The organism is Clostridium sp. NkU-1 (assembly GCA_001312405.1).
The window spans coordinates 338,261-453,603 of record BBDR01000002.1 but is presented as its reverse complement, the minus strand read 5'-3'; the positions used below and the strand labels follow the sequence as shown (position 1 = coordinate 453,603).

Here is a 115,343-nt window from a genome sequence, read left to right as displayed (position 1 = left end):
GGATCGTTTGCATGCTTATTAAAGGCCTCAAATAAATCCAGTTCCGAGTTTTCTTCAATCTCCACGCCCAGGTTATACAGCTGTTTGATCGGGGCATTGCAGGCCAGGAAGTTTAAGGGGCGGGGGCCGAAGCTTATGATTTTTAACTGGGAAAGTCCTACCAGGGTTCTGGCAATGGGAAGGAATTCCTCGATCATGTCGGCACATTCCTCAGCTGTTCCCACCGGATATTCCGGTATGTATGCTTTAATATTTCTAAGCTTTAAATTATAGCTTGCATTTAACATTCCGCAATACGCATCCCCGCGTCCCTGGGTTAAGTTATCTCCGCTTTCCTCTGCTGCTGCAATAAACATGACCGGGCCGTCAAAATGCTTTGCAAGAAGGGTTTCTGAGATCTCAGGTCCGAAGTTTCCTAAATAGACTACCAGTGCATCGCAGCCAGCTTTCTTCACATCCTCCAAAGCCTGAACCATATGGATTTCACTTTCCACGATACAGACAGGACATTCGTAAATATTTCCGGCATCATACTTTGCGCTATATGCCTCCACCAGTGCTTTTCTTCTGTTCACTGATAAGGATTCCGGGAAACAGTCCCTGCTTACCGCTACAATTCCTACCTTTAATTCTGGGATATTATTCATTCTATGACTCCTCCTGTTAATGTTCAGGCATTTTTCATGGCATAATATGCCTGTTGATTTTATTGTTAAGCATTTGTCAAATAGACAGATTTTCTCCTGATATGCCAATATAAGCCTGTTCCGGAAGTCCGCCCTCTTTATGTCCAATAAGCCATTTATTCCTGGAAAATAATAGTCTGTCTTCCTCATTCGCTGCTTCCCCTGCAGGCTCCAGCTCCGTATTGGTATCCTTCGGCAGGATGACCACACATTGGAAGCCGCCTTCCTCCACATGGCAGGGTGCGTAATGAAGAGTCGTGGCATAAACCTCAATTACGGTCCCTGCCGGAATGAGGAATGCTTCCATCTTACTCGAATCGTATGTATAATCCGGGGCAATGTCCTGCTGCCTTCCTAAAATCAGGACCAGATCCGTCACAGCAATATTGATCTCTGAATTTCTGTGGTATTCCACTGCGTTCAGCTTCTTATTGTGGCCGTTGCAGTAGCCTACCTGGATGGGCAGCTGGCCGTACAGCTTCTTTTCCATTTCCCTGGAAACTGCCAGCTCCTCTAATTCCGCTGCGGAAGGGACATAAACCACATCCTCCGGAAGGGGCGTCTCCTTCATTTTTTTCCAACAGTTCCCCTGCATCATATCCTGTAACCACTTTCCCATACATACGAAAGGCAGGATCTGTCACTGGTTTTATTGATAATCCCATGGTTTTACCTCTCCTTTTTCATTCTCCGAACACAGCCAGATAGTCCTTTTTGAACTTTTCAATTCCCTGGTCTGTAAGCGGGTGCTGTGTCATCTGAACCAGCACCTTATACGGTACCGTTGCAATATCTGCCCCTGCTCTTGCACAGTCGATCACATGAATGGGATTGCGCACGCTGGCTGCAATAATCTCCGTTTCGATCCTGTGTATCTGAAATATCTCCATAATGTCTTCAATGAGATTGATCCCAGGCATGGAGATGTCGTCCAGACGTCCTAAAAATGGGGAAACATAGGCAGCTCCCGCTCTTGCTGCCAAAAGCGCCTGGGCAGAGGAAAACACCAGGGTAACGTTAGTTGGGATGTTCTCTTCAGTCAGCACCTTCACTGCCTTTAAGCCTTCCACCGTCATAGGGATCTTCACCACCATATTCGGATGGATCGCAGCGATCTCCCGCCCTTCCCTTATCATGCCTTCTGCATCAGTGGTGGTGGCCTTCACCTCTCCGCTGATGGGTCCGTCAACAATAGAGGCGATTTCCCCGATCACCTGCTTAAAATCACGCCCTTCCTTTGCAATCAGGGAAGGATTTGTAGTAACGCCGCAGATAATTCCCATCTCATTGGCCATTCTTATTTCTTCTACATTTGCCGTATCAATAAAAAAACGCATATCTTCACCCTCCTGTTTTTCCTTTGTGGTTATTTACAAAGCTGCAAGCTTCTTATAGCTGCCCTTTAAATCCTCATACAGTTCCTTATATAACTGATGGTATTTCTTATAGAGGCCGGCCTGTTTTTCCTCTGGTCCTGTAGACTTATCCTCTGAGATCAGGGCGTCACAGGCAGCTTCCACGCTCTTAAAGATTCCGCACCCCACTCCGGCTAAAATGGCAGCTCCCAGGGCCGGTCCTTCTGTCTGGGCCACGGTCTTTACATGGCAGTCATACATATCCGCCAGCATCTGGCGCCATACCTGGCTCTTTCCGCCGCCGCCGCATGCCATCATCTCTCCTACCCTGATTCCCATTTCATTAAGAATATCATTGCAGTCGCTGAGAGAATAAGAAACCCCTTCCATTACGGCCCTCAGCATGTGCTTTCTCGTATGTATGGCGGAAAGTCCAAAAAAATACGCCCCGGCAGTCCGGGTCCAGATGAGGAGTCCTTTCCCCCATCAGATACGGAAGATAAATAAGCTTATCGCTTCCTGCCTCCACCTGGTTCACATCCCGGTTGATGAGATCGTAAACATCGATTCCCTGTCTGTTTGCTTCTTCCACATAATCCTGACAGAAATTATCCTTAAACCATTTTAAGGACAGCCCGGCCCCCTGGGTCACTCCCATGACATGCCATGCTCCCGGAACCGCACAGCAGCAGGTGTGGACTCTTCCTTTCGGGTCAATGGTAACCTGGCTGCTGTGAGCAAACACAACCCCAGAGGTTCCTATGGTTGTAAAGGCCGTTCCATCCTTCACGACCCCTGTTCCGACTGCAGCAGCCGCATTGTCTCCAGCGCCTCCCACGACCTTTGTTTCCTGGTCAAGTCCGGTTCTTTCAGCGATCTCAGGAAGCAGGGTTCCCGTCACCTCAGAGGATTCAAACACTTCCCCTAAAAGCTTTGGATCAATATCCAGCTTATTTAAAACCTCCTGAGACCAGCACCTGCCGGGCACATCCAGAAGCTGCATTCCGCTGGCATCGGAGACCTCAGTGGCAAAAACTCCGGTTAATACGTAACGGATATAATCCTTAGGAAGGAGGATGTGCCTGCACCTTCCGTAATTCTCCGGCTCATTCTTCCTTACCCATAAAATCTTGGCCGCCGTCCAGCCGGTAAGAGGCGGATTGGCAGTGATTTCGATCCAGCACTCTTTTGGCATAAGCGTAAGCATGTCTTCCACTTCGGCTGCGGTCCTCTGGTCACACCAGATAATAGAGGGACGTATCACCTCCTTCTTTTCATCAAGCATCACAAGTCCGTGCATCTGACCTGAGATACCGATTCCTTTCACATCCTCTTTTAAAACCCCTGACTTCGTCATGACCTGGGAAAGGGTATCAAGAACTGCCTCTCTCCAGTCTTCCGGCTTCTGCTCCGCCCAGCCGTTCTTAGGCTGATAAAGGGGATATTCCCTGGAAGCGGAAGCAATCACACCGCCTTTTTCATCAAACAGGACGGTCTTTGTTGCCGATGTCCCCACATCAATTCCAATCAGATAATTCATCCTGATACCTCCTCGAAAGATCTCTTATTCTGATTATAATATACATGCCTGAAAAAAGCGTGCGCTTATTTGTCCAAGTAATAGCACTTTCTTGCACTTTTGCAATGAGCACTGCGGACTTACGGCACATTACACACCAAGAACCAGCTACACAGTAGCCTACCACAGCACATTTGATCACATGGACATTTAAAGAAAGACAAGGTATAATAGACACAAGCGTCTATTATCCTGTTGCATTCGCCAAATGCCGCTTTGCAGCGCTTGGCTCATTGCTTTCATGGTATAATGAAGAAAAAAAGAGGCTGTCTGCCCGACAGCCCCGTTACTAAGGAGGTTTTCATGGATTTAAAAGAAAAAAATGAGAAGCGGAAAGCTTTATGACTGTGATGATGATGCCCTGATCGCGGAGCAGACCAGTTGTCTGGAGATCCTATATGACTTCAATCAGACCCGCCCGTCCGAAGGCGAAAAACGGCAGGAAATCTTAAAGAAACTTTTTGCTGAGATCGGAAAAAACTGCTACATAGAACCCCCGCTCCACGCCAACTGGGGAAGGCATGTTCATATGGGCAATGGCGTTTATGTAAACTTTAATTTAACCCTGGTGGATGACGCCGATATCTACATAGGAAATCACGTCATGTTCGGACCTAACGTGGTGGTGGACACAGCCGCTCATCCCATACGCCCCGATATCCGTAAAAGGCAGATTCAGTTTAACGTGCCCGTTACCATTGAGGATAATGTGTGGGTCGGAGCCGGGACCATCATCCTTCCAGGGGTCCGGATCGGCGAAAACAGTGTAATCGGAGCCGGAAGCGTTGTGACCAGGGATATCCCGGCCAATGTAGTGGCCTACGGAAGCCCATGCAGAGTCATTAGGGAAATCGGTGAGCGGGATATGAAATACTATTTCAGGGACTGGGAAATTGATCCTGAAATATAAGCTCATACCTATGCCTTCCTGCTTTCAAAGTAAACGAACTTATCAATGGCATCTAAAATATCGCTGAAATCTTCCCGGGGAGCCAGATCAATGTATTGTTTCAGCAGCTCCCCTTCCTGCTTTTTATATGGCCCGTAAAAAAATATCATACAGGTTATGTCCCCGCATATACATCTTAAATTCTTCCATATGGGCCTTTAAATCTTCCGGGGATTCCATATCCTTCCCCACTATCTCCACAAACTGCTTTCCGCTCTTTAACCGGTAAAGGTATTCCTTCCATTTGTCAAACAGAGCCCGGTAGAATGCATCTTCATTTTCCACCACTCCAAGCTTTGCCATGATTTTGGGATTGAGGAAATAATTTTCAAAGGAATAGTACTTTAGTATAAGTACATTTCTTCTGGTGACCTTTGGAAGCTTGTCGACCTCCTCCAGACTGCGGTCATCATAATACCGGCAAAGCTGGCCTGCCAGCTCCTCAGGGTTCTTTCCGTCCCCATCCCGGATCATCAGGAACTGATCCCTTAAATACACCTGGTTCATGTACTTTAAATTGGCATACGTCTTTATATTGGTACAGCTATTGGTTGTGATGATGGAAATTCTTGATAAATTTCCCTCCTTATCATAGATTTCCGAATAGTATTTTTCTAACAGCAGCTTAGCCGTCTCATAAATCTGCAGCTCCTCCGGCTTCTTCTGGTTGATCAGTCCGATGCATTTAAAGCACTGGTTGCATTCCCTGGCGCTGTCAAACATGCATACGTGGGTCCTTAGCTTTGACAGCTGGTCATCCTCCTGGAAAAGCAGCAAATCATTCTGAAACTGGTTTAAATCCCGTTCCGAGTCAATGTAGTAAAGCCTGGGAAAGATATCCCTGATATACCGGTTATTCTTCCGGTATCCATCCTTAAACCTGACAACACCGTTCCAGTTGATCTGATAAGTGAAGGTCAGACTTCCATCCCGGTAAGAAGGAAGCTTTGTTTCAAAATCATGGAGCCATGCATCAAACCGCTTATACTGGCTCACCACCCCTCCCCTGTGAAAGGAAGCCAGATCCTCCGGTGTAATTGCCAGGGTCATGGTGATCTCTATATTCTGCTTCTTTTCGTTAAAATCCTCTTCCGTAACCTCATAGGCACCTGCAGCTGCCCGTATGGCATCTAAGACACCTGTTTTTCCCGTATTGTTCTTCCCCACCAGTATCAGGGCATTTTCCACATTCTGAATTTCCATATCCTGTATGGATTTAAAATTTTTAATATGTACGGATGTTATCTGCATAGGCCTCTCCTTTATAAACTTCAGTATAAAAGGCGGACAGGAAAATTTCAAGTTCTGCCAGAAAAAAATCACACTGTCCTTTCTCTTTTATCATAGTATAGAATATATTCTTCTCACAGGAGTGGTTCCTATGTTTGATCCTTATCTGGTGCTCACACCTCTGCACTATATTTATCTCATTGGCGTCATTGTAATCCTGACTGTCATGATTCTCCGGAAGGATACGCCCCTGGTCTGTGTCCTTTTTCTCTTCCTCCTTGGCCTTGTAGGCTTAAGTCCTTGGCCGGAGGCATCATGACCGTATTCAATGCCGTCTTGTATGCTTCCAGGGAGTTTATGGAAATCATCGCCACCATTGCCCTTATTACAGCCCTGTCCAAATGCTTAAAAGACTTGGGAAGTGACTATCTCATGATGATTCCCATGTCAAAGGTCATGAAATCCCCTTCCCTTACCTGGTGGATTCTGGGGGGCACCATGCTGTTATTTTCCCTCTTTCTCTGGCCTTCCCCATCCGTGGCTTTGGTAGGGGCGATCATGCTGCCCTTTGCAGTCAGGGCCGGTCTGGATCCTCTGGCAGCTGCCATGGCCATGAACTTATTCGGCCATGGCATTGCTTTAAGTTACGATTTTGTTATCCAGGGCGCTCCGGCCATTTCCGCAGGCGCAGCTTCCATCTCAGCCTCTGACATCCTGACCAAGGGGCGGCCTTTGTTTTTGATAATGGGTATTGTTACAGTTGTTTCTGCATATTTGTTAAACAGGAACGGAATCGCAGCCTGCTGTCAGGAAGTCCATATCCAGAATACGGAAGAACACCATGATACCGGGATTGCCGCGGTTGTAATGGCGATCCTGACCCCTCTTCTTTTCCTGGCCGACATCCTTCTTATGCTGGCTTTTGACTTAAAGGGAGGAGACGCCACCAGTATGGTTTCAGGAACAGCCGTCCTGATCATGTGCTTTGGAGCAGTTTTAGGCTTTGGCAAGCATTCTCTGGAAAAGGTGACATCTTACGTTACTGAAGGCTTTCTCTTTGCCATACGGATTTTTGCTCCCGTCATCATCATCGGGGCCTTTTTCTTTTTAGGAGGAGAAGGGATCTCTTCCATCATGGGAGATCAGTTCCAAAGTGGGATTATGAATGACTGGGCCATCTGGCTGGCTCAAAACGTTCCCCTCAATAAATATATGGCCGCCTTTTTCCAGCTGCTGATCGGAGGATTAACGGGCCTGGACGGCTCAGGTTTTTCCGGGCTTCCCCTTACCGGCTCCCTGGCCCGCACCTTTGGTACGGCAGTAGGGGCTTCGGTTCCTATTCTGGCTGCCCTTGGACAGATTGCCGCAATTTTCGTCGGCGGCGGTACCATTGTCCCCTGGGGGCTCATACCCGTTGCAGCCATCTGCAACGTAAATCCCCTGGAGCTTGCCAGAAAAAAATCTTCCTCCGGTCATGATCGGTTTTCTTGCTACTTTTATTGCTGCCTGTTTCCTTTTATAGATGATCCAGCTTTAAGGAGGGATTTCCATGTGCGGAATTGCTGGTTTTTACAATCCTGATCACGATTACCAGAAAGATAAAGCCTATTATGAGAGCATCCTGGAACAGATGTCAGAAACCCAGAGACACCGGGGGCCTGACGATTCAGGAATATGGCTCTTTAAGCAGGGAGGCATGTCTCACGCCCGTTTATCCATTATCGACTTGACCACCGGCCGCCAGCCCATAACAAAAACTGAGGCAGGCAAAACCTTTGGGATTGTGTACAATGGAGAAATTTACAATACAAAGGAGCTTCGGCGGGACCTAAAGGAGCGGGGCCATTCCTTTTCCACCACCTCTGACACGGAAGTGATTTTAACCGGATATATGGAATACGGGCCTGATTTTGTAAAACAGTTAAACGGCATTTTTGCCATTGCCATCATGGACCCATTCCGGGAACGGTTATGCCTCTGCCGGGACCGTTCCGGCATAAAGCCTCTTTATTACACCGTAAGGGATGGCGAAATCATCTTTGCTTCGGAACTGAAAGGAATTTTTGCATATCCCGGCATCCGTCCTGTTTTAGACCGGAAAGGCTTAAACGAGGTTTTCTCCCTGGGACCGGCCCACACCTACGGCTGCGGAGTCTTTAAGGGAATCAATGAAATACTCCCGGGCCACATGCTTCTCTGCTCCAGGGACGGCTTCCGTTTGAAATGCTACTGGAAGCTGGAAAGCAGGCCCCACGAGGACAGCTATGAGGAAACCATTGAAAAGACTTCATTCCTGGTTCAGGATTCCATCCGCCGACAGATGGTTTCCGACGTTCCCATCTGCACCTTTTTGTCAGGAGGGTTGGATTCCAGCCTGGTCTCAGCGGTCTGTGCTGCAGAGTTAAAAAAACAGGGCAAACAGCTCACTACCTTTTCCTTTGATTTTGTCAACAATGATAAATTCTTTAAAGCCAGCACCTTCCAGCCCTCACAGGACCGGCCCTTTGTGGACCAGATGGTAAAATTTTTAGACTCCGACCACCATTATCTGGAATGCGACAACGTGACCCAGGCGGACCGGCTTTATGACTCTGTTCTTGCTCATGACCTGCCGGCCATGGGGGATATTGACTCCTCCCTGCTCCATTTCTGCTCCATGGTCAAAAAGTTTAATAAGGTTGCTCTGACCGGGGAGTGTGCAGATGAAATATTTGGAGGATACCCCTGGTTTCATAAGGAAGAATGCTTTAAAGCCCAGACCTTCCCCTGGACCATGGATTTAGGGCCCCGCAAGGCCGTCCTAAAGGATGAATTCCTGGATTATCTTAAAATGGATGAGTATGTTATGGAGGCCTATGAAAAATCTGTGGCAGAAACGCCTGTTCTTTTCTCTGATAATCCCACAGAAGCCAGAAGGAGAGAGATTTCCTATCTGAATCTCCGCTGGTTTATGCAGACCTTATTAAACCGGATGGACCGCGGCAGCATGTATTCCGGCCTTGAAGCCAGGGTTCCCTTTGCAGACCACCGGATCATCGAATACGTGTGGAATGTCCCCTGGGATATGAAAACAAGGGATGGAATCGTTAAAAATCTCCTTCGCCAGGCTGGAAGGGGACTTCTGCCTGATGAGATCCTGTTCCGCAGGAAATCTCCCTATCCCAAAACCTATGATACCAATTATGAGGCCCTTTTGATCAAACGGGTAGAAGAAATGATAGCCGGCGGTCCCGCTCCTGTCATGGAGTTTATTGATGGGAAGAAGCTGGAAAGACTCCTGACCAGTCCTTCGGATTACGGAAAGCCCTGGTACGGTCAGCTCATGGCTGGTCCCCAGATGCTTGCTATATCCTTCAGATCAACTACTGGCTGGAAAAATACCATATCTCAGTGGAATAAAACAAAGAGGTGCAAACGTCCTTCAAAAGACCTTTGCACCTCTTTATTGACCTTTTATTCAATCTCTTCCAGGATTCTTCCCATATCCGACGTATCGCCAATGAGTATTGCGCCTGTCAGCTTGCCTTCCTCATAATAATACGCCTTGTAAAGCTTCTTCTCCCTATCCTCTTCCCGCCGCACTTCATAGGTTTTTCCAGGATCCTTTCCCGAGTCTCCCACTGCGAACAGAGAAGTATCCATGCCATTAAATGTGAGGGCCGCTGTCACAGTTTTATAGGAAACCCTCTCTCCGGCGGCATTGGCTCCTGCTGCCTTTCCCATCTCCACGGCCTGCGGCCAGATGGCATAATTGATCCCTTCATATTCCGCACAGTCACCGCACGCATAAATGCCGGGCACAGTGGTTTCCATGTGCTCATTAACGATTACCGCCCGGCCAGTTTCGGCCCCGGCATCTTCTGCCAGAGATACATTGGCCCGGACTCCTGCGGATATGACCACCAGATCTGCCGGCAGGACCGTACCATCCTCTAAGCGGACACCGGTCACCTTGTCCTTGCCTTCTATTTCCTGAGTGGCTGCCTGGAATTTCACATCAATGCCCTTTTCCAGAATAATGGACTTTAAAAACTCACCGGCCTCCTGATCGAGCTGGCGCTTCATAAGCCGGTCGCCGTGCTCCAATACCGTCACAAAAAGGCCTGCCCTCTTCAGTTCCCAGGCCGCCTCCAGTCCCAGCACTCCGCCGCCAATAACCACGGCCCGTTTGGATTCCGAAAGGAGGGAATTAAGCTTCTCAATGTCGGAAAGCCGGCGTATGGCGACTACCTCATTTTTTTCATTTCCAGGTATTGGAGGAACGAAGCACTCCGATCCCAATGCATAGATGCATTTGTCATATTTAAGCCGGATCCCATCGTCAAAGGTGACTTCCTTTTCCCTGGTATCGATCTTCTCCGCCTGTTTTCCCGTAAGGTTTAAGATACGTTTCTCTTCGTACCATGCCGGATCATGAAGAAGGAGTTCATCCCTTTCATCCTTTCCCATGACGGATTTTGTCAGCATGGGCCTTGAATAAGGCAGGCAGTCCTCTTTTGTCACCATAACAATGGAACAGGTGGAATTTCTTTCCCGAATCGCCTCTGCCGCACTGACACCGGCCGCACCATTACCAAGTATTAAGTATAACTCCTCTGTGTTTTTATGGAAATTCCTTTCTTCCTCCTCATAAGGGATAAAATTTTCCGAACCCACGCCGCATACCGGACACACTTCATTTCCTTCCTCAAATACAGCGCCGCACACCAGGCATTTGACCATTTTCTTCTTGCCTTCTCCCATGTAAAATACCCCCTTCTCAAGTCTCTTAAGTAAGAACAAGCTTTCTTTATGATACTATCATAACATAGTTTTTTACGATTTCAAGCTTCTTTCCGTTAATAATTCGTAAGCATAGAAAGAAAACCGTAAAGCCGAAAACCCATGTTTTTGTGGTAAACTATCCACGAAAGCAATGAGCAGTGCGAAACAGAGCAGGTGAATCCACAGGATTTACTCGCTGCACTGCGGACTGAAAAGAGGAATCATAATGAAAAAATACAGCATTGGAGAAGTTTCCGACCGTTTAGGCTTAAGCGTGATACCCTGCGCTTTTATGAAAAAAAGGGAATCATACAACCGGAAAAACAAAAAAACGGCTACCGAACCTATACATATGAAGATATCAAAAAACTCTCAAGCATCATGTTTTACAGAAGGCTTAACTTCAGCATCGAGGATATCGGCCGTATCCTGTATAAAAGCTCCTTTCCTTCCTACTGTTCCATGATCCAGGAAAAAATCGCCGAGGAAAAACAGCAGGTGGAAAAGCACTGTCAATCCCTCATCCATCTGACCCATTTACATAAACACTACCAAAACGTAGAAAAATGCTTAAACCGTTATGACTTAAGACCCATGCCCCCCCATTATCAGATGCCGGACAACCGTTTCATCAATCAGGCAGGCATCTCTGATTTATGTTATATCTGCCAGGAATACCAGATAAAAGAGAATCATGCGGACCAGATAAACGAATTCTTCATGATCGCAGAACACACTGCCTCCATCATGAAAATGAAACAGGAATTAAACGGCTATCCCATACTAAAGCAGGAACGCTGTGTCTACACCGTAGTCGCCTCAGACAGCACTGTATTAGAAACACAAGCCGTTTTAGACGCAGCAGACTGGGCAAGGCAAAATGGATATTCTCCTATGGGAATTGCCTACAGCGGCCATTTACTAAGCTACGCCTTCAAGGCTGCCACAAAGGAAAACCAGGAAAAGAAAGCAGATACACCCATCAATTACATAGAAGTGTATCTGCCACTCCAGTCATAGAAAAAGCCTTATTGCCTGTCATTCACGCTCTGTCATTCATGCCCTGCCTTTATCTGTTTTTCCGTCTATCTGCTTTGGCGCAGGCTGAAATGCCGTACTGTAAATATATGGAACCAGAACCGTAGAAACATTTCTGTGCTTTCTCATCCTCTGCATAATGAAATAAGTGGTCTGGTTATGAAGAATATTGGCGAACCAGCTTTCTTCAATAAAACGGCACATAACGACCGTGATCATTTCTCCCGGAAGCAAGTTGGATTCTTTTTTTGCTGATGTAATCATCCACCGGCTCAATAAGCTCCCGGTAAGGCGACATGATGACTTCAAGAGGTACATCAATGCCTGTTTCCTTCCATTTTTCCTGAAGCAGCTGACCTTGCTTCTCATCCGTGGCTATATGCAGAGCGACCACATTGGAAGTGATTAAATTTGCATAATTCAGCGCTTTCAGCACAGACCGGTTAATTCCTCCAGTCAGCACAATGCAAAGATTGGTGTCATGACTGGTGCTTTTGTGATAATGGGACATAAAGTCGTTGACTGCCAACTGCCTGCCGACAAACTGATAATGAGTTTCAATACGGTGCATGATAAAAACAATAACCGGTATGAGAATAGCCAGGGCCCAGGCGCCTTGTGAAAATTTAGTCACAAATACAATGATCGTTCCCGTACCCGTCATAATCGCACCAAGGCCGTTTATACACATTTTATACCAATAGCCTTTTTCTTTCGCCCTGATCCATCTGACCAGCATTCCGCCCTGGGACAGGGTAAATGACAGAAAAACTCCGATGGCATAAAAAGGGATCAGATAATGGGTTTCTGCTTTAAATATAATCAGCAGAAATGCCACTGCAAAAAAAGATGAACATAATTCCATTGGAAAAGCTGAGCCTCGTCCCGCGGTGCATGAACTGGCGGGGCACAAATCCATCATCCGCCAATATCGCCAGCAGCGTAGGCAGGCCGTTATATGCAGTATTTGCAGCTAATAACAAAATAAGGGAGGTTGCAAACTGTAAAATATAAAACATTGGCCCTGGTCCGAACACTGCCATGCCAAGCTGGGAAATCACCGTCTTTCCCTCTAAGGGTATGATATTTAAAGAAGTGACCAGCAGCACCGAACCTCCCAGTATGGAAATAATGATCCCTACCAGAATAAAGAGCACACGCTTGGCGTTACGCTGTGACGGCTCGCGAAAGCTTGGAACCGCATTGCTCACTGCCTCCACTCCCGTAAGGGCCGAACATCCGGAAGAAAAAGCCCTAAGGAGAAGGAACAGGGAAATAGTCCCGGCTCCGCCTGCAACAGGCTGAAGATTTTCAGAATAATGGACCGGCGGTAAATTCCCTGTTATAAGCTTTACAAAACCAGTTACAATGAGCACCAGCATGATAATGATGAATGCATAAGTCGGAGCTCCGAAAAGCTTGGAAGACTCCCTCATTCCCCTTAAATTAAGGAGTGTAATTACGCATAAAAAAAGCAGGGCAAACAACAAGCGGTAATCTGCAAATTCCGGAAAAGCGGAAATAAGGGCTGCCGTTGCTGCAGAAAGGCTGACCGCTACTGTCATCACGTAATCAATGATCAGGGCAGAGGCAGCTACCATAGATGCGCCTCTGCCAATGTTTTCAGCCGATACGATATATGCGCCTCCTCCATTAGGGTAATTTGCAATAATCTGGGAATAAGAAAATGCCAAAACCAAAAACAGCAGTATGATCGGCAAAGTAATATACCCAAGGTAATGAACTGCCGACAATCCCAGGACGGGAGCCAGAACCAGCAGCATTTCTTCAATTGCGTACGCCACCGAAGAAACCGCATCACTTGCCATAATGGGCACTCCCCAAAGAATCCCCATCTTCTCTCCTTCCAGATCATTGTTTTTCAATGTATTTCCCAATAATATATTTTTATTTTTTCTTTGAATACATATCCTTATTTCCTCTCTGATGCATTATCTTTCCATAATTTTATTATTGCCCAAAATTCCAATAATAAATAAAAATATACCTGATGAATCATAGGCTTAAATTTATGGATTGTCAAGTGCAGATGCCTCCTTCCAGCCGTTAAAAAGTGTTACAATTTTAAGTTACTTAAAACAAAAAACGTTTCTTCCGCAGATACTTATCCGCAGAAGAAACGCTTTATATTTTATAATTATAATACTCCGGTTTTCACAAATTGTTTCTGGAAGCAATGAGCAGACTCTGCTCACTGGAAATATTTCACGCCGGATTCAAAAATCTTCATATCCTGCTCTCCGTAAATGTTCATGGCCACTGATTCACCGCGGCGCTCAGAATGGGCCATCTTGCCCAGGATCCGCCCGTCAGCTTGTAATTCCCTCAATCGCCATGTAAGAGCCGTTGGGATTCCAGCATTCATCCATTGTAGGGCAGCCCTTATCATCCACATACTGGGTAGCCACCTGACCGTTGTCAAACAGCCTCTTTATCCATTCCTCTCCTGCGACAAACCGTCCCTCACCGTGGGAAGCCGGATTGCAGTAAATGCCGCCCAGTTCTGCGCCTGAAAGCCATGGCGATTTATTGGTCACCACCTTAGTATAGACCATCTTGGAAATATGGCGGCCAATGGTATTCATCGCCAGAGTGGGAGAATCCTCCCGCTGCTCTGTGATCATCCCTTCGGGCACAAGCCCCAGCTTAATCAGGGCCTGGAAACCATTGCAGATTCCAAGCATCAGGCCATCCCTTTCATGTAACAGCTTCCCGATTTCCTCCTTGATCACCTGGTTCCGGAACAGATTGGCAAAGAACTTGGCAGAACCATCGGGTTCGTCGCCGGCGGAAAATCCTCCGGGAAACATGACGATCTGGGCTTTGGATATTTCCCTGCGGTATACTTCCACAGATTCCCTGATATCCTGGGCCGTTAAATTCCGAAAGACCCTTGTCACCACATTGGCCCCTGCCCTTTCAAAGGCCCTTTCACTGTCATACTCACAGTTTGTACCAGGAAATACCGGTATGAATACATTGGGTTTTGCCACCTTGTTCCTACAGATGTAAATATCCTTTGTATCATAAAGCTGCTCCGAAACAAGAGCCTTTTCTGTTCCTGATTCCACAGGGAACACATCCTCCAGAGGCTTTGACCACACCTTAAGCGCCTCATCTATGGCAATGGCTGTACTGCCGTATTCAAACATACTCCTATCCGTGACTTCACCGATGACAGTATAGGATACTGCCAGTTCCCCAAGCTTTCCTTCCGGAACTTCACATACCACATCCCCCAGCCGGCCTTAAAGAAATCTCCTGGATCTACATTGTGCCCGATCCTTATGCCCATCCGGTTTCCAAAAGCCATTTTGCTGACTGCCTCGCAGATTCCATGGCCTTCCACCGCATAGGCAGATATGATACGGCCTGCGCAGATATCCTCAAACAGCGCTTCATACCCCTTCATAATCTGGCTGTATACCGGAAGATCATAGGAATCCTTCTCAATCCGGAATACCACGATTTTACTTCCCGCCTTTTTTTAATTCCGGCGTAATGATATGCCGGCCTTCTGCAACATCCACAGCAAAGGAAACAAGGGTAGGCGGCACATCAATGTCACGGAAGGTGCCTGACATACTGTCCTTTCCTCCGATGGAAGGAAGGCCAAATCCGATCTGGGCGCTGTAAGCCCCAAGAAGGGCAGAAAAAGGCTGGCTCCAGCGTGCCGGATCCTCTGTCATCCTGCGGAAATACTCCTGGAAGGTAAAACGGATCCTTCTGTAATCACCGCCTGATGCCACAATTTTGGCAACAGAGGACAATACTGCATAAACTGCGCCGTGATACGGACTCCAGCTTGACAGATAAGGATCAAAGCCGCAGCTCATCATGGTTACGGTATCGGTCCTTCCATGAAGCACCGGAAGCTTTGCCACCATGGTCTGAGTCTCTGTCATCTGGTACCTGCCTCCATAGGGCATGAACACGCTTCCCGCCCCTATGGAACTGTCAAACATTTCCACAAGCCCTTTCTGAGAGCATACGTTTAAGTCAGATAACAGCTTCAGCCAGGCTTCCCTGATATCAGGGATCTCCCGTCTCATAAAGACATTTTTTTTCTCTGTCAGGAACCTCTACAACAACCGAAGCCTCCTGATGGGCTCCGTTGGTATCCAGGAACGCCCGGCTGATGTCCACAATGGTCTTTCCTCTCCAGCTCATCACAAGCCTTGGTTCTTCTGTTACCACTGCCACTGCCACTGCTTCTAAGTTTTCTTCTGCCGCATAGGTCAGGAACCGGTCTGCATCCCCGGGATCAACCACAACCGCCATGCGTTCCTGGGACTCGGAAATGGCAATTTCCGTGCCGTCCAGCCCTGCATACTTCTTCGGCACCTTATCCAGGTCGATCCGCAGGCCGTCTGCCAGCTCTCCTATGGCAACTGACACACCTCCTGCACCAAAGTCATTGCATTTCTTGATGAGTCTGCTCACTTCTTCTCTTCGGAACAGACGCTGTATCTTTCGTTCCGTGGGCGCATTTCCCTTCTGGACCTCTGCTCCGCACGTCTCAATGGAAGCTTCCGTATGGACCTTGGAGGAGCCGGTAGCTCCGCCGCAGCCATCCCGTCCGGTACGGCCCCCAAGGAGAATGACCATGTCCCCTGGATCCGAAGTCTCCCGGATGACATTCTTTCTTGGAGCAGCACCTATGACAGCTCCTATTTCCATTCTCTTTGCCACGTAATCCGGATGGTAAATCTCCTTTACATATCCGGTTGCCAGACCGATCTGGTTTCCGTAGGAGCTGTAGCCGTCTGCAGCACCTGTCACGATCTTTCTCTGGGGAAGCTTTCCCTTTAATGTTTCGCTTAACGGCCTTCTTGGGTCAGCCGCTCCGGTTACCCGCATGGCTGATATACGTAGGTACGGCCGGAAAGCGGGTCACGGATCGCGCCGCCAAGGCAGGTGGCCGCGCCGCCAAAGGGTTCGATTTCCGTAGGATGATTGTGAGTTTCATTTTTGAAATTCACCAGCCATTCCTCTTTGACACCGTCAATCAGGACGGGAACCACAATGCTGCAGGCGTTGATCTCATCGGATACCTCCAAATCCTCCACTTTTCCCTCCATGTGAAGCTTTTTCATCGCCAGGAGAGCAAGATCCATAAGGCATACAAACTTGCCGCTCTTTCCCTTTAAGACCACCTCCCTGTCTGCCAGGTACTGCCTGTAGGTATCCTCAATGGGCTTGCGGTAATCTCCCTCTAAAAATGTCACATCCTTTAATTCCGTCTGGAATGTGGTATGGCGGCAGTGATCAGACCAATAGGTATCAAGAACCCTTACCTCTGTCATGGACGGGTCTCTCTGCTCTTTATCTTTAAAGTAACTCCTGATATGGAGAAAATCCTTAAAGGTCATTGCCAGATTTAAGGACTCATACAATTCTTTTAATTTGTACTCTGCAAGGCCTGTAAAACCATCAAAAACAATCACATCTTCCGGAGTCTCAAACATTGCAGCAAGAGTCTCCGGCTTTCTTTCATCTGCTTCCCTGGAATCCACCGGGTTTATGCAGTAGGATTTGATGTCGGCAATCTGAGTTTCTGTAAGAGCGCCGGAGATCACATAAGTGGTTGCGGATCTGATCACAGGCTCTTCATCCTCTTTTAACAGCTTCACGCACTGCTCCGCGGAATCAGCCCGCTGGTCAAACTGGCCCGGCAGGTATTCTACGGTAAAAACCACATCCCCTTCCTTTTTCGGGAAAGCCTCTTCATAAACCTCATCCACGGGAGGTTCTGAGAAAACAGCAGTAAGAGCCAGCCCATAGACTTCATCAGACAGTGCCTCCATATCATAGCGGATCAGCACTCTCACACCGGTTACTGTATTGATACCAAGATAGCCTGCGATTTCCTCTCTTAATTCATTCGCCTTTACGGCATAGGCCGTTTTCTTCTCAACATACACTCTTCTTACACTCATGATTTCCTCCTTCTCGCCCATGCTTTTGGGGCATACTGGGATACCCGCATATTTATTTATCCGAACAGGAACTTCCCTGTTATTCTCGTGTATTAATCATACCACAGGATATATAGATTAGAAAAATTAATATATCTTATATTATTAATCAGTATAGTTAATATCATTAATGTAGGCGGCAGAAGGAAATCACCAGCCTGCCTTATGTATCATCTGGTCCCTGTCGTTTACGACATATTTCGACAAAATTCGTTATTTTTTTATTAAAATACTTGAAAGTTTAAAAAAATTTGCACTATAGTAATAAAAGATTTTTTTATAAAGGAGTGCTACATTTTATGGATCTTCATCAGCAATTAAAGGACTTATCCCAAAAATATTCATTTGAAAACGCCAGCTTAAAGAAAGAGGAACAAAGTCCCTATCTGGAAGTATGCCTGCAGCTTCAAGAGGAACAAATTGAAAAGTTCATTGAAAAGGCCGGGCAGATTAACTCTATTGTGGAATCCTGCGCCAATATGGTCAGTATTTTCGACGATTCCGCTTCAAAGGAAGTACTTATGCAGACTTCCCTGCGCTGCGCCGGGAGGGATAGGCTGTATATCCGTACCACCCTTCCATGGTGAAAATCCTTATAGAAACACTATTTGATTAAGTGTCGGTTCAAGAGAAGCAAGGAAGCCGTTTGGCTTCCTTGCTTCTTTTTCTTTATTCTTCCATATGGGATGAATCATTCATTTCCAAAAGCATGAAATCTTCCGTCAGCGGACTGTAATTGACCGTAGTAATGCTTGCATTTTCCACAATAATGCTTTCTACCTCCGGATGATTGCGCATCATATAGGAAACCAGATAAGCGATGGTTGCGCCGTGGGATACGATGGCAATATCCTCTCTGCCGCCGGTGATCCTTAATATTTCCCTGACCACCTGGACGCAGCGGCTTATGACCTGGTCCCTGGTTTCCCCGCCTGGAGGGGCTGCCTCGTCAGGCTTAAGGCCCACAGCCTGTATTCCTTTGGATAGGCTTCCATGATTTCCTCCCATGTCATGCCTTCCCATTTGCCGAATTCCACCTCTATAAGCTGGGGCATAAAGCAGATTTCCACCTTTTGCCTGCTGCTGATCCTTTCGGCTGTTTCCATGGCACGGGTCAAGGTGCTGGAAAAAATCCTGGAAACCGGACGGGAATCCATGCCTTTTGCCAGCAGTTCTGCCTGTCTGCGGCCCGTTTCATTAAGGGGAATGTCATGGCTTCCCTGGATCCTCCCCTGGATATTCCAGTCCGTCTGTCCATGGCGTATCAGATATATCTTCATTTCATCTCTCCCAGTCTCTTATTCTTCGTAATCGTAATCTTCAGCCTCTTCATCCTCAGTGATTTCAATGCCCTCCACTCCTGCCAGGGCTTCTAAGTCCATGGTTTTGGCATTCATGCTCATGGCGTCCATTGCAATCTTCATGATCCCCTTTATTTCTTCCACGGTCATTTTCATCTTGTCTGCCAGTTCTTCTACCGTAGCCTCCCGCCCCAGTTCCTTTGCAAGAAGCTGGGATATCTGCTGGAGCACATTCACCCGGGCAGCCAGTTCTTCTCCTGTCTGCTTTGCAAACTGCTGATCCTCCACCGCTGCATCAAGGGCTATCCTGATCCTCTGGCCTGCATAGCTGTCAAACTCCGGTCTGTCTTCCGCCTGGATATACTCTTCCACAGCCATCATGAGAGCCATATTGGCTTCCTGGACCAGATCCGTCATAAGCACGCCCCTGCCGTCATATTCCCTGGCATGCTCCAGGGCAGCCCGTAAATTTCCTTCCACAAGCCTTTTTTTTGCTTCCTTCTTACCCTCTGCAGCTTCCTTTAAAAGCCTTTCCTGTTCTTCCCTGGTACAGGGAGGGATATGTTCCATCTCTTCCAGATACATCTGGTAAAAATCATCATGCATACTCTTATTTTGCTCCTTCTCTTTTTCATATCCTGGCTCTTGTGCCCGTACTATACCGCACCCCAGGAAATTTGTCAAACGCCTTTACAAACCAATCAGATCCGTGATAGAATATCCATATGTTTATAAGGAGGACTAATAATGGATATTAATTATGAACTTTATAAAGTCTTTTACCACGTTGCCGCCACCTTAAGCTTCTCGGAGGCATCCAAACAGCTTTTCATCTCCCAGTCGGCAGTCAGCCAGTCCATCAAGGTGCTGGAGAAGAAGCTGAACCAGACCCTTTTTGTCCGGAGCACGAAAAAGGTCCAGCTTACCCCGGAAGGGGACATCCTCCTAAAGCACATAGAACCGGCTATTAATCTGATCCAAAAGGGAGAAAACCAGCTGCTGGAGGCCAATACCTTAAACGGCGGCCAATTGCGGATCGGTGCCAGCGACACCATCTGCCGCTATTACCTGGTTCCATATTTAAATAAATTTCATAAAACCTACCCTAATGTACACATTAAGGTCACCAACCAGACTTCCATTGAATGCGCTCATCTTCTGGAAATCGGGCAGGTGGATTTTATCATTACAAATTACCCCAACTCAGGCTTTCAAGCTCCCAGAACATCCGGGTCATCAATGAATTTGCCGATGTATTCGTGGCCAACCAGGAATATTTTCCTTTGAAAGGACAGACCGTAAGCCTTGGGACTCTCCAGACCTATCCCATACTGATGCTGGAAAGAAAAAGTACCACCAGCGAATTCCTTCATCACATGTTCCAAAAGGAACAGCTTGATCTGGTTCCTGAAATTGAACTGAGCAGCAACGACCTTTTAATCGACCTGGCCCGCATTGGCTTGGGGATCGCATTTGTCCCTGATTACTGCATTCCTGAAAATGACAGGGACTTATTTCAGGTAAAGCTTTCAGAAAAGCTTCCTACCCGCCAGATGGTCGTGGCTTATAATGAAAACATACCCGTTTCCCAGGCTTCCAAACAATTCATGGACATGCTTTGACCAGTATAAAGGATTTTTCGCTGCCGCCTCTTTTGGACGGCAGCTTTTATTTTCGCCCGGTCCAAAAGTTGCGGGCCACTTCATCCACATTTTTCAGCTGCACTTCATAATACCCGTCCCATTCCCTTGGAAACAGGGCCTGGCAGTCAGGTTTTAAAAAACGCTCATCAAGCAATGCGATGACTCCTTCATCCCGGACCGTGCGGATCACCCTTCCTGCTGCCTGCATGACCTTGTTCATCCCCGGATACTGGTAGGCATAATCAAACCCATTCTGCTCCCTGGAATCGAAATACCCCTTTAAGATCTCCTGCTCCGTACAAACCATGGGAAGGCCTGTGCCAACGATAATGGCTCCGATCAGGCGGCCCTCCTTTAAATCAATGCCTTCTGAAAATACGCCTCCCATAACGCAAAGGGCCACAAAGGAATCCTTCCGCTCCTCTGAAAATTCCATAAGGAACTCCTCCCTCTCCTGTTCGCTCATATGGGCTGCCTGGGACATGCAAGTAAACTCCTGTTTTACTTCTCCCATTCCCTCAAGTATCGCCTCTACTGCCTTTAAATACTGGTAAGACGGCAGAAACACCATGTAGTTCCCTTTATGGGCTGACACGATCTTACGCATATAATCCACTATCTTCTGGTATTCCCGGCGGTTTCTTCTGGTATAGCGGCTGCTGACATCAGAAGCGACCATGAGAAGACGCTTCTCCTGATCAAAAGGAGACTGGGCATACACCGCATATTCCTCCTGGTCACCGCTTAGCAGCTCCTTATAATACCGGACCGGAAGCAGTGTGGCAGAAAAGAACACAGTGCTGTTCCCCTTGTCCAGGCACTCTTTTAAGTTTTTTGCAGGATTTACACAAAAGAGCCTGAGCATAAAGCGCCCATCGGACAAAAGCTCTGTATAAATCCGGTAATTCTCATCCAGGCGGTCATAAATATTCAGAAGATCCCGCAGTTTAAAATAGAAATCCAGAATCAGGTCCCGGTCCGGGAATTCCTCACCGGCTTCCATAAACTTTTCCATTTCCCCGAAAAGGGTCATAATACTGGTCATAAAAAAACGGATGTCATCCAGTATCTGAAAATCCTCGCATTCCCGTTTCATTTCCAGAAGTTCTTTGTTGCACCGCTCCAGCATCCTGACAAGTTTTGGGCTCATGGGTTTCAAAATCTTTTTAATAAGAAGAAAGTCCTCCTTATAGACAGTGGCGCTGTACATTTCCCTGGCTCTTGGAACAAGGTTATGGGCCTCATCTGTCAAAAACAGGTATTCTCCGGTAATGCCTTCGGAAAAATACCGTTTCAGGCGGATATTTGGATCAAATACATAATTATAATCACAGATGATGGAATCCACCCAGTTGCTGATATCCAGACAGAATTCAAATGGACACACCTGGTATTCCTCTGCATAGCGGAGCACCGTTTCCCTGGTGATCCCGGTCTCCTTGTGTATAATATCGTAAACCGCATCTCCCACCCGGTCAAAATGCCCCTTGGCATAAGGACAGGCATCTGGATTGCATTCTGGTTTTTCAAGGAAGCACAGCTTTTCCTTTGCCGTTATGGTCACTGAATTCAGATACAGCCCATGGTCCCGCAAGATGTCAAAGGCTTCTTCCGCCACGCCTCTGGTTATGGTCTTTGCAGTCAGATAAAACAATTTGTCTCCAAGTCCTTCCCCAATGGCTTTAATAGCCGGATAAACGGTGGAAAGGGTCTTTCCGATTCCCGTAGGAGCCTGGATGAAAAGGTTCCTCTTTCTGGCAATGCTCCGGTAAACAGCCACCACAAGCTCCCGCTGCCCCTTCCGGTAGGGATAGGGAAAGGAAAGCTCTTTTATGGACTCATCTCTTCTTATTCCATGGTTGTATAAATATCTTGCCCATTTAATGTACTCATGAATCAGGCCCTGAAACCAGCTTTCCAGCTCTTCAAAGGATTTTTCCACCTGAAAACGCCGTATTTCCTCTGTTTCAATGTTGCAGTAGGTCATCTGCATGACAGCCCCATTCAGCTGATGGTCAAAACAGTAAAAATACCCATAGCACATAGCCTGGGCTAAATGTACTTCAATGGGCTCTGACAAATAGGATAAATCCATATACATGCCTTTGATTTCATCAATGGTCACCCCTTCCGGCTTCTCAATGATGCCATCGGCCCGCCCCTCCACCAGAATCTGAAACTGATCCACTTCCACCTCATGCTTTAACACCACTTCCGCCCGGTAATCCGCTCCCATGCGGCGCTGGATCTTCCTGTGTATCCGGCTCCCTTCCTGCATGGCAGTTTTCTCAGCCCCTCCGGTCCGCCGGTTATCCAGGTCACCGGAGCGCAGTACCAGCTCAACCAGATTCCTGACAGATATTTTCAGGATTTTTTTCTCTGCCTCCTCCACTCCGGCGTTCCCCCCTTCCTTTTCTTTCCCGTTCTTTCCTTTTCCTTTTTCCTGCCCTGTTTTTGGGGCATAAAGGCATCCGAATTTACCTGTGAATTAAAAAAAGGGAACTGCAGGCCGTGCGGCATACAATTCCCTCTTTCCTTTGCGTCTGTTTATGCTGCTGAACATTTACCTGGAGCTTTCGCCTTCAGGAATGCCTCAAACTCTGCATCTTCCCCGTTAAACTCAACGGTCAAAACCTGTGTCAAATCTAAACTCAATACTCCTAATATAGACTTTGCGTCAATGGTTACTCTATTGTAATATACGTCTATGTCGAAATCACATTTAACAGCAGCAGCAACAAACTTCTTCGCCTCATCAACAGTTGGCAACATAATCTTTAACTGTTTCATAATCACAACTCCTTTTTATAATGAAGAAAAAGTTATAAATTATATATATCATGTTTGACATGATTTGTCAAATTATGTTTCATAAACGATTAAATAGCCATTTTTTTGTGCACATCCTGTAATTATTTCCGAGGGAACGCTTTGTAGATAAGCATATTTTTGTTGAGACAAGTTTTATTTTGGGAATCATTATCAATGATACTTTTCATTCTAATTCATTTTAACAGTTTTAACATTTGATTTTCATATAAAATGCCAAACCAAGCCCATAAAATATGACTTCTGCCCATGGACTTCCTTTGCCATACTATTTTACCACAAACAGGGATTCAATAACAGCAGAATAAATTTTTTTATTTTTTTTCTAAAAACTGTTGCAATTTAAAAACTTCTATGCTATACTCTCTAAGTGCTCAGGCAAAGATGTAACGCCGACTTATAGGGGAATAGTTCAATGGTAGAGCAACGGTCTCCAAAACCGTAAATGGGGGTTCGAGCCCCTCTTCCCCTGCTTTTAATATACCCTAAATTCCTTTGTATATAAAGGAGTTTGGGGTTTTTCCTTTTTTATCCGTTGAATACACTTGACTACACCTATATTTTAGAATGATTTTTGAATCATATTTAATGTTTCGTCCTTTGGAAGTGGATTAAAAATATATCCCAATGTTGTCTGAGCATCTGTATGACCTAGTAAAGTCCTTATTTCATCAGTGGGAACGCCATCTGCATCTAGTTTACTAGCAAACGTCTTTCTTATTTTATGCGTTGATTTTTGATGAATACCGGCTTGCTTACAGGCATGCGATAACGCCACACTTATTTGATTTGTATTCAAATGACTACCATTCTTTGTAAATAAGAATCTATCATTAGAGGAATAGTCACCGTTTTTTGATATTAGATTTTTTTAATATATGAATTGCTCTTGGTATCAGTGGGACATATCTGCTTGTATATGTTTTTGTATGATTCTCTATTTTCCATTCATAGGATATACAATTCTCCAACTCTTAAACCACAATAGAGATTAAAGATGATTGCGATGTATGCTTCATTATTTGTAGTTTCATACAGTTCTTGACATTTAAAGATTAGCTTGTCTATATCATCACCAATAAGCACTTGTGTTTCTGGAGGTCTTTTAGATATCTGCCTAAATTTCACCGAAATTTTTATTGATAACCATGGATCGCTTAATATAATTCCACTTCTATAAGCATAATCCCAAATGCCACTAATTACTGTTTTAATATTCTGCCACTCTTTCCGAGTCATATTATTGTCTTTTATCATGCTATTAGCCCACGAATCCAACTGAATGGCATTTATATTTTTCATCGGCATACGTACTATATTGCAGTTTTTACAATATCTTCTCCAATGGTTTATATGCCTATAAATGGTGTTTTCAGAATTTGTAATGCTTCTCTTAAACGGAATCCATTCTTTAAAGATATCTGCCATTGTTAATCCGTTTGGATCTTCAGTAATTCCGTAATACTCGGCTAATTTCTTATAAAGTTTTTTCTTTTGTTGCAGCTTTAACTACCTTTCGTCCTGTTTTTTTAGTTTTGTCCACTACATAAGTTTGCCACCTTTGGTCATTAGCTCCTTGTAACGGAGTGATTTTGTAATTATGGACTTCTTCTATTCTATTAATCATTTCCATCTTAACTTGTTTTGACACTTCAGCCAAGTTAATCATACCATTACTAAGAGCATATTTCAATAATTCTTCTTGAGTCAAATAATACTTCACCTCTTAATTTATGTAAATCGCTGTCTTATTTAGAGACAGCGATAATATAGTTAGTAGCAATATTGATGCCACTTAGTCTTCAAATACACGCTATGCCCCTGTTTACCCTTCGATTGATAGATAACATATCCCGGAAGGATGCCCCCGTTTTCAAGCAACCATTTCGCATTTGCCCAATTACTTTTCGTTGGTTCCCGATAATAATTGCCATCGGCCACACTGGAATACTGTTTTTTTCTCAAACACAACTCCTCTAATTGTGTTTGGGTACTTCGAATGGGCAACACGATTCAAAACTACTGATCCCACATATTTTTGCTCAGCATCATCACAGAATTGTGCTTCACCAGCTATCACATGAGCCATGTCTGATTATCCTCATCTAGTGCCAGGATAATTTGTTGACCATTATTCAAAAAGCAAAGTATAGGCTCATAGTGATCAGGCTTCCTCTTAGTAAATAAATTCCAACTACTCAGCCATACCCTCCATTTCATCATGAAACTTGATTTTTATAGCATTTCCTTGACTCTCTCGTAGATTGATTCAGCCTTTTCCATCATAAGCTGCACTGCAAACTCTTCTGCTTTATCCCAATCTTCAGTCTGCAAATCTTTTTGGGAAAACCAAGTTCTGGACAAGTAAAATATAATCTATCTCCACAACCAACATACTTATGTATGCTCATTTTAAATGGTTTATTCAATTCCATTATTGTGGACGCCGAAACATCTTCATTGTAATGTTGGTTTCCTCTCCAACTTAATCTCATAATCATATTATATCCCTTGCCATATACTGCAATGGTGTATTTTCGCTTGCATTATATAACTGATAAAACTATATTGCTTCTCGCTTACATCACGTTCTTTTTTCGATTTCTTTTGACTGCAATTATATAGATCAAGCCTACTGGCTAAAAATTTGTGTTATCGCTTATTCACTTCTATACCGCTTTTTGTCTGCCTCTTATTGCCAGTGAAATCCATCTTTACAATAGTCTTACAGCGGTTTTTGGTCTATCTCTTCCCTATATCATTCCTACAGTGCCTAACTCCTTAAAATGGCTTTATATGCGTTTTCTTGCTTCTTTTTATTTTGTGGCAACATTCATATTCCATGATACCAGTCACCATACCGCTTAAGGTCGCAGTATGGAAAGAAACAGTATACTATAAGGTAGACCGTTTGAAATATCCATATTTTCAATTTTCGTTATATGCACTTATGACGACTTGCGTAGCCCTCAAACTACTTCTAAACATGGATATTTGTTTTTCATTGTGCAAGCTAGTTAATAAGTTACAATGGTTAATTCTCCTTTTTGTTTTGGGAATTTTTTTAAATTGTCAGATTTGACAACTATTAAAGAAATGTGTTATACTCAAACTGTCCAGGAGTGAATATTGATAAATTTCAGTATTCCCGGAAAAGTCTGGTAGTTGACGCTACTGGACTTTTTATTACTACACTCTTTGTTAGAGCGATAGGAAAGTCAGGTTATGAACCTTTTAAACAGCTCATGATCCGTTGTTTCCTTTCCTTTAACTTATAATAAGTATATCATGTTTTGCTGCTTTTTATCAATCGTTTTCGATATTTTTATTATCGTTTACGATATTGTCTTTTGGATTTCCGTTTTCAATATATTCAATAATATCTGATATTTCGCAATTAAGAACAAAGCATATTGCGTCTATGTTTGCCATAGAAACATATTGATTTTTTTTGACATTTTGGAAATTGTGTTAGAGCTACACCCTATCAGACTTCGTAAATCCTGTTTGTGCAATCCTTTATCTACCAATAATTTCCATAGTGGATTGTATGAAATCATTTTCCAAAGACCTCCTTATTTACCTTACTTCCTTATTATATGTGCCATTATACCAGAATCAAGGCAAATTAAAAAGAGTGTAACCCCTTAATAATTCAATAGGCTTTACACTCTTTGTTTTTTTAACCTTTTATGCGATTAAGTGATTAATGGATTCCAGTTCGTAAAGTGTGAAAGGATCAATATCTAAACATTCACTTGGATTCCTGTCTCCCGATAAGTCCCACGCCAGAGTATCATTCAATACGGTACATGTATCTTTGAATACCTGGATATCTTGCAATGGTTTGAAAATCTCACCTTGTAAAAGACTTGATGTGTCATATTCAACGATTTTTCCATTATCAAAAAATACTTGCACATGGTAATTGTCTAGTGGTATTACTTGTACAACTACCGGAAAATAATCTTGCATATTCACACCTCCTATATTAAGGGATTGATTCTATTCAGTGGTTTCATGTCCTTCGTAAGTTCCCAGTCTTGCATTAATTCGTCTTGATGGATTGTACACCACGCAAGTATTAATCTTAGCTGCTTATTTGGTAACGAGCCTTTTATAACTTGTATATTGATAATGTCAACTAATGCTTTATTACCGTTGTATTCAGCATGAAAGTGTGGTGGCATATGGTCATTGTAGTACATTGTTATGCGTATACCATAAAATAATGATATTTCAGGCACCTTTTATCACCGTCCTTTTATACATTATAACATGAATAGGAGGCGATATGCAAGATTGTGTAAAGTCTATTCAATTATCAAGGAGCCAGGGGCAAGTATCATCACTTGTTGATAACCTAGTCAGGAATTGCCCCGACATAACGCTTTGACGTTTAGGCTTGTTGCTTCGTATTTCTTAACTGTCTTTATTATATCACATATTGCTATGTTTGTAGATAGTTTTATTTATTTTTATATTATTTTTATTTACTTTTGTTGTTAATACCTTTATGTTTAGTTTGCATTTCTGTTACTAAAAGTGTATAATGGTATACTTTGCCATCAGTTCTTTTGTTAATTCTATGGCCTTTTGCACCGTAGCATCTTCAAAGTACCAGTCCCGACTTGTATCGGCCAAACTGACATTGTTTCTTACACAAAGTTCAATCCCCAAGCTATTTGCATTCCGACATTCTGGGTGTATGTATGCCTTCGCTCCGCAATGCCATGCTATATTCTTGTCCTCAACGGACTGCCAAACTTCCCCGTCAAATCCAACATAATAGTGAGCGCTGGCCCCGATGTACTGGGAAACGTAATATTTGCAGTTTGCTTCTGCTCCCCCAAGAGCTCCTACATAGTGAATTATAATATATTTATTTCTGGTGTCATTGCCAGATGTAAAATTATATGAAGTTAATAATTTATGTTTTTCCGTTTGAATTTCTCTTTTCTTAGAGAGAAGTTATTAATATATAATATTCCAGCCGATCATGTTATTCGACACTATGACGTAACCGGAAAAATCTGTCCTAATCCCTTCATATATAATCAGACACAACATACCTGGGAGGCATTCAACGCGGCATTGATAGGGATAGAGGTCAAAAAGTCATCAGGCTGGGTGCAGGTTACAGATGGTTGGATGTATTATAACGGAGATACCGGTCTTGCAGTCCGTAATGATTGGGTGCAAGTTGATAGCAAATGGTATTGGTTTAATGGTGCTGGAATCATGGTGATAAATACATGGTATTAGTATAACTAAGCATGGTATTATCTAGGCCCTGATGGAGCTATGTGTACCTCTCAGTTAGTAGCAAAATCCGGAAAGATTTATGCTGTCGATTCTGACGGTAAAATGGTTACGGGTGAAATATTACTCTCAACTTTGAGTGACGGAGCATTGGTGTATAAGGGGTTAATAAAGTAAGAAATGCGTGTTTTATCTTAATTTAAAATAGAGTCGCCATTTATAGCGGCTCTTTTTCGATTATTGTCTTAGATTATTGCCCTGTTCTTTTTAATTACTCATATGAACTTTTCTTTCTCCGCCATAAATATGGTTAAGGATAACCGTAGAACAACTACTCTGAAAAAGAAAAGTTCATATGAGAAAATAATAAAAGTTCTGAATTTGAAAGTCTAATAATGGAGTTACTTGTAAAACTAATCAATAAAAACTATTGGTTTAATTAGATCACTTGGCTTCTGATCCATTAAATAAAAAGCGTCTTCAATTTTTGAAAATCCGTTATATCGATGTGTAATAAGTTTTGTTGTGTCAACTCTACCATGTTGAACCATATTAAGCATTTTTCTAATACGAAGGGCGCCGCCTGGACAGAATCCTCCACGGATTGTTTTATTTGACATGCCAAGTCCCCATGATAATGTGGGCATAGAGAGCACGTCCTGACCGTCAAAGAAATTAACATTGGAAATATATCCTCCCGGAACCGTCATTTCCACTGCCTGTCGTAGGATATCGCCATCTCCCCCGGCAATGATGACAGAATCAGCACCGCCCTTGGTTAATTCAAGTACCTGTTTTACGATATCACCATCTTTATAACTTACAATATCTGTTGCTCCATATTCTTTTGCAATTTTAACACAATTCGGGCGTGTTCCGATTGCAATCAGTTGACCAGCACCATGCAGTTTAGCTCCTGCAACTGACATAAGTCCAACAGGCCCTATGCCGATGACAACAACCTTATCACCGAATCTGACATTAGCGTTTTCCACACCATGTAAACCAGTAGACATCATGTCAACGGTCATTAGAGCAGCTTCTGGTGATACATTTTCTGGTAAAAGGACTAGATTGGCATCTGCCTGATTAACATGAAAGTATTCCGCAAAAGTACCATCTTTAGAACCTAAGAACTTAAAACTTTTCATGAGTCCTTCGTCATGCGTATTATATTCCCCTTGTACGTTCTCGGCAAGCCAATTCGGAGTGGTACATGGTACGACAACAATATCTCCTATTCTAAAATTCTTGACCAAATTACCGACTTCAACAATCTCTCCCACTGCCTCATGTCCAAGAATTAAATCTTTACGGTCTCCGAAGCCACCGTGGAGAAGATGGTTGTCAGAAGAGCATGGAGCGAGTACTATTGGGCGGATAATTGCGTCTAGAGCCCCACAATCCGGACGTTCTTTTTCAATCCAACCTGCTTTATCAATAGAGAGCATTCCAAAACCTTTCATTATGTATACCTCCTTTTAGTTATATTAAAAGTATATAACATCGACAAGATTATATCAATATTTTTTTTACTGATATGACAATTTAGTGATATAGAAAATGCTGATTATTTTTCTGTTGAATCTGCGCTTTCATTTAGAAATTAAGTGTTGAAACTATTAACATGCACCACTGCCCTGGCGGTTGGTGCTTATTTTATTGTAAAAAAAGGTGGTGTGTGTAAATGGCACAAGAAAAATCTAATAGACGTGTTACTGCTACTGCACCGTCTAAAAATACGGCAATTCCAAAAATCAAGCGAAATGAAGACGAAGAACCAAATTTCTATAAGTGTCCTACTTGTGGAACAAAATACTTGAAGTTAGATAACTTCCCAGCTTCCCAAAGCGAACTTTACGCCGGTTGGAATTATCATCTACCAATTTGTAAAAAAATGTCTCGACCAAATGTTTAATCATTATACAGAGGTATACGGAAACGATGAAGATGCCGCCATTAGAAGAATATGTGTAAAATATGATATCTACTATTCTGTAAGTCTGCTTAATGCAAGTAGGAAAATCACAAAAAACAGATCGAGGATACATACCTACATTTTAAAGTCTAATCTTACACAATATTCAGGTAAAACATTCTATACTAAAGAATGAATTTTTCAAAGAGTTTGCTGGTGTTGTGCATGACTATCATGGGGAAGAATATATCATAATGGCGATATAAACAATTCCATGAGACGAAAGTTTTAAAATAAAAAGAGGATTAATTGCTTGAAAGTGTAATGCTCACTACTCTTCTATTCTAGAAGAAGCCGAAAAACAAGGCAAACAAGTCAAACGGTTTACACACCGGAGTGAGATTTCTAGGGATAAAAAATAATTCCCAGCAGATGTACAATCACCAACGAAGCAGCTAGCCCTATCTATGTATCACTATGTATAATCCGATGGTAACAATTGCGCAAGCAATGTCGGGATAAGGTCATTGAAGATAGGGAGTGTTCAGAGAGCACCACTCCTCACAGTACATGAAAGCCATATTTCATTGTGCTGTTAATGCATGTTCCAAAGTGTACACGATATCAACGCTTCATGAGGCGCTGGATATTATAAGTATGAATTAAACAGATATTAACAAACGTGGCCGTTTTCGCTGTATTTGATAGACCCAGAAAAGGTAAACCGTCTGAAGGATATCGCCTAAAGAATACACCAGCATTTTTTAACCACAAATAATCTTTTACCATATATAGAAAGAGAATTTGCACAAGACTATTTTTCTGTTGAATATACCAGAAACGGTAGGGAACTCATTGGTTATAGACCAGAAATACTTTCTAGTATTTGTGATATTTACTTGTCTGCAAGAGATGATGATGTGTTATTGGAAAGTCAAAAACAGCTTGCAGATGTAGCGGATATTTTAATGAGATCTCTTGCCAAGGTCGGTATTATTGTATTAATTGATGAAGCAACAGGTTATCAATTTGAACGTGATGCAAAAGCATTGCAAGAATTATTCGCTCAATACATAGCAGAAGAATTTTTACCATGGGTAAAAACCTTCCCAGATGAATTTTATAAGCAGATGTTCAGACTAAGGGGTTGGGATTATAAAGGTAGATTAAAAACTCCATATGCTGGACAGATTACAAATTTTCTCGTTTACAATCGATTACCAGAAGGAATTTTGGATGAGTTGAAAAAACTCAATCCAATTTTAAATAAAAACGGATACAGAAAATACCGCTTACACCAAGGACTTTCTCAGGAAACAGGTTATCAGCATATAGTCCAGCAAATCTCTACTTCTACTACTATGATGAAAGGGTTTGATACATGGGATGAGTTTGAACCAATTTTTAGAAAGGCATTCAGTGTTCCTGATGAAGAGAAAATTTAATGGGACCATATTTTGAATTAGCTAGTCAGATAAAATTAAGAGCCAAGCCATTAGACTGGCTCTTTTTGTACGATAGAGATTGTGTAGGGGCGTTGCTATGACCGTCATTTTATACAGAGGTACCCGGTTTCCGGCGGACTAACAGAAACAACGCCTACAGACAGGCATCCCCTGTATTGGTATAAGCGGGTATCCACCCTGCAAGCAGGCCAGATACCTTGTCTATAAAAAAATGAGAAATACTTCCTACAATAAGAGCAGCTATCACTGTTCCCTCCCTGATTCCCAGCACGCTGCCTGTCACAAGTGCAGACACAATCACAGCACTGATAACAATACTCAGGTCAAATCCGGTCTTAACCCTGCCGAACCTCCAGCCTGTAAGCCCTGCTATCACCCTTACCAGACCTTCTCCAGGCAGGATAAGCACATTGGGAATCACTTCAAGGGATATTCCAAAGCCTAAGAATACGCAGCCCGAGAGCAGCATCAGAGCTTCACCCAGATAACTTCCCACCTGCCAGAAGGAGAGCAGATACATCCATGCGTCAATGCACAGGGAAAACAGAAGTGCGGCAGGAAGCTGCAAAAGCTGGATCTTCTTAAAGGTTTTTCCCAAAAGAACTGCCTCAAGCAGAAACATAGCAAAATTAACCATCATTGTAAATACGCCCAGGCTCTTAGGAAAGATAAAGGTCAACACAAAAGCAAGGCTTGTAATCGGTGATGTACCAAGCCCTGCTTTCGTTATAAGGCTGATTCCCAATGCACTGAATATAACTCCTGCAATAAACAGTCCATAACGTTTAAACATGTCTGAATTTTTCACAAGTAAACTCCTCTTATTTTTTTGTGTTATCTAAATATTTTTTTATATAATAATCTTATCACTAAGGATTCACTCCTACAATGGACATTGTAACTTAAATTCCATATGAAAATTCGGCATTGTGTACAATTAATTTTAGCATGCCTAAAATTTTTTTAGTTTTTTATATCCTGTTTTATCACATTATTACAGGATGGAAGCCAAATCTGCCACCCCTAGAGGCATTCAAGAAAAGTGGTTTCTTACTGAAGACGGGTTATACGAAGTGTGTATGCAATCTCATAAACCAATTGCTTAAGAATCGAAGAAAGAGATCAAGAAATATCACAGCCAGAACATTTATTCGACTGGCATAAAAAAGAACCTCTAATAATCAGAGAGATTCTTTTATCATTTTACCGCTCATATTTGCAATTGTTACAATGGAAAGTCTTCTTTCTTTTATTCCCCAGTAGTCCAAACATTCCAGCATTAATTACTTTTGAGGCTGCTGATATACGTGTAATGTTGGTTGAGTTACATGTGGGAAATTTGGGAATTTTATTTTCAACTTGTTTTTGCGCTGCCCACATAACCTCTTGCTCAGGAGTAGCTATTCCTATTGCTCTTTTGCGTTATTTCCGAATATTTTAGAATAATTCTATCAAATATTACTTTTGGTAAATTGTTGGCATTATAACTAATGATATAATAACGATCTTGTTTCCATTTGTCTGTGGCATTTTTCCAGCTTGGAATTTTATTACCCCTTTCAATTAAAGTATCTAAGTGAGAACAGACTTCTCCTCTTGACATAATATTAGCCTCAACAACCATTGATAGGATTAAATGTCTTTGTTTGACTTTTAATAGTTAGTCTTTATTTATCTTTGTGCATCTTCCTGTACAACTTAGTGTGATACTATCTCCTTTCCAGTTGAACCTTCTGTTCAGCCTTAATTCCCCGTCTAGAAACAACACCTTAATGCATTATCTTCATATAATAATTATGAAAAACAAAGTTTTCATAATATTAAAGCACAGGAGTAAATCAATATGGGGAATTATAACCAAAATTGGTATAAAGAATGTTGTGAATGTCAATATAAACAAAGGTCACACAATCACGAAATTCAAGGCAGCGTACAGATAGCAGAACGCGAAGAAGATCCACATAATCATCGTTTTGCCACGGTTTCCGGTGAAGCAATTCCTGCTGGTAATAACCACTTTCATGAAGTAAAATTTAAAACGGATTTTTATGAAGATCATTTTCATGAATTTCGTGGCAAAACATCGCTTGCAATTCCTGTTGGGGACAGACATGTTCATTTTCTCGAATCCGTAACAGAAACTAGCGATGGTCACTTTCATGACTTTAGAGCAGCCACCTTGATTGATGATCCTATTGGTGAAGAAGCTTAATTTTATGTCCACCACATTTCATGTGCTTAAATTTCGTTTGGGATGTGGTGGTTTATACAGTATTGACCACCTGCCACGATCCACCTCTTTGATATATCTGCATCAATTAATCTCATTATTCGTTTCCCAAAACCCAACAAATAAATATATAAGTATTTCTTATTTTTCAGTCAATAAGCCATCAGCTCTGGCATATGATAACGGTAGAATAATAAAGGAGATTTTCTATGATTACTGAACAGCAATATGTAATCCTCTCACTTGAGCTAAATATGTTTTTTTGGACGCATTATGAAAGAGCATTCCTTATTCCTGGAAGCTGGCTTTACTCCGGCCAATCCTGACTTTTCCATTGTTGCTGATCAATACAAGCAGCAGTTCGAGGCTATTTTACATAATGCCGTAGTATTGGGGAATGGTATTATCAGCCCTCTTGTTGCGTCCTCCGGTGAAATCGTCACAGATTACACTCTTGGCAGCGAACAAAAAACACAATACTTTACCGGCATAGCCATCAATCAGGAGATCACAAAGTTGGAAGAAGCTCTTTATGGCACAGTCAATCCCTTGATTACCCCTGCATTGATACAGCAGGTAAGCCAACTGAATGCCTTCGCCATACCAATACTGGAAGGTCTTATCGAATTCAAGACAAGAATATTAAATAACGTATTGTCCTGTCTCATGTTCACGGTAAACTACCCACTTCTCATTGAACATATCCTGCGTGAAGCCAAAATGTATCATAGCCATTTAGTCGCGTTGGAAAAACAGCAGAATCCAGAAGAAACCTTAAAAGAAACCGAGCTGTTTTGGGATCAAATTATGATGGAACATGCATTGTTTATCCGAGGTTTGCTTGATCCAACCGAATGCGATCTCATAAAAACAGCAAATGATTTTGCTGGGGAATATAATAATTTAATGCAAGCGGCAAGGGCAGCTACTGATATGACAATTGACAGCGTAACAGATACAACATTACAAAAAAACTGAAAAATACCGCGATTTCAAAGAAGCTGGTACAAAAGGAATCAATGAATGTAAAATACGAAGTATTATTTTACCTTTGCTAGCAGATCATGTGCTGCGCGAATCAAACCATTATATACGGTTGCTTCGACAATTGCCTTAACACTCTTCTTAAATGGTTTCTACTCTATAGGTCTAAAATTATGGGGGCATCAGCGTCCATTCCTGGTTGTTTTGGGGCAGTGCTATGCACTGTCTCTAAAACTTTTTAATTGCGATACTTGAAGTTCCTCATTCATCTCCTTCGGAGTATTCGTCCCTGACCGGCCTTGAACAAATCCATAAGTATCTTGCATTTATATTATCAATATCGAATGGAACTTCTTTCAACTCAAATTCTTTATTCTCATTATTGTATACATCCTGAGACAAAATGTAATTCATCGAGTTCTTTATCTCGCGCTTCTGTCAAGGAGTTGCCTATTCTCCCCCAATGAAATACCTTTTTATATTTCTCCAAATCGCTTTCAGAAATTGAAATACATGAATCTCCACAGTCCTTACATCCGAAATGTTTAATGTGTCAATTTCCGGATAGTATGCAGGCTTTAATAATTGTGGATATTTTGGGGTTTTCTTACTTTCAGCAATATCAGATAACATTTCTCTCTTAGCGCCAGCAATCAAATATTGAACCTGCGTAAATAAATCTTTTATTGTATCATAAAAGTAATTTTCCAAAATATTAAAGCTTAATTCATTAGCCGCATCTATTAATTTACTTCTAATCGCTTCCAACTCGATCTCCGCTTTATTCTTTTACTCAATAAGCTTCAATACATCTTGAATCATAATTTCTCCCACCTCCATTTTTATATTCTCCTAATGAAATCGAAGTTTCAACTCTTATTATCACATGTAATGGTGTTGTGGTAATAGTCTGCTTACTATTATTACCATCTGCATGACCAGCATCACAAGTTGCATCTTAATTTTTGTATTAGCCATAATTCATTTTCTTTTCATATAGGTTGAAAACCACCTTTCATTGGCTTACAGATATTTCCTGTATTATTCTTTTTCATTCATCACATTATATTTTTGAGGTGTCTTCCACAAAGAATTCGGCTGTGTAATCACGTAAATACAAACGTCGATGCGTTAACAAACTGATTAACAGTAGTAGACAAAAAGCGGTGGTCTGAGTCAACTCAAAACAGTCAAAGCCGTAATTCTACGGGTACAGATCCACAGTGCCATTTCAAAATATATCAGAGATGGATTAAAAGACCCAGTAGATTCTGAGAGAAAGGAAAAATCCAATTACCATCTAAGATAATTGGATTATACGTGTTTTTATGAAAAACAATTTATCCCAATTACTCTTTAAAAGTACCAGCACTAGAGTTTACTTTATAGCACTCCCGGTATGGTTGCAGATAATGTTGCATGAAGATTATTCACATATTGGTACTGCTGCTCAATTACACCATATTGCCGGAATATTATTACAGCAACAACATCTAAATTAGACCTATGACACTATCAGCTTAAAGTTTTACAGCATGGTGCTTTAATTTGTAATTTACAAAGCAATCTAAAGAAATTATCATAATCTTGCTCATTCATTATTTTATTTCTCCTTTGAAAGACTTTCATCTCTTTATTTCATCATTTTGCTTACCCTCTCTCCCCCGGCACTCCGGAAAATATTAAATAGATCAGCCCATGATATAGTCGCCAATTTTGGAGGAAATTACCGTATACATTTCATTTATAATTGTGCTATAATATATATATCAGATGTGTGGTTTGCTTTACAGGGACGAAAGTCCAGTATTAGTGAACCGCTTTTTTTATTAGAAAGAGGTGCGATATTATGAACATAGGCGATGTCATCATATACGGAAGTCATGGTGTTTGTAAGGTTACCGGATTACAGGATATGTGCATGGATGAAAAAAATTCACCCATATTATGTACTTAAACCTGTTTACCATACTGCCTCGACAGTATACATCTCAGCTACAAGTAACAGAAGAAAAACTGAAGTCCGCCACATTCTCTCTGCCGATGAAATTTTTTTCTCTAGTTAAGAAAATGTCGGGTAAAGATTACATTTGGGTTAAGGATAATCGTAAGCGGAAAGAATTATACGGACAGATTCTTGCAGACGGCAACCGTTCCGAACTTATAAAAATGATAAAAACTTTGCGTTGTCACAAACAAGAGCTAAAGAGCATAAATAAAGACAAGAGGCTGCAGAACGCTGACGAATGCTTTCTCAAAGATGCTGAAAAAACGCTTTGCGAGGAGTTTGCTTATGTATTGAGCATCAAGCGTGAAGAGGTTATTCCGTTTATTTATGAGCAAAGATTTTAACGCAAAACAAACCTGAATTTATAGCAAAATATAAAAACAGAAATAATTACCTGTGTGGAGTACCTCCTAAGGTATCTGGTGGTTAGCAGAAATCTAACTAATCACTGGAATACCTTATAAATCTAATCTCCCAATATTCTCCAATAAACAGTGTTTTCTCACCATCTTACTGAATTTGGATTAAATCCCAGTTTCCTGATGTCTCACTAAGTTCAGCCTGGAACACCTTTTTCCGCTTTGCACTGTTCACTTTATGCCCTTTTGATGTTTTTTTTCAATGCGTTCCCTATTTCCCATATTTTTTTGCTTGACTTATTTAAACTGTTGTGTTATAGTAAAAAATGTATTTAAATAAGGTCTTGATTTCGCATGTATATGTAAGTCATTATTCTGTTGATGATTTACATATATATGCGATTTTTAGTTTTAGCAAAAATACAATATTAATATTTAAGGAGGTATCTTTCATGACTAAAGGTACAGTAAAATGGTTTAATCCACAAAAAGGTTTTGGTTTTATCTGCGACGAGCAGGGCAACGATATTTTCGTTCATTTCTCAGGTCTTGCTATGGACGGTTTTAAAACCTTAGATGAGGGACAGTCTGTAACATTTGATGTAACAGAAGGTAATCGCGGATTACAGGCCGTTAATGTTCAAACTGTATAAACCACGTAATAAAAAAGACTGCTTTGAACTGGTCCCTGTCAAGTAGACAGAGGTCAGTTCAAATAATAACCAGTTCTTTTATTGTATAGGTTTACAACTGAATGGACTGAGTCTGATTCAATATCGGACTCAGTCCATTTACTGTCCAACTTTTTGGTTTCAGTTCAATAATTTGGATGTGGATGTAAGAACTTTTTTTATCTATTATGTCCATGCTCACATCTATAATGTACAGGCATTGAATCATCAAAAGCACATACATATTTTTTGCAGTTATGATCACAAGTTTTACAAAATGAATAACCTCCAGTGTCTACCCATCTACATCCCAAACCAGTATGGGCAGCGCTAGCCGTAATAGTAGCTCCAAACAACATAGTACATAACATACTAAAAAAAATTATTTTTTTAATTTTGCCTTTCATACAAAATCCTCCTTTCCATAAAAAAAAATTTCCTCTCTCTCATTATATGACAACCATTCAAATTTATGATCCTATAACTTATTCCGCATTTCTTCATAATTCATAATCACTCTCTCCTATTCAAAACAATAATCATAACGAATCTCGACAGGTATCGATCCCGTAGCGACTTGCCAGCCGCACCATACCTCCATATAAAACTGAACTTTCATTGATACTTTATACTACTGGGATCCCTGTCATCATTTCTGGTCTTCAGCATTTCTATCCATTACCATCGTGACAGAATCACGCCATAATTATCCGTAATACAAAAAAAATTATGGAAAGACGTGAAAACTATAAGAATTTACAGATTTCTTAAGATTCTAAAATTTACACTTCCAAATATTTACAATTACTTTACTCATCCTTACGAATGCCTAACTTCGTTGACTTGGAGCTGCTCCGGGGTATATACTCTAGCCAAATTTAAAACAACCAATGAAATTATAAGGAGGACAAAATCTATGAAAAAAAAGTATTTAATGGTTATAGTATTATCTATGGTTTTAGCCATAGGAAGTGCTATGTCATCATTTGCTGCGGGATTTGTGAGTACTCCGCAGGGGGTAAAGTATCAATGGGGATCTGGTGATTACTGTACAAATAACTGGGTCAACTACAAAAGTCATTGGTTCTTTTTTTGGAGACGACCAGCTTATGCGTACCGGATGGATTCAAAGAGATAACACTTGGTATTACACAGCTGACACCGGTGAGCTTCAGGGGGGTATTATGAAAATCAATGGTAATGTCTACTACTTTGACACCAATACCCTGAAAATGGTAACGGGTTACTACACCTACAATGGTGACACACATAACTTTACTGAAAATGGAACTACTGACGGTGGCCCATACGTGTACACAGAATGGAACAGTAATGGCACCATCAGGCGGGGTACAAAATTAGGTGTCCGTTAAATCTGAATATTTAAAAAGGTTCAATTTTGAACGTCCCCTGCAGGCCTTATAGTAGAAGGCCTGCAGGGGCATGAATGAAAAAAGCATACACGTGCAAGCCAATTAAAAAATTATTACTGCCGGAAAAATTGAAACTATCATCCTATCTGTTTCCATCCCCACTTTAATATTTATTAATACCATGCGCCAAATTTTACTAAAAAAACACCCATCGATTATATTCCGACAGGTGTTGATGTAAATACCTCTTAATAGGCAATACCATAAAGTTCTCAATGCAATTAAACCGATTCTTCCTTCAGCCATTTTACCCACTGGGCATAATATTTTCCCAGTACATGGGAACCGTCTGTCGAGTATGCGTGATTCAGGCCGCCTCCTTCATCGTCAAATATTTCATTGACATCAATATAATAGCAGCTATTTTCTTCTGCTATCTTCTGTATTTCCTGATTCAAACTATTAATTTTACTGTTGCTGTAAACAGGACTTTTTTTTGATTTTTCGCTGGTAATGTGAAGATTTGCTTCCAGGACCATTGTTGCTTCTGGCTGCATTTCTTTGATTTTGCTTAAAACCTCTTTATATTGTTTTATAGTCTGGGGCATATCATAACCCAGTTCGTTGATGCCCAGCATCAGGTAGATCATCTGGTAATGATTCCTTGAAAGAACCTCATCCAGAGTCAGTTTCTCACCTCCTGATGAGATACGGGCAGTTAATACATTGAAAACGCTCATGCCGGAGTTGGCAAATACTGAGGCATTCCCCAAGTCTCCATACTCAGAAAGTCCCATGGTTCTGGAATCTCCAACAAACAGTACGCCTTCGAAATTTGCCGGTGGCTTTGGCCTTTCTCCCGGCTGCAGGAACGGGGCAGACGTCACAAAATCTGTTGTTTGTCCTGCATTTACGTCCAGAGGAACCTTTTCTTCATTTGAATCTTCTTCTGCATTCTTATGGTTTGTTCCGCCCGAACTATCCGTTGCGTCTGTACCACTTGTTTCGCTTGCACCGTCTATTGCACTTTCATCAACCGTTTCGTCTGAACTGCCAGCTTTGTGTGAACTGTCAGTTTCGTTTAAACTATCAGCCGCGTCTATTCTATCGGTTTCATCTAAACTGCCAGCTGCGTCTATACTATCGGTTTCATCTAAACTATCAGCTCCGTCTATACTGTCCTCATGCGGCCATTTGCTCCCTGCCAGGTTAAACCCCAGGGAAGTTAACGGATCTATGCTTCCAGCTGATACATGCAAAACGGCAGTTAATAGCAGACTGATGGTCAAAAGAAGGGTAAACCAGTATTTTCTCATCGCTTTTTCCTCACAATCTAAAAATTGAAATACATAAACGGATCATTTGCCCCCATTTTCATACAATAGACACACAGCCAGAATATGATCAGAAGAGCAATTGCTGTACATAAGCTTTTCCGTTTTCGGTCATACAGTCTTCGTGGAAGACCGGTCATGAAAAAGAAACCGGCGCTTAAGGACAGTCCGTAGACCCTTCCGTATTTCAGGAAATCTCCAGCAAAATATGTATATTTACCGGCAGGTGCCAGAAAGGGGAAGAGCCGCTGAACATATATTCCCAACTGTGAAAAATCCGTTATTGCAAATAACATCCATGTAAGAGGAATTGCAAACAGCATATACACATGCCCCAAAACTCTCCAGCGTTCCAGCAGTTTTCCCAGCCCCAGCTTCTCCAATGAAATCAGTGCAAACAGCGCAATTCCCCATAAGAGAAAATTGAGTCCTGTTCCGTGCCATAGTCCGGTCAGGAGCCATACTGCAAGCATATTCCGAAAGGTTTTTAAGGAACCCTCGCGGTTTCCGCCCAGCGGAATATATACATAATTCCGGAACCAGCCGCCCAGAGTCATGTGCCATCTGCGCCAAAAATCTGTCATGGTCAGAGCCATATAGGATGGTGGAAGTTATCAGGAAGGGAGAATCCCAACATCCTTCCCAGTCCCTTTGCCATCAGGGAATAGCCATAGAAATCAAAATACAGCCGCAGGCTGAAAGCTGCCAGACCCATCCATGCAAGAGGCGTTGAAATACTTTCATATCCTACTGCTCCAATCTGGCTCCACAGTCCGCCTATCTGGTTTGAAAGCAGCACCTTCAATCCCAGTCCGATTGTAAATTCCCGAAGTCCTGCTTCCACTTGTTCCAGGGTGTGGACCCGCTTTTTAATTGACTCCCTGAGAGAAGCATAGGTTACGATCGGTCCGGAAATAAGCTGGGGAAACATGGTCATATACAGGGCAAAGTCCAGAAAAGATTTTTCTGGGTCCACATCCTTCCGATACACATCGACCAGATAAGAAATGGCCTGGAAGGTATAAAAGCTGATTCCCAGTGGAAGAGCCGGATGAGGAACAGGAAGGGCAGCTTTCTCCAGCCCTCCATTTTGAAGCAATAAACTGATCTGTTCAATCAAGAAACCAGAATATTTAAACAGGATCAGCCAAAACAGGTTGTAGACAATTCCCAGGCGAAGCCATTTCCCGCGTCTTAAGCGAGATTGGTATCGTTTCATTTTCCTGCCAATGCAGTAATTGACGCAGACAGACAACAGCAAAAGCACCATATAGGCCGGATGATCCACAACTCCATAAAAATAAAAAAAGCAGGCTTCCTGCAAACAGGCAGAAATTTTTTGCTCTGTCCGGACACACATAATAAAGAACCAGAAACACCGGCAGAAATTGAAATATAAATTCCAGGCTACTAAAAATCATTTGACATTTATTCCTAACATATGTATTTATTATATTAGACGAAACAGAAGACCGGAAAGTTGCAGATTTCTGTAAAATTTTGTGTTTTTTTGTCTGCCAAGCAATGTTTTAACGTATCAGATGGTTATAGTTGGCGCAGACGTTATCACTTTACCAGCAGGGAAATGGTGCGTATATAATGCTGTTGCAAACAGATTGATTTTTCTTGTTCCGATAATTTGTAAAATCATAATTTAGAAACAAAAAAACAGGCAGGTCCCAAAATATGAAATACCCGCCCTTTTTCTTTAATGCTAATTCTAAATTCTGTAATGCTTCATTCTTATCCGATGAAAGCATATCAGGTTTGCACCCATTTTACACTCTGATCCAAATAATACCATTTGCCGCTAACCTTTTCCAAATCTGTGTCCATAGCACGATCAGGCCCTGATTAAAACCAGAATACTCTTCTATTCTCTATTTTTACATCTATAATCAAGAGTATCCTTTACTCACCTCAATATAACTCAAAAACACATACTCAATAACAGCCAAAAAAATTAACAAACGAATTGTGATACAAATGTTCCCCAATCTTAACCGGGCTGCTAACCGCATACAAACTATAATCACTCATACCCGCCAGCAGATTACTTTGAAGATTTGTGATAGATACTATTTTTACCTTCTTCAAATGAAGCAGTTGCAGGGTATCCTTTATCTTCTGCACATTCCCGGATAAAGAAATCACAATCACCAAATCATCAGGTCCCAGGTTCTTTGACAGCATGCAAAGCTCATCACTGGCGCCTACACAATAGATATATTTATTCATCTGCATAAACAAACGCTGCATTTCCATTGCACAATGGCGCTGGGCCTGTCCCGTGCCATAAACAACAACATTTTGTGATTTATGAATTTCCTTTGCTATGATGGGCAGATTCGCAGATGATTCTGCCTGCTGGCACGTATTCAGAAAATCACTTCTTACGCTTGATTTGATATCCTTATCATTGCTTTTCACTTGTTCTTTATTTTCCCATTTCAAATAATTCTTAAATTCACTGTATCCGGAAAACCCCAGCTTTTGGGTCAATCTTAAAATAGTGCTCTTCGATGTATTGCATTCATTTGCCAGGTCTTCAATACTCATTTCAGAAATCTTATATACAATTGCCATGATAATAGAAAGGCTTTGAATGTCTGATTCATTTAATTTATCATAATTTTTATTAATCGCTTCAATCAGCATGATGCCACCTCATTTTAATATTTCTTTCATAGTATCATATCCCGGGCAAAAAATATACTATCGATATCCGGCTCTAATATTAAGAAAAATGACAGAAAAAAACTCTGTCATTTTCCAATAAAATATATAAACTATCCCCTCTTTTACAATTTCACCTTATTTCAGTTCCGGCCAATATTCCTTATTTACTTCATATAAGTCATCCAAAATCTGTTTTGCAACCGTAACGCTTGGAACCGTTTTGGACAGTGCAACCGCCTGCCATAATTTTTGATAAGAACCTTCTATCCAGGCATCTACGACCAGTTTCTCAACAGCTACCTGCTCTTCCATCAGACCCTTCTGGAAGGTGGGTATGGTACCAACTGACAAAGGCTGAGGTCCGGAAGAGGTCACCAGACATGGAACTTCAACCATTGCTGTATTATCAAAGTTTTCAATAATTCCATTGTTTTCAACAATCAAAAGCATTCTTGCATAAGTATTGAATTTTAATGCCGTTGCCAGATCCACAATATAGGAAGCATGTTCATCCAAAGATAATTCGCTGCCTTCAAAGGCCTTGTTCCCGGCAATCATGCGGCATGCTGTGAAAACTTCCTTTTCCCTTGTATCCATAACCTGGTTTGCTCTTGTATAATTGATATCTGAATGCTTTACAACCGTATCCGGTAAAAGATAATACTTTAAATACGTATTTGGCAGGGTATCCGGATCAATTGCATAAATGTCTTTTGCCATGCGATAGGTTTCATTCCAGCTGGAATCCCCATGCTGCTTCGCCTCATCTACATCTGAAGGTATAAAATATCCCATTTCTTTTACATGCTTTTTCAGTTCAGGCATCAGGTCTTTTCCGTCTTTGCTTCTTACACCATACCACCAGCCAAAATGATTTAGTCCATAATATTGGGTAATGATATCACTTCGTTTTTCATATCCTAATATCTTTAACATATTATTTTCGATGCTGATGGGCATATCACAAATATTAAGGATCTTTGCTTTAGGCCGTAATCTTCTGGTGGCTTCTGCTACAATGGCAGCCGGATTGGAATAGTTAAGCAGCCATGCATCCGGGGAATATTTTTCCATGTAATCAACCAATTCTAAAACACCCTGAATCGAGCGCATTCCATATGCAATTCCGCCTGGACCGCATGTTTCCTGGCCGACAACTCCATATTTCAGAGGAATCTTTTCATCCAGCTCCCGCATTTTGTATTTACCAACACGAATGTGTGCCATAACAAAGTCAACATCCGTAAAAGCTTCCTCAGGATCACAGGTTGCCAGAAATTCAATTTCCGGATGTTCCTTATGAATGATGATCTCACATGCATCTGCAATTACTTTCTGCCTCTGCGGGTCATTGTCATAAAACTTAATTTTCCTCAGGGGAAAGCGGTCTAAATGCTCCAATAACATAAGTATGATTCCCGGGGTATAGGTGCTTCCGCCGCCGGCAATAACAACTGAACTTTTTTTCTAATTCTGTATTTAACATTTTATCCACCTCATTTATTCATTTATAACAGCTTTTCAAATTCATTTTTTTACATTTTCTACATCAAAACCAATGATTACCTGGATTGCTTTCCCTTTGCGGACAACGCCTTTTGCATTATATTTCTTAAAATCCTCATCTGCTGCAACAAGGCTTTCCTCTTTCACACTGAGACGTAATCTTGTCATACAATTTGTAACGCTTTCGATATTTTCCTTGCCTCCTAAAGCCTGTAAAAAGCCAACCGCTTCGTCATGGAAAACACTGGAAGCAGATCCGGTCTGCTTTGCCGGCTCAACTTCATCGCTCATATCCTTCTCTCTGCCGGGAGTCATAATATTGAATTTCTTTATGGCCCAGTAAAATACCACAAAATAGATTACAGAGAAGATCAAACCGATCACAATATGAGTAATGACTTCTCCCGTATGATTCTTCATCATCGGCATCCAATTGTAGGTGATATAATCCATGAGCCCTCCGCCTTGATAACCTACGACGCCAAACATGTACAAAACAGTCGAAAGCAAAGCAGCAAGAACCGCACCTACCGCAAACAGCATGGGGGATATAAATAAAAATGTAAACTCAATTGGCTCAGTAATACCGCATAATACAGCAGGTATCGCTGCAGAAATCAGCATCGCTGCAACTTTCTTTCTATTTTCCGGACGGGCCGTTTTATACATGGCTAACGCTATGGCAGGCATTCCCCAGACGGCACAGTTTCCATATAATGCAAATCCACCGGTAGGAAACAATTCCTTTAAGGGAGCTGTGGAAGCAGCGTATTCGTTTACATGGGCCATCCAGTGTGTCCAGTTGCCGTCTGCAATGACTGCTGGACCTAAATCAAACGGCGTCCATAAAAAATGATGCAAGCCGGTAGGAAGGGTAATGCGCTCTAAAAAGGTAAACAGGAATACACCAAGATTACCGGATTTTGATAAGAACTCCTGCAATCCTAAAATAGCGGATTGGACACCGGGCCATATAAAGCATACTGCAAAGGACATTGGAATCATGAAAACAAAACCAATAATAACGATTAAAGCGGAACCTTGAAAAGAGCTTACTACGCTTGGAAGTTTCTTATCATACCAGCGGTTGTGAATCCATACGGCAATTGCAGCAATCATAATGGCTCCAATAACGCTCATATCCATTGTTTTAATTCCTGCGACCATTGTAAGTCCGCTTGTTCCGCCTATTTCCTGAGCGAAATCTACATGGAACATTGTATCGCCAAAGAATGTAAGCAGAGACTGAATAAAGTAGTTAAAGATAATATAAATTACAAAAGATTCCATCGCCGCACGGCCTGCTGCCTTTTTTGCCAGGCCAATGGGCAATGAAATTACAAATAACAATGGAAGCTGATTAAAAATTGCATATCCCCCATCATACATCATGGACCAGAATCTATACCAGGTCGTAGTGTCTGCTGCTAAAGCCCCCATAATATCTGCATTCATGAAAATGGTCGAGAATCCGATGATAATACCGGCAAATGGCATAAGCATTACGGGTGCCATCATCGCTCCTCCAAACCTCTGCAGTTTCTCCATCATAATAATATCCTCCTATAGGTAAGTGTGAATTTCGCGAAAATCTTCATCCGTAAATAACATAGCATACCGGCATATAAAAAAACAGCCCTGTAAGGGCTTTCGGCACAAGGTAAGAATATCTGTTATTTTTCCCATTTATGCGGGAAATTTCTCAATTACTTATAGAGTAACTGATATTACCAAATAAAATAAGGGTGAAGCCCCGAAAATGGCTTCACCCCATAACCCTTACAATCGCCTCTCTTACATTCCCAACTCCAATCAGGCGCATCCCGTCCACCTTCCCCATCTTTCCCAGGGAAATTTCCGGCATTACGCAGGTATTAAATCCCAGCTTCTTCGCCTCATTCACTCTCTGTTGAGCCATGGACACGGCACGCACCTCTCCTGCCAATCCCACTTCCCCGAAAATAATGGTTTTCGGATCCACGGCCTTGTCTTCATGCTGGACACAATCGCCATAATAATGGCCAAGTCCAAGGCAGGCTCATTCATACGCAAACCGCCCGTAATATTTACATAAGCATCAAAATGAGACAGGTCATAATGGCACCGTTTTTCCAAAACAGCCATCAAAAGGTTTACCCGGTTATAATCCGTACCTGCCGCAGTACGCCTGGGCATACCAAAGGCTGTTGGAGTGACAAGGGCCTGGACCTCCAAAAGCATGGGCCTGGTGCCTTCCATGGAACAGGCAACCACTGCACCGGAGGCATCCTCCGGCCTTCCGCTGAGCATGTATTCCGAAGGATTCTTCACCTCGGAAAGCCCGCTCTCAACCATTTCAAAAACGCCGATCTCATTGGTGGACCCAAAACGGTTCTTTACTCCCCGGATGATCCGGTAAGAAGCACTTCTGTCTCCTTCAAAATATAAAACCGTATCAACCATATGCTCTAAAACTCTGGGACCCGCCACCACGCCTTCTTTTGTTACATGACCGACAATGAATATGGCGATTCCCGCCCCCTTGGCAATCTGAAGCAGGATATTGGTGGATTCCCTTACCTGGCTCACACTTCCCGGGGCGGAAGAAATTTCTTCCCGGAACATGGTCTGTATGGAATCAATGATCACCACATCCGGCTTTTCTTCCTCAATGGCACGTTCAATCAGCTCCAGACCGGTTTCACAAAGGAATAATAAATCCCCTTTCACTTCCCCGATCCGGTTTGCCCGCAGCTTAATCTGTTTTAAGGATTCCTCTCCTGATATGTAAAGCACCTTTCTGCTGTCGGCCGCCAGGTTGCGGCATACCTGCAAAAGCAGCGTGGATTTGCCAATGCCCGGATCCCCGCCTACTAGCACAAGAGAGCCTTTGACAACGCCTCCGCCAAGGACTCGGTCCAGTTCCTCATATCCGGTTTTCATCCGGTCCTGCTCGTCTAATTGGATTTCAGACAACCGGGAGGGCCTGGCATTCATGAAATGATTCCCTGCAGTCCCATTTCCACTGATTCCCCGCTTAGCAGCAGGTTCCTTTTTTTCCGGCAGGCTCCTCCACAAACGTATTCCATTCCTTACAGGCCGGGCACTGCCCCAGCCATTTTGCCGATTCATATCCGCATTCCTTACAAAAGAATGCTGTTGTTTTCCCCTTTGCCATGGAATTCCCTCCTAACGAAAAAATCTGGGCCCGGCTCTTCATAAAAGAGCCGAACCCAGCTTTACATCCTGTTATCTTCGCTTGATCTTCACTGCTACAGGTGTTTCTTCATTCAGTTCTACGCTGATGGACAGCTTTCCGCTCATATTGGTTCTCATGCCTCCAACGGCAGCGTCAGCTACAAATACCTCATATTCCGTATCCTCTGCCAGCTGGATGGTCAGCTGTGCATCCTTGTCGCCTTCTACTAAAAACTCCACTCCATCATTGGATACGGTGAAATTCATGGCAGCGGTTCCCGGTACGGATTCATATACGAACATGCCGTTTCGTTCCAGCTTGGTTATTTCATAAAAGGTCTTTACTTTATATAAATCACCATCGTGCTCAAAATCCTGTAATTTTGACTTTGTCTTTAATTTGTAATTACCAAAACTGATCGTTCCGTCTTGTTCTGTACGGATTAATTCTTCAATTACCGGCATTGGTTTGCCCTCCTAGTATTTTGTTTACTTATCCTTTTTTTAAGGCGATGAACAAATGATTTCGCTTGTAGCTATTATACACGAATTGATATGAAATGGCTAGTTATTTTACCAGTTCCTTAACAGAAAATTTTAATCCGTCCTCACCTGCGGTCACAACAACGTTATCCCCTGTTTTTACCGTTCCATTTAAGATCTCTTCTGCCAGCTTATCCTCCAGACAGTTCTGAATGGTACGCCTTAAGGGTCTTGCACCGTATTTCTCATCATACCCCTTATTGATCAGGTAGTCCTTGGCATCCTCTTCGATGGTCAGGGTGATGCTCATCTGCTCTGATGTCCGCTTCATGATATCCTTTACCATGATCGTCACAATATCTTTCATGTGCGTCTTATTCAACGTATGGAATACAATGATCTCATCGATCCTGTTAATGAATTCAGGCTTGAACAGACGCTTTACTTCTTCCATTACCCGGTCCTTCATGATTTTATAATCAGCCTTTTCATCTGCAGCCGCACCAAAGCCCAGACGTTTTGGAGATATGATGTTCTCCGCTCCGGCATTGGAGGTCATGATGATGATGGTATTCTTAAAATCGATCTTCCGGCCCTGGGCATCTGTAATATGACCGTCATCCAGCACCTGGAGCAGGATATTGAATACATCAGGATGGGCCTTTTCAATCTCATCAAACAATATGACGGAATAGGGATTTCTGCGGACCTTTTCACTTAGCTGCCCGCCCTCGTCATAGCCTACGTATCCTGGCGGTGAACCGATCATCTTGGAAACGCTGTGCTTTTCCATATACTCAGACATGTCTACCCGGATCAAGGCATTTTCCGTGCCGAACATGGCTTCTGAGAGGGCCTTGGATAACTCGGTTTTTCCCACGCCCGTAGGTCCTAAAAACAGGAAGGAGCCAATGGGGCGCTTGGGATCCTTAAGTCCCACTCTTCCCCGCCGTATGGCCTTTGAAACAGCGGTAACCGCTTCCTCCTGGCCGATTACCCTCTCATGAAGGATATTTTCCAGATTGCGGAGGCGTTCGCTTTCTCCCTCTTCCAGCTTTCTTACAGGGATCTTGGTCCAGCTTGATACCACATCAGCGATCTCTCCCTCATCGACGATAAGGTTTTTTTGAGGTTTTTTTTCCTTCTGCCAGCGTTCCCGGATCTTTTCTATCTTTTCCCGCTTCTTTTCCTGCTTTTTCTTAATGGCTCCAGCTTTTTCATAGGCTTCGGCCTTAATGGCTGCTTCCTTCTGATCCTCCAGCAGTTCGATCTCAGCTTCCAGTTCCTTAATTTCTACCGGTTCCACAAATGTGGTCAGGCGTACCTTGGAAGAAGCCTCATCAATGACATCAATGGCCTTATCCGGAAGGAAACGGTCATTGATATACCTGGAAGACAGCTTTACCGCAGCCTTTATGGCATCTTCTGTAATGGTCACCTTGTGATGATCCTCATACCTTCCCTTAAGCCCTCTTAATATGCCGATAGCAGCTTCTTCGGAAGCTCCTCCACCGTAACCGGCTGGAAACGCCGTTCCAGGGCCGAGTCCTTTTCAATATATTTGCGGTATTCTTCAATGGTGGTGGCGCCGATCAGCTGCAGTTCTCCTCTTGCCAGGGAAGGCTTTAATATATTGGAGGCGTCAATGGCTCCCTCCGCTCCGCCGGCACCGATAATCGTATGGATCTCATCGATGAACAAAAGGACTTCCCCATCATCGATCACCTCGGCAATCACCTTTTTAATTCTCTCTTCAAATTCTCCCCTGTATTTGGAACCAGCCACCATGCCGGATAAATCCAGGGTCAGAAGCCTTTTATCTGCAATGGTTTCAGGTACATCACCTCCTGCTATCATCTGCGCCAGGCCTTCCACAACTGCTGTCTTACCCACTCCAGGCTCTCCGATGAGACATGGATTGTTCTTGGTCCTGCGGCTCAGTATCTGGATCAGCCGCTTGATCTCCGACTCTCTTCCAATGACCGGATCAAGCTTTCCCTGTACCGCAAGCTCCGTTAAATCCCTGCTGTAGCTGTCAAGAGTCGGTGTGCTCCCCTTTGCCTTTGGTGATTTCAATAACTCTTCTTTATTGGCAGGAGCATCCTCTCCCATAGCGGAAAGCACATCAATATACAGCTTTTGAATACTGATCCCAATGGTATTTAAAAGCCTGGAAGCCACACAGTCATTGTCACGGATTATGGAAATGAGCAAATGCTCTGTACCGATTAAGTTTGCTTTAAACCGCACGGCTTCCCGGTAGCTGTTCTCAAGGACCCTTCTGGCACCAGGAGTATACCCTCCGTCTTCTTTCAGACGGACCGCCTGATCGGGAGCGATAAGCTGGCTGATCAGGTTTAAAACCTTATCCTCTTTTACCCCGTTCTCTTCCAGGACCCTGGCAGCCACTCCGCTGCCCTCTTCCAAAAGCCCCAGTAATAAATGCTCCGTTCCCACATAGCTGTGGCCAAGACGCTCCGCTGCCTGCACAGCCAGATTAATGGCTGTCCTGGCCTTTGTCGTAAATCTGTCTATCATAAATGCAATCCTCCTGTCATTTTAATTTACGCGGGCAGCGAGCCGGGTGAACATGCAGGCATGTTCATTCGGCGGCTGCCCCGATTAGCTGTAAGAAACCCGCAAAGCGTATTTCTTACAGCTCCGGTAATTCTCGACCGATAAATTCCGCCCTGGCTCCATCCAGCTCTTCCTTGTTTAATGGACGATCTGAAAGCTTCTGTAAATTCGCCGGCTGGATTCCAAGCATCAGGCGGTAGACGGAAAAATCTTCCTCCGTATGGATCAGGCCGTCTGCCAGTCCTGCCATGATCTGTGATAGGAAAATCATGGCGTCCCTGGAAGTCAGCCTTCTGGAGTATTTTAATACTCCATAGGATTTGTATACCTCATCCTCTCTCTCGCCTCTGTGCCTCTGGAGAGAAAGCTTTCTTACCTGAAACTCCTGGTTGGTCAGCTGGATGGCTGCCTTTGAAACCGTATCCAGGATCTCCCGCTCCGTCTGGCCCAGGGTCTTCTGGTTTGATATCTCATAAAGGGAACCAAAGTTCTCATCCCTTTCCCCATGAACACCCCGGATGGAAGCCCCAAACCGGCCCATATCACTGATAAGGCCCTGGAACTTTCTTCCCTGGGACAGCATGGAAGGTGCACCACCACCGATGCCCTTAAGCCGGTCCCCATATTGGTGGGAAAGGAAGTGAGATAACCGTAACGGTCATCAAATGCATATGGAAACCGTTCATTGATATAATCATCAATTCTGTCCGCCCTTTCCCAAAGCTCTTCCAGATGAAGTCCCATCTGAAGAAGCTGGATCCGGATGTGGTCATCGCAGTTAAGTACAATGCCTGTATCTTCATTCTCGGAGATAAGAATGCCGGCAGGTTTCTTATTGGAAACGGCTGCCGAATTAAGGACCCTCCGCTCTTTAAGAGCCACCCGGTCCAGCTCTTCCAGCTCCCCAAGCATGGCAAACTCAAAATTCTTTCCTTCTGCCTTGCCTAAATCCTTTAAGCCAAACTCCAGCCTGTGGACCAGCTCGCTGCTTTCCTTTTCATCAAGGGCTGCAGGAAACCGGTAATCCTGCCAGTTCCTGACCAGGCGGATCCGGCTGCTTATTACTCCAGGCCGACCAGTGTCCTTCTGTTCAAACCATCTAAGCATCTGTCTCATTTCCTTTCTTCAGCTCTCTTATCTTGTCACGGCATACGGCTGCCATCTCGTAATCCTCAAAGCGCAGGGCTTCCTTTAATCTGGCATCCCACTGAAAGATTTCCTCACGGTTGCCCACGCTTTTCGGGTACAGCGGCATGGCCTCAGAATGGCCGTTCTGAGAGCCGGAAGCAGCTTCTTCAGAAGTGTCTCCTTCTTCCCCTGTTCCCAGTCTTAGGTTCATGTAGTCCTGCCTCTGGTAAAGCGGTGTTTTTCCCGTATGGATGAGATTTCCATGGAGCTGCTTTAAGCTCTCTTCCATCAGAGGGCCGAACACACTGTAACAATCTGCACAGCCGAACCTGCTGTCTCTGACAAATTCATCGTACCCAGTCCCACAGGTCGGCACATGATCTGATGGAGCTTATCCGGCTCCTGATCTGTATCTTCAATTCCCAAAAGGCCGGAAAGCAGCTTTCCTAAAGGAAACTCTCCGTCAAAAATAGCTGCGTACACGCCAAAATCCATCTCTTTTGCACACTGGCACAAAAATGATGCTCTTTCCTTGTGCCATTTACAACTTCTGTATATTGTATATTTGCTTCACGAATTTTACATCTTTCACATAACATAATGAACCTCCAATCCAGTGAATCACTCTTCCCTCTGGCCCCTTAAAAATGACTGGAATATTTCATCAACCAGCTGGTGAACCTCTTCACATGACACATTTTTACAGACTCCTCTGGCAAGCACAACTCCTAAATCTTTGCGCATTTCATCAAGGACCTGGATTTTATCCACGTCCAGGGACACTACAGCCCCTTTACGGCGGTCCAGCTTAACGAACCCTTCCTGTTTCAGCACAGAGTACGCCTTATTTACCGTATGCATATTAATACCTATGTTGTCGGCCATCTGGCGCACGGAAGGCAGGGGGTCTCCTTCTCTTATACTTTCAGTGGCGATTCCTATGATTATCTGGTTCCGAAGCTGGATATATATTGCTTCATCACTGTTAAAATCAATTTGTAAGAACATATTTTCACCATCTTTCGTTATATCTGTTATACACATAATAGCACAACCTATTGCCTTTTTCAACATAAAATATTAATTGGCATCATTCCCCTTTTTAAACGTCACATGCGATCCGTCCTGCTGGTCATTATATGGTCAGATTTCTTAAATTATAAATTGATTTTTTATATCGGTTCCCTATAATAAAAGCCAATAACGAAAGCACCTTCATTCAGGTGCTTTCATCATTATCATTCTAATTGTATATAATTCTTTAATCATCCAGATCCAGAAACTCAAAGTCGTCCTCGTCCTTTGCAGGCTCTCTATAGTCCTGTCTTTGGCCGCCTTTTCCCTTTGGTTTCCCGGAATGGTCTTCCACAGAAGATGTCAGGTCCCGTTCTAATTCTTCCAGGCTGGCTTCCTCAATGAAATCATCCTCGTCCCGGATTTCTGCTTCTTCCCCGTCACCGTAATCAGGCTCGTCCACATATTCTTCCTGGTATTCCGGATCCAGTCCGGTTCTTAAGTTTTGTCTGTCAAACTCTTCCCTGCTGTATCTTTTGATCTTGCTTGTAGGGATTTCTTCCTCCGGCTCATCCCACAGTCTGTCATCAGCCGGTTTAGGTTCCTTTCCTTTACCGGAGCTGTCCCTGCCTGGCAGGATCGGGCCTGATCCGTTTCCTTTTCTTACAAGGACGATCACAGCAACCAGCAGGCCAAGAGCCGCCACGCTCACTGCAATTAAAATGTAGAACTGCCTGTAATAATCCCTGGTCAGCCGGTCGTATGTGTTTGCCATTTCCACATACTTACTATTGGAAACCCCGGAGGCATAGTATTTTTGAATGGTCTTTTCAGAAAGATCATAACGGTAGAAACTCTTTTCTCCGTTCCAGTTCATTGCATAGAACAGGCAGTACTGAGGCTCAGCCTCTGAGTTTTCCACCCAGCCGGTCACTCGTGCGCCGTCGATATCGGCCTGCCGTTCATGGAAGCCTTCCGGCACAACCGTATCCTTGTCAAGAGGAATGATGACAATGGCCTTTGCAATGGTCTCTACCTGTACGAACTGGGCCCAGGAATCAGAGCCTTCATTGTAAATGTAGAAGCCGCCATTTCCTCCTGAATCCTTTAAATAAAGCAGAAGCAGGTCTTTTTCCAGTCCTTTTCCGGCCATGACTTCTGTTCCTTTATAGGAATAAGTCTGAGACTCAAAGCCTTCGGGAAGGGCTGCTTCATCAAAGGATGAAGCAATGCTGTATTCCGTTCCGTTTATGGTCACCGCTGCCTCGCCGAATTCGGCCTCAGACGTTTCTGTACTTCCTCCTGTGGCAGGGACTGTTTCTCCACCCTCTGCCTTTTTAACCTGAATGGTATAATTCTTAACGGTCTGCCCATCCTCTGCAGTTACCTTGACAACCACCTGGTTTTCTCCGGCCTTTAAGCCTTTTCTCCCTGAAGAGTTACATGGGCGCCGGCATTGGCTGCCACTGCATTGACTACCAGGTCCACTGTGTCAGCGTCAACCTCTGCCGTATAGCTGTCAACAGCAGCAGAAAACGCCGGAGTCAGGGTCCCTGGAGAAATTTTTAATGATTTCAGTGTTGCATCTTTTGAATATGTGGCAGGAGAGGTGACCTTAACCGATGAATTCCCCTGCTTGCTGAGCGAAACCGCCTGGGAATCCACATCATAGATTTCCTGGGAAGTTACGCTGATCTGGGTATTTCCCGCCTGCAGAGCCTTAAACTTCAAGGTAAAGCTAAATGCCTTCTGATTGGCGGAATCCATGGTTCCTAAGACCTTAATCGCCCCTGCGCCGCCATTTGCATTGGTTCCGCTGACAAACTCCAAAATATTCGGATCATAAGCCAGCATGATTTCCGCTGTACCCAGGGCGCTGTCACTGGTCACTTTCATGTTTACGGTTACTTCGTTCCCCACCATGACCGATGGGTCAGAAAACGCGATCTTGGCATCTGCGGCCCAGGATACCAGCCGTCCGGCAGGACAGGATATGGCAATCACACAGGCCAGCATAAAACCAGCCGTCAGTTTTTTTAGTTTCCTATTCATATTGTCTCCTATTTCTGTTGGACTTTAAAGTCCGAGGATTTTTTTCTGCAAAAGCAGAAGATCCTGTGAATTCACCTTGCCGTCTCCATTTAAATCAGCTGCCAGCTTCCCCTTCTCAGATATGGTTTCCAAATTCAGAAGGTAACGCTGAAGCTTCAGAACATCCAGGCTGTTTATTTTTCCGTCCCCATTAATATCTCCTTTTGCATTGGAGGAGGACTGGCCTGCGGCAGGAGCCTGGGTCTGCTGCGGACTGCTTGTGGCAGCTTCCGTCACCTTGATGTCGGCTCCAGGTCCCTGGGCTATGACTCCCGTAGAAGTCTGAACGGACATGTTCGCAGAGCCATTGGGAGCTATGGTCACATTGCTTCCGCCGGTGTTCCTGCATGATCCGTACCGGGAGGCTTGGATACTCCTGGGCCGATGCTGCCGCCAGGGCCGGAAGAGCCATTGCCTCCGGAGTCGGAAGAAGTATTGCCTCCGGAGCCTGTTCCTGTACCAACGCCTGATGAATAAGTCGGGCCGTTGTTCTGGCGCACTACATGAAGGATGTATTCCCTGACACTTCCATTTTGGGCAGTAACCGCCACCTTGATATCATTATTGCCGCTTGAAAGCGATATGGTCCCTGTCCCTTTGACAGAAGCCAAAGAACTGAGGGCAGTTGCATACACGTTAATGCTTGATACTGCGGGATCCACAATTAAGTTGTATTCAAGGGTATCACGGCTAAAGGTAGGAGTCATGGCAAATCCCTCCACACTTAAGCCAGACAGCTTATTGTTTGGATTGCCGTCGCCCGTAGGCTGGCTGCAGGCACTTTCAGGCATGTTGTTATAAACCGGTATCTTAAATTCAAGCTCTGTCTGTTTCATATCACTGTTATAGGCTTTTGAATAAACAGCACCCTCTGATGCAGCTCCCTGCACATTGGTCATATACTGGTGTTTATATAAATTAGACCCCTGTACATTAAACTTCTTCAGATAAAAGGTATCCTGCCCAACTTTTACATAGTTATTACCATAATAGAACGCTCCGCCTAAAATTGATTTTTCTGGAGAATTCCATGGCCTTTCATAATTGCCGGACTGGGACGCCCACCATAAGCCTCTTTGCACCGCGGTCATATTTCCGGATTGATATGCTTCTATATTAAAAAAAATTATAATATCCTTCATAACCGGATTCTGTGCCAGAGATGCTTTTTCCTGCTCCCGAAGATCCCTGCTCCTGGATGATCATGCTGCAAGGACGTAAGGGTTCACCCCTGACTGGGACGCCGCGTTCATGATCATGTTCACATAGGCACTGCTGCCTGTTACCGTTCCAGTGGTATTGGTATTTGATGAGGATGGCCCTGTAAGGCTGGCACCTGGCCCGTATTCCATGACAATGGGAAGGTTTTTAGGGGTTATGGAAGCCTGCGGCCCTTCCAGGCTGGCCTTTCCTGAATCAGTTCCCGATGCTGCCCCTGTACCGGGGTTAACAGCCGCTCCCGGTCCAATGACCGCCCCTGGCCCTATAACACTGCCGCCGCCGGAAGAATTGTCCGTATTTCCCGGGTTACTGCTTCCGCCGGACGATTCTCCGGATAAAAACGTACCCTTTACCATGGTCTTTAATCCTTCTGCCGTATGCTTATTGCTGTCATAGGTGTGGGTCATAAATTGGAATACATTGGTCTCATCAAGGAAGTTTCTGGGATCCATATAATATTTTACAATATCCCCTGATGCTGTGACCCAGCTGCTTCCGTCATATCCGATCCATGTACTGGTGTCCCAGTTATAAGCACCATCTACCGTAGATTTCCAGGATGACAGGCTGTTCGTGTGGACCAGGGTCTTTCCTACCTGGCTTTCTTCCTTAACGGCTGTGTTCCAGTCCAGGTTTGTATGCTGGGCGCGGAATACCCACTTGGGATACTGGGCATGCAGCGTACGAAGCTTTACCTTATAGCTTTCCGGAAACCCTTCCGCAGTAAGCCAGGACTCAAAATCCGCATCATTGGTATAGGAGGCAGGAAACTTAAGATAGCTTTTGGAAACATATCCGGTAACTGCCTGGCCGCCGGAACCGGATACCCGGATCTGATACCAGAGTGCTCCATCCGAAGCGTTTTTTTCATCGATCACTGTCACCGATGCTCCATTTGTTAATTTTGTAACGACTGAATAGGTCGTACCCGGACCGCTTCTCACATTCAATGTGGTGGCATTTACCGTTGCAGCCTTTTCCGTATAAGCATAAGCATTTATGTATGGCGAAACCGCTCCCATATAAGAGTCCATCACCAGGACGCTGGCCAGAATGACGGCCATCTTACGAGCTTTTTTTATACTTTTTCATCTGTTTCTCCCAATAAGTCCTCTTGAATTTTATAAATTTCCAATTATATGTAAATAATACATTTATTTATTATAATGACAAATGATACCATGTGTCAACTGAATCAGCTAAAGTTCAGACAAATGGAATTATTTGTAAGAAAATCTTTAGACTTAAGAAAAAAGGCCTCCCGGAATCGGGAGACCTTTTTGATGAATATTATACCGGATAAGCCTTATTTTCCTTATCTGCCAGAGCAGAATCCACGCCGGTCTGCTGTGCCTCCCGGTACTGGAAGAATTCCTTGGCAACTGTTGGAAACAATGCGTAGGAAAGCACATCTTCATCCTGCTGCTTCCACTGTGCGCATTCCTTCTCAAACTGAGGAAGCTGGGGTGGAATCAAATCGGCCGGGCGGCAGGTGATCGGCTTCTCATCGCCGATGATCTTCTTCTGGACTTCCGCATTAAATGGTTTCACCGTCTGTCCGAACTCGCCCATGAAAATCTTCTTTGTCTCTTTTGTTACCATCTTATACCGTTCACCGCTAATGACATTTAAAACAGCCTGGGTACCCACGATCTGGGAAGACGGAGTAACAAGAGGCGGTTCCCCAAAGTCTTTCCTTACCTTTGGAATTTCCTGCAGCACTTCCATATACTTGTCTTCCTGACCGGCTTCCTTTAACTGGCTCACCAGGTTGGAAAGCATGCCGCCAGGCACCTGATACTGAAGGGTCTTGATGTCCACGCCAAGTACCTTTGGATTTAAGCGGCCGCTCTTTAATGCTTCCTCTCTGACGGGCTGGAAGTATGTGCAGATTTCCGCCAACAGGTTCTGATCATAACCCGTATCATAGGCCGTGCCGCGGAAGGTCTCAACCATGACCTCAGTAGCCGGCTGGCTGGTTCCAAGGGCAAGAGGTGACATAGCAGTATCAATGATATCACAGCCTGCTTCAACCGCCTTTAAATAGGTCATGGAAGCAACGCCGGAAGTGTAGTGGGTGTGTAAATCAATTGGGAGCTTTGTGGATTCCTTTAACGCCCGTACCAGCTCATCAGCCTTGTACGGTGTTAAAAGGCCTGCCATGTCTTTGATACAGATGGAATCAGCACCCATATCCTCGATCCTCTTTGCAATGTCCTTCCAGTAATCCAGGGTATAAGCTTCTCCCAGGGTATAGCTTAAAGCAACCTGTGCATGGCCTTTTTCTTTATTGCATGCAGTCACCGCAGTCTGTAAGTTGCGCAGATCGTTAAAGCAATCAAAAATCCGGATAATATCAATGCCGTTAGCAAGGGATTTCTGGACAAAATACTCTACCACATCATCGGAATAATGATTATAGCCCAGGATGTTCTGTCCACGAAACAGCATCTGCAGCTTTGTATTCTTAAATCCATCCCTTAATTTTCTCAGCCTCATCCAGGGATCTTCCTTTAAGAAACGCAGGCATGCGTCAAAGGTTGCACCGCCCCAGCATTCTACTGCATGATAACCAACCTGGTCCATCTTCCCGATGATGGGAAGCATCTGCTCGGTTGTCATTCTTGTAGCAAACAAAGACTGATGAGCGTCACGAAGGACTGTCTCTACAATCTTAACCGGCTTTTTCTCTATTTCTGCCATTGTCTTACCTCCATGTTTGTCAATTCTTCTGATTACAGGAAAGGCTTAAAGCTTTTCCATGGGAAAGTTATCTTACTCCGAATATTGCCATAAATGTACCAGCCGCAACTGCAGTACCGATAACACCTGCACGTTTGGTCCCATGGCATGCATCAGCAGGAAGTTGGTAGGATCTGCCTCAGCGCCCACCTTCTGGGATACACGGGCTGACATAGGAACCGCAGATACGCCTGCGGAGCCGATAAGGGGATTCACTTTGCCGCCGGAAACCTTGCACATCAGCTTGCCAAACAGCACGCCGGCAGCTGTTCCTACTGCAAATGCCACCAGACCTAAAATAACGATCTTAATGGTGCTTAAGTTTAAGAATGCTTCCGCACTTGTAGTAGCACCTACGGAAGTACCTAACAGAATAACTACGATATACATCATGGCATTGCTGCAGTCTCCGTCAGCTGCTTCACCACGCCGGATTCTTTGAATAAGTTTCCAAGCATCAGCATGCCCACCAGGGGAGCTGTTGTAGGAAGAATGAGGCATACTACCGTTGTTACGATGATCGGGAATAAGATCCTCTCAAGTCTTGATACAGGACGAAGCTGCTCCATCCGGATCTTTCTCTCTTTTTCCGTGGTCAGAAGCTTCATGATCGGCGGCTGGATAATGGGCACCAGCGCCATATAGGAATAAGCCGCAACCGCAATGGGGCCCATGAGGGAAGTCATTCCCAGCTTTCCTGCAAGGAATATGGAAGTCGGTCCGTCAGCCCCTCCGATGATGGAGATGGCAGCAGCCGCCTTATCGTTAAAGCCCATGAAAATGGCAAGAAAATACGCAGTATAGATACCAAACTGGGCTGCCGCTCCAAGGAGAAAGCTCTTTGGATTGGCGATCAGGGGCCCAAAATCCGTCATGGCTCCCACGCCCATGAAAATCAGGGGCGGCAGGATGCCCCATTCATCCAGCTTAAAGAAATAATTCAGCAGTCCGCCTCCGGAGCCATCCGCTCCAGCCTCCTTCATAATATCCGGGTAGATATTAACCAACAGCATACCAAAGGAAATCGGAACCAAAAGCAGGGGTTCAAAACCTTTCCTTATAGCCAGGTATAAAAATATAAAGGCTACAAGGATCATGATCATATTTCCTGCGGTCAGGTTAAAAAATGCGGTCTGCTGAAGAAGATTTGTAAATGTATTACTAATATAATCCATGTTAATCCCTCCATATTGGATCCGCCCTGTTTGTGTTTACAGCGGATCCTTCCGTACTAGTTTAATGTAGCCAAGGTTGCTCCTGCTTCTACTGAATCACCGATCGCTACATTAACACTGGCAACGGTTCCATCGGAAGGTGCTACGATCTCGTTCTCCATCTTCATTGCCTCAAGAAGAATCAGCACATCCCCCCGTTTAACCGCCTGTCCCTGGCTTACCTTAACACCAAGGATCTTGCCAGGCATGGGAGCTGCTATCTTTAGACCGCCTTCTGAACCGGTGCTTGCTGCCTTCACCGAAGCTGCCGGCGCAGGGGCTGGTGCTGGTGCAGCGGGAGCAGGAGCAGGGGCTGATGGCTTATTAGCAGCTGCCGGTGCGCCTGTGGAAGGTCCTTCTTCTACGGTTACGTCATAAATATTTCCATTAACTGTAATTGTATAGTTCTTCATGATGATAATCCTCCTGATTGTTTAAGCTTTTTTCCATTTACCGGCCGGCGCCCGTCTGATCGAGCGGACAACAAGGCCACTTGGTGAACTTCCTTCAGATGCTGCAATAGCCGCAGTAATCACTGCTACCAGTTCTAAATTATCTACAAGTTCTTCTTCCTCTTCTGCAGCAGGAGCAGAAACCACAGGAAGGGGTGCGGGAGCAGGCTCCTGTGCCTGTGCCTTGCCATTTATCTTATCTTCAAGCTTACCGATATACCGGAAGCAGCCGATAAGCAGGCTGATAAAAATCAGCACAATAAATACAGTTCCCATTCCCATCAGGGTATTGAACACGGCCTTTTCCATCCGTTCGCCCAGGGAATATTCCGGTACAAACGCCACACCGGTGATCTTAGTGAGCTTTGAATCCGTTGTAATGGAAAATTCCATATTTCTCTTTTCAAATTCTGCTTCAATTGTAGCGCTGTACCCATGGTCAATGGCCTCTACCTTCACCGCATCACTGATTGATACCAGGGCTCCAAGCTCATTTTTTATATTCTCCCAGGAATCCACGCCCTCAGCCAGAGCCGCATACTCATCCTGAGACTGCATGTTTTTCTTGAACTCAGGAACCTGACTGTCCTCAAGGCCGGTATACAGTTCCAGGAAGGAACCGGGAAGCTGCTCCATCTGCATCTGGATCCTGGCATCAATTTCTTCGGCTGGGGTATCGGCTTTGCTGCACGCAGATAATGAAAAGAGGCAGGCTGCCATAATAAGTCCCAATGCTACTCGTTTCATATTCAGTTTCATATATCTGTCACCTCATTCTAAATCGTGCCATGTTTTTTTGCCGGACGATCCTCTCTCTTTGTGAACAGCATCTCAAATGCCGCAATGACCCGCGCTCTTGTTTCGGCGGCATCTATGATATCATCAATATATCCTCTCTTAGCCGCAGAAAGGGCGCTGGACTGAAGCTGCCTGTAATTTTCCGTCTGCCGGCTGATCAGTGCATTTCCATCCTCTGCCTTTTCAATCTCATCCGCATACATGATTTTTACCGCTTCCGCCGCTTCCATCATGCCGATGCAGGCCGACGGCCAGGCATAAACAATATCCGCTCCAATGGACTTGCTGTTCATGGTCAGATATGCTGTCCCAAGGGCATGTCCAAGAATAACCGTCACTTTGGGAACTGTGGCATTGGCAAAGGCATAGGTAAGCCCTGCAGCTGCCCTGGCAATCTTTTTCTCAGAGCATTTGGATGTTTCATACCCTTTTACATTTACAAGGGTAAGTACCGGAATACTGAATGCATCACAGAAATTAATGAATCTTGCAGCTTTTTCACAGCCATGCCCGCTTAGAAGAGCATCATATTCCCCTGTCTTAACGCCGCTTTCATTATAAGATTCCGTTCTGTTTGCAACACAGCCCACGGTCATGCCATTTAAACGGATAAAACCGGTTACCATGGAAGCCGCATATTCCTTCCTGGTCTCCATAAAGAACTGATTATCGGAAATCTGAGTCAATGCAATCGCCGTATCACCAACATAATTCTCCAGATCAGAGCATATACGGTTTAAATCGTCATTGCATTCCTCATAAGACATGTCATCCTCACTGTTTGCAGGAAGAATGGAAATGAGAGTCCTGATATTATTTAAAATGTCATCTTCTTCTCCCGTAAAATCCACCATGCCGGTTTCCCTGCTCTGGTAGTCCGCGGAAGCAGTATTGCATTTATCTGTATAATTTCCCTGAATGGCATTGGGGGAATTGACAAACAGTCTGCCGCCCTTTGTTTCCATAAAGGTGAAGTCTGCCATTGCTGCGGAAACAGCCATGCCGCCGCCGCAAGTTCCGAATATCGCTGTTATCTGAGGAATTACTCCGGATGCCAGGGTCTGGCTCATATAAATCTCACCAAATCCGTTTAAGGAGTCGGTTGCTTCCTGAAGCCTTAAGCCGGCACAGTCCACCAGACCGATGACCGGTGCGCCGGTCTTCATAGCCATGGTGTAGAGTTTCGTAATCTTCCTTGCGTGCATCTCACCTATTGAGCCGCCCAGACTGATGCGTCCTGGCTGTACACATAAACAAGGCATCCCTTAATGGTACCATAGCCAGTAACAACACCGTCAGCAGGAGTTTCCTTCGCTGTCATGTTGAAGTCTGTGTTCCTTGCGGTAACATAGCCGCCAACTTCAACAAAACTGTTCTCATCAAGCAAGGCATGAATCCGGCCGCTTGCCGAGTTTTTCGTTGAATTACTCATTTTGCAATCCTCCATTTTGTAATTTTCTACAGTCATTTGTTATATATTTAACAAAGTACTATGCAATAACACCAATTTCTGCCAATTATAATTGTATAACGAATTTAGGTAAATTTCAAGTACCGGATCGAGTCTTTTTCACATTATATCGGAAAAATCGACTTTAAATATAACACAATTTGCGCAATACAAGACAAAAAATTCTGGTAAAGGAAATCAAACAATCTTTAAACAGTATTTTACCCATTATTTAAGTTTTTCCTCTATCATTAGCCTATGTGATAAAAAGGAGGCAGATTACGATTAAGGAATTTTGGATCGTCTTCTGACCCACACATAGGAAAGAAAGATGCCGGAATCAGATTCCGGCGTCTTTCCCATTTGGATTTTATTTTATGCTTCCAGTCAAGCAGATATTCGCAATCTGCGGACTTACTTGATGAGGTTAAATAGTAAGTACACCAAGTAAAAGGCCAGCCACCAGGCAAACCAGGCTCACTCCCCATATCCACAGGAAGCAGGTCTTAATATGATCTTTAATTTCTACTCCAGCCAAACCGATTCCCAGGAATGTAGCCGGAACAACAGGGCTTATGAAAGTTGCACAGTTTCGGCAGACCACCATAGTGATGGCAATATGGGAAGGATCTACGCCAAATTTGTTTCCGATACCGATCAAAACCGGAAGCAGACCATAGAAATAGGAATCTGTACAGAACAACAAGGTCAGCGGTACAGACAGCACTCCGATGATCAACGGCAGGAAACGCCCCATGGACTGAGGTATGAATGAAGCCAGTGCATTGGCCATGTGTTCATGATCTCACTGTCTTCCAATACTCCAAGGAATACACCAGCCGCCAGAATGGTCGATGCCATCATAAGACCGGGACCGGCGTGGGACTTAATGATCTTATTTTGAAGCTTAGCACCCGGATAGTTGACTAAAAGTGCTGCGACACATCCAATCATGAAAATATAATAGGAAGGCACCGGCATAAAAACAAGAGCTACTATAACAACTAATGTCAGTATTATGTTGAAACCAAACAGCTTTGGTCTTGCCAGTTCTCCGATATCGGCGGCAGAAGCACTTTCTTCCAGGGCTTCGTTATCTTCTATGATCAGAGTGCTGTTGATTCCAGCCCCTCTCTTCTTTTCAACAACTCCCCAGAAAAATGCAGTAAACAGAGCAACTACGATGCCCACAGCCTGCATGGGCAGAAGCTTCATCCAAAGAACATTGCTTCTACCTCCAATACGGAAGCAGCACGCATGGTTGGGCCGCCCCATGGAAGCAGGTTCATAACGCCCATGGAAGTGACGCATATTAAAAGCAGCGTTGTCGGACGCATTTTCAGTTTCTTATAAACCGGAAGCATGGCTGGAATGGTAATTAAGAATGTAGAAGCACCGCCTCCATCCAGATGGCCGATTATGGCGATAATGCTGGTCATGAAAGCCACGCCTACTACATTGTTCCCCACTTTTTTCATAAGCGCATCTATGATGCGGTCAAACATTCCTGCATCGGTCATAATTCCGAAAAACAGCACGGAAAATATGAACAGCGCAGCAGTAGAATGTACTCCGGATACCCCCTTTGAAATAAATTTCCCCACTTCACTGACTGTGAAGGTTCCGGTCAAAACCAGGATCAGCGCACTTACGGTAGATACCCCGATAAACGCCAGCGCCGGAACAGTAACATTTCTCAGCAGTAAAACAATGATCATGATAATGGTTGCAAAACCTAATAATGCAAGCATTGTCTCATTCATGTTTTCTTCCTCCTCTATACTTTTTATTTATGGGAACAGTATAAAAGCCCAACCTTACACCCTTCCTCCTTCTCTCTTTCATTTCTTTAAGAGAAAAATTAAAAGTTGTTAAGATTAGGCTTTTTTTACAATCTTTCCTCACAGTTCTTTACTGCTTTTAATATAGCGGAGTCGGAAACCGGTTTGTCGATGTATTCATCAATTATTTTCCGTTTCTTGGCCTCTATGATTTCCCTCGTCACCCGGTCCGTCATAATGATCCGGATAATATCCGGATACTGTCCCTGAAGGGACATACAGAAATCCGTGCCGCTTTTCCCGTCAATATAATGCTCCGTCACAATGGCATATACTTCCTGCTCCTTCAAAACTCTCCTGGCCTCTTCAAAATCCATGCAGACCGTCAATGGCACACGAAGCCGGCTGAAATTCTTTTCCAGAAGCCGCAATACCTTTGGATTATCGTCAATGATCAGAAGCCTTAAGCGATCCACGCTTTCCTCCTCTGCCTCCTGCTGCCCTTCCTGCCCTTTCTGTTCATTCACAGGAAGGAAGATATGAAAGGCGCTGCCTTCTCCCAGCCTGCTTTCAGCAAAAACATGTCCTTTGTGGGAATGAACAATCTGCTCAACCAGAGAAAGGCCAAGACCCGTTCCTGCCCCATTTTTCTTTGTCGTAAAAAACGGATCAAAGATCTGCTTTAACACCTCTTTGCTCATGCCTTCCCCGTCATCTGCAATGTCAATCCGCAGGTAATACTTCCACTCTTCTGAAACAGAGGTGAGCTTGTATTGTTTTAATTCCTCGGATCTTACTCTGTTCCCTCTTATGGTTATAGTCCCTCCCTTGTGGCCGATTGCATGGATTGCATTCACACAGATGTTTAATATGACCTGATTCATCTGGGTTTCGTTTCCTAAAAAGTATACATCAGATAAGGCAATTTCTTTCTTCAGATGCACGTGGGCCGGACACACGGAGCTTACCATTTTTATGGCACGGCCCAGTACCTTTGTGGCATTTATATTTTTAAAGGCAGTCTCCATATTTTTCCGGCTTAAAGATGAAATCTGCTGAATGATCTCTTTTGCCTTTCTGGAAGCTTCATAAATCTCCGCCGCACTGTCATAGGATTCCGCCCCCTCCGGAAATTCAAGCATCAGCAATTCCGCATATCCCATGATCGGAGTCAGTAAGTTGTTAAACTCATGGGCAATGCCGCCGGTCATAGTTCCCATGATCTGAAGTCTCTGCTGGTGGGCGATGGTTTCTTCACTCTGATGCAGTTCTTCTAAAATTTTATTAAGCTCCCAAAGATAGGCTATCTCTTCCGTATCCTTCCTCTTTTGAACCCGCAGAATTTCAATATAAAACACCATTCCCAGGACCACGGATACAATTCCTAAAAAGACCATGCCCAGCTTGAAAAATCCGGCTGCAACCGGGATATAAATATCATTATAATCAATCACAGCACTGACTACCAAAAAACCGCTTCCTATGATAGCCGGGGAATAAGCGCTGACCTTTTTCACCTCAGGAACCCCAGGGTCCATCCACCAGTAGGAGTAATACTCGGAAACCCCTGATTCTCCTCTGTTCTGATTTTCTATCATCTGCTGTAAGCTGGTTAAATCCTTATTCGGAAACATCTCCTGCCGGCCTGAAATTACATTGATTCCCCACTGACTTTCCTGAGGGTGAATGAGGATGATCCCTTTTGAATCCTTGATTACCACATATCCATTGGTTCCCAGACGAATATTGGAAACAAGAAAATTGTAATAATTTTTTTCATTTAAGACAACGGAAAGAGACCTGCCGTCAGGAAGAACTTTCTTTAAAATCAAATACATTTCTCCATTTTCCAGCTTGCACTGCCGAAAGCTCATATCCTGGCTGATCTCTGTGATGGAATACGCCGACGTCACTCCATATCCATTCACACTTTTTAATAACCTTCCGTTTCATCCTCCAGGATCACATCAAAAACAAACCGGCTGTGATTCGTCACATAACTCTGGAGCATGCTCCAGTCCTCCCTGCCGGTCTTTTTGTTGTTCTCCTCTTCTACCGCGCAAAGGGTATTTAAATCCGCCTGATATCCTTCAATGAAAATCTTTAAATTTTCTCCCATACTCTGAGTTGTCAAAAGCATCTGTTTCTTTTGATTATCTATAATCGTTTCTTTATATTCATTCCAGATGCTGAATACAAGACAGCAGAAAATAAGCAGCACGGATACCATGGCACAAAACATGAATACCGTCCCAAATCTCTTATTTCCCTCTATTTTGCTCATGAATCTATCCTCTATTTGCCTGTTCCTCATTGACTTGTCTCCGGGTTAATATTATAATAATTTAAGAAAGTTTCGATTTATTTCTACAAAAATTTCACTTAGGGGGAAGCTATGTCTGATAAAGTATTAATTGTGGATGACGATCCGGCGATCTGTAAATTATTGGAGAAAGTCATGCACAGCAACGATTTGGAAACCAACGTTGCAGACAGCGGACTTTCCGCACTGAATCATCTTAAAAACCACACTTACGATATGATCCTCATGGATGTGATGCTGGGCGATATGGAAGGCTTTGAAGTCATCAAACGGCTGCGCAGCCAGGGCATCCAGACTCCGATTATGATCATAAGCGGAAGAAGCGAGGATTACGATTCCCTTTATGGCCTTTCTGTAGGTGCGGATGATTACATAACCAAGCCATTCCGTCCCCTGGTGCTGGGCGCAAGGTAAAGGCTTTGATCCGCCGCAACAAAAATCAGGTGTACAGTTCAGAGGTTCTGGAATGCGGATCGTTCACTTACAATACTTCCACCATGCGGTTTTACAAAAACGGAGAAGAGATCGTTCTCTCTTCCAAAGAGAGCAGCCTGATGCTGCTGTTTTTAAAGCATCCAGGCCAGGTATTTACAAAAGACATGATTTACGATCATGTATGGGGAAACAGCGTTGCCGTAGATGATAATGCCATCATGGTGTATATCAACCGCCTGCGTGGTAAAATCGAAGAAGACCGGCAAAAGCCGGCCCATATCTTAACAGTCAGAGGCCTTGGATACCGGTTTAACCCGTAGGCCTCCTGCCCTTTTTTTCTTTTCAAGGTATTCCAGTGTCGTTTCAGGCACCAGGCCCTTTATCCCTTCAAGGTCTCCGTTTTCATACCTTTTCCGGACCTCAGATGCACTGATTGCCTCTCCCTTAAAGCCCTTCCTTTCAATTTCCATTACAGAAATTCCATAACCAGGTAGGATCTTTTTCATTTCCTCATTGTAATGACCGGTTACAGCGCATACCGGTTCTGTTCCCACGAAGCGCTTTGTTATCTTAAGAGCCGGGGCAATGCGCCTGCCGAAAAGCTCTAAGTCCAAATGGCAGCAGGCCCTTTCCCTGCGGACCTTTTCCTTCATAAAATAGGCAGGAAAGGTGGCTGCGGATATGACAAAATCAGCTGCCTGGTGAACGATGGCACGTGGCAGATCCTTAATTCCTTCCCGTACCATAAAAAAGCGTTCCTCCGCCCCAAAACTGCTTCTGTTATCGGCAAGAACCAGTACATGGACATAGTCACAGCAGGTAAGGGCCTGTTCAACCAGATACCGGTGGCCATAAGTAAACGGATTGCAGTTGGCAACGATGGCACCCACGGCCACTCCTGGCTTCAATGCCTCCGCCGGAGACTCTGAGCTCAGGCGGTCCACAAACTCTTCAAACCCTTTCTTCCTGTTTTCCATAAAAAGGATATCATCAGTCATAAGAACCGTATAAAATCCAAGATCCTCAAACATTTCCCTGTTTTCCGGCTTTGTGTACATAAGAATATGGGATCTGCCATTCTCAAATTCATACTGGGTAAGGCATGAGATGACAGACCCGGATAAACCGGACCCCCGTGCGCTTTTATCAACCGCAATGCATTTTAAGACATTCTGCTCCGCTGAGCCGGTGGCAAGGATCTGGTAATTCTCGTCAAGCAGACATACGCTGTATTCGATCCCCTGGTCATAATCCAGATCGTTCCGTTTTAAAAAATCCTTTAACAGTTCCAGTTCTTTTCCTTTAAACGGCCTTCCTTCCAGCTTTACGAATTCCATAGAATCTCCCCCTCACCGGTTCTTTTATCAGTTCATTTATGAAGATTGCCACAGCCAGAAGATCTGCACAGCCTCCGGCACTTATATTTCTCTTTATAAAGTCCGCGTCCATTTGTTTCAGGGTCACCATACTTTTGTCTCCGTAGGCCCCGCCGGAAAGCAGAAAATCCCTTGCCATGCGCTGAACCTTAAAAAGGACGGACGAATCATGTCTTGCAATGATGTTCGAATCCTCTACCTGGCTCATGAGCATAAACAAGGTTTCCAGTTTGATCCGGTTCCATTCCCTGCCCTCCTTAAGGCCTTTTGCCATGGTGGGAAGGGCAATCTTTCGCACAGAAGCATAGCCGGTCATGGCTTCTCCTCTTGCACCGGCAATCCCGTGTTTATTTAAGGACTGCATATTCCCTAATTTCAATTCTTTTACCAGGGTCTCCCTTACCATGGCCTGCTCCATTTTAATCAGACAGTCTATTGTCATAGTTCCATAAACCATCATGCATGCCCCGGCGGCTGCACTTAAGATTCCCATGTGAAAGATCAGCCCTTTATGGTATTCACTCCTGCCGTAGCCTTGTACATGGCTGCCTCTGCGGCCATACCGATCCGGCGGATCCGCTCAAACAGCAGCCCTGGCATATGAGGAAACCTCATGCTTCCAAGGCCATGGAGGCAAAATACGGTTCTAAAGCCGCTGCACTCCTTTCAAAGGAAGTAACGTCCATGTCTTTATGGGCACCTGGGGAATACAGATCCACCAGGCCGGGCTTGGGAGTCGTATAAACCTCCTCAAGCATGGCCCGGTAAGCCATGTTCCCGATGGAAAAAGCCGTCTTTTCAAATGTCTCTTTGGGTTTCACACCAGAACTGACATCCATCGTTTATTCTCCTGTAAACTGAAACTCCTTGATTTTACGCACCACATCCATGATGGTACCATCCCGGCTCTCGATAATCCCTACGATCTTATCATCAAACTGCACCTTTTCCGGTTCCCCTACAATGGAGTATGCGATGTCACGCAATTCCTCAATGGTCTTAAACGGCAGATCCACGTCTTTCATGCACTGGATCAGATCCTGCCTTCTCGGATTGATTGCAATGCCATAATCCGTGATCACCACATCAATGGATTCGCCGGGAGTCGTAACCGTTGTGACATCCGAGCAGACAGCCGGAATCCTTCCCTGCAGGAGCGGAGAAATTACTATGGTGCATTTTGCTCCGGCTGCAGTGTCCGGATGACCTCCCTGAGCGCCGGTAATCATGCCGTCAGAGCCTACCACTACATTGCAGTTATAATTCACATCCACTTCCAGAGCTGCCAGGATCACAAAATCCAGTTTATTTACGACGGCTCCCTTATTAAATGGATCCGCATATTCTCCCGCACTGATTCGAAAATGCTTGGGATTGATAACGGATTCTACTGCATCCAGATCGAAATCCTGGGTATCTAACAGGGCGTCCACCTGATTGTTCTCCAATAAGTCGCACATAGGCTTTGTAAGCCCTCCTACCCCGAAGCGCATACGCACATTTCTCTCCTTCATGATTTTTGCAAGAGAAATGGTGGAAGCGATGGAAGCTCCGCCTACCCCGGTCTGGTAAGAAAATCCGTCCTTAAAATACGGCGTATTGACCACAAATTGGGTACAGTAATCTGCCATCATAAGCTTACGCATATCTGTGGTTGGCTTTGCGGCTCCGGTTGCAATCTTATCCGGATTTCCGATCTCATCAACAACTACCACATAATCTACTTTTGTCATGGAGATATGGGCGGGGAAGTTGGGGAATGGAACCAGGCAGTCAGTGATTGCCACCACCTTATCGGCATAGTCGGCATCTACCATGGAGTAAGAAAGAACGCCGCAATCCGATTTTCCGCCGATTCCCCGGCAGTTTCCATAGTCATCGCAGGTAGGAGCACCGATAAATGCGATATCGATCCTCACCTCTCCGGTTTCAATGGCACGGACTCTGCCGCCGTGGGAGCGCATAACAGCCAGGCCCCTTAATTTTCCTTCGGATATGGCCCTGCCGATCTTCCCCCTGACGCCGGAGGACTGTATCCCGGTAATCGTCCCATCCTCTATGTAATCCACCAGTTTATCGTGGGCTTTCCCTAAGGAGCTGGCACAGATGGTAATATCCTTGATTCCCATGTTGTGGATCTCCTCCATCACCATGTTTACCACATAATCGCCTTCCCGGAAATGATGATGAAAGCCCAGGGTCATTCCATCCTTTATTCCGCATTTCACCAGACAATCGTGAATGCTATCCGCCAGCTTACTTTTCTCCGAATTGATCACGCACTTCGTGACCGGACCGTCTTTTTTATATTCAAATCCATCAAAGTGATGAACACCCATAAAAGGTTCTTTTCCTGTCAGTTTTAAGATTTCTTCCGGAATCTCTCTCCCTACTGCATTAATCATCTTACAAATCTCCTTTATATACACCGGAGCTTGGCAAGCTCTATGGTTCTCTTGGCTCCGTCATAGAATGCAATGTCGATCATCTTTCCGTCTACGGTAAATACTCCGATTCCCTCTGCCTTTTTCTCCTCGATTTCCTTAACCACCTTTTCTGCAAACGTGATATCCTTCTGCGCAGGCGTAAATATCTCATGGACAACCGGGATCTGGCGCGGATTGATAATGGATTTTCCGTCAAATCCCATCAAATGAATGGTTTCCACATCCTTCCGAAAGCCTTCCATATCGTCAAGGTTTGTATAAACCGTATCAAAGCACTGGACCTTTGCTGCCCTGGCCGCAATGATTAAATTCTGTCTGGCTCCCATTAACTCAATACCGGTTCCAGTAATATGGGTCTGAAGGTCTTTGGTATAGTCCCCGCCGGAAAGTGCAATTCCAAACAGCCTTTCGGAAGCCTCACAGACATCCAGCGCCTTTACCACTCCTCTTGCGGATTCTATGGCAGCCATAATGAGGGTCCTTCCTTCCGGAATGCCGAAATCTTCTTCTGCAGTCCGGATCTCTGCTTCCACTGCTTTTATGTCCTCAGGCCGTTCTGTTTTCGGAATCCGAATCGCGTCACATCCGCCTGCGACCGCACAACGGATATCCTCCTTCCAATAAGGGGTATCCAGGCCGTTGATACGGACCACCCGCTCGCAGCCCCTGTAATCGATCTCCTTAAGTGCATGATATAGGGAAAATCTGGCTGCATCCTTCTGGTTTTCTGCCACCGCATCCTCCAAATCCAGCATGAGGGAATCCGGTTTATAAATATACGGATCCTTAATGAGGCCCGGTTTCTGGGCATTTAAAAACATCATGGTTCTTCTGAGCCGTTTCTTATTCGGATTCATCGTTTCTTTTTGCCTCCCCAGAGAATATTTTCAAACTGGTCCATGGAACGGGATACCGCTCCTTCACGCGCGCCTTAATGGTGCAGTCCAGTGCCCCCTTATCAACAACCGTGATTCTCACATTGTCAATACTGAGATTCCTAAGGGTCTCCATGATTACCTTCCGGATCCTGTTGCCATACTGGTTCATTACTGCGCTTTCCAGCACAAATCGATTTACCATCACCTGGCTCAACAGTTACCTGACAGTCGCTGGACTCCAATGTACCGGCCATGGCTGGTTTTTTTATCTCCATTTTGCTTAAAGCCTCCCTTTTATCTTTGATAATTTCATTTTATAGGGAGAACCTTAACCAGGGGAAAAAGGAACCTTAAAATTTATTAAGAAAGAGGCAGATTCTCATCTGCCCCTTTCTATTAACCAGGAATCTATGATACTCTCAATACGTTCATAAAGCTCCTTAACTGTATGGCTCCTGCTGCGGCCGCACAGCTTTGCATCCTTTTCACAAATCAGGCATTTCCGCACAGGGGATCCTAATTCTTCTCTGCTGATCCCGCTTCCTGCCTCATCGTATACGTCAACATCAAACAGCCTTCCAAGGGGATGGGTTTCTTCCATTTGAACCGTTATTTTTTTCACATAAAGGGGATCAGGGCTTTTCACTGCATAGAGCTTAAAATAACCGGCCTTCTCTTTTACTACGGTCTCCTCCATCACAGTCAGCCCATGTTCCGCAAACAGACGGTCCAGCTCTTCTCCTCCTGCGGAAAATGCCAGAAGAATGCCGGGAGATGTTTTCCTTGGACCGGGAATATTCATCCCGAGAGCCACGATAGTGGCTCCATCATGATTTTTTTGAAGTGTTTCCTGCATTCTTACTTTCTTTTCACGGAAAGAAAGCATCTCATCTAAAGTTACATTCTCTTCCATCTTATTCCCTTATTTCTGTTATCCCAAAGCTTCCATCGTTTTTTTTCTGAAAGGTGATCTTTGATTCTCCTTCTCCCATGGTCACGCCTTGATCCGTCATTTTCAGTGAAACCGTATCCACATTGGCCACAGCTACCATAAGATCATCTCCAAACACCATGTCTGGGTTCTGCTTAAATAAGTCTTCCCGGTTGTTAAGGGTGATCGTTTCCTCATCACCTGTTATGAAAACACAGGGATAAATAAGAAGGTCCGCAAATGCCTGTAAATCCCGGTCCCCTACCGCTTCCTGGATCTTCTCGGCAAATGCCTCCACCTTTTTTTTCCGTCCCAGCGCTTTCTTCACTCTCCACGGCCTCTATTCCCGGCCCTGACTGGTCCATATCCTCTTCCGGAACAATCTCATCAGTCCCATTTTCTTGTGTTCCGGCTCTCTCCATCCTGACGGCCGCAGTCTCTGTTTTTGCCGCTTCCGAAGGAGCGCCGCCCAAATCTTCAGCTTGCTTCCTGCCGCAGCCAGCTGCGAGCAATACAGCAAAAGCAACGGCCAAACAAAATAAACTGATTTTCTTTTTCAGCATTTCCTGATTCCTCCCTGCGTCCATTTTTTTTGTCTCCAAGGGTCAGGCAGGAGTGGTCACGCTCCCATTTGACCCGCAAGCACAAAGAGTGAAACGGGTTCTCTTTCACCCTTTAATCAGGGCACAGTATAGCACCTGTCAGGATAATAAGTCAATAGGGTTTCAAAAACTGTAAACCTTAGTCATCTTTCTGTAAGATTCTCGCCGGTTTTTTATCCATTTCCCCTTCCCCGCACTTCATTGACCTGGCTGATGATCATAAATGCGTTAGGATCAATTCCCGCGCCGATTAAAAATCCGGAAAAAAAACACCGGCCAGCAGCCGATCATCAGTCATTGCCGCCTGTGCTCAGTCCACACGGCAGAATAAACAGGAATAATCCCATGTGTATTATGCCATTACGCCATACACATGGGATTTGTTTCTATCTTAGTTTTAAATTTTTATGAAGCCTGCTGTATCCACTCTCCGTTTGCCCCTACTCGATAGCCGTCCGGAGTGACCACATCCTTAGCAAGCTTTCCTACTGTTTCCTTGTAGGCTGGCCCCGATGGATAGAAATAATACCATGTTCCATCGATCATATTCCAGCCTGTATACATTGCTCCGAAAGAAGCATCGTTTTGATTATGTAAGAAATAAGTATTTCCATCAGCATCAGTAAACCAGCCGCTTCTCATATATCCCTGCTGGTCAAAGAGATACCATGTTAAAGTGCCGTTTAAATCAGCCCGGTACCACTCATTTTTTTGGATAAGAGCCATCTGGTTTTACAATCCACCAGCCAGTCTCATCCCGTTTCCAGGTACCGCCTGTTTGAACAGAATGATTCCTGGAAGATGATGCGTCTCTGGCTGTAACACTGCTGCTGCCTGATGAGCTGCTCCGTGGCTGCCGCTGCCATTGCCGGTGCTGCCGCCTTCTTCCACAGTGCCGTTGTCTTTTTCATCAGCTTTAAATCTCACTTCGCCGGTTTCTTCATCATATTCAAACTGACGCAGGGCAACGTTCTCTATGCCGGCCAATCCGATTTCTTTCAAAATGGCTTTTGCTCTGCCCATCATTTCTGCATTAGACTGATTGCTGTTAAGCAGTTTTGCAAATTCAGCGCTGTTATACTCAGAAGCATTTCTGCCTTCCAGATTTATCACAGTACCTTTGCCATATTCTTGTCCTGTAACGATAGTTCCTGCACCCTTTTTGGAAGCAATCTCTTCCAAACCGCTGATCTGCGGCGCATTTGTATTGAAATAGGCATTCTCTACATAGCCAATACCAGCCACACGGCCTGCGATGCCGCCTATATCTACAGTCGTTGCAGCCGTCTCTAATACCATATTTGCAAAGCTGTTGATGACAATGCCTGCATTCATGCCTGCGATACCGCCAATGGTCATTCTGGCCCCGTTGCCTTTGGCATAGATATTTCCTTTGGCATAGTTGTTGATAAGAAGTGATTTGTTCGGTATCGCGCTGATTCCTCCCCCATAAGCCCAACGCTCTTTGCTTTCGCTTTTTATACTTACATCTGCATATGAGTTTGCGATGATGCCCCAGTTTATATTGCCAACCAGGCCTGCGGTGTCATTTTGCTTTGATGACCAGCTCTCGATCACGCCTTTTGCATAGCAATGATCTATATATCCGCCTGTGTTTGACGGATTTTCAAAATATCCGGAAAGCAAGCCCGTATATGATATGTTGCCGTCTCCCATATATTTGTTATAGACAGCCGCATTTTCAATACCAAGATTTACCACACAGGCTGACTGCAGTTTTGCAAACAAGCCTGCAGATACGCAGTATGTTTCCGGACTTTCCTTTGTTCCAATGGTCATGTCACTGATCACGTGCCCATTTCCGTCAAATGTGCCTGTGAATCCATATGCGCCTGAGCCGCCTGCCGGTATCCACTGGATCCCAGACAGAGAGATATCTGCATCAAGTCTTACATGTTTTCCTTTATAATGCTCGTCTTCATTTATTGATGCTGCAAATGCCGTCAGCTGTCCGGCAGTTTTGATCATGTAAGGATTTTCTTTTGTACCGTTTCCTGCTTCGAAAATTGACGGGTCTGCATTTCCGTATCCTGTTAAATCACGGATAGATGCTTTCTTGGCCGCTGCCGCTATAGCAGATTTAAGTAATTTCGCCAAATCGCTGTCGCCTGCCAATTGAGAATAATCTTGTGTGGAAATAACATATGCGATTACATCATCTGCTATGGCCTCTAAAGCCTGGCCCTCGTCATTTCCAGTCACTTTTATGCCAACAATCTTCCCAGCCTTTACAGTTATTTCTACATAAACATATTTTCCTGAATCAGTCTTTGCTCTGCCATAGTATGTGCCGTCTGCTCTTTCTAAAGTGTTTGGCTCAAATACAGGTGTCATATCTGAATAAGTGGTTTCTGCTTCTTCACCAGTAGGACGTACTGTGCCGTCTGTAAGTTCCCAGGTTCTTAATTTCATGAAAGAAGGAAGCCCCATCGCATTCTGGTCGCCAACGTTTACACTGGTGCCATTCTTTAAATCCATAGGGAATGCAGTGAAATTCTTATTCAGTAATGCAGCAAAATCCGCCTCCTGCATCTGTGCTGATTTCTTTGAATCAATACCTACATGGTATACGCCGTCATATGGCTCGCCCTCATCATTTATACCCGCGCTGACCATATAACCTACAGGGATAACCGGGTTGCTGATAACGCCATTGCTGTTTTGGCGCGCATCTGCATTATAGTAGGATAAAAATTGTCTTGCAATACCTGTTGACCATCCTGCAAATGAACCTACGTATGTAGAAAATGACTCTGATTTCATATCACCTGTAGAGTAGCAGTTTGCCACCTTTCCCCCATTTACACCAATGAAGGAACCGATAGATGGCATGCCTTCATTACCATCTTCACGGCTGGCTTTGCCTGTGACATCGCCTGCAGCATAGCAGTTTGCAATTACGCTCCTGTTGACCATGCCCACGAAGCCGCCGCCCTGAGACAGACCGCCTATGGCTTTGCAGTATACGTCTGCTTCTGACCAGGAGTTGATAATGCCGCCTCTGATCGTCTGGCCTGCCAGTCCGCCTGCCCAAACATTGGCTTTCTTGTGTTTTGTTTCTGCATATATGCTTCCCTCTGTATTGCAGCCGTCTATAAATGCTTTTTCTGTAAGACCTGCTAAAAGGCCCGCATAAGCGCTGGACGGATGGACTACTGCTATTTCTGCATCTGCGATACTTAAATTTTTTAACTACTGCATTTTTGCCTAATACACCGAAAAATCCATAGAAAGTGGTCATCTTTTCAGTATCATTCGTATCTGCCTTATCTTCTATATGGGGATTCTCAACGGAACCAATGTTCATGCCTGTAATCACATGGCCGCGTCCGTCAAAATTACCCATGAAGTCATAATGTCCCTGTCCGATAGGCATCCACGTCCCGCCGGATACGTCCACATCTTCATCTAAAGCGATATACATTCCTGCATATTTCACATCGTCTGTAAGTGAAACGGCAAACTTACGAAGCTGCGCTTCAGTTTTTAGAATATAAGGTGATTCTTCTGTTCCGTCTCCGCTATCAAATATCGATGCATCTATGGTGTCGTCTACGAAAATATTGTTAGTGATAACTAACACATGATCAAAACTCCAGGCATAGAAATCCCCTATCGTGCGTACTGCCGCTGACAAATCTCCCATATTTGCCTGCTTTGCCGCTGCAATGGTCTCAGATGCTTTTGCAATCTCAGACCGTGTAAGACCATTATTTAATGTATCTGCCATAGTCTCGCCAGATAGCTCCTCCTCGGCAAGAGCTTTCACATTATTGGTGACGTAGCCTGTTATTGTATCATTTACCATCATAAATGGTTTTTCAGTTTTACTGCTGTAATATCCATTTACTATTGCAGTAACCGCGCTGCCCATACCGCCGATACCGCCAACTAATTCTTTGGCATCTGCTGCACTTTCAGCTGTAATCATTGCGCCGGAAAGCACATTGTAATATGTACCTGCTGCAATACCTGCCATACCGCCTGCAACTGCAAATAACTGTCCGCCGGTTTCTGCCGATACGCTTCCAAATGTTGCCGCATTGGCAATGATGCATTTATTATTTGATGCACCAACGACACCGCCTGCATATGTCACACCTGACTGGGACACGGCTGATACATCAGCATTAACAGATACATTGGCAATTACAGATTCTCCTCCCAAAATTCCGGTGACAGCACCAGCGTAGCTTTTGGCAGAATGGCTTTCTATTTTGCCTGTAATAACTACATTGTCAATCAATACGTTTTTTTCTGTTTTTCCTGCAACTGCGCCTGCACATGCTTCAGCGCCAGAAGAAGTAATACTGATATCCACATCTTCCAATTTGATATTCCTGACTTTGGCACCTGTTTTCATGCAGCCAAAAAGACCTGCGTATGCAAAACTGTCACTTGCGATTGTAAGTCCGTTAATGGTATGGTTCCGTCCATTAAATGAACCTGCAAAACCATTCGCTCCAGTACCGATCGGTGTCCACTCATCTTCCAATTCAATGTCAGCAGAAAGTTCAATATATTTGCCGCTATAATCATTTCCTGCATCTACCTTGTCAGCAAATCTGGCTAACTGTGTACTGGTTGCACGATAAATGGATCTGACTTGCTGCCATTACCATCCTGGAATACCTGGTTTTCTTTGATGACAGCTTTGGAAAGAGCGTCATTAACTGCTTCTTTGATACCATTTGAACTCTTTGTAGCACCGGATACCCCATCTACATCCGTAGAATTAGCATCTATAATAATTGCAAACAATGCTTTTGCTTTCTCCCAATTAGCTAGTGTATCTCCTTGTGACACTTCTTCTATGTTTACAATGGTGTTATCTTTTATAGTGACGAGCAGTGTAATCGTGCTTTTAAACCCCTTGCCTGTCCCAGTGTACTCTCCATCTGCATAATCGCCTGCAAGTTCTATGGTTCTGTCAAAGTTAAAATCGGGAAGTACCTCATTTACGATTTTCCCTGCCTGTGACGGAGTGGACTTGTCAGCCTGTGATGGTGTGGATTTGCCGGACTTTGATGGTGCAGAATTGCCAGCGTGAGATGGTGCGGACTTGCCGGCCTGTGATGGTGTAGCCACGTTTGATGAAACTAACTGATCATTACTAAAATCTGGCAGATCAGCAGGCTCTGCATATGCCGGTATAGCTGAGGACATAAGCATAATCAGAGCTAACGCGGCGCTTGCCTTTCGTTTCATACTTTGTCTGATTCGTATAAAATTCAAAATACTCTCCTCCTAAAAGTGTTATTTTGAGCTAACTTGAAGATTGTAATCATGCTATATTTTTTTCATATTATTAAAATTACCTATAGATAAACAATAATGAAAGCACACTGCCTTATTAAGCTAGCACGGTGTTGCATTTTATCATATTCAGACAAATCTATCAATTATATAGATAATAAAATAATTCATTAGGGAATTATTGAGAAATTATATTTGTTAAGCATAGCTGATTGCCATATATATGGTGTATTCTGATATAGGTTTCCCCCGCCTGGCAGATACCGCTGCTGCCATCGGCTTAAGCTCCATAGTTTGTGATGCAGCATTGTCAGAGATAAATCACAAAGCCTGTGATACAGCAATGATCAGCGATAAATCACAAAGCTTGTAATACAGCATGATCAGCAGAAATAACTGGGCTTTCATACTTAAAAGCCCAGTTCCATCAGTTTTCCCTGATCAGACAGGAATGATTCCCATGAGTCCCGGCATGGATAGATATTTGCTAAAGATATCTTTTAAGCACCAGATTGTTGTCAGACGGTCTGCCCCTTCGTTCAGACAAACCGGATATTCCTTAATAACCTCTCCGTTTAAGCGGTAAACGACACTTCCCACCGTCTGCCCTTTACGCACCGGAGCATTTAATTCCTTTGGAATGTCTGTCTGTACCGTGACTTCTTCCTCATCTGCCAGAAGAAGGTTTAAGGTCTTCTCTTCCTCCCCGTCTATGCCGCAGGATATCATGACCGGTTCATCCAGGCGGCCGGAGGAAGGAATCCCTTCCTTTACCGGAATATCAGGAAAACTGATGTCTTTATACACGTTCCTGAAATGAAAGCGTTCCATCCCATATTGGAACAGCTTTCTTGCATCCGACCATTTATATGCCTTATGGGGGGGCCAGCCGCAGCCTAAGAGGGCGATGGTATAAGTTCTTCCGTCATCCTCTACTGCTCCCACATAGGAATATCCGGCTCCTCCGGTGAAGCCTGTTTTTCCTGAGAACGCCCCGTCCATCATGGCCAGAAGGGTATTGTGGTTATTGCAGGAAAAGGATCGTTTTCCTTGAAGATCAGCAAAGGAATAGCTTCTCGTTGCCGTAATCTTCAGGAACTCCTCCTTCTTTGACGACTGGCCGATGCAGTAGTTCATGATCCTGGCTAAATCCGCTGCCGTAGTGGAGTGTATCTTCACCTGTCCATCCTTTTCTTCTTTGGCATCCAGTCCATTGGGTGTGATAAAATATGTATCTTCACAGCCTAAATCCCTTGCTTTTTCGTTCATCAGCCTGGCAAATCCCTCCTGGCTCCCTCCGACGTGCTCTGCGATCATCATGGCGGCATCATTATGGGATTCCAGCATCAGACTGTAAAGCAGATCCTTAAGCAGAAACTTTTCTCCCTTATAGACCCCTAAATGGACCTTGGCTGGGAAGCCGCATTCTGGCTGGCCGTTACTGTGTCAGATAAATTCCCATACTCCAGGGCAAGGATGCAGGTCATGATTTTTGTGGTGCTGGCCATGGGACGGACCAGATTCTCATTTTTTTCCGTATAAAATGCGGCCGGTGGAGGCATCCATCAAAACTGCTGACTGGGCATAAAGATTTAGCTCATCCTTTGTCTGAATCGGTGCGTTCTTTTCTCCTTTCTCCTCTGTTACTGTTGTGTTCTCATTAACGGCCTCTTTTTCTGAAAGCTTAACCGCAGCAGTTCCTGTCCCTATGAGAAAGACAATCACTGCTGCCAGCAGTATTCCTATGGCATGCCTCATGAAAGAGCCTCCGACGTGGATTTATTTTATCCTATTCCGCAGTTTTTTTCAATTATTCCCTTTACTTCCCGAACATATTTTCGGTATAATAAGAGAGAAGGAAGTTCGATTCTCTAAGTGCCCCTCAAGGTAAAATTCAAACTGCACCAAAACTTGCCTTTATTAAGTAAATTTTATCAAAGGAGAGACGGATATGTACCCGAGCCCTTAGTTTTTCACATAGACGTAAATTCCGCATATTTAAGTTGGGAATCTGTCAGCCGGCTGGAAGCTGACCCAGAAGCCCTGGATTTACGCACCATTCCATCAGCAGTAGGCGGTGACGCCTCTTTAAGGCATGGAATTGTTCTGGCAAAATCCACGCCCGCAAAAGCATTTGGGATCACAACCGGGGAACCCATCAGCCAGGCCCTGCGCAAGTGCCCTGCCCTGACCGTTGTTCCGGCCCGGTTTGACGTGTACCTTGAAAAATCCCTGGAACTGATGGAGCTTTTATCCGATTACACCCCTGACATTGAAAAATTCAGCATTGACGAGGCCTTTCTCGACATGACCTCCACCATTCACCTATTTGGCTCCCCGATTGAGGTGGCAAACCAGATCCGGGAAAAGATCCGGAAGAATCTGGGGTTTACGGTGAACATCGGTATCGCTCCCAACAAGCTCTTAGCCAAGATGGCCTCGGATTTTAAAAAGCCCGATCTCTGCCACACTCTGTTTGCCCATGAGATACCTTCCAAAATGTGGCCCTTACCCATTCGGGAACTGTTTTTTTGTGGGCCATTCCGCCCAGAAAAAGCTGGAAGGCATCGGCATACACACCATAGGGGAGCTTGCAGCCTGCAATGTAAGCCATTTAAAGCACCTTCTGGGGGAAAAGTATGCCCTGCTGATACATGATTATGCCTTGGGCATTGATACCTCTCCCGTGGCGGAACGGGAGCCTTTAAACAAGGGCTACGGCAACAGCACCACCCTCTCCCATGATATTGACGACTTTGATATGGCCTGCCAGGTCCTCCTGTCTTTAAGCGAAACCGTGGGCGCCCGTCTTCGTTTAGATCATGTCATGAGTGACTGCGTCTGTGTGGAGATTAAGGACTGGAATTTTCAAACCAAGTCTCATCAGATGACCTTAAACAATCCTACGGACTCCACCACAGTGATTTATGAAAATGCCTGTAAGCTGCTTAAGGAGCTTTGGGACCGCACTCCCCTGCGCTTAATCGGCGTGCGTACCACCAAGATTTCTGAGGAAGGCTTTTGCCAGCTTAGTCTTTTTGAGTCTGAGCAGTCCCGCAAGATGAAGGAAATGGAAAAGGCGGTGGATCATATCCGCAGCAAATTCGGGACCGACAGCGTCAAAAGAGCCAGCTTTTTAAAAAAGGATGCCATTGTAGACCATACATCCGGCCATGGGAAATCCGGCATAAATAAGGGTGTATCTGAAAACTGCCATGTTTTCAGATACACCCTCAGCCTAAAACTGTCCTCCAATGGCTTTAAACCCTTCACCATAAACCTCATTGGAATCCGTGATAATAAGAAATGCTTCCTTGTCTGTTTCGTGGATTGCGCGGCGGATTGGCACCACCTGGCTGTTGTTGCAGGCGCACATGACCACCTTCTTTTCATCCAGGGAATAGGAGCCCTGGCCCTGAAGGAAGGTGCTGCCCCGCCCGGTACTTTCCTCGATTCTCTGAGCCACCTCTTCCGCATGGGAGGTGACCACAAAAACCAGCTTTCCGGCTCCCAGGCCAATCATGATCTTGTCGATTACCATGGTGGTCACAATGGTAGAGAGCATACCCAGGATAACTGCATCCAGATTGCGGAACACGAAACCTCCGGCAATGATCACTATGGCATCCACCACAAGGGATATTTGTCCGATAGTCAGGTGAGGAAAAAGCTTCCGGATCGCCATGACCAGAAAGTCCGTGCCTCCTGTGGAACAGTTTCTTAAATAGACAATAGTCAGTCCCAGACCTGAAAAAAATTCCGGTGCAGGCGGCAGCATACAGGGGATTTCCCTGATAAACCGGCAGATAAGGGACTACATAATCCAGCACAAGGGCAAAGATAACCATACTCTTCATGGAACGGAGCAAAAAAACGCCTTCCCAAAAGCTTATAGCTGACTAACACAATGGGAATGTTAAGGACCATGCTGGTAATGCCCATGGGCAGACCGAACAGATGGCGCAGGATCAATGCGATACCGGATACTCCTACAGGAGCGAATTCCGCGCTTACCGCAAAATTATAGATTCCAATATTGAATAAAAATGCTCCCGCCAGATCGCTCAAAAGATCGATCCCCAGCTCCTTTGGCGAATATTCCTGTTTGATTGTCATCATGAGTATGCTGCCTCCATTTCTTCCGCCCTGCTTTCACCTTATAGGAAATAATCATTAATTTCAAATTCTTTTTTTACCGATCCGTACCTGTTTAATGAGAACGTTGGCTTCCCCCTCTTCTTCGGAGCAGACTCCGGTCACCTGAATCTGTACCTTACCATAGGATTCCGTCAAAACCAGTTCTTTATCCATAATTCCCCTGTCTGCGATTGCTTCTGCCAAATCCAGCAGAACCTCATCCACATCTTCCATTATGTTGTTTCTTTCAAATTCAATTTCCAATGCCTCATAAATATCTTGATCAAACATCACCAAACCCCCTTTTTTTCATTTTCTACCAGCTAATTATAACCTATAGATTCTCCTTGTCAATCACTACCCGCCATGATAGAATCGGTTTATGAAAATGACTATGACTTATACCATAAAACAACCCTTTGAAGGAATGACCGTGAAGCAATATCTCCTAAACCTTGGATATTCCCAGAGCCTGATCCGGCAGCTTCGGAATACTAAAAACGGTATAACTGTGGAAGGAGAGCCTGTCTATACGACCCGCGTCCTTAAGCCGGGAGAGCTTTTATCTGTCTTTATCTGTGAGGAAGAAAGTTCCAAGAATATTGTACCCACTCCCATGCCAATTCAAATCCAGTACGAGGACGAACATCTCCTGGTCATTAACAAGGCAGCCGGCGTCCCCATCCATCCGTCCCAGGGTAATTTTGATCATACCCTTGCCAACGGGATCGCATATTATTTTAAAGAAAAGAACGAAACCTTTATCTACCGGGCCATTAACCGTCTGGACCGGGATACCACCGGACTTTTAGTGCTGGCAAAAAAATCCTTTAAGCGCCTGCATTCTTTCGGATATGGTGAAAAAAAGAGAGCTTCACCGCCGTTACCTTGCGGTTGTCCAGGGAAAGCTTCCCCTAAGCGGAACCATTGATGCTCCCATTGCCCGGGCAGACGGCTCCACCATTGAACGGTGTGTGGACCGGATAAATGGGGAAGAGGCACGCACTCATTATAAACGGCTTTATTATGATCCTGTGACAGGACATTCCCTTGCGGGTCTGACTCTGGAAACCGGCCGTACCCATCAGATCCGGGTCCATTTAAATTCCATCGGCCATCCCCTGCCGGGAGACTTTCTTTATCATCCGGATTACCGTTACATCACCCGCCAGGCCCTTCATTCCTTCCGGCTGGATTTCCTCCACCCAATCAAAAAGGAGCCCCTTTTTTTGAGGCGCCCCTTCCCGAGGACATGCAGTTCATTGGAATCACATCCACCGAAGGCCTTTGGGATAATGATTTTTAAGAATTCCCCCGGCAAGCTTGGCAAATCCCATGGAATATCCGCCGGTATTGACAAGCACCCAGCCTTTATGATTGTCACCGGAAAGAAATGCCTCCCCAGTCAGGGTTTCTCCCTTTAAATACTTTATAACTTCCCCTCCGTCAGCCGGCAGGTCGATGAAACGGCTTACCTCTTCCTTTTTAAGGAAAAGAGCAAAGCCATGAGAAGGCTCAAACCGGTTCTTTTTCACAGTTCCCAGGTGAAGTCCCGGACGGAGAATTTTCATGCCCTTAAAATCAATCATTTCCGGCGGGATCAGATACAGCTGGTCCCCAAAGAGAATATATTCCTTTCGAAGAAGCAGAGGGGCAGGATTTACCAGGAAATCCTTTAAAAACGTTTCTAATTCTTTTAATACGGACTTATCCCTGCTGTACTCCGGAGTGGTCTGCTTTTTTTCAGAAATCCCATCTCCGCTCTTCTTTAATACTGCCAGGTAATGGCCTTCCCCTTCTGATCTGTCAGGCCAGATGCGGAAGGTCTTTTGTAAGTCTGCCATACCGGATTTACTCCATTCTGGGCGGCCTGGATAAAGTCCCGGACGTCCTGCATCCGCAATGGAAAAATCGGGGTGAGAGAAAAGGAAACCTTCAATGACCTGTTCATTTTCCTCCGGGGAAAAGGTACAGGTGGAGTAAACCATGGTTCCGCCGGGCTTAAGCATTGCCGCGGCATTGGATAGAAGCTCTTCCTGGCGGGCTGCGCAGGCTCTTACATGCCCAGGCGACCATTCCAGCCTCGCCGCCTCATCCTTACGGAACATTCCTTCTCCGGAACAGGGTGCATCCACCACGATCCTGTCAAAGAATCCGGGGAAACGAAGGGACAGGCTCCCTGAATCCTCGTTGGACACAACCCCATTCCCAATCCCCATGCGTTCTACGTTCTGGGAAAGGATCTTTGCCCTGGCCGGATGGATCTCATTGCTTAGAAGAAAGCCTTTGCCCTGCATCCGTCCTGCAATATGGGTTGTTTTCCCCCCAGGCGCAGCACACAGATCAAGAATCTTCTCTCCCGGCCTTGGGTCCAGCAGTTCCACAACAGCCATGGCGCTTGGCTCCTGGATATAATAAAGGCCTGCTTCATGGTATGGATGCTTTCCAGGCCGCTCTCCTGCCTGGTAGTAATACCCTTCCGCTGCCCATGGAATCTTTTTCAACTGAAACGGGCAGATCTCATCAAATTTCTCAAGGGATATTTTTAAAGGATTTACCCTTAAGCCCTGAACCCGTTCCTTATCATAGCTTTCTATAAAAGAATCATACTCTGCTCCTAAAAGCCCTTTCATTTTTTTCTCTGAACTCATCTGGTAATTGAATCATTATTTTTCCTCTGAATATTAATTTTATAAAAATAACACTTATCTGTCATTATTTTTCGAAGTAAGAGCCAAAATAGGAAGAGACCAATGACTGGAGGTGTCTTATGTCCTTAATAACCATTACCGCTTACTTCATTATACCCATATATACCATTTTGTTTGCCTGGGGAACCGACTGGTTCACAATGAACTTTTCCGTATTAGGGAATTTATCTTCCAGAAAAAACCTGTTTCTTTTATGGGGTATTGTTGTAGGAACGTATTTTTATTACGTTTTAAAACGGATCATAGGCGGACTTCCCCGGAACAGAAAAGAAACCGTGATCAGTACCACTGCCCTGTTGCTTCTGGCTCTGGCGGTCATCACGCCTTATCTGCCGGACTCTCAGCCTATTCATGCGGTCCTCCATGTTATTTTATCCTTTTTGGCATCAATTTCTCTTCTTATCTGCCTTTATATGATCATCTGGAAGCTTTATTGCATGAATCAGGCGCTTTACCGGCCCTATCTGCATGGCTTACTGGTGATAACGGTTTTGTCTGCCTTTCTTTTTTTCCTGACAGGAATCGTGAGCACGGTGCTGGAAATATTTTTCACCCTGTCCTGTACCATACTGCTGGAAAGGCTTTACCGCAGAATCCTGGCTCCAAGGATCACATGGAGATCATTGGGCTAAATGACCCTATAATAAAGCATGATAAAAAAGGAAAGTACCCGGAAGAAAAAAAACTTCTTACGGGCACTGACCTTTTGCCGGGCAAAAGCCCCGGATATAAAAACATACCGGGGCATCGTCAGCGGAAATACTACAACGTGATCTTATACTGGTCGGAGCCTTCTCCATCCACAGCATAATAAGCAATATCTTCTTCCGGTTTTATGTATATCTCAAGGGTTTTTACTGCAGCGTCTTCATGCTTTGACAGATAATCCTTTTTAACTGCTTCAAGCACTTCTCCTGCGGCAATTTGTTTTCCGGAATATTCCAGAAAAAGGATACTTCCGGATCTTTTTTTCTTTACAGCTGTTTTCTTTGGCGCACTGGTTTTTTTCACAGGCGCCTTCCTGCCATTAGCAGCCGCTTTCTCTTCCTGTACCGGAGCTGCGGCCGCCTTGGCTATGGCCGCTGTCTTTTCAGCCGCCGGTTTTCCAACTGCCATTTCTTCTGGGGCTTTCGCTGGTTTTTTTCCTGCACTTTTATTGTTTTCCATAATTCTCCTCCTCAAACAAATAAAACGGTAACAACCATTGCAACTCAGCCATATCATTCATAATTTGGCGGATAGAATGTATCTCTAAAAGACATATGCATAAGCCGCCAAATTATTCATGCCGGGCATCCGCCCTATAAAAATACTTGAAAATTTATGCTTAGTGAGCAAGCTCCTACTCATGAAATATTACAAATATTTTTGTATGGCTTACCTGTAACTACAAATCAAGCCTGCCAGTGATGTTTAAAATTAGCTGAGTGAATTATAGAACGAAACCCCTGTTTTGTCAATAAAAACCATCCTCTTCCCATAAAACCGGGTATTATTAAGGTCTGATCACCAGGCGGGCGCCAGCCATTTTTCCACAATTTCATACATATTGGTTACCGAGCCAACCTGCAGCTTGTCTGATAATTCATAATGATTCAGGCAGGTTCCGCAGGTGAGGATTTCCACTCCCTGGGCCTCTAAGCTCTTTAGATCCTCCAGGGACTGAGAGCCTTCCACAGATAGCCTGGCTCCCCCATTGTAAAGAAGAACCGTCTCAGGAAGCTCCTCCAGCTTGGTAAGGGCATAAACAAATCCCTTCATCAGAATGCGTCCAAGTTCTTCATTGCCTCCTCCCATCTGATCCGAGGAAAGCACCGCTACAAGGCCTTTTTTTTCTGGCATCCGGGAGGCATTCTTCCTCTTTGGCCGTTTCTTCCATATTGCCGGGTTTCCTGTTTACGTGGAACAGGATTTCATATTCCCCTTCCGCTTTTTTTCTCAGAAGCAGGAGCAAATCCCTCATAATTCCCCAGTTTCATTACATTCTGAACTGCAATTTCATTGTCCACAAGGACCTTTAATGTACCCTCTCCCATATCCTTTAATGCCTCTTTTGCTTTAATAACCGGCTGAGGGCATGTCAGACCTCTGGCATCAACAATTTTTTCCATTTTACCGTTCTCCTTTTCTTCTATTTTCTCTTTCCAGTTCTTCCATTACAATGATCATAGAACGCAAAAGCCGCCTGTTATTCTTAGACAGCATTGCTGCCTTCTGTACAATCTCAATGATTTCATAATCATTCTGCCGGGACTGCCCCTCTTCTGCCTCTTGTTCCAGCAAAGAAAAGAAATCCGACATTTTAAGACCAAATGCATTGCAGATCCTGCCGAGTTTTGGCAGGCTGATATTGGCTCTCCTTCCAAACAAACTGGACAATGTGGACTGAGCAATCCCGCTTTCCTTTGATAACCTGTACATAGACCACTCTTTGCTTCTGTTGATTTCCTCGATTTTTTTAAGTACCGCCTCGTTGTCCATACAGATATTCCTCACTTCTCATAGATACAATTATAGTAGTATATGAAACGCAAGTTTTATAGATTGCAATACTTGCTGTATATACTTCTATTATTAGTAGTATCCTATGTTTTGTAAGGTTTTATAAGCACATATTACATATAAACCTTAAAACCGGGACCAGTCCTATTAAGGACCTGCCCCGGCTTTTCCTCTGTCTACTTTTCTTCTTCGTCTTCGCCTACCAGCTCATCATATTCCGCATCGTCCAGTAATTCGTCAAAGGCATCCGCAACGATCTCATATTCCTCGTCATCTTCAATATTTTCAAGATTCGGCTGCCCGTCCTCCTTCTCAGAATAACGGTACAGATAAACTTCTCCCTCTTCCGCTTCAGGGCCGTTCATCGGAAGCAGTGCAATATAATCTCTTTCGCCTGCCGTGAAAATGGTAAGTACTACGCACTCCAGTTCTGATCCGTCATCCAGGGTCAGTGTAACTGTCATTTCCTCCTGCGGTTCCATATCATCCCGCTCTAAATTAGGATCCTGTGCCATTCCGATACCTCTCTTTTTTCTTAATCTAGTTGTAGGGCGCTTTCTTACGCCTATTTCCACTCTATCAAACAATCCGGCAAAAATCAAGGGATTTTATCTTTAATATTCAATTCCCTGCCTTGCTGAAATTCCGCTGTCGTATGGATGCTTCACCTTTCTGATTTCTGACACATAATCCGCCATTTCTACAAGCTTTTCTGAGGGTTCCCTTCCTGTGAGAACTACCTCAAGCCCTTCAGGGCGGGCAGAAAGAAACTCCAAAACCCTTTCTTCCTCCACCAGACCAAAATTGCATACAGCCATGATCTCATCTAAAACAAGCAGATCAAAATTCTCCGTTACCGCCTTGTTTAAAGTCATTTCCAGCAATTGAGAATAGTAGATGCCCGCCTCTTTTTTCTGCTCAGGGGACATTCTGGAAAAAAAGCCAAAACTCCGCTCACAGGGTGTGACCGTGATTCGGTCAAGCCCGCATAATGCCTTTACTTCACCGGAATGATCGGTTTTTAAAAATCGGGTAATAAGCACCCGTTTCCCGCTGCCGCATGCGCGCACGGACAGTCCTATGGCTGCCGTTGTCTTTCCCTTTCCATCCCCGCAGTATATGTGTACATAGGACTTCATATCTCGCTCTCCTTTCCTTGTTTCTGCCCATGTTTTCAGGGCACAAAGGGATACCCGCAGGGTGTTATCATTCCCGTTCCAAGTATTCCCGTACAAAACGGGAAACCTCCTGCTTTTTGCTGTATCTCTCCCGTACATAATTGACGTGAAGCCGCTCCTTGGACCTTGTCATTGCCACGTAAAACATCCGCCGCTCTTCCTCCAAATCTGCCGGAAGCACTGCCTTATGGTGAGGCGTCACGCCTTCATTGGCGTCCAGAATGTAGACGATCCTGTATTCCAGTCCCTTGGAGCTGTGCATGGTCATAAGAGATACTCCATTTAAATTTCCTCCCCCTGACTGGGCCTGGGCTTTTAATTCTTCTCCATATTCTTTCATATGGCAAAACCATTCCACTGCAGTGAGATAACCGGCTGCGCTCTCCTGAAGCTGGTCCAAGACCTCCAAAAGCTCCTCCGGCTTCATTCTCCGGTACTGGGCGTATTCCCGGATGTAATCGTCATACCCCACCGCTTTCCTGATATAGTTTACAGCAGCCACAGGTGCCATATTCCTTATCATCTTTAAATCATATTCCAGCTGCTCGATCCGCTCCACCATCCAGCCCCTGTCCTGATAAAAGGATTTTATAGATTCCCAGTTCACCGGATTGTTTTCTACCGCATCCCGGCTTATGTAGCGGTTCGGACGGTTGATGATCTGGAGCACATTGGCCCTGGATAAATCGCCGGCCGCTGCATGGATATAAGAAATAATGTTTTTTTTGCAATCCAATGATCGTATAGGTTGGGCACTGAATCCTTCATGGAGAAGGGGATATTATATTCCATGAACTTTTCGATCAACAGCCTTGGCCCCAGGTTTGTCCGGTAAAGGACCGCCATCTCCTGCCAGTCAAACCCGGCCTTTGCATAAGCCATGATTTCCCGGACGATTTCCAGAGTTTCCTCCTGGGGATCCTGCCAGACTCTTGTAACAACCGGCTTTCCATGCCCTTTTTTCGTGACGATCTTTTTCGGAAAACGCATCTCATTGTGGGCGATCAGCTTTCCGGAAGCCTCCACAATTTCTTTGGTACTTCTGAAATTAATATTTAAAAGGACCTTTTTAGCTCCTTTATAATCCTTTTCAAAGCCCAGCATGATTTCCGGTTTTGCTCCCCGGAAACGATAGATGGACTGGTCATCATCACCTACGATAAACAGATTATTTTCCGGTGCTGCCAGCATCCGGACAATCTCATACTGCACCCGGTTAATATCCTGAAATTCATCCACCAGGATATACTGATACTTTTTCTGCCATGCATTCAGGATGTCCTTTCTCTGGACAAATAATTCATAGCACATCACCATCATGTCGTCAAAGTCAATGAGATTGGCCCTGCGAAGCCGGTCCTCATACGTGAGATAAAGCTGTTTGAATATTTCCTCAGAACAGTTTTTGGAATAATAGTGATCCAGGTCGATCATCTCTCCTTTTACTGAGCTGATTTCCGATAAAACAGAGGTTACGAATTCCGCCTCATCTTCCACCTCTACCTGGTTCTTATCCATGGCTTCCTTTATGTACTGGATCTTCTGCTCCTCTCTCACAATGCTGCGTGCATCGTAACGGTAGGCAAACTTAAGTATCCGGAAAAATATGGCATGAAAGGTTCCAAAGCTGACCGCAGACGGCCTGCCGCCCACAAGGCTTTCAAAACGTTCCTTCATCTCCCTGGCAGCTGCTTTTGTAAATGTGATGACCAGGATATTTGACGGATCCACACCATATGTCTCAATCAAATGACATATCCGGTGGGTGATGGTAAAGGTCTTCCCGGAACCTGGCCCGGCAAGGACCAGCATGGGACCTTTATGGTGAAGGACCGCCTCCTTCTGGGCTCCTTCATATGTGACCTGTTCCTTCATGATCTCCTCCATTTTGGAATCATGCCCTATGCGGCAGATCCCATCAAACGAAAAGCAGAGGTCCGGTCATATCCGGAGCCTCTGCTTCTATAATTATAACTATTGAGCTCCATTGCTTAAAAGTTCGATTCCCTTTCTGATTCTCATAAGGGTCTCTTCTTTTCCAAGGATCTCCATAATCTCGGTAGCGCCTGCGGGAGTCATCTGCTTTCCTGAAACCGCGGTGCGGATGGGCCACATAACAAAACCGGTTTTATACTCCTTTTCGGAAACATACTTTGAAAGCGTTTCATACAGCGCATCATTGCTGTAATCCTCCTGAGCTTCCAGGATTGGAAGCACATCCTTTAACAGGGCAAGGGATGTTTCGCTGCCTGTCTTCATTTTCTTATTGGTGTACATGGCAGTATCGTATTCCGGCAAAGTTTCAAAAAAAGTCAATGTGTTCTGCAATGTCCGGAAAAACTTCGATTCTTGTTTTAACCATGGCCGCGATCTTTCTTAAGTCCAGATCCTTCTTAATAACAGCCTTCAGATAAGGCTCTGCCAATTGGAAGAACCGGTCAAAGTCCATGGATTTCATGTATTCGCTGTTCATCCACCGCAGCTTGGTCATGTCGAAAACTGCCGGGGATTTGCTGATATTGTGGAAGTCAAATTCCTTTATTAAATCCTCCAGGGAGAAAATCTCCTGGTTGCCCACTGGGGACCAGCCTAAAAGCGCGACATAATTTACAACAGCCTCTGATATGAAGCCCTGCATGATCAGATCTTCATAAGAGGAATGGCCGCTTCTCTTACTAAGCTTTTTGTGCTCCTCATTGGTGATCAGAGGACAGTGTACATATACCGGAACGTCCCAGCCAAATGCGGCATAAAGACGGTTATATTTCGGGGAAGAGGACAGATATTCGTTTCCTCTCACTACATGGGTAATTCCCATGAGATGATCATCTACCACGTTTGCAAAATTATAAGTGGGGAATCCGTCGGATTTGATCAGGACCATATCATCAAGCTCTGAATTGTCCACGGAAATGTCGCCGTATATCTCATCATGGAAAGCGGTTGTTCCTTCTGTAGGATTGTTCTGGCGGATAACATAAGTCATACCTGCTGCCAGATTTGCTTCTACCTCTTCTTTGGAAAGATGGAGGCAGTGCTTATCATAGGTCATGATCTCCTGGCCTTCCACAGTCTTTTTAAGGGAATCCAGCCTTTCCTGGGTACAGAAGCAGTAATAAGCTTCCCCTTTTTCTACAAGCTTTTTCGCGTATTCCAGGTAAATACCGGAGGCCTGGCGCTCACTCTGTACATAGGGGCCTACGCCGCCATCCTTGTCCGGGCCTTCGTCATGGTTCAGTCCTGTCTCTTTTAAGGTTCTATAAATAATCTCGACAGCACCTTCCACAAAACGCTCCTGATCCGTATCTTCAATGCGGAGAAGGAAATCGCCGCCCTCATGTTTTGCAATCAGATAAGCATACAATGCAGTTCTTAAATTCCCTACGTGCATACGGCCCGTAGGACTTGGTGCGTATCTTGTTCTTATTTTACTCATTGTGAACACACTCCTATATCTTCATTCTCGTAATAGGCCGGTTAAAGGAAATCACGCCAAAGCCACGTAGTTCATTATATAACGAACCACTGGAAAAAAACAATGATTTAGCGGAATTTTCCAAATCAATTATATTTCCAGAAGCCTGCAGGCCAGCTGGAAATATATGATCAGGCTGACCGCATCCACGATTGTGGTAATTAAGGGGGCCGCCATGATTGCCGGATCCATGTGGAACACCTTGGCAGCAATGGGAAGAACTCCTCCAATGGTTTTTGCCACGATAACTGTGACTAAAAGGCTGAGCATCACGGTCAGGCAAAGCATCTCCTGCCCGGGGTAAAGGATGATCAGACGGACATAATTCACAAGCCCCAGAATCAGTCCTACAAGGATAGCTACCTTTAATTCTTTAAATACCACACGGAAAACATCTCTTGTGCCGATCTCTCCCACAGCCATTCCTCTGATGATCATGGTGCTGCTCTGGCTTCCTGCGTTGCCGCCTGTATCCGTAAGCATGGGAATAAAGGTCACGAGTAAGGGAATCACCGCAAAGGCTGATTCATATCTGGCCAGGATCCCGCCGGTCACCATGCTGCTGATCATCAGTACAAGAAGCCACATGATCCTGTTTTTTGCCAGCTGGAATACGCTGGTTTTCAGATAAGGCTTTTCACTGGGGATCATGGCAGCCATTTTTTTCGAAATCCTCTGTGGCCTCCTGTTCCATTACATCCACTACGTCATCAACAGTGACGATCCCCACCAGGCGTTCTTCGTGATCCACAACCGGAAGGCTTAAAAGACCGTATTTCCGAAAGCTGTCCGCCACTTCTTCCTGGTCCTCCGTTGTGACCGCCTTTATCACATGGGTATCCATAATGTCGCCAAGGGCCATCTCGTAGGGATTCATTAATAAGTCCTTGACCGTGACCACTCCCTCCAGCCTTCTTGTGGCATCCATTACGTAGCAGGTGTAAATGGTTTCCTTATCCACTCCATGCTTTCTGATATAGTCAAAGGCCTGGGCCACTGTCATGGTCTTCTTAAGCCCCACATACTCAGCCGTCATAATGCTTCCGGCGCTGTTTTCCGGATAGTTTAAAAACTGGTTGATCAGTTTTCTGGTATCAGGAGTCGCATTCCGCAGGACCCTTTTTACCACGCTGGCAGGCAGTTCCTCCAGCATGTCCACCGCATCATCCACAAACAGATCTTCTACTATTGTTCCCAGTTCGTGATCAGTCATGCTGTTTATAATATGTTCCTGCTTCTCCACATCCAGACATGCGAACACATCGCTGGCCATCTCCTTGGGAAGCATCCGGAACACCACCACTGTTTTTTCTGAATCCAATGCTTCAATGAAAGCTGCAATATCCACTTCATTGAATTCCATCAGCACAGCCTTAAGCTTTCGGAACTGACGGCTGTCCGCAAGCTCCATCAGCTCTTCCATATTGTAACTCTCCTGCATTCCACTCTTCCTCCACATGAACTTATTTTTCCGTCGCGGCGATATGGAAGCAAAACAAATGCTGCATTGCAGGCAGTTTCCTGCAACGCAAAATAGCCATAATTACAGAACCAGCCTGTAATTCATGGCTATCATAAACGCAGAGAACCGTACTCTTTTAACGGCAGCGAGACCAGAGCAGACCCGAAGTACAGGATTCTGCTCTCACTGCCATACGCCTATGATAATTGTCTGCTTCCATCTTCTGACTTCGACCTTCCACTCTGATTCACTTCCTTTCCTGAATGATATTCTTAATTAAGGATAACAGCTACCATCATAAAAAGCAACCCCTAACCCTTATTTCGCTGTTAATACATACCCGGCCCTACCGCTTCCACACCGGAATCAGGGCCTCCCGGACCAAAGAAGGGACTATCTTCCTCATCGGAATCTGTATCTCCCGGGAAAATGGGCGGAGCCGTCTCCTTCGGTTTCGTGACCCCCGGACCGATCTCCTGGGGCTTTCCTGAAGGATCCTCCTGCTTTGGCAGGGATGCGGCGCGATTTGCAGCCTCATCTAACTGAGTCTTTAATCCATCATAATATTCGGTGCCGGAAAGCTGGTCTAAAAGGCTGTAAGCGGTACTTATCTTTTCTTCTGTGAAGCTGTCCCGGTGTCCCAGCAGATAGTTCTCCGATCAGGGACTGGAGAGAAGAAACCGTCTGCTCCACCGCCTGCCTGGCTTGCTGGGAAGCCTCCAGGTTTTTCTGGACCTGGGCCTCCTGCTTTTTACGTTCTTCCTCTGCCTTCCATTTACTTCCATTGGCTCTTGCCGCTGACTCTAATACAGAAGAAAACAAATCCTTTCTTCCTGTTTCAGCATCGGTCTTTTCCCCTGTGGAAGTCACATTCCAAAGGGAAACCGTTGCAGGCATATCCCAGTCCAGAACCGGAAGTCCTTCGTTTATTTCGGCCATGAAGTCATGCCAGATCTTTCCTGAATAGGTTTTTCCATAAACTCCTGGCATGGCCTTTGGAGTATCATATCCTACCCAGACAGCCGTGGTGTAATGCTTTGTATATCCGCAGAACCAGGTGTCTTTATTGCTGTTGGTGGTTCCTGTCTTTCCGGCAGCCGGGACTGAAAGCCCCAGGCCATAGCCGGTTCCGTAAGGCTTATCCAGGGTACCCTTTAATACATCGGTGATCATGTAAGCGGTATCTTCCGTAAATACCCTCTCATCCGCCTGGTTTCCATTGTATACCTCACCGTCATACTGGCTTTCCATGCTGACGATACAGGTCTTATTGCTGTACAGCCCTTTGTTTGCCAGAACCGAATATCCCTTTGCCATATCCACACTCTGCGCCTTCCGTAAAGCTCCGATGCTCATACTGCTGTTTCCGTTATCCAGATAGCTGATGCCTGCAAAATGCATCTTGCCCAGATAGCCAATTCCTTTGTCAACGCCGATGTCTCCTAGCACCTGCCAGGCCACTGTATTAAGGCTTCGGTTCAATGCATCTCTCACCGTAACATTGCCATAATATTTTCCGCCGCTGTTTTTTTGGCCCTTTGTCAAACAAATGGTCATTGACGAGCCTGGAGGGATAATAATATCCTGTTTCAAAGGCAGGAGCATAGTCGATCAGCGGTTTTATGGTAGACCCCGCTGACGCCTGCTTAAGAATCCCCGGTTGTACTCATCATCCGTACCGCGGCCGCCCACAATGGCTACCACGTATCCGGTCTGGTTATCAATACATACTGCCGCGCCCTGTAAGGCAAATTTCCCATTTTCCTGCAGATCCTTAAAGCCCTTCAGCCGGTTGTCAATGATTTCCTGCAAGGAGTTCTGGATAGGCGTTTCCAGACTGGTATGTATTTCAAAGCCTCCGTTTCGGATCATATCGCTCTTGGCCTGATAAAGCTCCTGATACTGTTCTTTATAAGAATCATAAGCAGCCTGATTGCCAAACACATACTGGAAAGCAAAGCCTTCGTTCTTCATTAGTTCCAGGGCAGCGCAGTGTATGGCATAGCTTGTCAGATAGTTCTCCTTTGTCCCCGGCTCATAAATCTTAGCAACCGTCAGGGGCTGAGCCTTGGCATTCTCCTTTTCCTCTTCTGTAATATACTTACAAAGAGCCATATTGTCGATGATCTGGTTCCTCTTCCGCTTTGAGGTTTCCGGATGGGCCACCGGATCATATCTTGACGGATTATTGCTGATGCCCGCCAGGGTAGCTGCTTCCCAGATCGTTAAGTCCTTTGCTTCCTTATCAAAATAATAGCGGCTGGCCTCAGATACACCATAGCACCGGTTGGCAAAGAAATTGGTGTTGCAGTAAAATTCCAGGATATCGGATTTGGAATATTTATCCTCCATACGGGGGGCTGCAAAAAAATTCGGTCAGCTTTCTCTGGATGGTCCTCTCCTGGGTCAGATAGGTATTCTTAATGACCTGCTGGGTGATGGTGCTTCCTCCCTGGGTGGCTACTCCTTTGTTTTTTTTAAGTATACGATACCTGCACGCAATAACCCCCTGTAGTCGATGCCATGATGCTTATAAAACCGTCTGTCCTCCTGGGCAACATAGGCATTCTGAAGGTTCTCGCTGATCCCTGAAATCGGGACGTATTCATAGTGACCGGAATTGATGGTTCCGATCAAAGTTCCGGCAGAGTCGTATATTCTCGTATCCGTGGGCTGAGAAAAATCCGTCTTGACCGTCTTGCTTATAATAGCATCTGCCTTTTCCTTGCAGGCTATAATTTCTTTCTGATATTTTAAGAATACAACACTGCCGGCCAGGCACCCCAAAACCATCATTCCCAGAAATACGAAAAGAATGACTTTAATGGGCCGAAAAAAATATGGACCATGGAGTTTTGCGTTTCTTTTTTTTGTTTCCCCATATCAATGTGACTCCTTTTCATCATTTTTGTGTGCAATTGAATCAAGGGATATGACTGCATATCCGGTTGATACCCGGCAAAGCGGGGCACGCTGTTTAAAAGCCCGGGGCCGAAAGATATCTACCTTTCAACCTCAGCATATGACAAAAACGGGAAGCCTCTTTATTAAGACTTCCCGTTTGTTTTCAGAGCTGATGACGGGACTCGGACCCGTGACCTCCTCACTACCAATGAGGTGCGCTACCACCTGTGCCACATCAGCATCTTTACTCGTTCATCGCTGAACCTCGTATATCATAGCATGGGAAAATCTGTTTGTCAACGCTTTTTTTAAATCACTCTCTGATCAGGGTCAATGAACCCGGAAAAGAGCAGAAAACGGTCCCGTTTCCTGCTCTCTTCCACCACTTTTTTATAAAATACCTTCAAAGCTTTCCCGCAGTATCACATGAATTATGAAACTGTTTCATCTCTTCTTCCGTCAATGACAGGGAAATGATTCTCTGAATCCCGTTTTTATTGATGATACAGGGGACTCCTGCGTATACCTCCGACTGTCCGTATTCTCCCCGCAGCATGGCAGATACTGTAAAAACGCTGTTTTCATCTCCAAGGATGGCCCTGGTGATTCTGGTGAGTGCCATGCCAATGCCGTAATAGGTGGCCTGCTTTGCTCAATGATCCGGTAAGCCGCTCCCCGGACCTCGTCTTCGATCCGATTCAGTTCTTCCGTGCATGCCAAGCCATCCTCCTCGCAAAGGGACAGAATGGGCTTTGTGGCGATCATTGCCTGGCTCCAGGGCACAAACTCACTGTCCCCGTGTTCCCCCATGACATAAGCATGGACATTTCTCGGATCCACCCGCAGGGATTCTCCTAACAGATACCGGAGCCTGGCCGTATCCAGGGCAGTGCCGCTTCCAAGCACCCGCTTAGGATTAAAGCCTGACAAAGAATAGGTAATTCTCGTCATAATATCCACCGGATTGGTAGCCACCAGGAAAATCCCGTTAAAGCCTGATTCTGTTACCGGCTCCACGATGGACTGGAATACGGACGCATTGCGCTTTAGCAGATCAAGCCTTGTTTCCCCGGGCTTCTGGGCCACTCCTGCACAGATTGCAACAATGTCTGCATCGGAGCAATCCTTGTACTCACCTGCATAAATCTTCATATGGGCTGTGGAAAAAGCAAGTCCATGGTTCAAATCCATTGCCTCGCCTTCTGCTCTTTTCCGGTTGATGTCAATCAAAACCAGTTCATCACAAACGCCCTGGTTTAAAAGAGAATAGGCATAGCTCATTCCAACCATGCCTGTTCCGACTAATGCGATCTTTCTTTTATCTGTTCTCATAATCCAGCCACTCTCCTCTCATTATTATGGATAGTGTATCAGCCTGGAATGCAAACTATGCACTTTTACAGTGCCCGGTCGATTTTTTTTGCCATTAATTCGCTGTTGCCGCTGTAAATGATGGCGTTTTCCCTGGTAATCTTTCCTTCTTTATATAAATTCAAAAGGCTGGTATCCATGGAAATCATGCCTTCTCCCTGGCCGGTGGCAATCACGGAATCGATCTGATGGGTCTTGGCCTCGCGGATCATATTCCGGATGGCATTGTTGAAAAACATAATTTCAAACGCCGGATAAACACTGCCATCCACCGCAGGGATCAGCTGCTGGGAAACCACGGCCTGAACTACCATGGAAAGCTGCATCCGGATCTGCTGCTGCTGGTTTGGCGGAAAATTATCAATGATGCGGTCAATGGTATTGGCCGCTCCCACCGTATGCAGGGTCGAAATCACCAGATGACCGGTTTCCGCAGCCGTCATGGCAATGCGTATGGTCTCATAATCCCTCATCTCTCCCAAAAGAATCACATCCGGAGCCTGGCGCAAAGCTGCCCGGAGGCCGGTCACATAGCTGTCCGTATCCGTCGTGACCTCTCTCTGGGTCACCACGCTCTTTTTATGGCGGTGAAGGTATTCAAGAGGGTCTTCTAAGGTGATCACATGGGCGTTGCGGGTATTATTGATCTTGTCAATGATACAGGCCAGGGTGGTCGTCTTCCCGCTTCCGGCCGGTCCTGTGACCAGGACAAATCCCTTTGTCATCCTGGCAATATCCATAACAGACTCAGGAATATGAAGCGTCCTGTAATCAGGCAGTTCAAAGGTCACCACCCGGATCACCGCTGCAAGGGAACCTCTCTGGCGGAACACGCTGGAACGAAACCTGGAAACCCCGGGAAGAGCAAAAGAAAAATCATCATCCCCATGCTCCCGGACCTTATCCATGGTCCTGTTTCCTGCCAGCTCATATAACTCCGTGATCAATGTCTCCATTTGAGCCGGAGATAGCTTTTCTTCATTCTGATTTATAATTCTGCTTCCTATTTTATATGAAAACGGCATGCCTGGCACAAGAAAAATATCCGATGCATTCTGTGCCACGGCTGCGCTTAACAATTCGATTGCCTTCATCTTCCAGTCTCCTGATTCTTAAGTCTCCCCGCCTGTCCACACCGGCATGGAATGATCAATTTCGTAATCCTCCGTCTGAATTACTTTCCACTTTGATATCCGGATATCTTCCTGTCCCTCCGGATCCAAAACCAGTTCTATGTAAAGGGCCTGGGACCGTTCCATGGGGATATTTACAGTTATGGTTCCCTTATCCGGCTCATAGGCATCTGAAAACTCCCGGGCCAGGAACTCCTTACACTCCTGGGGATCCAGGCCCTTTTCCCGGATTTCTGCCGCCTTTTTTTTAACCATCTGGTAAAAAGCCTCTCCCTCTCCATCTGCCCGGTAGTACTCTGTCACCGCAGAAGCATTGCGTTCTGCCAGATTCCACTCACTTTTGGCAGTGCTGAGGGAAAGCATCCCAAAGGTTATCAGGCACATGACAATGAAAATGAGAATAAGGGAAGGACTGCCTATATTGGCCTTGTAGGCCTTCTCCTGTTTTGCCATGGTTCCACCTCCGTCAATCCTTGGTCTCATGTCTGTTCACCGTAAGGGAATAGACACTTTTCCCGTTTCTGCTTACAGCCACTTCCGCCTGTCCGGGTCCGGTTATTTCTGCCCTTACAACAAAAACAGCCTTTTCTTTTTCACAGGGATCACCGGCCTTGTCAAATCCCATTGCATAGCTTTCAGAACCGTCCTTTGCCCCATAAGCCTGAAACCTGGTTTCAAGTCCCTCCGGGCCATTATCCTTCCAGACCTCCGCTACGCTTTGGGCAATCAGCACGCCCTGGTTTAAATCCGCCGCCTCCCGGCTCATGAAATCTGCTTTAACAAATGTTTTTATGCAGATTCCCGCGCAAAGGATAAAGAAAAAAACAACGGCAATCATCTCCATCATAAATACGCCTGAGGGGTGTTTTCTATGCATCATCCATCCCTCCGCTTCTTAGGGAAAGCCAGAGGCTGCCTCCGCCTTCCGTTTTTATATGTAAAAGCCTGCCATCCATTTCCAGGGTAACGGGACTGCATTCCAGAATTTCATTTCCGTCTCCTACCCCCAGGCCGCTTTCTTCATCAGTAAATAATTCCCACAGCCTGCCGTCCTGATAATAAATAAGAGTAACATAAACCGAATCCTGTATCTCCTGTTCCAGCTTAAGGACAGGGATCCCAGCCATCTCTGTCAGGGAAACCATGCCGGCTTCATCACCCTGTCTCACCTTATTGGCTATGTAGCTTAAGGCCACATCCTTTTGGTAGGTATCCTCTGCCCTGACATTGATGTTCTCATAGACTTTGCCTCCAATGAGCACCGAGAATAAAGCGCAGAGCACAAATACAAGAAACAGCAGTATGGTAAACAGAGCATTGGCCATCTGGCCTCTTTGGTTTTCTTTTCCGCTCAAATGCCCACCTCCCGGTTATTGTTCATGGGGATTGACCGTAATATCCGGCATAAAATTAGAAGCAAAGCCGCTGTAAAACACATCGTACCGGTTTCTGTCAATCTGTATTCCATAATTTTCTTCCAGATATTCCACGTTTGGCGGATATCTTCCCTCAATGGCATAGCACTGCACCGAAGCCCTGCGTATGGCATCCCGAAGAGTCTCGGCTCCCTTTGCATCGGTTTTCTTTGAAAAGACCAGCACCACTGATACAAAAAGGGCCACCGCACATGCAAAGCCTATCAGTGAGATCAGTTGACCAAGAGCGGCACTGGAGGATTGTCCCCATTTTTTCATCAAAATTCCCCCTATCCGATGGCAGACAAGACACTGACCAGAGGAAGCATGACAGATAAAAGCACCAGCCACTGCAATGGCAAGCACAGCCACCACCGTAGGTTCAAACCGGCTGACCATGCGTTCCATGGCCGTATCCGCCTCGTCTTCATAGCTCCTGGAGATTTCCTCCATGACCCGGTCCAGCCGCCCGCTTCTGGTGCCCACCTTTATCATCTGCGCATAGAAGCCTTTGAACAGCCCGGTGTTCTTCATAGCGGTATAATAGTCGGTTCCAGCCTCAAGCTCTTTTCCGCACTGCCTGATCTTTTCTTCCACTGCCTGATTTTCAACCAGCTGCCCTGCAAGCTCCATGCCCTTTTCCAGCTCAAGTCCGCTGTGAAGGGTCAATGCCAGGACCGCGGTAAACCGCCGGTTGGATATTGCAAGAGCCATGCGGCTCCTTCTTTTCAACCACTGGATCAGCCGTTCCGCAACCAGGAACTTTTTCCCCTTCCTGCCAAGAAGCCACACCAGGGCAGCCGCAAGGGCCAGAAGAACCGAAAGAGCCAGAGAAACCCCGCAGAACACACCTCCAAGCCTTGTTGCAGCAAGAGAAACCGGCGACATCTCTGCCCCCAGCTGTTGGTATACGTTTTCAAATATGGGCATAACTCTGGTAAATAAAACCAGAAGAACCACCAAAAGCATGAAAATCATGATAATGGGATATGTAACAGCATTCCTTATACTTTTCATAAGAATATGCTCTTTTTCATAATATCCGGCTAATGATTCCATGATCTGATCCAGGGTTCCTGTTTCCTCCCCAAGCTTTGCCATATGGATCACATAGGCTGGAAAAACACCTGTATTTTCAAGTACTTTTGAGAAAGGAACACCCAGTTCAGCCTCTTCTGCCATCTGCATAAGAATCTGTTTCTCTTCCTCCCATTCGGAATCCTCCGCCATAACAGACAATCCCTCATCAAGAGGGATTGCCGCGTGGAGAAGAATTGATATCTGAAGGCAGAAAGCGGAAAGTTCTCTTGCGGAATATCGCTTTTTCGCTTTCGTTTTCATCTGTCGTATCTCCTTTGAAATGAAGTTCTTTAGTACGTATATTTCGCTTTATAATTGGAGCTGTTTGTGATGTATGACTGTATGGACGGATCACTGCCTCCTGAGGATGCAAAGGTCGGGTCCATAAGTTTCCAGTCATATCCGTCAAAATAGATGATATTATCCACCCAGCCCTGGCCGTCAATATAAACATTGACCCATGCATGATAAAGGCTTCCTGTATATCCCACCACAAGCTTTGTGGGGATATTCTGGGACCGCAGCATGGCAGTCATAACTGCCGCGTAGTCAAAGCAGATTCCCCTTTTCTTAGACAGCACCTGATCTACATTGGGCAGATAGCCGGACTGAACGGAATTTGCCAGTGCCGTATCATAAGTAAAATTATCTACCACATAATTATAAACATTGGTCACAACACCAATATCATCAGGCGCAGAAGCAGCAAGTTCCTCACCCTTTTTCACCACCGCACTTCCGGAGGAAAAATTCACGTACTGATTTGGGTAAAGGAAAGGATCAAACTGATCCGCAAGTGTTACATTGATATCACTGCTGGATTTTATGGCGTACTGGGTACCCTGCACCTGTTCTAAGACCCGGACCGTGTATTTTCCGTTTCCTTCCGTAAGAGGAAATACCTCATAGGCTGATCTGGCATTCAGATCATAGGAATAGGTCTCTCCTCCGCTTTTTATTACCTGAACTTTTATCTTGGAAGAATTTCCGCTATACTGGACCATTACATAGCCATGACTGGCGTTGGAAGCGTCTATCAGTGCAGAACCGTTTCCGTATGTGACCGTTCCCGGAGCCTGAGGGGTTTTCACACTGCTCCCGGAAGGCTTTGAATAAAGAGGTACTGCTTCATCCTCAATGGTCACTACGGTCTTCCACTCAATACTTCCTTTTGTGCTGTCCGCTACAGCAATATTACTGCCTGATACGAAGCCGCTGAAAGAAAACAGTATCACTGCACAAGCAGCTGCCATAGCCGTACCATTCTTTTTCATAATCATCACTCCTCATTATTATCCCAAACGTTGTCTTACAATCTCATAAGCCAGCACTCCTGCTGCAACAGAAGCATTCAGGGAATCAATATCCCCCTTCATGGGTATGGAAGCCACCATATCACAGGTTTCCTTAACCAGCTTTCCCACGCCGCTTCCTTCACTGCCGATCACAAGGCCCATAGGCCCCTTTAAATCAAGCCGGTACATCACTTCTCCGTCCATATCTGCGCAGACAAACCACATTCCCTTTTTCTTTAATTCTTCCATGGTAGCTGTGAGATTGGTCACCTTAGCCACAGGCGTATAATTAAGCGCCCCTGCCGAGGTCTTTGCAACCGTTGCCGTAAGTCCCACTGCCCGCGCTTGGGATTATGACTCCATGGGCTCCTGCCAGATTGGCCGTACGGATGATTGCTCCCAGATTATGAGGGTCTTCGATCCCGTCTAACAAAAAGAGGAAAGGAGGTTCCCCCTTTTCTTCCGCCGCCTTTAACAGATCTTCCACCTCTGCGTATTCATAGGCTGCAGCATGGGCAATAACGCCCTGATGATGTCCTTCCTCGGACATCTGGTCTAAGCGCTCTCTCTCCACAAAATTAATGATGGTATCCTTCTTTTTTTGCTTCCCTGACAATGGACTGGATAGGGCCATCCTGGACTCCCTTTTGTACATACAGTTTATCAATGGTCTTTCCGGAACGGAATGCTTCCAATACCGCATTCCTTCCTTCTATGGTAAATTCCTCTATCATTCCAGTTCTCCTATTCGTTCAAGTCCTCTGCCTACCAGGGTGATCAGACGTTCTAAATTGCCGGTTAAATACAGATAGCCGCACAGAGCTTCAAATCCGGTTGCAGTCCTGTAATCAACAACAGTTGCGTGTTTTGCGGTTGTCACAGCCTTGGCATTGCGGCCCCGCTTATATGCTGCCACCTCTTCCGGAGTCAGATACTCCTCTTCAATAAGCCGGCGGATGATCTCAGCCTGGGCTCCTGCATTCACCAGAGCAGCACTCTTCTTATGCATATTATGCACTTGGGTGCTTCCATGGTTCATCACCTTTGTCCGCACGATCAATTCATAAACCGCATCTCCGATATACGCAAGCGCCAGCGGGGAATAGGTTTTCACATCAACTTCTTTTAACTTTAATGTATCCTTAAAAAAATTCAGAAAACGCTGCCACTGATGTTATACTCTCTTCCATTTTACACCTTCCCTGGTGTCCTCAAGAACAATGCCCTTTTCTAAAAGCTTTCCGCGGATCTCATCGGCAAGAGCAAAATTCTTGTCTTTTCTGGCCTGCTGCCTGCCTGCGATCATGGCTTCGATTTCGTCATCCAGGATTTCTTCTTCCTTTTCCGTAATGATTCCAAGAACCTCGCACAGCCTCTCAATGGTTTTCTTTAAATAAACCACATATTCCTTGGAGCTGTCTTCATTTGTGGTGGAATTGCTTAATTTTACCAGTTCAAATATAGCAGAAATGGCATCTGCCGTATTAAAGTCGTCATCCATTGCGGCTTCATATTTGGAAACCAGCTCCTGTACGGGATTTTTATCCTCATGATCAAGAAGTTTTTCTGTCTTCGCAGATGCTTCCAGGCCCTTTAACTTTTCAACTGCAGTTAAAATTCTCTCTAACCCGTTCTTTGATGATTCCATCAAATCGGCGCTGAAATTAATAGGGCTTCTGTAATGAGCACTCAGCATAAAGAAGCGCAGTACCTGTAAATCATATTTTTCCCCGATGTCCCTGACAGTGAAAAAAATTACCCAGAGATTTAGACATCTTTTTATTATCAATATTTAAGAAGCCATTGTGCATCCAATATTTTGCGAATTCTTTTCCATTTGCCGCCTCACTCTGAGCGATTTCGTTCTCATGATGAGGGAAGATCAAGTCCTCTCCGCCTGCATGAATATCGATCTGTTCCCCAAGATATTTCTTGGACATTACGGAGCACTCGATATGCCATCCCGGTCTTCCTTCACACCACGGAGATTCCCAGTAAGGCTCTCCTTCTTTTTTCGGTTTCCAAAGTACGAAATCCGATGGTTCCTCTTTTCCATCTTCTCCGGTCACCTTAATCTCCCGGAAGCCGGACTGTAAATCTTCCAGGTTCTTATGAGACAGCTTTCCATATTCCTCAAAGGTTCTGGTACGGAAATAGACCGTTCCATCCTCTGCTGTATAAGCATGGCCGGAGGCAACGAGTTTTTCGATCATATCCAGCATGCCGCAGATTTCCTCTGTCGCCAAGGGGTTTTTGGTTGCAGGTTTTACATTCAGCGCTTCCATGTCTTTTTTTGCATTCCTCAATATAACGCTTGGAGATAATGTTTGCATCTACCCCTTCTTCAATTGCCTTTTTTTATGATCTTATCATCTATATCGGTAAAGTTTGACACAAAGTTTACTTCATAACCCTTATATTCAAAATATCTCCTGACCGTATCAAATACGATAATTGGCCTTGCATTTCCAATGTGTATGAGATTATAAACCGTTGGTCCGCAAACGTACATCTTGACCTTACCAGGTTCTAAAGAAACGAATTCTTCCTTCTGTCTGGTTAATGTATTATAAATTTTCATAGTCTCTTCCTTTCCTCTTTACTGCCAATGCTTTTTGGCATAAAGGTATACCCGAAGGGTGTTTCCGCTTCACTGCCAATGCTTTTTTGGCATAAAGGTATACCCGAAGGGTGTTCCATTGATTCTGTTTTATTTTCCGCAGCCTTTGCAACAGCCTCCGCAGCCCTCCGCCATGATCCTGTCGTCATAACAGTAATCTTCCATGGAGGTCAGCAGGACTATGGCCTGGGAGGTTATCCCCTCTCCCTTTCCGGTAAAACCAAGGCCTTCCTCTGTAGTCGCTTTTACATTGACCTTTCCATCAGGAAGTTTTAAAGCCTCCCCAATGTTTTTTACCATCTCTGGGCGATAGGTCAGAAGCTTTGGCTTTTGTGCAATGACAGTGGCATCGATATTTTCAATGACATATCCCTTTTCTTCCAAAAGTTCTCCTACACGCTTTAATAGTTCAATGCTGGATACTCCTTTATATATGGGATCCGTATCCGGAAAATGTTCACCAATATCTCCCAGAGCCGCCGCACCTAAAAGGGCATCCATGACTGCATGGACCAGTACATCTGCGTCAGAATGCCCCAAAAGTCCCTTTTCATAGGGAATCTTTACGCCGCCCAGGATCAAATCTCTTCCTTCTGCCAATTTATGCACATCGTATCCCTGTCCAATCCTCATAATTCTTCCTTTCTACTTTATCGCCCATGTCTTTTGGGCATAGTGGTATACCCATAGGGTGTTTATAATTTATCACCCATGTATTCCGGGCATAGTGGTATACCCGCAGGGTGTTTCTAATTCATTGCCACACTTTCCAAACACAGCAGCACACCCGTAGGGCTTTTCTTCTATATAAAATGTCCATATCTATACAATCATACGCAGCTTTCTGCCGATGCACCGAAGCTGCACGTCGTTTTGGCAAAAACAGCTCTCACCATCTACATGAACTGCCATTGGACGGTCCATATGGATTGTCACTTCCTCACAGGAATAATACCTGAAACCTTTATTTAAGGACTTCCTTCCCATAAGGGAACGAAGGAGCACAGGAATCAGCTTTCTTTTTTTTCCGGTTGTTCATAACACAGACAGACAACTGCCCGTCCTCAAAATTTGCATCCGGGGCAAATTTAAACCCGCCGCCCTCGTAAGGGTGAATGTGGACGGATATAAAATAAGCATTGCTGAATTCAATTTTTTGAACCCCATTAAGGAGAATATAACCCTTTGAGGGCTTGGCAAGAATAAGCTGCCTGATTCCCACCATAAGATAGGTAAATCTCCCAAGGCGTAGCTTATGAAACAACCCCTTTGACTTGGAATAAAGAATGCTATGCAAACGGCCGCATCCATTCCGATCCCCGCGCTGACCAAAAAGCGGCGATGAGATATTTCCTCATCTCCATAGGACAAAACTCCATAATCCATAAGCTTATAATATTTTGGATGCAGTATCTTCTTCAGGCACCGGATCGGATTCTTTGGAAGCCTTAAGCTTCTTGCCAGATCATTACCGGATCCTGCCGGAATATACCCCATAGTAATTGAGCCGCAGAAGGAAATCCCATCCAGGATTTCATTTACAGTTCCGTCTCCGCCTACCCCGATGATAACGCTTGATTCCCGGCAGCCTTCGGTCAGCTCTCTGGCAAATCTCCTGGCATCTCCCGGCTTTTCCGTAAGAAAGGCCTGATACTCCGCATTACAGGCTTTTAACACACTTTCCACCTTTTTCCAAATGTTTCTTCCCCGTCCGCGGCATGAGTTCGGGTTTACAATAAAATAGTACATGGAATCCCTCCACTTTTTGCTATTTGTTAGTATAACATAAAACAGGAGAAATGAATATAAAAATTATGGAAAAACCCATTGGCACTTATGCCGAAACGAAAAAGGAGCGGCTCTGCCCTGGCTGATCAATCAGTCCGGACAGCGGCGCCCTTCCTACATTCCTGTATAAATCCCGATTTTTTATAATATCTCATGCTTAAATGATTCCACATCATCAATCAAAGTCGCCTTTGCCAGCTCCAAATCTCCAGACTCAATGGCAGCTACCAGATGGACATGGTTGCTTCCATCGGAAACCTTACTTTCATTCCACAGCTTTGTAAAATATTGGTTGGATATCCTGGTACAGATATTCATGGCATCTGCCAGTGATTTCTGTATATAACCGTTCCCACAGTAACTGCACAATGTTCTGTGAAAAAGATTATTGGCTTCCCAGTGCAACTTCGAGTCTCTGCTATCGATAAGCCGTACCGCCGCTTCGTTTTGACGCTTTAATTCATCAATCTGTTCTTTGGTAAGGCGGAAAAAAACATAACTCCAGAGCACCTAATTCAATCACTTTCCTGTATTCTATAATTTCTATAATCTGGCTTGGAAGTATGGCGGTAAGCTGGTAGCCAAATCTTGGAATATTATTAAGCACCTCTTCACTGCACAGCTGTACCAGGGCCTCTCTCACCGGAGTCTTGCTGACCCCGTATTTTTCCATGATTGTTCTTTCATTAATAATATCATTTGCCTGGTATACGCCATCTAATATATCTTTCATTATGCCCTCATACACCTGGTTTTTTATCGATTGGCCCTGCATCATGTTTCCCCTTTTTCTTTTCGTTATTAGCCTTTTACAGCCCCTGCCATCATTCCAGCTTTCTGAAATGTCTGCAATATTAAATATAACACAATTATTGGAATAATTACAAGTGTCGTACCTGAAAGAATTACGGGCCAGGGCGTTGAAAGGCCCTCACTGACAGGCAGCAGAGAAATGGTGACCATCAGTGTATATTTGACCTGTTTTCTTAAGAACAGCAAAGGCCAGAAAAAGTCATTCCATCTTGCAATCAGAGTTACGGAGCCCAGGAGGCCAAAGCCGGCTTAATAACCGGCAGGATAATCCGCCGAAAGATCCCAAAATCCCTGCAGCCGTCTATTTTAGCCGCCTCAATCAGTTCATCTGGCACGTCGCTTATATACTGGTGCATATAGAAAATGCCTACAGCGGTCGCAATCCTCGGAATCACCAGGGACCATAAGCTGTTAATCAGATTCAGTTTCTTCATGATGACAAACAAGGGAACAGCCCCCACCTCCGGCGGAACCAGCATGGTTGCAATAACAAAGTAAAACAGGAAATTTCTCCCCGGAAACTTATACTTTGCAAAGGCAAATCCTGCAAGGGAACAGAAGAACAGAGAAGTCACGGTTCCCATAACTGTAGTAAACACACTATTAAAAAAAGTTGGCAGCAACAGGTATCATGGAAAACAGCTTGTTAAAGTTGCTTAACGTAGGATTTGCAATCCAAATGGACTGAAACCCGCTGATGCTTTCTGAAGTTGGCTTAATGGAAATCAGGCACATCCATAAAATAGGAAGAATGCAGATTAATGAGATCATGATCAATGTCCCATGAACCGCAAAGGATGCCAGATTTTTCTTATACTTATATCCCATAATCTATCCTCCTATAATTCTCCCTGTCTTTTTTTCACTGTCATCTGTACCATTGAAATGACAGCCAGTATCACAATCAGGATCACGCCGATGGCGGACGCATAACCCATATTGAAAATATTAAATCCTGATTCATACATATACTGAAACAAGGATGTGTTGGACGTACCTGGCCCAGGCAGAATGTAGGATTCATTAAAAATCTTCCAGCTGTCCACGGTAAGGGTAATGGAGCAGAAAAACAGAATATTGCTCAGGGAAGGCAGGGTAATATAAAAAAACTGCTTCCACTTATTGGCACCATCACAGTGGCTGCTTCATAGTAATCCCTGGGTATGTTTAACAGGCCGGAAAATACGATCATGGTAAACCAGGGGGTATTTCTCCACACATTCAGCATAATAACCGGAATCCTTGAATACTTGGTACTGGTGAGCCAGGGGACTTTTTCCAATCCAAGGGAAACCAGCAGTTCATTAAACAGACCCACATTTTCATCAAAAAGCATTCGGAAAATCAATCCCATGGCAATGGCCGCACAGATATTTGGCAGGAACGTGACTGTCCTGAAAACTGCTTTTCCTTTGAGCAGATCAGAATTTAACAGGCTTGCAATGAGTACAGACAACACCAGTATGAATAGAAGGCCTGTAATCCAGTATTCTACGGTATTCCCCAGAGCATCCCAGAACATATTGTCAATCAGCAGCTTCTTATAATTGCCAAACCCGCAAAACTTCGGCGTCCCGATCCCCTTCCAGCTGGTAAGGCTGATGTAAAAGGTCCAGATGGCGGGGATCAGCTGGAATACAAGAAACAACAGAAAAAAACGGCAGTATGAACAGATAGGGAGCTTTATATTTATTCAATGTCTTAAGCATATGATTTCTCCTCACATTTTTATTCCTTCGCTCATTGCTGGCGTAAATACAAGGGGAAGGCAGTTCCTTCCCCTTATAAAGTTTCCTGCTACTTGATGATTTCTGCCTGGCCGATTTTAGCCTTTAAGTTCTTATCCATATTGGCGATGGCCTGATCCATGGTCTGGTTGCCTGCCACGTAATTCTCAAGCTCTGCCGAAATAATGCCATCCGCCTCTGCATCCTGAGGTGTGACAACCAGATTGACCGCACCGTTCTCCAGACACTTTCCCTCTGTCTCCCTAAAGGACATACCGCCATAGAAACTGGAAGGCTCTTTCCAGAAGTTATCCTGGAGCATTTCTAAGGAAATAGGGTTGGCATATGGAGCATTCTGGGATTCCATGGATTTTACCCATGTATTCCTGGACTGGGTATCAAAGGTAAAATCCTTCCAAAGCTGTTCCAGAAGTCCGGCATATACGTTATCGCCCTTGTTTACGATACAGAAATAGGAGGATACAGGAGCCCCTGCCTTGCCAACGCCTTCAAATACAGGGGAAGACATGACCCGCCACTGCCCTGTAGTCGCCTGGCAGTTCTTTCTCATGAATTCATCCCAGAAAGCGCCAATATAGAAGGTGGCCACTTTCTGCCCATTGATTGCATCATATAATGCAGGTTCCATGATTTCAGATTTTAATAGGAGTCCTTCTGAATATAAGGTGTCCAAAGTTCCCAAAGCCAGCTTTGTTCCTTCATCTTCTCCTATTACAATGCTGCCGTTTTCATCCCAGATTCTTCCATTGGCCTGAGGCATAAGGCCTCTTCTTCCCCAGTACCTCCAGGTCTTGCTGCTGGGGCTGATGTAGGACAAATACACCTCACCATTGCTCTTTTCCTTTAACTGGCGCCCTGCTTCCACATAACCGTCAAAGGTTTCCATCATAGCCGGATCCACACCGTATTTTTCAAAAATGTCCTTGTTATAGAATAACACATTGGGGCGAACAGATTCCGGAAGTCCGTAAATCCTGCCGTTTAATGTCGCATCATTGGCGGCGCCTTCCACCATCTGATCCATGTAGGGCTTTAGAAAGTCTGTCTCATCCTTTAGTATTCCTGCCTGAGATAGATCCATGATATTCACCGGGTCTAAATATGTAGCATCAGGAAGGTCGTCATCTGCGCCTGCCAGTGCAGTCATGGTGATTTTTTTCACGGCTCTGGGCATGTCCCTCTGTCTGCACAATCTCAATCTTCACATCCGGAGCAATATCTTTGTGGTCAGCCAGCCAGGCATCATAGTATTCCTGAAGATACTGGGGCTGTCCCGTGCCGTAAATAGTGATGGTACCTGCCGGATAAACGGTTTTATCCTCAGCCGTACTTTTCTCCTTGTCTGCTATCTGGGTGCTGTCACCAGGGGCTGCCGTTGTACTGTCCGTACCAGCGCTGTTCCCCCCACAGCCTGCAATCATGCCTGCCGTCATCACTGCTGCCAAAAGGCTTGCTGCTGTTCTTTTCATTTTTTTCTCCTCCTTTTACATCTCTCTTGCCGCTTCTGCAATTGCACGGATCCTTTCATAAGGAATCTCTGTAGGAAGTGTACAGTCAGCGCCAAGGATGAATGATGTTTTTCCATAATCACGAATTACCTTTTTTTGCTTCTGCTTTCAGTTCATCTATGGTCCCTTCTACCATGACTCCGCTTCTGTTGGCAAGCCCGCCCATGACGGTTATGCCTTTGAAAAGCCGTCTCCCCTCTTCAAGGCTGAAATCGGTCTCATAAATGCCCCAGTTTACCACATCAGCCAAGCCGTTGTAGGATTCGTATCTCTTCATATTTAAATTATTTTTGCACATATGAAGGAAATTGATACATCCTGCTTCTTTGGAAGCTTTTAATATCTCCTTGTCAAAAGGCTCAATCATTTCCGAAAACTCTTCATCCGTAAAGTAATGCTTCTCTCCCCCTAATGCTGCGTAATAAATTCCATCCAGTCCCAGTTCCTTATATTTTACTGCCAGCTGGCACATGCCGTCTGCAATTCTCTTAAATGCTTCCAGAACCGGCTGCTTATTCTCCCTGATATGGGTACAGAACAATTCTCTTACGCTCTCATAACCATAACGTGCTTCAATGGGATGAATGGCAGATGCACAAATACCGTGAAGCGTGCCCAGGGAAAATGCATCAGGATCTGCCTTATCCAGGATTTTCTTTACCATTTCAATCTGGTTTTTCATAAAGGCATCATTTAAGGAATAGTGGGGTATTTTATTCCAGTCCTCAGGAGTCCTGATTTCCCCTGAATCAGGAACCAGGTTCTCATTCATGATCTTGATAATATCCGTATCTGTCTGACGGAAAAATTCAAGATGGGACTCCACTCCCTTTTCCCCCTTTGCCTCGTTTTCCGGAAAGTGTAATGAAAATCCGGTGGGTACATAATCCACCTCTCTTCCCTGGATGGCTGCTAAAACCCGCTCTCTCTTTGTCATAACCATGTCTCCTTTGCTCTTCTGTTTATACCACTGATATTATCACTGTTATTATCACTTGTCAATATAGATACCGTCACTTTTTACACTTTTCCTGATATATTTTTTTTATTTTGTGCACTTTGTCCCTGTATTCAGCTTTCCGGCCGCGGGAAGATGAACCTTTCTTTACAATGTTACACCTCATTACAATCCTGTAATTGTAGCAGTTCCATAAATTTTCTTGTCAAGCGGATATTCGCAATCCGCGGCCCTGCTTGCTCACAGCGTCCCCCGCTCCACCGGGCATAACCGAATAGCAGCGTTTGCTGCTTGTCAGGCGGAGAGTCCCCACCTACCACTTACTGCTTTTCGCATTTGAAGTAGGGAACTTACTTGATTCGGTTAAACTTCATGGACCAACTCTGGTTTTATACGGGATGCAAAAAAAGACATCTGCTATAAAACAGATGTCTTAAAAAGTAGCGGAAGGGAGATTCGAACTCTCGACACCACGGGTATGAACCGTGTGCTCTGGCCAACTGAGCTATTCCGCCATATTTAATTGGTGATAAGCGATTTACTTATCAATGGGACCTACAGGGCTCGAACCTGTGACCCTCTGCTTGTAAGGCAGATGCTCTCCCAGCTGAGCTAAGATCCCAGTGCTTGTCTTGGTCAGGAGCTCTTTTTTTTCTCTCGTTCCCGACTGCTTCATTAGTATAATATTAATTGTATTAATTGTCAACACTTTTTTTGTCAATTTTTTTCATTAGATGTCTTTTCCCAGCCTTCATTCCCCATGCAGGATGTCAAACAGCTCCTTATAATAGGATTTATAAATACTTCCTTTCCTCCATATAAATGTAAAATCATGGGTCAACTGAAAATCCTCCAATTCAACTTTTTTTCAAAATGCCCCTGTTTAATTCCTCCTTTACCGCAGCCTCATAAAGAAATGTAATTCCCTGCCCTTTTGCCACCATTTGTTTCATAGCGCCAATATTGCTGATTTCCATTATATTAGGGAAATCATGGAGCAATAAATTCTTCCCTTCCAGATAACGCTCAAAGACATACCTGGTTCCTGAACCGGGTTCCCGGATAAAAAGCCTTTCCCCGAGAAGATCCTCCACTTTTGCGATCTCCCGCTGAAACTCATAGTCCGGCGCACAGACAGCTGCAAAGGGCTCCGAGGCAAAAACCAGAAAATCATACTCCTTTTTCAGGAAAAATCCCTCCACCAAAGCAAATTCAATTTCCCCTTCATTCAGTTTCCCAAGCAGCTCCTTCGTATCCCCAACCACCATCTGAACCGCTGTCTCCGGATAAACATGGAGGAACCTTGTGAGCGCTTCCGGCATCACGTACTCCCCTATGGTCATGGTAGCGCCAAATACCAGCCTCCCGCCTTTTCCCGATTGCTGCTCCATGATCTTTTTTAAATGCAGTTCATCATCCTTCATGGTTATGGCGGCAGATAAAAAGACTTTTCCCGCCTCCGTCAGATTCACTTTTTTTCCGTTGTATTCAAACAGCCTGACTCCATACTTGTTTTCTAAATAATGAATATGATGGGACACTGCAGCTGGGTGATATGAAGTTCACTGGCTGCCTTTGTAAAGTTCATGTAACGGCATACTGTAAGAAACGTATCAATCCGAAAATCCAGCATGAATTATATTCTCCTTTTGATTGCTCCATTAACCATAACATATTTTTATAAT

At 44.6% G+C, this 115,343-nt stretch carries 112 protein-coding genes, 4 tRNA genes and 22 pseudogenes (1 of these 138 cut by a window edge); 24 read left to right on the top strand and 114 right to left on the bottom strand.

The genetic code is table 11. From position 1 onward, the window contains the following. The 4 genes and pseudogenes from JCM10519_RS04940 to xylB form a co-directional block, all read right to left on the bottom strand. A protein-coding gene (locus JCM10519_RS04940) for a fucose isomerase (RefSeq protein ID WP_054738135.1) crosses the window boundary here: on the bottom strand, positions 1-647 show its 5' portion. 832 nt of this gene lie to the left of the window's left edge; only the first 647 of its 1,479 coding nucleotides appear in the window; the start codon lies at positions 645-647; the stop codon falls past the left edge of the window. Positions 648-723: 76 nt separating this feature from the next. Then, a pseudogene (locus JCM10519_RS04935) lies at positions 724-1,351 on the bottom strand (DUF4867 family protein). An 18-nt stretch (positions 1,352-1,369) separates the two neighbouring features. After that, a complete protein-coding gene (gene fsa, locus JCM10519_RS04930) occupies positions 1,370-2,023 on the bottom strand; it encodes a fructose-6-phosphate aldolase (RefSeq protein ID WP_054738134.1) in 654 nt (217 codons plus the stop codon). 33 nt (positions 2,024-2,056) lie between these two features. Beyond that, positions 2,057-3,581 (bottom strand): annotated as a pseudogene (gene xylB / locus JCM10519_RS04925) (xylulokinase). A 361-nt stretch (positions 3,582-3,942) separates the two neighbouring features. Here xylB and JCM10519_RS04920 point away from each other — a divergent pair. Further along, the gene (locus JCM10519_RS04920; protein WP_054738133.1) at positions 3,943-4,530 is read left to right on the top strand and encodes a maltose acetyltransferase domain-containing protein; all 588 of its coding nucleotides are present in this window, start codon (positions 3,943-3,945) and stop codon (positions 4,528-4,530) included. 8 nt (positions 4,531-4,538) lie between these two features. Here JCM10519_RS04920 and JCM10519_RS26545 read toward each other — a convergent pair whose 3' ends face one another. Further along, complete coding sequence (locus JCM10519_RS26545) at positions 4,539-4,679, bottom strand: hypothetical protein (RefSeq protein ID WP_347843155.1); 141 nt, start codon at positions 4,677-4,679, stop codon at positions 4,539-4,541. Next, complete coding sequence (locus tag JCM10519_RS04915; RefSeq protein ID WP_347843154.1) at positions 4,654-5,820, bottom strand: AAA family ATPase; 1,167 nt, start codon at positions 5,818-5,820, stop codon at positions 4,654-4,656. The genes JCM10519_RS26545 and JCM10519_RS04915 overlap by 26 nt, the downstream gene beginning before the upstream one ends. 130 nt (positions 5,821-5,950) lie before the next feature. Between JCM10519_RS04915 and JCM10519_RS26540 the strand changes: the two genes are divergently transcribed. From JCM10519_RS26540 to asnB, 3 genes and pseudogenes are all read left to right on the top strand, one after another. Beyond that, a complete protein-coding gene (locus tag JCM10519_RS26540) occupies positions 5,951-6,118 on the top strand; it encodes a hypothetical protein (RefSeq protein WP_347843153.1) in 168 nt (55 codons plus the stop codon). Beyond that, complete coding sequence (locus JCM10519_RS04910; RefSeq protein ID WP_347843152.1) at positions 6,115-7,380, top strand: citrate transporter; 1,266 nt, start codon at positions 6,115-6,117, stop codon at positions 7,378-7,380. Before JCM10519_RS26540 ends, JCM10519_RS04910 begins: the two co-directional genes overlap by 4 nt. Then, positions 7,349-9,198, top strand: a pseudogene (gene asnB / locus JCM10519_RS04905) (asparagine synthase (glutamine-hydrolyzing)). The gene JCM10519_RS04910 and the pseudogene asnB overlap by 32 nt, the downstream one beginning before the upstream one ends. 54 nt (positions 9,199-9,252) lie before the next feature. Here the strand turns inward: asnB and JCM10519_RS04900 are convergent. Then, a complete protein-coding gene (locus tag JCM10519_RS04900) occupies positions 9,253-10,542 on the bottom strand; it encodes an FAD-dependent oxidoreductase (protein WP_054738132.1) in 1,290 nt (429 codons plus the stop codon). Positions 10,543-10,737: 195 nt separating this feature from the next. On the opposite strand from JCM10519_RS04900, the gene JCM10519_RS04895 reads away from it, so the two are divergent. After that, positions 10,738-11,583, top strand: a complete 846-nt coding sequence (locus JCM10519_RS04895; protein WP_347843151.1) for a MerR family transcriptional regulator — start codon at positions 10,738-10,740, stop codon at positions 11,581-11,583. 36 nt (positions 11,584-11,619) lie between these two features. Here JCM10519_RS04895 and JCM10519_RS26535 read toward each other — a convergent pair whose 3' ends face one another. The 4 genes and pseudogenes from JCM10519_RS26535 to JCM10519_RS04885 form a co-directional block, all read right to left on the bottom strand. Beyond that, entirely contained in the window at positions 11,620-11,820 is a 201-nt protein-coding gene (locus JCM10519_RS26535) for a hypothetical protein (protein WP_347843150.1), read from the bottom strand. Further along, positions 11,789-12,466 carry a hypothetical protein gene (locus tag JCM10519_RS26530; RefSeq protein WP_347843149.1) on the bottom strand — a complete coding sequence of 226 codons (678 nt, stop codon included), beginning with the start codon at positions 12,464-12,466 and terminating at the stop codon, positions 11,789-11,791. Before JCM10519_RS26530 ends, JCM10519_RS26535 begins: the two co-directional genes overlap by 32 nt. Next, on the bottom strand, positions 12,414-13,487 hold the full coding sequence (locus JCM10519_RS26525; RefSeq protein WP_347843148.1) for an APC family permease: 1,074 nt from the start codon (positions 13,485-13,487) through the stop codon (positions 12,414-12,416). The genes JCM10519_RS26530 and JCM10519_RS26525 overlap by 53 nt, the downstream gene beginning before the upstream one ends. A 326-nt stretch (positions 13,488-13,813) precedes the next feature. After that, positions 13,814-17,561 (bottom strand): annotated as a pseudogene (locus JCM10519_RS04885) (phosphoribosylformylglycinamidine synthase). 338 nt (positions 17,562-17,899) lie between these two features. On the opposite strand from JCM10519_RS04885, the gene JCM10519_RS04880 reads away from it, so the two are divergent. Then, complete coding sequence (locus tag JCM10519_RS04880; RefSeq protein ID WP_054738131.1) at positions 17,900-18,187, top strand: hypothetical protein; 288 nt, start codon at positions 17,900-17,902, stop codon at positions 18,185-18,187. A gap of 82 nt (positions 18,188-18,269) precedes the next feature. Here JCM10519_RS04880 and JCM10519_RS04875 read toward each other — a convergent pair. After that, positions 18,270-18,880, bottom strand: a pseudogene (locus JCM10519_RS04875) (histidine phosphatase family protein). Between the two features lie 18 nt (positions 18,881-18,898). Beyond that, positions 18,899-19,507, bottom strand: coding sequence for a sigma-70 domain-containing protein (locus tag JCM10519_RS04870; RefSeq protein WP_054738130.1), 609 nt, complete (start codon positions 19,505-19,507; stop codon positions 18,899-18,901). Between the two features lie 141 nt (positions 19,508-19,648). Between JCM10519_RS04870 and JCM10519_RS04865 the strand changes: the two are divergent. Then, a pseudogene (locus JCM10519_RS04865) lies at positions 19,649-20,523 on the top strand (LysR family transcriptional regulator). A 46-nt stretch (positions 20,524-20,569) separates the two neighbouring features. Here JCM10519_RS04865 and JCM10519_RS04860 read toward each other — a convergent pair. Continuing rightward, positions 20,570-22,936 (bottom strand): helicase C-terminal domain-containing protein, encoded by a 2,367-nt coding sequence (locus tag JCM10519_RS04860; RefSeq protein ID WP_054738129.1) that lies wholly within the window; start codon positions 22,934-22,936, stop codon positions 20,570-20,572. 155 nt (positions 22,937-23,091) lie between these two features. Then, positions 23,092-23,334, bottom strand: a complete 243-nt coding sequence (locus tag JCM10519_RS04855) for an HPr family phosphocarrier protein (protein WP_054738128.1) — start codon at positions 23,332-23,334, stop codon at positions 23,092-23,094. A gap of 440 nt (positions 23,335-23,774) precedes the next feature. On the opposite strand from JCM10519_RS04855, the gene JCM10519_RS04850 reads away from it, so the two are divergent. Continuing rightward, a tRNA-Trp gene (locus JCM10519_RS04850) sits at positions 23,775-23,845 on the top strand. 90 nt (positions 23,846-23,935) lie between these two features. On the opposite strand, the gene JCM10519_RS26520 is transcribed toward JCM10519_RS04850, so the two are convergent. From JCM10519_RS26520 to JCM10519_RS04805, 7 genes are all read right to left on the bottom strand, one after another. Next, complete coding sequence (locus tag JCM10519_RS26520; RefSeq protein ID WP_347843223.1) at positions 23,936-24,235, bottom strand: tyrosine-type recombinase/integrase; 300 nt, start codon at positions 24,233-24,235, stop codon at positions 23,936-23,938. An 86-nt stretch (positions 24,236-24,321) separates the two neighbouring features. Then, a complete protein-coding gene (locus tag JCM10519_RS04845; protein ID WP_347843147.1) occupies positions 24,322-24,801 on the bottom strand; it encodes a hypothetical protein in 480 nt (159 codons plus the stop codon). A gap of 49 nt (positions 24,802-24,850) precedes the next feature. Then, positions 24,851-25,084, bottom strand: coding sequence for a hypothetical protein (locus JCM10519_RS04840; RefSeq protein WP_054738126.1), 234 nt, complete (start codon positions 25,082-25,084; stop codon positions 24,851-24,853). 1,979 nt (positions 25,085-27,063) lie between these two features. Next, a complete protein-coding gene (locus JCM10519_RS04825) occupies positions 27,064-27,348 on the bottom strand; it encodes a DUF2442 domain-containing protein (protein WP_054738124.1) in 285 nt (94 codons plus the stop codon). An 11-nt stretch (positions 27,349-27,359) separates the two neighbouring features. After that, positions 27,360-27,620 carry a DUF4160 domain-containing protein gene (locus tag JCM10519_RS04820; protein ID WP_054738123.1) on the bottom strand — a complete coding sequence of 87 codons (261 nt, stop codon included), beginning with the start codon at positions 27,618-27,620 and terminating at the stop codon, positions 27,360-27,362. A 292-nt stretch (positions 27,621-27,912) separates the two neighbouring features. Further along, the gene (locus tag JCM10519_RS04815) at positions 27,913-28,323 is read right to left on the bottom strand and encodes an N-acetylmuramoyl-L-alanine amidase (protein WP_347843222.1); all 411 of its coding nucleotides are present in this window, start codon (positions 28,321-28,323) and stop codon (positions 27,913-27,915) included. A gap of 725 nt (positions 28,324-29,048) precedes the next feature. Further along, positions 29,049-30,101 (bottom strand): zinc-binding dehydrogenase, encoded by a 1,053-nt coding sequence (locus tag JCM10519_RS04805; protein WP_054738121.1) that lies wholly within the window; start codon positions 30,099-30,101, stop codon positions 29,049-29,051. 221 nt (positions 30,102-30,322) lie between these two features. Between JCM10519_RS04805 and JCM10519_RS26515 the strand changes: the two genes are divergently transcribed. Together JCM10519_RS26515 and JCM10519_RS04800 are read left to right on the top strand one after the other, a co-directional pair. Further along, positions 30,323-30,553 (top strand): hypothetical protein, encoded by a 231-nt coding sequence (locus JCM10519_RS26515; protein WP_347843146.1) that lies wholly within the window; start codon positions 30,323-30,325, stop codon positions 30,551-30,553. Between the two features lie 920 nt (positions 30,554-31,473). Then, positions 31,474-31,998 carry a P63C domain-containing protein gene (locus tag JCM10519_RS04800; RefSeq protein ID WP_054738120.1) on the top strand — a complete coding sequence of 175 codons (525 nt, stop codon included), beginning with the start codon at positions 31,474-31,476 and terminating at the stop codon, positions 31,996-31,998. 154 nt (positions 31,999-32,152) lie between these two features. Here JCM10519_RS04800 and JCM10519_RS04795 read toward each other — a convergent pair whose 3' ends face one another. After that, positions 32,153-32,827 carry a DUF6198 family protein gene (locus JCM10519_RS04795; protein ID WP_054738119.1) on the bottom strand — a complete coding sequence of 225 codons (675 nt, stop codon included), beginning with the start codon at positions 32,825-32,827 and terminating at the stop codon, positions 32,153-32,155. 1,035 nt (positions 32,828-33,862) lie between these two features. Here JCM10519_RS04795 and JCM10519_RS04790 point away from each other — a divergent pair. From JCM10519_RS04790 to JCM10519_RS26510, 3 genes are all read left to right on the top strand, one after another. Beyond that, positions 33,863-34,231: a YmaF family protein gene (locus tag JCM10519_RS04790; protein ID WP_054738118.1), complete on the top strand. Its 369-nt coding sequence runs from the start codon at positions 33,863-33,865 to the stop codon at positions 34,229-34,231. A 291-nt stretch (positions 34,232-34,522) separates the two neighbouring features. After that, positions 34,523-35,227 (top strand): DUF2935 domain-containing protein, encoded by a 705-nt coding sequence (locus JCM10519_RS04785; protein ID WP_347843145.1) that lies wholly within the window; start codon positions 34,523-34,525, stop codon positions 35,225-35,227. Next, entirely contained in the window at positions 35,205-35,366 is a 162-nt protein-coding gene (locus JCM10519_RS26510; RefSeq protein WP_347843221.1) for a DUF2935 domain-containing protein, read from the top strand. The genes JCM10519_RS04785 and JCM10519_RS26510 overlap by 23 nt, the downstream gene beginning before the upstream one ends. Before the next feature lie 128 nt (positions 35,367-35,494). Here JCM10519_RS26510 and JCM10519_RS26505 read toward each other — a convergent pair whose 3' ends face one another. Both JCM10519_RS26505 and JCM10519_RS04780 read right to left on the bottom strand, forming a co-directional pair. Further along, on the bottom strand, positions 35,495-35,647 hold the full coding sequence (locus JCM10519_RS26505) for a hypothetical protein (protein ID WP_347843144.1): 153 nt from the start codon (positions 35,645-35,647) through the stop codon (positions 35,495-35,497). Between the two features lie 36 nt (positions 35,648-35,683). Further along, positions 35,684-36,001, bottom strand: coding sequence for a hypothetical protein (locus JCM10519_RS04780; protein ID WP_054738117.1), 318 nt, complete (start codon positions 35,999-36,001; stop codon positions 35,684-35,686). 1,081 nt (positions 36,002-37,082) lie between these two features. Between JCM10519_RS04780 and JCM10519_RS26500 the strand changes: the two genes are divergently transcribed. The 3 genes from JCM10519_RS26500 to JCM10519_RS04770 all read left to right on the top strand — a co-directional run bounded on the left by JCM10519_RS26500 (position 37,083) and on the right by JCM10519_RS04770 (position 38,253). Continuing rightward, positions 37,083-37,190: a CarD family transcriptional regulator gene (locus tag JCM10519_RS26500; protein ID WP_347843143.1), complete on the top strand. Its 108-nt coding sequence runs from the start codon at positions 37,083-37,085 to the stop codon at positions 37,188-37,190. Further along, positions 37,181-37,585 (top strand): hypothetical protein, encoded by a 405-nt coding sequence (locus tag JCM10519_RS04775; RefSeq protein WP_054738116.1) that lies wholly within the window; start codon positions 37,181-37,183, stop codon positions 37,583-37,585. The genes JCM10519_RS26500 and JCM10519_RS04775 overlap by 10 nt, the downstream gene beginning before the upstream one ends. Positions 37,586-38,052: 467 nt before the next feature. Further along, entirely contained in the window at positions 38,053-38,253 is a 201-nt protein-coding gene (locus JCM10519_RS04770; RefSeq protein WP_054738115.1) for a cold shock domain-containing protein, read from the top strand. Positions 38,254-38,450: 197 nt separating this feature from the next. Here JCM10519_RS04770 and JCM10519_RS26495 read toward each other — a convergent pair whose 3' ends face one another. Continuing rightward, a complete protein-coding gene (locus JCM10519_RS26495; RefSeq protein WP_347843142.1) occupies positions 38,451-38,678 on the bottom strand; it encodes a hypothetical protein in 228 nt (75 codons plus the stop codon). Positions 38,679-39,311: 633 nt separating this feature from the next. On the opposite strand from JCM10519_RS26495, the gene JCM10519_RS04760 reads away from it, so the two are divergent. Further along, the gene (locus JCM10519_RS04760) at positions 39,312-39,644 is read left to right on the top strand and encodes a hypothetical protein (protein WP_347843141.1); all 333 of its coding nucleotides are present in this window, start codon (positions 39,312-39,314) and stop codon (positions 39,642-39,644) included. A gap of 281 nt (positions 39,645-39,925) precedes the next feature. Here the strand turns inward: JCM10519_RS04760 and JCM10519_RS26490 are convergent, their stop codons facing one another. From JCM10519_RS26490 to JCM10519_RS26415, 29 genes and pseudogenes are all read right to left on the bottom strand, one after another. After that, a complete protein-coding gene (locus JCM10519_RS26490; protein ID WP_347843140.1) occupies positions 39,926-40,960 on the bottom strand; it encodes a GDSL-type esterase/lipase family protein in 1,035 nt (344 codons plus the stop codon). Positions 40,961-40,977: 17 nt separating this feature from the next. Then, on the bottom strand, positions 40,978-41,562 hold the full coding sequence (locus tag JCM10519_RS26485) for an MBOAT family O-acyltransferase (protein WP_347843139.1): 585 nt from the start codon (positions 41,560-41,562) through the stop codon (positions 40,978-40,980). A 2-nt stretch (positions 41,563-41,564) separates the two neighbouring features. Continuing rightward, positions 41,565-42,266: an MBOAT family O-acyltransferase gene (locus JCM10519_RS26480; RefSeq protein ID WP_347843138.1), complete on the bottom strand. Its 702-nt coding sequence runs from the start codon at positions 42,264-42,266 to the stop codon at positions 41,565-41,567. A gap of 656 nt (positions 42,267-42,922) precedes the next feature. Further along, positions 42,923-43,636, bottom strand: coding sequence for an SIS domain-containing protein (locus JCM10519_RS04740; RefSeq protein WP_054738112.1), 714 nt, complete (start codon positions 43,634-43,636; stop codon positions 42,923-42,925). Positions 43,637-43,792: 156 nt separating this feature from the next. Further along, positions 43,793-45,106, bottom strand: coding sequence for a 6-phospho-alpha-glucosidase (locus JCM10519_RS04735; protein ID WP_054738111.1), 1,314 nt, complete (start codon positions 45,104-45,106; stop codon positions 43,793-43,795). Between the two features lie 78 nt (positions 45,107-45,184). Continuing rightward, positions 45,185-46,714 (bottom strand): alpha-glucoside-specific PTS transporter subunit IIBC, encoded by a 1,530-nt coding sequence (locus tag JCM10519_RS04730; protein WP_054738110.1) that lies wholly within the window; start codon positions 46,712-46,714, stop codon positions 45,185-45,187. A gap of 214 nt (positions 46,715-46,928) precedes the next feature. After that, a pseudogene (radA, locus tag JCM10519_RS04725) lies at positions 46,929-48,320 on the bottom strand (DNA repair protein RadA). A 71-nt stretch (positions 48,321-48,391) separates the two neighbouring features. Then, complete coding sequence (locus JCM10519_RS04720; RefSeq protein WP_054738109.1) at positions 48,392-48,805, bottom strand: hypothetical protein; 414 nt, start codon at positions 48,803-48,805, stop codon at positions 48,392-48,394. A gap of 103 nt (positions 48,806-48,908) precedes the next feature. Continuing rightward, a pseudogene (locus JCM10519_RS04715) lies at positions 48,909-51,361 on the bottom strand (ATP-dependent Clp protease ATP-binding subunit). Between the two features lie 115 nt (positions 51,362-51,476). Beyond that, complete coding sequence (locus JCM10519_RS26475; protein WP_347843229.1) at positions 51,477-51,671, bottom strand: hypothetical protein; 195 nt, start codon at positions 51,669-51,671, stop codon at positions 51,477-51,479. A gap of 168 nt (positions 51,672-51,839) precedes the next feature. Further along, positions 51,840-52,312, bottom strand: a pseudogene (locus JCM10519_RS26470) (ATP--guanido phosphotransferase); the annotation flags it as partial. Between the two features lie 187 nt (positions 52,313-52,499). Next, on the bottom strand, positions 52,500-52,832 hold the full coding sequence (locus JCM10519_RS26465; RefSeq protein ID WP_347843137.1) for a hypothetical protein: 333 nt from the start codon (positions 52,830-52,832) through the stop codon (positions 52,500-52,502). After that, a complete protein-coding gene (locus JCM10519_RS26460) occupies positions 52,817-53,044 on the bottom strand; it encodes a hypothetical protein (protein WP_347843136.1) in 228 nt (75 codons plus the stop codon). Before JCM10519_RS26460 ends, JCM10519_RS26465 begins: the two co-directional genes overlap by 16 nt. A 105-nt stretch (positions 53,045-53,149) precedes the next feature. Beyond that, the gene (locus JCM10519_RS04700; RefSeq protein WP_054738108.1) at positions 53,150-53,536 is read right to left on the bottom strand and encodes a GntR family transcriptional regulator; all 387 of its coding nucleotides are present in this window, start codon (positions 53,534-53,536) and stop codon (positions 53,150-53,152) included. A 253-nt stretch (positions 53,537-53,789) separates the two neighbouring features. Continuing rightward, positions 53,790-54,941, bottom strand: a complete 1,152-nt coding sequence (locus JCM10519_RS26455) for a hypothetical protein (protein ID WP_347843135.1) — start codon at positions 54,939-54,941, stop codon at positions 53,790-53,792. A 17-nt stretch (positions 54,942-54,958) separates the two neighbouring features. Continuing rightward, positions 54,959-55,594, bottom strand: a complete 636-nt coding sequence (locus tag JCM10519_RS26450) for a cohesin domain-containing protein (protein WP_347843134.1) — start codon at positions 55,592-55,594, stop codon at positions 54,959-54,961. Between the two features lie 24 nt (positions 55,595-55,618). Further along, positions 55,619-55,957 (bottom strand): dockerin type I repeat-containing protein, encoded by a 339-nt coding sequence (locus JCM10519_RS26445; RefSeq protein WP_347843133.1) that lies wholly within the window; start codon positions 55,955-55,957, stop codon positions 55,619-55,621. Continuing rightward, the gene (locus JCM10519_RS26440; RefSeq protein WP_347843132.1) at positions 55,954-56,724 is read right to left on the bottom strand and encodes a cadherin-like beta sandwich domain-containing protein; all 771 of its coding nucleotides are present in this window, start codon (positions 56,722-56,724) and stop codon (positions 55,954-55,956) included. Before JCM10519_RS26440 ends, JCM10519_RS26445 begins: the two co-directional genes overlap by 4 nt. A 111-nt stretch (positions 56,725-56,835) precedes the next feature. Next, positions 56,836-57,918: an SH3 domain-containing protein gene (locus tag JCM10519_RS26435; protein ID WP_347843131.1), complete on the bottom strand. Its 1,083-nt coding sequence runs from the start codon at positions 57,916-57,918 to the stop codon at positions 56,836-56,838. A gap of 226 nt (positions 57,919-58,144) precedes the next feature. Continuing rightward, positions 58,145-59,557, bottom strand: coding sequence for an oxaloacetate decarboxylase subunit alpha (locus JCM10519_RS04685; protein ID WP_054738107.1), 1,413 nt, complete (start codon positions 59,555-59,557; stop codon positions 58,145-58,147). Between the two features lie 67 nt (positions 59,558-59,624). Further along, a pseudogene (locus JCM10519_RS04680) lies at positions 59,625-60,771 on the bottom strand (sodium ion-translocating decarboxylase subunit beta). A 56-nt stretch (positions 60,772-60,827) separates the two neighbouring features. Beyond that, positions 60,828-61,223, bottom strand: coding sequence for a biotin/lipoyl-containing protein (locus JCM10519_RS04675; protein WP_054738106.1), 396 nt, complete (start codon positions 61,221-61,223; stop codon positions 60,828-60,830). A 21-nt stretch (positions 61,224-61,244) separates the two neighbouring features. Next, positions 61,245-62,021 carry an OadG family transporter subunit gene (locus tag JCM10519_RS04670; RefSeq protein WP_054738105.1) on the bottom strand — a complete coding sequence of 259 codons (777 nt, stop codon included), beginning with the start codon at positions 62,019-62,021 and terminating at the stop codon, positions 61,245-61,247. A 17-nt stretch (positions 62,022-62,038) separates the two neighbouring features. Continuing rightward, positions 62,039-63,492: pseudogene (locus tag JCM10519_RS04665) on the bottom strand (carboxyl transferase domain-containing protein). A gap of 445 nt (positions 63,493-63,937) precedes the next feature. Further along, positions 63,938-64,249, bottom strand: a complete 312-nt coding sequence (locus JCM10519_RS26430) for a citrate transporter (protein WP_347843130.1) — start codon at positions 64,247-64,249, stop codon at positions 63,938-63,940. Then, a complete protein-coding gene (locus JCM10519_RS26425; RefSeq protein WP_347843129.1) occupies positions 64,246-64,725 on the bottom strand; it encodes a hypothetical protein in 480 nt (159 codons plus the stop codon). Before JCM10519_RS26425 ends, JCM10519_RS26430 begins: the two co-directional genes overlap by 4 nt. After that, positions 64,722-65,273: an SLC13 family permease gene (locus JCM10519_RS26420; RefSeq protein WP_347843128.1), complete on the bottom strand. Its 552-nt coding sequence runs from the start codon at positions 65,271-65,273 to the stop codon at positions 64,722-64,724. The genes JCM10519_RS26425 and JCM10519_RS26420 overlap by 4 nt, the downstream gene beginning before the upstream one ends. Before the next feature lie 125 nt (positions 65,274-65,398). Further along, entirely contained in the window at positions 65,399-67,219 is a 1,821-nt protein-coding gene (locus JCM10519_RS04655; RefSeq protein WP_347843127.1) for an ATP-binding protein, read from the bottom strand. A gap of 5 nt (positions 67,220-67,224) precedes the next feature. Continuing rightward, positions 67,225-67,575: a hypothetical protein gene (locus JCM10519_RS26415; RefSeq protein WP_347843126.1), complete on the bottom strand. Its 351-nt coding sequence runs from the start codon at positions 67,573-67,575 to the stop codon at positions 67,225-67,227. 111 nt (positions 67,576-67,686) lie between these two features. Here JCM10519_RS26415 and JCM10519_RS26410 point away from each other — a divergent pair, with 111 nt between their 5' ends. Both JCM10519_RS26410 and JCM10519_RS26405 read left to right on the top strand, forming a co-directional pair. Beyond that, positions 67,687-68,028 (top strand): response regulator, encoded by a 342-nt coding sequence (locus JCM10519_RS26410; RefSeq protein WP_347843125.1) that lies wholly within the window; start codon positions 67,687-67,689, stop codon positions 68,026-68,028. Between the two features lie 5 nt (positions 68,029-68,033). Beyond that, positions 68,034-68,369 (top strand): response regulator transcription factor, encoded by a 336-nt coding sequence (locus tag JCM10519_RS26405; protein WP_347843124.1) that lies wholly within the window; start codon positions 68,034-68,036, stop codon positions 68,367-68,369. On the opposite strand, the gene citC is transcribed toward JCM10519_RS26405, so the two are convergent. The 16 genes and pseudogenes from citC to JCM10519_RS26380 all read right to left on the bottom strand — a co-directional run bounded on the left by citC (position 68,331) and on the right by JCM10519_RS26380 (position 81,318). Next, a complete protein-coding gene (gene citC, locus JCM10519_RS04645; protein ID WP_054738104.1) occupies positions 68,331-69,386 on the bottom strand; it encodes a [citrate (pro-3S)-lyase] ligase in 1,056 nt (351 codons plus the stop codon). The two genes, JCM10519_RS26405 and citC, sit on opposite strands and share 39 nt — an antisense overlap. After that, positions 69,352-69,918, bottom strand: a complete 567-nt coding sequence (locus JCM10519_RS04640; protein ID WP_054738103.1) for a triphosphoribosyl-dephospho-CoA synthase — start codon at positions 69,916-69,918, stop codon at positions 69,352-69,354. The genes citC and JCM10519_RS04640 overlap by 35 nt, the downstream gene beginning before the upstream one ends. A gap of 8 nt (positions 69,919-69,926) precedes the next feature. Next, positions 69,927-70,025, bottom strand: a complete 99-nt coding sequence (locus JCM10519_RS26400) for a triphosphoribosyl-dephospho-CoA synthase (protein ID WP_347843123.1) — start codon at positions 70,023-70,025, stop codon at positions 69,927-69,929. Between the two features lie 11 nt (positions 70,026-70,036). Continuing rightward, positions 70,037-70,264, bottom strand: a complete 228-nt coding sequence (locus JCM10519_RS04635) for a triphosphoribosyl-dephospho-CoA synthase (protein ID WP_054738102.1) — start codon at positions 70,262-70,264, stop codon at positions 70,037-70,039. Between the two features lie 3 nt (positions 70,265-70,267). Continuing rightward, a complete protein-coding gene (citF, locus tag JCM10519_RS04630) occupies positions 70,268-71,830 on the bottom strand; it encodes a citrate lyase subunit alpha (RefSeq protein ID WP_054738101.1) in 1,563 nt (520 codons plus the stop codon). 1 nt (position 71,831) lies between these two features. Then, positions 71,832-72,729, bottom strand: a pseudogene (locus JCM10519_RS04625) (aldolase/citrate lyase family protein). After that, the gene (locus JCM10519_RS04620) at positions 72,716-72,955 is read right to left on the bottom strand and encodes a citrate lyase acyl carrier protein (protein ID WP_347843122.1); all 240 of its coding nucleotides are present in this window, start codon (positions 72,953-72,955) and stop codon (positions 72,716-72,718) included. Before JCM10519_RS04620 ends, JCM10519_RS04625 begins: the two are co-directional and overlap by 14 nt. A 174-nt stretch (positions 72,956-73,129) precedes the next feature. Continuing rightward, positions 73,130-73,663 (bottom strand): citrate lyase holo-[acyl-carrier protein] synthase, encoded by a 534-nt coding sequence (citX, locus tag JCM10519_RS04615; RefSeq protein ID WP_054738099.1) that lies wholly within the window; start codon positions 73,661-73,663, stop codon positions 73,130-73,132. 1 nt (position 73,664) lies between these two features. Continuing rightward, the gene (locus JCM10519_RS26395) at positions 73,665-74,009 is read right to left on the bottom strand and encodes a hypothetical protein (RefSeq protein ID WP_347843121.1); all 345 of its coding nucleotides are present in this window, start codon (positions 74,007-74,009) and stop codon (positions 73,665-73,667) included. A 679-nt stretch (positions 74,010-74,688) separates the two neighbouring features. Then, positions 74,689-75,009, bottom strand: a complete 321-nt coding sequence (locus tag JCM10519_RS04605; protein ID WP_054738097.1) for a hypothetical protein — start codon at positions 75,007-75,009, stop codon at positions 74,689-74,691. A 6-nt stretch (positions 75,010-75,015) separates the two neighbouring features. Continuing rightward, on the bottom strand, positions 75,016-77,226 hold the full coding sequence (locus JCM10519_RS04600; protein ID WP_347843120.1) for a hypothetical protein: 2,211 nt from the start codon (positions 77,224-77,226) through the stop codon (positions 75,016-75,018). After that, positions 77,153-78,799, bottom strand: coding sequence for a hypothetical protein (locus tag JCM10519_RS04595; protein ID WP_054738095.1), 1,647 nt, complete (start codon positions 78,797-78,799; stop codon positions 77,153-77,155). The genes JCM10519_RS04600 and JCM10519_RS04595 overlap by 74 nt, the downstream gene beginning before the upstream one ends. Before the next feature lie 74 nt (positions 78,800-78,873). Further along, positions 78,874-79,539 (bottom strand): FMN-binding protein, encoded by a 666-nt coding sequence (locus JCM10519_RS04590; RefSeq protein WP_054738094.1) that lies wholly within the window; start codon positions 79,537-79,539, stop codon positions 78,874-78,876. A 462-nt stretch (positions 79,540-80,001) separates the two neighbouring features. Next, positions 80,002-80,289, bottom strand: coding sequence for a hypothetical protein (locus tag JCM10519_RS26390; RefSeq protein ID WP_347843220.1), 288 nt, complete (start codon positions 80,287-80,289; stop codon positions 80,002-80,004). A gap of 201 nt (positions 80,290-80,490) precedes the next feature. Further along, a pseudogene (locus JCM10519_RS26385) lies at positions 80,491-80,937 on the bottom strand (D-alanyl-D-alanine carboxypeptidase); the annotation flags it as partial. Between the two features lie 147 nt (positions 80,938-81,084). Then, positions 81,085-81,318 (bottom strand): hypothetical protein, encoded by a 234-nt coding sequence (locus JCM10519_RS26380; protein ID WP_347843119.1) that lies wholly within the window; start codon positions 81,316-81,318, stop codon positions 81,085-81,087. A 153-nt stretch (positions 81,319-81,471) separates the two neighbouring features. Here JCM10519_RS26380 and JCM10519_RS26375 point away from each other — a divergent pair, with 153 nt between their 5' ends. Continuing rightward, entirely contained in the window at positions 81,472-82,218 is a 747-nt protein-coding gene (locus JCM10519_RS26375; protein ID WP_347843118.1) for a hypothetical protein, read from the top strand. 103 nt (positions 82,219-82,321) lie between these two features. Then, positions 82,322-82,537 (top strand): annotated as a pseudogene (locus JCM10519_RS26370) (DNA polymerase IV); the annotation flags it as partial. A 261-nt stretch (positions 82,538-82,798) separates the two neighbouring features. Here the strand turns inward: JCM10519_RS26370 and JCM10519_RS26365 are convergent. From JCM10519_RS26365 to JCM10519_RS04570, 3 genes are read right to left on the bottom strand one after another with little or no spacing between them, the layout of a single operon-like run. Next, entirely contained in the window at positions 82,799-83,338 is a 540-nt protein-coding gene (locus JCM10519_RS26365; RefSeq protein ID WP_347843219.1) for a YitT family protein, read from the bottom strand. After that, the gene (locus JCM10519_RS26360; protein WP_347843117.1) at positions 83,296-83,679 is read right to left on the bottom strand and encodes a YitT family protein; all 384 of its coding nucleotides are present in this window, start codon (positions 83,677-83,679) and stop codon (positions 83,296-83,298) included. The genes JCM10519_RS26365 and JCM10519_RS26360 overlap by 43 nt, the downstream gene beginning before the upstream one ends. Before the next feature lie 60 nt (positions 83,680-83,739). Beyond that, positions 83,740-83,988 (bottom strand): U-box domain-containing protein 56, encoded by a 249-nt coding sequence (locus tag JCM10519_RS04570; protein ID WP_347843116.1) that lies wholly within the window; start codon positions 83,986-83,988, stop codon positions 83,740-83,742. 91 nt (positions 83,989-84,079) lie between these two features. On the opposite strand from JCM10519_RS04570, the gene JCM10519_RS26355 reads away from it, so the two are divergent. Continuing rightward, on the top strand, positions 84,080-84,628 hold the full coding sequence (locus JCM10519_RS26355; protein WP_347843115.1) for a pseudouridine synthase: 549 nt from the start codon (positions 84,080-84,082) through the stop codon (positions 84,626-84,628). Beyond that, positions 84,552-84,743, top strand: a pseudogene (locus JCM10519_RS26350) (RluA family pseudouridine synthase); the annotation flags it as partial. The gene JCM10519_RS26355 and the pseudogene JCM10519_RS26350, both read left to right, overlap by 77 nt. A 222-nt stretch (positions 84,744-84,965) precedes the next feature. Here the strand turns inward: JCM10519_RS26350 and JCM10519_RS04560 are convergent. Next, the gene (locus JCM10519_RS04560; protein ID WP_347843114.1) at positions 84,966-86,330 is read right to left on the bottom strand and encodes an RsmF rRNA methyltransferase first C-terminal domain-containing protein; all 1,365 of its coding nucleotides are present in this window, start codon (positions 86,328-86,330) and stop codon (positions 84,966-84,968) included. Between the two features lie 137 nt (positions 86,331-86,467). Here JCM10519_RS04560 and JCM10519_RS04555 point away from each other — a divergent pair, with 137 nt between their 5' ends. Beyond that, positions 86,468-87,040, top strand: a complete 573-nt coding sequence (locus JCM10519_RS04555; protein ID WP_054738092.1) for a hypothetical protein — start codon at positions 86,468-86,470, stop codon at positions 87,038-87,040. Positions 87,041-87,170: 130 nt separating this feature from the next. Here JCM10519_RS04555 and JCM10519_RS04550 read toward each other — a convergent pair whose 3' ends face one another. The 39 genes and pseudogenes from JCM10519_RS04550 to JCM10519_RS26295 form a co-directional block, all read right to left on the bottom strand. After that, on the bottom strand, positions 87,171-87,575 hold the full coding sequence (locus tag JCM10519_RS04550) for a DUF6465 family protein (protein WP_054738091.1): 405 nt from the start codon (positions 87,573-87,575) through the stop codon (positions 87,171-87,173). 339 nt (positions 87,576-87,914) lie between these two features. Continuing rightward, on the bottom strand, positions 87,915-88,250 hold the full coding sequence (gene yedF / locus JCM10519_RS26345) for a sulfurtransferase-like selenium metabolism protein YedF (protein ID WP_347843113.1): 336 nt from the start codon (positions 88,248-88,250) through the stop codon (positions 87,915-87,917). A gap of 71 nt (positions 88,251-88,321) precedes the next feature. After that, on the bottom strand, positions 88,322-88,519 hold the full coding sequence (locus JCM10519_RS26340) for a sulfurtransferase TusA family protein (protein WP_347843112.1): 198 nt from the start codon (positions 88,517-88,519) through the stop codon (positions 88,322-88,324). A gap of 1 nt (position 88,520) precedes the next feature. Continuing rightward, entirely contained in the window at positions 88,521-88,889 is a 369-nt protein-coding gene (locus JCM10519_RS04540) for a helix-turn-helix domain-containing protein (RefSeq protein ID WP_054738090.1), read from the bottom strand. Between the two features lie 197 nt (positions 88,890-89,086). Continuing rightward, positions 89,087-89,425: a DUF1292 domain-containing protein gene (locus tag JCM10519_RS04535; protein ID WP_054738089.1), complete on the bottom strand. Its 339-nt coding sequence runs from the start codon at positions 89,423-89,425 to the stop codon at positions 89,087-89,089. 99 nt (positions 89,426-89,524) lie between these two features. Next, the gene (locus tag JCM10519_RS04530) at positions 89,525-90,049 is read right to left on the bottom strand and encodes a cob(I)yrinic acid a,c-diamide adenosyltransferase (protein ID WP_054738192.1); all 525 of its coding nucleotides are present in this window, start codon (positions 90,047-90,049) and stop codon (positions 89,525-89,527) included. 67 nt (positions 90,050-90,116) lie between these two features. Next, positions 90,117-91,963 (bottom strand): annotated as a pseudogene (locus JCM10519_RS04525) (ATP-dependent helicase). 99 nt (positions 91,964-92,062) lie between these two features. Then, positions 92,063-93,524, bottom strand: a pseudogene (gene gltX / locus JCM10519_RS04520) (glutamate--tRNA ligase). Between the two features lie 129 nt (positions 93,525-93,653). Continuing rightward, positions 93,654-95,004: pseudogene (gene mgtE / locus JCM10519_RS04515) on the bottom strand (magnesium transporter). 579 nt (positions 95,005-95,583) lie between these two features. Further along, complete coding sequence (locus JCM10519_RS04510; protein WP_054738088.1) at positions 95,584-96,582, bottom strand: penicillin-binding transpeptidase domain-containing protein; 999 nt, start codon at positions 96,580-96,582, stop codon at positions 95,584-95,586. A 63-nt stretch (positions 96,583-96,645) separates the two neighbouring features. After that, a complete protein-coding gene (locus JCM10519_RS04505; RefSeq protein ID WP_054738087.1) occupies positions 96,646-97,377 on the bottom strand; it encodes a transglycosylase domain-containing protein in 732 nt (243 codons plus the stop codon). Continuing rightward, positions 97,367-97,450 carry a hypothetical protein gene (locus JCM10519_RS26335; RefSeq protein ID WP_347843218.1) on the bottom strand — a complete coding sequence of 28 codons (84 nt, stop codon included), beginning with the start codon at positions 97,448-97,450 and terminating at the stop codon, positions 97,367-97,369. The genes JCM10519_RS04505 and JCM10519_RS26335 overlap by 11 nt, the downstream gene beginning before the upstream one ends. 35 nt (positions 97,451-97,485) lie before the next feature. Then, on the bottom strand, positions 97,486-97,812 hold the full coding sequence (locus JCM10519_RS04500) for a transglycosylase domain-containing protein (protein WP_054738086.1): 327 nt from the start codon (positions 97,810-97,812) through the stop codon (positions 97,486-97,488). 284 nt (positions 97,813-98,096) lie between these two features. Beyond that, a tRNA-Thr gene (locus JCM10519_RS04495) sits at positions 98,097-98,169 on the bottom strand. Positions 98,170-98,332: 163 nt separating this feature from the next. Next, positions 98,333-99,261: pseudogene (locus JCM10519_RS04490) on the bottom strand (L-lactate dehydrogenase). A gap of 65 nt (positions 99,262-99,326) precedes the next feature. After that, the gene (locus JCM10519_RS04485; protein WP_054738085.1) at positions 99,327-100,394 is read right to left on the bottom strand and encodes a PilT/PilU family type 4a pilus ATPase; all 1,068 of its coding nucleotides are present in this window, start codon (positions 100,392-100,394) and stop codon (positions 99,327-99,329) included. Positions 100,395-100,412: 18 nt separating this feature from the next. Continuing rightward, positions 100,413-100,886: a hypothetical protein gene (locus JCM10519_RS04480; RefSeq protein WP_054738084.1), complete on the bottom strand. Its 474-nt coding sequence runs from the start codon at positions 100,884-100,886 to the stop codon at positions 100,413-100,415. A gap of 13 nt (positions 100,887-100,899) precedes the next feature. Further along, positions 100,900-101,313, bottom strand: a complete 414-nt coding sequence (locus JCM10519_RS04475; RefSeq protein ID WP_347843111.1) for a hypothetical protein — start codon at positions 101,311-101,313, stop codon at positions 100,900-100,902. Beyond that, positions 101,303-101,788, bottom strand: a complete 486-nt coding sequence (locus tag JCM10519_RS04470; protein WP_054738082.1) for a DUF4860 domain-containing protein — start codon at positions 101,786-101,788, stop codon at positions 101,303-101,305. The genes JCM10519_RS04475 and JCM10519_RS04470 overlap by 11 nt, the downstream gene beginning before the upstream one ends. Before the next feature lie 15 nt (positions 101,789-101,803). Then, positions 101,804-103,189 carry a type II secretion system F family protein gene (locus JCM10519_RS04460; protein WP_347843110.1) on the bottom strand — a complete coding sequence of 462 codons (1,386 nt, stop codon included), beginning with the start codon at positions 103,187-103,189 and terminating at the stop codon, positions 101,804-101,806. A gap of 29 nt (positions 103,190-103,218) precedes the next feature. Next, complete coding sequence (locus JCM10519_RS04455; protein ID WP_054738080.1) at positions 103,219-104,202, bottom strand: transglutaminase domain-containing protein; 984 nt, start codon at positions 104,200-104,202, stop codon at positions 103,219-103,221. A gap of 18 nt (positions 104,203-104,220) precedes the next feature. Next, positions 104,221-104,957, bottom strand: a pseudogene (rlmB, locus tag JCM10519_RS04450) (23S rRNA (guanosine(2251)-2'-O)-methyltransferase RlmB). Further along, complete coding sequence (locus JCM10519_RS04445) at positions 104,954-105,337, bottom strand: ribonuclease III domain-containing protein (protein ID WP_347843109.1); 384 nt, start codon at positions 105,335-105,337, stop codon at positions 104,954-104,956. The pseudogene rlmB and the gene JCM10519_RS04445 overlap by 4 nt, the downstream one beginning before the upstream one ends. A gap of 60 nt (positions 105,338-105,397) precedes the next feature. Continuing rightward, positions 105,398-106,804, bottom strand: a pseudogene (cysS, locus tag JCM10519_RS04440) (cysteine--tRNA ligase). 129 nt (positions 106,805-106,933) lie between these two features. Beyond that, on the bottom strand, positions 106,934-107,476 hold the full coding sequence (gene ispF / locus JCM10519_RS04435) for a 2-C-methyl-D-erythritol 2,4-cyclodiphosphate synthase (RefSeq protein WP_054738078.1): 543 nt from the start codon (positions 107,474-107,476) through the stop codon (positions 106,934-106,936). Between the two features lie 331 nt (positions 107,477-107,807). Further along, complete coding sequence (locus JCM10519_RS26330; RefSeq protein WP_347843108.1) at positions 107,808-108,068, bottom strand: hypothetical protein; 261 nt, start codon at positions 108,066-108,068, stop codon at positions 107,808-107,810. Positions 108,069-108,259: 191 nt separating this feature from the next. Further along, positions 108,260-108,592: pseudogene (locus JCM10519_RS26325) on the bottom strand (acylglycerol kinase family protein); the annotation flags it as partial. Between the two features lie 180 nt (positions 108,593-108,772). Then, positions 108,773-109,141, bottom strand: coding sequence for an FCD domain-containing protein (locus JCM10519_RS26320; RefSeq protein WP_347843107.1), 369 nt, complete (start codon positions 109,139-109,141; stop codon positions 108,773-108,775). Next, a complete protein-coding gene (locus JCM10519_RS26315; RefSeq protein WP_347843106.1) occupies positions 109,095-109,364 on the bottom strand; it encodes a GntR family transcriptional regulator in 270 nt (89 codons plus the stop codon). Before JCM10519_RS26315 ends, JCM10519_RS26320 begins: the two co-directional genes overlap by 47 nt. Positions 109,365-109,665: 301 nt before the next feature. Then, positions 109,666-110,043 (bottom strand): carbohydrate ABC transporter permease, encoded by a 378-nt coding sequence (locus JCM10519_RS26310; RefSeq protein WP_347843105.1) that lies wholly within the window; start codon positions 110,041-110,043, stop codon positions 109,666-109,668. Positions 110,044-110,047: 4 nt separating this feature from the next. After that, the gene (locus tag JCM10519_RS26305; RefSeq protein ID WP_347843104.1) at positions 110,048-110,272 is read right to left on the bottom strand and encodes a hypothetical protein; all 225 of its coding nucleotides are present in this window, start codon (positions 110,270-110,272) and stop codon (positions 110,048-110,050) included. A 253-nt stretch (positions 110,273-110,525) separates the two neighbouring features. Beyond that, positions 110,526-111,092 (bottom strand): sugar ABC transporter permease, encoded by a 567-nt coding sequence (locus tag JCM10519_RS04415; RefSeq protein ID WP_347843103.1) that lies wholly within the window; start codon positions 111,090-111,092, stop codon positions 110,526-110,528. 149 nt (positions 111,093-111,241) lie between these two features. Then, the gene (locus JCM10519_RS04410; protein ID WP_347843102.1) at positions 111,242-112,366 is read right to left on the bottom strand and encodes an extracellular solute-binding protein; all 1,125 of its coding nucleotides are present in this window, start codon (positions 112,364-112,366) and stop codon (positions 111,242-111,244) included. Next, a complete protein-coding gene (locus JCM10519_RS26300) occupies positions 112,314-112,661 on the bottom strand; it encodes a hypothetical protein (protein WP_347843101.1) in 348 nt (115 codons plus the stop codon). The genes JCM10519_RS04410 and JCM10519_RS26300 overlap by 53 nt, the downstream gene beginning before the upstream one ends. 118 nt (positions 112,662-112,779) lie before the next feature. Continuing rightward, positions 112,780-113,637 (bottom strand): uroporphyrinogen decarboxylase family protein, encoded by an 858-nt coding sequence (locus tag JCM10519_RS04405; RefSeq protein WP_347843100.1) that lies wholly within the window; start codon positions 113,635-113,637, stop codon positions 112,780-112,782. A gap of 462 nt (positions 113,638-114,099) precedes the next feature. Continuing rightward, positions 114,100-114,173 (bottom strand) — tRNA-Met (locus JCM10519_RS04400). A gap of 34 nt (positions 114,174-114,207) precedes the next feature. Beyond that, positions 114,208-114,280: transfer RNA gene (locus tag JCM10519_RS04395), tRNA-Val, on the bottom strand. A gap of 235 nt (positions 114,281-114,515) precedes the next feature. Continuing rightward, entirely contained in the window at positions 114,516-115,199 is a 684-nt protein-coding gene (locus JCM10519_RS04390) for a LysR substrate-binding domain-containing protein (RefSeq protein WP_347843099.1), read from the bottom strand. After that, a complete protein-coding gene (locus JCM10519_RS26295; RefSeq protein ID WP_347843098.1) occupies positions 115,175-115,291 on the bottom strand; it encodes a LysR family transcriptional regulator in 117 nt (38 codons plus the stop codon). Before JCM10519_RS26295 ends, JCM10519_RS04390 begins: the two co-directional genes overlap by 25 nt. Between the last annotated feature and the right edge of the window lie 52 nt (positions 115,292-115,343).

Coding starts and splice junctions, on each gene's coding strand:
- JCM10519_RS26315 (WP_347843106.1), bottom strand. CDS start 109,364: ATGAAAGATATATTAGATGGCGTATACCAGGCAAATGATATTATTAAT.
- JCM10519_RS26390 (WP_347843220.1), bottom strand. CDS start 80,289: ATGATATCCTGCGGCATAGACGGGGAGGAAGAGAAGACCTTAAACCTT.
- JCM10519_RS26380 (WP_347843119.1), bottom strand. CDS start 81,318: ATGAGGCATGCCATAGGAATACTGCTGGCAGCAGTGATTGTCTTTCTC.
- JCM10519_RS26435 (WP_347843131.1), bottom strand. CDS start 57,918: ATGGCCGTCATTCTGGCCAGCGTCCTGGTGATGGACTCTTATATGGGA.
- JCM10519_RS26450 (WP_347843134.1), bottom strand. CDS start 55,594: ATGAATAGGAAACTAAAAAAACTGACGGCTGGTTTTATGCTGGCCTGT.
- JCM10519_RS26330 (WP_347843108.1), bottom strand. CDS start 108,068: ATGGTGGGAATCAGGCAGCTTATTCTTGCCAAGCCCTCAAAGGGTTAT.
- JCM10519_RS04920 (WP_054738133.1), top strand. CDS start 3,943: ATGAGAAGCGGAAAGCTTTATGACTGTGATGATGATGCCCTGATCGCG.
- JCM10519_RS04720 (WP_054738109.1), bottom strand. CDS start 48,805: ATGCCGGTAATTGAAGAATTAATCCGTACAGAACAAGACGGAACGATC.
- JCM10519_RS04825 (WP_054738124.1), bottom strand. CDS start 27,348: ATGCAAGATTATTTTCCGGTAGTTGTACAAGTAATACCACTAGACAAT.
- JCM10519_RS26420 (WP_347843128.1), bottom strand. CDS start 65,273: ATGAATGAGACAATGCTTGCATTATTAGGTTTTGCAACCATTATCATG.
- JCM10519_RS26425 (WP_347843129.1), bottom strand. CDS start 64,725: ATGAAGCTTCTGCCCATGCAGGCTGTGGGCATCGTAGTTGCTCTGTTT.
- JCM10519_RS26535 (WP_347843150.1), bottom strand. CDS start 11,820: ATGATCACGGTCGTTATGTGCCGTTTTATTGAAGAAAGCTGGTTCGCC.
- JCM10519_RS04900 (WP_054738132.1), bottom strand. CDS start 10,542: ATGGGAGAAGGCAAGAAGAAAATGGTCAAATGCCTGGTGTGCGGCGCT.
- JCM10519_RS26545 (WP_347843155.1), bottom strand. CDS start 4,679: ATGATATTTTTTTACGGGCCATATAAAAAGCAGGAAGGGGAGCTGCTG.
- JCM10519_RS26495 (WP_347843142.1), bottom strand. CDS start 38,678: ATGAAAGGCAAAATTAAAAAAATAATTTTTTTTAGTATGTTATGTACT.
- JCM10519_RS26540 (WP_347843153.1), top strand. CDS start 5,951: ATGTTTGATCCTTATCTGGTGCTCACACCTCTGCACTATATTTATCTC.
- JCM10519_RS26515 (WP_347843146.1), top strand. CDS start 30,323: ATGGCACAAGAAAAATCTAATAGACGTGTTACTGCTACTGCACCGTCT.
- JCM10519_RS26305 (WP_347843104.1), bottom strand. CDS start 110,272: ATGGGATATAAGTATAAGAAAAATCTGGCATCCTTTGCGGTTCATGGG.
- JCM10519_RS04855 (WP_054738128.1), bottom strand. CDS start 23,334: ATGAAACAGTTAAAGATTATGTTGCCAACTGTTGATGAGGCGAAGAAG.
- JCM10519_RS04635 (WP_054738102.1), bottom strand. CDS start 70,264: ATGGATGTCAGTTCTGGTGTGAAACCCAAAGAGACATTTGAAAAGACG.
- JCM10519_RS26360 (WP_347843117.1), bottom strand. CDS start 83,679: ATGATGACAATCAAACAGGAATATTCGCCAAAGGAGCTGGGGATCGAT.
- citC (WP_054738104.1), bottom strand. CDS start 69,386: ATGGAATTCGTAAAGCTGGAAGGAAGGCCGTTTAAAGGAAAAGAACTG.
- ispF (WP_054738078.1), bottom strand. CDS start 107,476: ATGAGGATTGGACAGGGATACGATGTGCATAAATTGGCAGAAGGAAGA.
- JCM10519_RS26440 (WP_347843132.1), bottom strand. CDS start 56,724: ATGACCGCGGTGCAAAGAGGCTTATGGTGGGCGTCCCAGTCCGGCAAT.
- JCM10519_RS26400 (WP_347843123.1), bottom strand. CDS start 70,025: ATGCCAGGGCTGCTGTTTGAGCGGATCCGCCGGATCGGTATGGCCGCA.
- fsa (WP_054738134.1), bottom strand. CDS start 2,023: ATGCGTTTTTTTATTGATACGGCAAATGTAGAAGAAATAAGAATGGCC.
- JCM10519_RS04485 (WP_054738085.1), bottom strand. CDS start 100,394: ATGAAGGCAATCGAATTGTTAAGCGCAGCCGTGGCACAGAATGCATCG.
- JCM10519_RS04460 (WP_347843110.1), bottom strand. CDS start 103,189: ATGAAAACGAAAGCGAAAAAGCGATATTCCGCAAGAGAACTTTCCGCT.
- JCM10519_RS26530 (WP_347843149.1), bottom strand. CDS start 12,466: ATGGAATTATGTTCATCTTTTTTTGCAGTGGCATTTCTGCTGATTATA.
- JCM10519_RS04790 (WP_054738118.1), top strand. CDS start 33,863: ATGGGGAATTATAACCAAAATTGGTATAAAGAATGTTGTGAATGTCAA.
- JCM10519_RS04730 (WP_054738110.1), bottom strand. CDS start 46,714: ATGATGGAGAAACTGCAGAGGTTTGGAGGAGCGATGATGGCACCCGTA.
- JCM10519_RS04910 (WP_347843152.1), top strand. CDS start 6,115: ATGACCGTATTCAATGCCGTCTTGTATGCTTCCAGGGAGTTTATGGAA.
- JCM10519_RS04915 (WP_347843154.1), bottom strand. CDS start 5,820: ATGCAGATAACATCCGTACATATTAAAAATTTTAAATCCATACAGGAT.
- JCM10519_RS04405 (WP_347843100.1), bottom strand. CDS start 113,637: ATGACAAAGAGAGAGCGGGTTTTAGCAGCCATCCAGGGAAGAGAGGTG.
- JCM10519_RS26475 (WP_347843229.1), bottom strand. CDS start 51,671: ATGATTTTCCTATCACAGATCATGGCAGGACTGGCAGACGGCCTGATC.
- JCM10519_RS04785 (WP_347843145.1), top strand. CDS start 34,523: ATGAAAGAGCATTCCTTATTCCTGGAAGCTGGCTTTACTCCGGCCAAT.
- JCM10519_RS26365 (WP_347843219.1), bottom strand. CDS start 83,338: ATGCTGCCGCCTGCACCGGAATTTTTTTCAGGTCTGGGACTGACTATT.
- JCM10519_RS04670 (WP_054738105.1), bottom strand. CDS start 62,021: ATGAAACTGAATATGAAACGAGTAGCATTGGGACTTATTATGGCAGCC.
- JCM10519_RS04455 (WP_054738080.1), bottom strand. CDS start 104,202: ATGAAAAAGAATGGTACGGCTATGGCAGCTGCTTGTGCAGTGATACTG.
- JCM10519_RS26490 (WP_347843140.1), bottom strand. CDS start 40,960: ATGAGAAAATACTGGTTTACCCTTCTTTTGACCATCAGTCTGCTATTA.
- JCM10519_RS26485 (WP_347843139.1), bottom strand. CDS start 41,562: ATGACAGATTTTTGGCGCAGATGGCACATGACTCTGGGCGGCTGGTTC.
- JCM10519_RS04770 (WP_054738115.1), top strand. CDS start 38,053: ATGACTAAAGGTACAGTAAAATGGTTTAATCCACAAAAAGGTTTTGGT.
- JCM10519_RS04845 (WP_347843147.1), bottom strand. CDS start 24,801: ATGGCAGATATCTTTAAAGAATGGATTCCGTTTAAGAGAAGCATTACA.
- JCM10519_RS04510 (WP_054738088.1), bottom strand. CDS start 96,582: ATGACCATTTGTTTGACAAAGGGCCAAAAAAACAGCGGCGGAAAATAT.
- JCM10519_RS04775 (WP_054738116.1), top strand. CDS start 37,181: ATGTACTTAAACCTGTTTACCATACTGCCTCGACAGTATACATCTCAG.
- JCM10519_RS04540 (WP_054738090.1), bottom strand. CDS start 88,889: ATGGACAACGAGGCGGTACTTAAAAAAATCGAGGAAATCAACAGAAGC.
- JCM10519_RS26415 (WP_347843126.1), bottom strand. CDS start 67,575: ATGAGCAAAATAGAGGGAAATAAGAGATTTGGGACGGTATTCATGTTT.
- JCM10519_RS04675 (WP_054738106.1), bottom strand. CDS start 61,223: ATGAAGAACTATACAATTACAGTTAATGGAAATATTTATGACGTAACC.
- JCM10519_RS26340 (WP_347843112.1), bottom strand. CDS start 88,519: ATGGAAAAAATTGTTGATGCCAGAGGTCTGACATGCCCTCAGCCGGTT.
- JCM10519_RS04550 (WP_054738091.1), bottom strand. CDS start 87,575: ATGGAAAACAATAAAAGTGCAGGAAAAAAACCAGCGAAAGCCCCAGAA.
- JCM10519_RS04880 (WP_054738131.1), top strand. CDS start 17,900: ATGGATCTTCATCAGCAATTAAAGGACTTATCCCAAAAATATTCATTT.
- JCM10519_RS04740 (WP_054738112.1), bottom strand. CDS start 43,636: ATGCTGATTGAAGCGATTAATAAAAATTATGATAAATTAAATGAATCA.
- JCM10519_RS04475 (WP_347843111.1), bottom strand. CDS start 101,313: ATGATGCATAGAAAACACCCCTCAGGCGTATTTATGATGGAGATGATT.
- JCM10519_RS04530 (WP_054738192.1), bottom strand. CDS start 90,049: ATGAAGTCCTATGTACACATATACTGCGGGGATGGAAAGGGAAAGACA.
- JCM10519_RS04870 (WP_054738130.1), bottom strand. CDS start 19,507: ATGCATGATGATTTTTACCAGATGTATCTGGAAGAGATGGAACATATC.
- JCM10519_RS04700 (WP_054738108.1), bottom strand. CDS start 53,536: ATGTTCTTACAAATTGATTTTAACAGTGATGAAGCAATATATATCCAG.
- JCM10519_RS04685 (WP_054738107.1), bottom strand. CDS start 59,557: ATGGCAGAAATAGAGAAAAAGCCGGTTAAGATTGTAGAGACAGTCCTT.
- JCM10519_RS04410 (WP_347843102.1), bottom strand. CDS start 112,366: ATGCCCAGAGCCGTGAAAAAAATCACCATGACTGCACTGGCAGGCGCA.
- JCM10519_RS04505 (WP_054738087.1), bottom strand. CDS start 97,377: ATGGAGGATAAATATTCCAAATCCGATATCCTGGAATTTTACTGCAAC.
- JCM10519_RS04570 (WP_347843116.1), bottom strand. CDS start 83,988: ATGTTTGATCAAGATATTTATGAGGCATTGGAAATTGAATTTGAAAGA.
- JCM10519_RS26295 (WP_347843098.1), bottom strand. CDS start 115,291: ATGCTGGATTTTCGGATTGATACGTTTCTTACAGTATGCCGTTACATG.
- citF (WP_054738101.1), bottom strand. CDS start 71,830: ATGATTAATGCAGTAGGGAGAGAGATTCCGGAAGAAATCTTAAAACTG.
- JCM10519_RS26355 (WP_347843115.1), top strand. CDS start 84,080: ATGAAAATGACTATGACTTATACCATAAAACAACCCTTTGAAGGAATG.
- yedF (WP_347843113.1), bottom strand. CDS start 88,250: ATGCCAGAAAAAAAAGGCCTTGTAGCGGTGCTTTCCTCGGATCAGATG.
- JCM10519_RS04805 (WP_054738121.1), bottom strand. CDS start 30,101: ATGAAAGGTTTTGGAATGCTCTCTATTGATAAAGCAGGTTGGATTGAA.
- JCM10519_RS04640 (WP_054738103.1), bottom strand. CDS start 69,918: ATGGGAATCTTAAGTGCAGCCGCCGGGGCATGCATGATGGTTTATGGA.
- JCM10519_RS26500 (WP_347843143.1), top strand. CDS start 37,083: ATGAACATAGGCGATGTCATCATATACGGAAGTCATGGTGTTTGTAAG.
- citX (WP_054738099.1), bottom strand. CDS start 73,663: ATGGAAGAGAATGTAACTTTAGATGAGATGCTTTCTTTCCGTGAAAAG.
- JCM10519_RS04560 (WP_347843114.1), bottom strand. CDS start 86,330: ATGAAAGGGCTTTTAGGAGCAGAGTATGATTCTTTTATAGAAAGCTAT.
- JCM10519_RS26410 (WP_347843125.1), top strand. CDS start 67,687: ATGTCTGATAAAGTATTAATTGTGGATGACGATCCGGCGATCTGTAAA.
- JCM10519_RS04605 (WP_054738097.1), bottom strand. CDS start 75,009: ATGGCTCTTATCCAAAAAAATGAGTGGTACCGGGCTGATTTAAACGGC.
- JCM10519_RS04480 (WP_054738084.1), bottom strand. CDS start 100,886: ATGGCAAAACAGGAGAAGGCCTACAAGGCCAATATAGGCAGTCCTTCC.
- JCM10519_RS26300 (WP_347843101.1), bottom strand. CDS start 112,661: ATGAAAAGAACAGCAGCAAGCCTTTTGGCAGCAGTGATGACGGCAGGC.
- JCM10519_RS04535 (WP_054738089.1), bottom strand. CDS start 89,425: ATGGCACAGGATCCTAATTTAGAGCGGGATGATATGGAACCGCAGGAG.
- JCM10519_RS26505 (WP_347843144.1), bottom strand. CDS start 35,647: ATGAATTACATTTTGTCTCAGGATGTATACAATAATGAGAATAAAGAA.
- JCM10519_RS04555 (WP_054738092.1), top strand. CDS start 86,468: ATGTCCTTAATAACCATTACCGCTTACTTCATTATACCCATATATACC.